This window comes from Candidatus Aalborgicola defluviihabitans (genome assembly GCF_016705985.1).
Taxonomy (GTDB): domain Bacteria; phylum Pseudomonadota; class Gammaproteobacteria; order Burkholderiales; family Burkholderiaceae_C; genus Allorhodoferax; species Allorhodoferax defluviihabitans.
The window spans coordinates 226,933-342,275 of sequence record NZ_JADJKN010000002.1; the positions used below are offsets into that span (position 1 = coordinate 226,933).

The following is a 115,343-nucleotide window of genomic DNA, read 5'->3' on the forward strand; positions in this document are numbered from 1 at the left end:
TTGGCCATGATGTGCGACTTCATCATCGCTGCCGACAACGCCAAGTTTGGCCAGCCCGAGATCAAGCTGGGCATCATCCCCGGTGCTGGCGGCACGCAGCGCTTGCCGCGCGCCATCGGCAAATCCAAAGCCATGGACTTGGCCCTGACAAGCCGCATGATGGACGCCGCAGAAGCAGAACGCGCCGGCTTGGTCAGCCGCGTGGTGCCGTTGGACAAACTGATGGACGAAGCGCTGGGCGCCGCCCTGCAAATATGCAGTTTCTCCCAGATCGCCACCGTGGCAGCCAAAGAATCAGTGAACCGCTCTTTTGAAGGGACGCTGGCGGACGGCATCATGTTCGAGCGTCGCATGTTCCACTCCATGTTTGCCACGCAAGACCAGAAGGAAGGCATGGACGCCTTTTTGAGCAAACGCCAACCCACATTCAAGAACCTGTGATCCGAAACCGACCCTTGCGCTGCTTCCGGGGGCAATTTATTGGCTATAATTACGCGCTTCGGTCGTATAGCTCAGTTGGTTAGAGCGCAGCATTCATAATGCTGATGTCGGTGGTTCAAGTCCACCTACGACCACCAGTTTTTCGCAAAAAGCCATCTGTTGCCAGCCGATGGCTTTTTTCGTTGACGTCAGTCGGTGATAGGATTTGCCCCTCCCCGACCCTACTTACCCCAGCCTCTGGATATACACCATGAACCGCTGCCTTCGCTTCACCACTGTACCGGCCCGCGCCTGGCAAGCTGCACTACAGCCCACCTATCCGCCCAATTGCATATCTGATACTGTGCCCGCCTCTGGCGAAACAGGCACAGCAATGTCCGGATCCACTGCATCAACCGACGCCAAATAGACAGGCGGTCGGTATCGCATTGACGGCCATTGCCGGAACATCCGGCCAGTGACTTACAAGAAAAATAGACCGCTAGCCCTCGTAGAACTTGCGTTGGCAGCTACTGAATTCATAGTATTCCACAAAAAAAGAGGTCCGCATGACCAGCAAAAAGTATTCATCAAAACCTTTGGCTGCCAGATGAACGAGTACGACTCGGACAAGATGGTCGATGTACTGCACGCAGCCCAAGGCTATGAGACCACGCAGAACGTGGACGAAGCCGACCTGATTTTGTTCAATACCTGCTCGGTGCGCGAGAAGGCACAAGAAAAGGTGTTCTCTGACTTGGGCCGCATCAAACACCTAAAAGCCAAGGGAGTGCAAATTGGCGTGGGCGGCTGCGTGGCCAGCCAGGAGGGCGCCGAAATCATCAAACGCGCACCCTATGTGGACGTGGTGTTTGGCCCGCAAACCCTGCACCGCCTGCCCGAGCTGCTCAACGCCCGTGTGGCGCAGAACCGCCCGCAGGTGGACATCAGCTTTCCCGAGATCGAGAAGTTCGACCACCTGCCCCCAGCCAAGGTGGAAGGCGCCAGCGCCTTTGTCAGCATCATGGAAGGCTGCAACAAGTACTGCAGTTACTGCGTAGTGCCGTACACGCGCGGCACCGAAATTAACCGCCCGTTCGAAGACGTACTGGTGGAAGTGGCGGGTCTGGCCGACCAAGGCGTGAAGGAAATTACGCTCTTGGGTCAAAACGTCAACGCCTGGCGCCACACCATGGGCGACACCGCCGAGATGGCCGACTTTGCCACGCTGCTGGAATACGTGAGCGACATCCCCGGCATCGAGCGCCTGCGCTTCACCACCAGCCACCCCAACGAGTTCACACCCAGCCTGATTGCCGCTTACGACAAACTGCCCAAACTGGTGAGCCACCTGCACCTGCCCGTGCAGCACGGCAGCGACAAGATTTTGATGGCCATGAAACGCGGCTACACCGCCATGGAATACAAGAGCACGGTGCGCAAGCTGCGTGCCATTCGCCCCGACATGGCTATGAGCTCGGACTTCATCGTGGGCTTTCCCGGTGAGACGGAAGACGACTTCGCCCGGATGATGAAGCTGATTGACGACGTCGGATTTGACAACTCTTTCAGCTTCATCTTCAGCCGCGCCCCGGCACCCCCGCAGCCAATTTGCAAGACGATACGCCGCATACCGTCAAGCTGCGCCGACTGCAGCACTTGCAAGAAACCATCAACGCCAACATCACCCGCATCAGCGAAAGCCGCCTGGGCACGGTGCAGCGCCTCCTCGTGGAGGGGCATAGCAAACGCGACAGCGGTGAACTGATGGGGCGCACCGAATGCAACCGCGTGGTGAATTTTGCAGCTCCACCGCGCTTGGTGGGACAAATGGTGGATGTAACGATTACCGAAACGCGCAGTTACACCCTGCGCGGCAATGTGGCCCTGCAACACGCCTGACATGGTCCTGACAGGGCCGCATTTTCTGCAACTTTTTTAACATTAAATTTCTAGTGAAAGTTATTCTGGATTAAATCCATGCTCCCTGCGCGTGTATTTCAGTGATACCGTACAGGTTCCCATTAAAGATATACGTTTTTAGGAGAGATTCGTGAAAATTACGAACATCAAATTGGCCCTGGTCAGTGCCGCATTGGCGGTACTGCCCATGATGGCCAGCAGCCAGACGGCAGAACCCGCCAAGAAGGTGGAACCACTGCTGTCCACCCAGGAAATCGGCGGCACCTCGCCCTTGGGCGCGGTGACCATGCACCAAACCATCAACCCCAAGTCCCCTGCCATGACGGAAGCTGAATTCCAGCTCGGCACCAAGATTTACTTTGAGCGTTGCGCTGGCTGCCACGGTGTGCTGCGCAAGGGCGCCACTGGCAAGCCGTTGACACCGAACATTACCCTGGAAAAGGGTTCTGATTACCTCCACACCTTCATCTACTACGGCTCGGCCCAGGGCATGCCCAACTGGGGCACTTCCGGCACGCTGTCCAAGGACGAAGTGGACGTCATGGTGAAGTACATCCAGCACGAACCACCTCAGCCACCCGAAATGGGCATGAAGGAAGTCCTGGCCACGTGGAAACTATTGGTGGACCCGCACAAGCGCCCCACCAAGAAGATGAACGATCTGGATATCAGCAATCTGTTCTCGGTCACATTGCGTGATGCCGGCAAGATCGCGCTGATCGACGGTGCCAGCAAGAAGATCGTGAAGATTCTGGATACCGGCTATGCGGTGCACATCTCGCGCATGTCCAAATCCGGTCGCTACCTGTACGTGATTGGCCGCGACGCCAAGATCGTGCTGATCGACCTGTGGATGACAACGCCTACCCCAGTGGCCGAAATCAAGGTCGGTCTGGAAGCCCGTTCGGTGGAGACTTCCAAGTTCAAGGGCTATGAAGACCGCTACGCCATTGCCGGCGCCTACTGGCCTCCCCAGTATGTGCTGATGGACGGCGACACGCTCAAGCCTTTGCGCATCGTGGGTACCCGCGGCATGACCTCCGACACCGAAGAGTACCACCCCGAGCCACGCGTGGCTGCTATTGTTTCTTCCAACTTCCGTCCTGAGTTCCTGGTCAATGCCAAGGAAACCGGTATGGTGCATATGGTGGACTACTCTGATCTGGAAAACCTCAAGGTCACCATGATCAAGACACCACGCTTCCTGCACGACGGTGGCTTCGAGTCGACCGGCCGCTACTTCATGGATGCCGCTAACGCCTCTGACAAGATCGCGGTCATCGACACCAAGGAAGACAAGCTGGCTGCCATAGTGGAAGTCGGCAAGACACCGCACCCCGGTCGTGGTGCCAACTTCATTCACCCCAAGTTCGGCCCTGTCTGGGCGACCAGTCACTTGGGTGATGAGACCATCTCCATGATCGGAACCGATCCTGTCAAGCACAAAGCAACTGCCTGGAAGGTTGTTGGAACGCTCAAGGGCGCTGGCGGTGGTTCGCTGTTCATCAAGAGCCATCCCAAATCCACTCACCTGTGGGTTGATGCCGCTCTGAACCCCGATGAGAAGATCAGCCAGTCCATCGCTGTGTTCGACATCAAAAATCTGGACAACGGCTTCAAGGTGCTGCCAATCGCCGAGTGGGCCGCACTGGGCAAGGGCGTCAAGCGCGTATTGCAACCTGAGTACAACAAGGCTGGCGACGAAGTCTGGTTCTCGGTATGGAGCGCTGCCAACGAAGAGTCCGCCATTGTGGTCGTTGACGACAAGACCTTGAAGCTCAAGGCCGTGATCAAAGACAAGGCCTTGGTGACTCCTACCGGCAAGTTCAACGTGTACAACACACAGCACGACGTCTACTAAACCCTGGTACACCAAGCAAAACGGCAAGACAGAAATCTGTCTTGCCGTTTTTTTATGGGTAACGAAAAGTTAAATATTGCTACAAATAACGTAGCTTCTCATGTAATGCGCTACGAGGGCTAGCGGTTAAAAAGGTGTTTTTGGCATGCCCTTCATGCCGCCCAGGCGCTTCATCATCTTCATCATGCCGCCGCCCTTCATCTTCTTCATCATGTCCTGCATCTGCTCAAACTCCTTGAGCATGCGGTTGACTTCCTGAACGTGCACACCAGCGCCAGCAGCGATGCGGCGCTTGCGGGTGGCCTTGATGAGTTCGGGTTTACGCCGCTCCAGTGGCGTCATGCTGTGGATGATGCCTTCTTTGCGCTTAATGTCCTTTTCGGCGCGCGCCATGTCCACGTTGCCGGCCTTGGCAGTCATGGCGGCGGGTAACTTATCCATCAGACTGGACAGGCCTCCCATTTGCTTCATTTGCTGGATTTGGGCCAGAAAATCATTCAGATCAAACCCAGCGCCGCTCTTGACCTTGGCGGCCAGCTTTTGTGCGGCGGCCACGTCCACCCCGGCAGTCACTTGCTCCACCAAAGCCAGGATGTCGCCCATGCCCAGAATACGGCCGGCATGGCGTTCGGCATCAAAAACCTCCAGGCCATCCAGCTTTTCGCTCGTACCCGCAAACTTGATAGGGGCGCCGGTAATCTGGCGCACGGACAATGCCGCACCACCGCGAGAATCACCGTCAAGCTTGGTCAGAATGATGCCGGTTAACGGCAGCGCTTCCTTGAATGCCTTGGCCGTGTTGACCGCGTCCTGGCCTTGCATGGCGTCCACCACGAACAAGGTTTCCACCGGGTTCAGGGCAGCGTGCAGGTCCTTGATTTCGGCCATCAACACTTCGTCGATGGCCAAACGACCCGCCGTGTCAACCAGCAGCACATCAAAGAAGTGCTTTTTGGCATAGTCCAACGCAGCGCGACCAATATCGACAGGCTTTTGGTCGGGTGAGCTGGGGAACCATTCGGCGCCAGCCTGGGCCGTCACGGTCTTGAGTTGTTCGATGGCGGCAGGGCGGTACACGTCACCCGAGACTGTTAGAACTTTCTTCTTGCGCTTTTCAATCAGGTGTTTGGCCAGTTTGGCAGTGGTTGTGGTTTTACCCGCGCCTTGCAGGCCGGCCATCAGGATCACTGCGGGCGGCTGGGCAGCGAGGTTGATGTCACTCACCCCGTCCCCCATAGTAGCGGCAAGCTCTTTGCTGACGATACTCACCAGTACCTGGCCTGGCTGCAGAGAACCCATTACCTCCTGGCCCAGTGCCTTGTCCTTGACGCGTGCGATAAAGTCGCGCACCACGGGCAGGGCTACGTCGGCCTCCAAGAGGGCCATGCGCACTTCGCGCAGCATGTCGGTGACGTTGGTTTCAGTGATGCGGGCCTGGCCGCGCATTTCTTTAACGAGTCGGGAAAGTTTGTCGGAGAGGGCTGAGGCCATGGATGGTTACCGGTGCAGAAAGCAAAACGCTAAACTGTACCCATGATTTTAGCCAGTGCGCCTCCCTCTAACCTGATTCTGTCGGTATTGGCTGCTGCCGCCTATGCTTGGCCGGCCGTACGCACCACCCATGTGAACGAACGGGCTGCGCGCATCTGGGTGGTGCTGGCCTGGTTGTTGCACGGCGCCGTTCTCTCCATCACACTGCTGGGTGAGCGACCGTATTTTGGTTTTGCACCCGCGATGTCGGTTACCGCCTGGTTGGTGGCTGCGGTGTATGCGGTGGAGAGCCAGATCTTCCCGCAACTTCCAACCCGATGGACCCTGTGCGTGGTGGGCGCAGCAGCAGTCATGGTTGCATTTTTCTTCCCCGGTAGCCCAATGCCCGCCACCGCTTCGGCCTGGCTGGCACTGCACTTGGCATTTGGTGTGGCATGTTATGGCCTGTTCGGCATTGCCGTGGTTCATGCCTGGTTTTTGACCCGTGCAGAGACACGTATCCGCAATGCAGAAGACCCGCACAGCGGCCTGCCACTGCTGACCCTGGAGCGACTGACCTACCGCTTTGTGGCGGCAGGTTTTGTATTGCTTAGCGCCACACTACTGGCCGGTCTGCTGTTCGGAGAAGTTCTCTACGGCTATGGTCACGCCTGGCATTGGGACCATAAGACGGTGTTTTCCGTACTGGCGTGGCTGACCTTTTGCGTGCTGCTGATTGGGCGCGCGGCTTTTGGCTGGCGCGGCAAACGTGCGGTGAATGTGCTGTACATCGGTTCCGGTTTGCTACTGCTGGCATACGTGGGGTCGCGTTTCGTGATGGAAATCATCCTGGGGCGCACACCATGAGGTTTTTGCTGATTTTTCTGGGTGTACTGTTAGTGGCTTGGCGCTGGCGCACCTGGCGCACTGCCGTGCAACGGGAGCGCAAAGACATCGTTCCACCCCTCCCTGCGATCACCAATATGGTGGTATGTCGCCAATGTGGCGTTCACATTCCGGTCAATGAATCAGTAGCGGGTCGTGAAGGGAGCTATTGCAGCGCGGCCCATCGACTGACCATGGAGCCGTGAATGGAAGCACAAACCACAGCCCAATCGTGGTTTGATCCCCATGGCGCCGATGCGGAGGTAGCCGGCGCTGAGCCCTCGCGCGAAATCCAGCGCCCGTGGCAGAGCTTCATGACTGCCCGCTTGGTGCTGGGTGTGGTGCTGGCAGCATTAGAGACAGCCCTGTACGCCACGGGTACGGCGCACAACCAACTTCCCGTATTCATCAGTGGTGCCTATATGGTGGCAACCATTGGCAGCAAGTGGTTCATATCACCGCGTCTGTTGGGTCAGTCGTTCACCAAAAGCTGGGGCGCCCTGGTCGGCATTGACCTACTCACTTTTTCTGCCTTGCAAATGCTGCAAGACAGCAGTAGCACTATCAACTACACGCCATTGTTTGCATTGCCTATTCTGGTGGCATCGGTGCTGGGCTCGTTGCGGCTGGCGCTGGGCACCGCCGCTGGTATTACGGTGCTGATGCTGGCTGGGTCCCTGTGGCCCTACCTTTCGGACGCCAGTGCCAGCGCTCCCTACGTCGTTCAATCGGCACTCAGTGGTATCGGCTACTTTGCGATTGCCTGGCTGGCCAATCAGCTATCCACCCGCCTGGCCAGTGAAGGCCAGCGTGCACGCCAGAGCCAGTTAGCAGCCAGCATCCAACGCCAGGTAAATGAACTGGTAATTGAGTCCCTTCCCGACGGCGTGATGATCGTCGACGAACACGGTTGCGTGCGTTCTGCCAACCCGGCCGCACGCACCTTGCTTGGGTCACAGCAGGCGTTGCATGCCGCTGTTTTTGACCTCAGGGACGAGCCTGGCTGGGCCCCGTTGTTGAACCTGATGCGCCTGAGTGTCAACATGGGCCAGAGCCACGAAGGCGATGTCACCATTCGCCATGGTACCCAGGGGCCGCTTCGCGTGCATGCGCGTACTCGGCTGGCCACGTCGCCGGGACTTTCTGCAGAAAGCCTGTGCGTGATCTTCCTGCAGGATCAGCGGAAGCTCGAGGCGAGCATGCGTACTGAAAAGCTGGCCGGAATGGGCCGGTTGTCCACTGCGGTTGCGCATGAGATCCGCAACCCGCTGTCAGCCATCTCCCAGGCCAATGCATTGCTGGACGAAGACATCACCGATCCACGGTTGAAGCGCTTGACGGCCATGGTAAGCCAGAATGCCAAGCGCCTTGAAAAGATCGTGAATGACATTCTCAACGTCGCGCGGGTGCAGCCTTACGACCAGGACCACCTCGTACCCGGCATACCACTGACCACCACCACCCACCGGATTTGCACGGACTGGGCCCTGCAATGCGCCTGCCAACAACGCCTGAGTCTGCATCTGGGTGAGCAGAATATTTCCGTGCAGTTTGATAACGATCATCTGCGCAGGGTGTTGGTCAACCTGCTGGACAATGCGCTGCGCTACACCGAGGACCAGCCGGATGCCATCCAGGTAGTCTACAGTGCCGGCGATGGACAAACCGCCACACTCATGGTCTGGAGCGATTCGGCCCGCATGGACCAGTCGGTGGAACGCCATCTGTTTGAACCGTTCTTTTCTTCGGACAGCCGCTCCAGCGGCCTGGGGCTGTACATTTGTCGGGAGTTGTGCGAACGCCACGGTGCGTCCCTTACCTACCAGCGTAGCGTGCGCCCGACCCGTAACCGGGACAGGGAAGGAAACGCATTCGTTATCGTTTTCCAACGCGCCAGCGCCCCAATCGCGGGCACGGCAGCAGATACTCTCACCACACCATGGCAACCCAATCTGTACTAAATAACGCCCAGATCCTGGTGATCGACGACGAGCCCGATCTGCGCACGCTGTACGAGCTTACGCTGCTGCGCGAAGGCTATCGGGTGGACACGGCAGGCAGCGTGCAAGATGCCATGCATGCCATCAACACCAAGCGCTTTGATGTCATCATCACTGACATGCGCCTGCCCGATGGTCTGGGCACCGAAATCCTTCAGCACATGCGCGCGGGACAGAGACCCGAACGCTGCATCGTGATTACCGCCCACGGTTCGGCAGAAAACGCCGTCGAATCCCTCAAGGCTGGCGCTTTTGACTACCTCACCAAACCAGTCGACCTCAAGCAGTTTCGTGCAGCCATTGCATCCGCTGTGCACGGCACGCGCCCAACCGGTGGTCTTAGCCGACGGGCAACGGATGCCAGGTTGCAGGAAAATCCCGCATGCACAACTGCTGGGCAGAATGCGCTTGCCAAGCTCGCGGGAGAATCGAACAGCATGCGGGTGGTGAAGGAGCGCATCGCCAAAGTGGCCCGCAGCATGGCCCCGGTATTGATACAAGGCGAGTCCGGAACAGGCAAGGAGCTGGTAGCCAGCGCCCTCCATGCCAACAGCCACCGCGCCACCGGACCTTGGGTGGCCGTGAACTGCAGCGCCATCCCCGAGAACCTGCTGGAGACCGAATTCTTTGGCGCCAAGAAAGGCGCCTATACCGGTTCCGTGCAGGACAGAGAAGGTTTCTTTCAGGCAGCCAAAGGTGGAACGCTGTTCCTGGATGAGATTGGCGACCTGCCTTTGGCGATGCAGTCCAAACTGTTACGGGCCATTCAGGAACGTACCGTGCGGCCCGTGGGCTCGACACAGGAAGAGCCGGTGGATGTGCGCATCGTCAGCGCTACCCACAAAAGCCTGCCTGAAGAGGTTCAAGCCGGGCGCTTCCGCCAAGATCTCTTCTACCGACTTAACGTCATTGATATCGTGATTCCGCCTTTGCGGGAACGCTATGAAGACCTGCCAGCCCTGTGCTCGGCGTTGCTCCAGCGCATCTCCGATGAGTCCGACCTGCCTGCACCGAAACTTGCCCCGGGAACATTGGAGCAGCTCTGCCTGCTGCCGCTGTATGGCAATGTGCGCGAGCTGGAAAACCTGCTGCACCGTGCGGTTGCCTTGTGCGACGGCGACTGCTTGCGACTGGACGACATTCAAAGTCCGATCAACAACACCTCTGCGCTCGATACCCGAGCGGCAGCCTTGCCCAGCACCAGCCCCGATGCGCCCTTGCCTACCGACCTGCAAGCACATCTGGACCAGCAAGAACGCGATATCCTGGTCAAGATTTTGAAGGAAACCGGCTTTAACCGTACTGTCGCCGCCGCACGCCTGGGTCTGAGTCTTCGTCAAATACGCTACCGCATTGCCCGGCTGAAAATTGACGCACCGGGCGACGCCGACCCCGATGCGTGATGAGCCTTACGCTGCAACAACGTCCTGGCAGGATGGCTGGTACCGTTTTGCCCGCCACCTGCATTCACCCAATTTCGGCCCCCGTCCGGCACACCCCTGTATCGATCTGGTGGTGTTGCACTCCATCAGTCTCCCCCCCGGAATTTACGGAAACGACTGCGTGCAGGACCTGTTCACCAACCGGCTGGATTGGAACCAACACCCCTACTTTCAGCAGATCAAAGGCTTGCAGGTATCGGCCCATTTCTACATCCGACGCGATGGCGAACTCTGGCAATTTGTCAGTTGTGAGGACCGCGCCTGGCACGCAGGGGCATCGCACTACCGGGGGCGGGACAACTGCAATGATGATTCCATCGGAATTGAACTTGAAGGAGTGGAGGGTGAATGCTTCGAGGCGCCGCAATACGAGACGCTCACTACTCTACTACCTGCACTGTGGCAGCGCTACCCTGTAGCCCACTTGGCTGGGCATGAACACATTGCGCCCGGGCGCAAGGCCGATCCAGGTCCGGGACTGGACTGGACTTTGTTACAAAATAATCTGGCCCTTCCAGATCAGTGCTTTCCCAATGGGGTTCTAAAAACAACCAAGCATATTTTCCCGTTCCATGTCGATTGAGTGTTTTTGACCACTACACACTACCTGTAGTGGCTTGCAAGGTGTTAAAACACTATATATAGTGCACCCTGTCTTAACCATCCTTTCTGATTTGGACGAGAAAATCATGCAATCTGCTTCACACGCCACCGCGCCAGCCACCCCCACTTTGCTGGCCCGCCATGGGGAGTCCACAGTCGACAGTGGCACAGGCCATCTACTAGACCACTACCAGATCATTCGCCGCAACGGCGCCGTTGTACCGTTTGAGCCCAACAAAATTGCAGTGGCCATGATGAAGGCCTTTCTGGCCGTGCATGGCGCACAAGGCGCAGCCTCGGCCAGTGTGCGTGAGGTGGTAGATAGCCTGACCCAGCAGGTTATTCGCGCGCTCGTGCGCTCGCGCCCCAGTGGTGGCACCTTCCACATCGAAGATGTGCAAGATCATGTGGAGCTGGGGTTGATGCGCGGCGGTCACCATGAAATTGCACGCGCCTATGTGCTGTATCGCGAACGTCGCACCCAGGAACGCGCCAAACAAGCCGCACCGACCGCGCCGGCCATGCCAATCTTGCATGTCATTGAGGGCGGCCAACGCATCTTGCTGGATTTAGGCCGGCTGAAAACTCTGATCGAAACATCATGTGCCGGCTTGGGCGCCGATGTCCAGGCCGATCCTATCTTGGCAGAGACCATGCGCAACCTGTACGACGGTGTACCCATGGATGAGGTGTACAAGGCTTCCATTCTGGCGGCCCGCACCCTGATAGAAAAAAACCCTGACTACACCTTTGCCACCGCGCGCCTGCTATTCCACACCATCACGCGCGAAGTGTTGGGGCGTGACGTAGCGCCTGGCGACATGACCACCGCATACGCCGACTACTTCCCGGGCTTTATCAAGAAGGGCGTTGCCGCTGAGCTGCTGGATGAACGCTTGGCGCAATTTGATTTGCCGCGACTGGGCGCTGCCCTGAAGGCAGAGCGTGACCAGCAATTTGATTACCTGGGCCTGCAAACGCTGTATGACCGCTACTTCCTGCATGAAGGCAAGATGCGAATCGAATTACCCCAAGCCTTCTTCATGCGCGTGGCCATGGGACTGTCACTCAATGAGATCGACCGCGAAGCGCGTGCCATCGAGTTTTACGAAGTGTTGTCGCGTTTCGACTTCATGTCTAGCACGCCCACCCTGTTCAACAGCGGTACGCGGCGCTCGCAACTCTCATCGTGTTACCTGACCACGGTTCCGGACGATCTGGACGGAATATACGAGTCCATCAAGGAAAATGCGCTGTTGTCCAAGTTTGCCGGTGGTCTTGGCAATGACTGGACACGCGTACGGGCATTGGGCGCCCACATCAAGGGCACCAATGGTGAATCGCAGGGCGTGGTGCCGTTTTTGAAAGTGGTCAACGATACAGCCGTTGCCGTCAACCAAGGCGGCAAGCGCAAGGGCGCAGTCTGCACATACTTGGAAACTTGGCATCTGGACATTGAAGAATTTCTGGAGCTGCGCAAAAACACGGGTGATGATCGCCGCCGCACGCACGACATGAACACGGCCAACTGGATTCCCGACCTGTTCATGCGCCGTGTAATGGAAAAGGGCCAATGGACCTTGTTCTCGCCCAATAACGTTCCAGACCTGCACGACCTGTTTGGCACCGACTTCGAACGCGCCTACGTGGCCTATGAAGAGAAGGCAGCCCGCGGGGAGATCAAGCCGGCAAAAATCATCGAGGCCACGGACTTGTGGCGCAAGATGCTCACAATGTTGTTCGAAACCGGTCACCCCTGGATTACTTTCAAGGATGCCTGCAATGTGCGCTCACCCCAGCAGCACATCGGCGTAGTGCATTCCAGCAATCTGTGTACTGAGATCACGCTCAACACATCAGACACCGAGACAGCGGTTTGCAACCTGGGCTCCATCAATCTGCGCCAGCATTTGAAGGATGGCGCCGGTGGCAAGGAAATTGACCACGACAAACTCAAGCGCACCATCACCACTGCCATGCGCATGCTCGACAACGTTATCGACATCAACTACTACGCGGTCAAGAAGGCGCGCGACTCCAATCTGCGCCACCGCCCGGTCGGCTTGGGGCTGATGGCGTTTCAAGACAGCTTGTATGAACTGCGCATCCCCTATGCCAGTGACGCTGCCATAGCGTTTGCCGACCAGTCCATGGAAGCCATTTGCTACTACGCCTATTGGGCGTCCACCGAACTGGCCCGGGAGCGTGGGAAGTACAGCAGCTACAAAGGCTCGCTGTGGGACCAGGGCGTTCTGCCGCTTGACACGCTGGACCTGCTGGCCAATGCACGCGGCGCGGCCCTGTCGAAAGACGCAGCCCCCTCCCCGTCTTATGTCGAAGTAGACCGCTCTTCCACGCTGGATTGGGAAGCGCTGCGCAAGAAGATTGCCACTGACGGAATGCGCAATTCCAACTGCGTTGCTATCGCACCCACGGCTACCATCTCCAACATTATTGGCGTGGATGCATCCATCGAGCCCAGCTTCGGCAACCTCTCGGTCAAGTCCAATCTGTCGGGTGAATTCACCGTGATCAACGGGTACTTGGTCAAAGACCTCAAACGTCTGGGCCTGTGGGACGATGTCATGGTGATGGACTTGAAACACTTCGATGGATCGCTGGGTCCAATCGACCGTGTACCCCAAGACATCAAGCAACTCTATTCCACCGCGTTTGAAGTCGAGACGCAGTGGCTGGTGGAAGCCGCTGCGCGCCGACAAAAGTGGATTGACCAGGCGCAGTCGCTCAATATCTACATGGCTGGTGCATCGGGCAAGAAGCTCGATGAGACCTACAAGCTGGCATGGTTGCGCGGACTCAAAACCACCTACTACCTGCGCACCATGTCGGCAACCCACGCGGAGAAGTCGACAGTGACAGCAGGCAAGATGAACGCCGTGTCATCGGGTAACGATGCCAAGGGTTCAATGCGTAGCTCCTGCGCATTGGAAGCTGCGACAGCAGCAGCAGCGCAAATGCAAATGGAGATGGCAACCCACGCAGCAACCGACATCAAGTTCTGCGGCGTTGACGATCCAACCTGTGAGTCATGCCAGTGATGACAACACGCGCATCGCGTGCCATGCGATGCAATTGAACAACACATCGATGCAGTGAATTGCAGGATTACTTTTCATTTCATTTCACTGCTCTCATAATCCGCAGATTGGAATTATTTATGTTGTCCTGGGACGAAGAAGTCAAGCCCACATCGCTACCAAATTTTGCGTTCACGCCATCGGAAAACCCGACGGCCGAGCGGGCGACAAAAACTCTCCAAAAAACTCCCAGCGCTGCGGTTCGCATGAAGGCCGCTGACAAGCGCATCATCAACGGCAAGACCGACGTCAACCAACTTGTTCCATTCAAATACAAGTGGGCCTGGGAAAAATATCTTGCCAGTTGCGCCAACCACTGGATGCCACAAGAGGTCAACATGACGCGCGATATCGCGCTATGGAAAGACCCCAAAGGCCTCACCGAAGACGAACGCCGCATCATCAAGCGCAACCTCGGCTTCTTTGTCACCGCCGACTCGCTGGCCGCCAACAACATTGTGCTGGGAACCTACCGCCACATCACGGCGCCCGAATGCCGCCAGTTTCTGTTGCGCCAGGCCTTTGAAGAGGCTATCCACACCCATGCCTACCAGTACATCGTTGAGTCGCTGGGTCTGGACGAGAGCGAAATATTCAACGCCTATAACGAAGTTCAGTCCATCCGTGACAAGGATCAGTTTCTGATTCCTTTCATCGAAGCGATCATGGATCCCAATTTCCACACTGGCACGCCTGAAGACGACCAAACCCTGCTGAAGAGCTTGATCGTATTTGCCTGTCTGATGGAAGGACTGTTCTTCTACGTCGGCTTCACACAAATCTTGGCCCTTGGTCGACAAAACAAGATGACGGGCGCTGCCGAACAATACCAGTACATCCTGCGCGACGAATCCATGCACTGCAACTTCGGCATTGACTTGATCAACCAGCTCAAACTGGAGAACCCCCAGTTGTGGACGGCAGAGTTCAAAGCGGAAATCAAGGGGCTGTTCGAAACGGCGGTGGAACTGGAATACCAATATGCCGAGGACACCATGCCACGCGGTGTTCTAGGCATGAATGCATCCATGTTTAAGGGCTACCTGCGCTACATCGCCAACCGCCGTGCGACGCAAATCGGTTTGGAGGCCCTGTACCCCAACGAGGAAAACCCTTTTCCCTGGATGAGCGAGATGATTGACCTGAAGAAGGAACGCAACTTCTTCGAGACCCGCGTCATCGAGTACCAATCGGGCGGCGCGCTGTCCTGGGACTGATTAACCGTATGTGTTTTCGAATTTCATCTATCCAACAGCAAGCCACAGAGTTTGTGCTGGGTAGGTGTCACCAAGTTCATGTCGCTGGGCAATTGCCCAACCACATGAATCGCTTCTTGCAAACAACTGGCAAGAAGTGCTCTTTGTAAATTGATCAAGGAGAAAATCATGGCAACTGCAAAAAAACCGGCCGCAAAAAAGGCCGCTCCCGCTAAGAAAGCTGCACCCGTAAAAAAAGTAGCTGCTAAAAAACCAGCCGCGAAGAAGGCTGCCCCGGCTAAAAAAGCGGCACCAGCTAAGAAAGTAGCTGCAAAAAAAGCTGCCCCGGCTAAAAAAGCGGCACCAGCTAAGAAAGTAGCTGCAAAAAAAGCTGCCCCGGCTAAAAAAGCGGCACCAGCTAAGAAAGTAGCTGCAAAAAAAGCTGCCCCGGCTAAAAAGGCTACTGCAAAGAAAGCAGCACCTGCCAAAAAGGCCGCAGCCAAAAAAGCGCCGGCCAAAAAGGCCGCCGTAGCCAAGAAGCCAGTCGCTAAAAAGGCAGCCAAAAAGCCGGCTGCGAAGAAAGCAGCGAAAGCACCCGCTGCCAAGGCCCCTGCGCCTGCTGCTCAGACAACCCTGAATCCGCAGGCCGCTTGGCCCTTCCCCACTTCCAGCAAGCCTTAATCAGTTAGCTGTTGAAGTGCAAGGCCCGAAACCGCAAGGTTCGGGCCTTTTTCTATGGGTAAAACGACAACAGCCGGTACCCCGAAATTTTCTCACTGTTGCCATTGAGTTTGATCGACATGGACAAACTGGTCGGCAGTTCCGCACCCGGTTCCAGCACAGCGTGATTTTCTGCAAACTCAGACGTGAGGAAAACCTTGCGCACGACCGCCTGATCTTGCAGGTCTGTCAGCGTCAACTCCACCGCAGGCGTGGCCAATGGGATTTGCGCCGTGTTCTTCAGCGTAAAGCCCAGTCGGTAGATGTCCGCCCGCACCTTGGTAAAGGAAGAGCTGTCGATCACCACCGATTCAATTTGTCGCAAGGGTGCAATGATGCAGCCCAACACAGAACATAGCGGCACCAAAATACTGCGGGCAGCTGGCTCCATAGCCACCAAGCGGTCGCGTTCGCGCACAACAACCTGTAGCAGCAAAGCGATACCCAAAATACCGCTAACCAACGCCAGCATGACACCAACCCATCTCCGTTTGGGCGATGTGCGCGCAGTGGTTGGTTTCAAAAACGCATGACTCAAAGTTCCTGCATCCAGCGCTTCGGGTGGCTGTACTTTTGCAATGTTCGCAACGGGTGAAACTCGCGGCTCCACGATTGAAGGTTGTGGTTGTGTTATCGCATCGTCAGTGGCATCCTGCAATTCGATGTGCGGGTCATGCGGATTGGCTGGTCGAAAGGGATCGCTGGCAGGCTCTGCCAATTCAGCAATTTCATCGCTACCAATAGGAATATCGATCGCCACCGCAGTGTCTGGCGGAGGCTCCGATTGGCTCACTGGAATGGCGCGTGATGGAAGCGGGCTTGCGTCCAGATTGCCCGGGGCTTGCAGGTGGAGGTTTGCGTCAAAAACTTCGTTGCACTGGCCGCAACGAACCCAGCCTTCCGAAACGCGGAGTTGGTCGGGCACGACCTTGAACATCGTCGCGCAGGCAGGGCATCGGGTAATCAAGCTCATCTGCGTGCCATTGTAGAGAACCAGCAGCTTATCTACACCGTTGCCGTCATCAGTATCCAGCCGTCTTCTCGGTCAGCCACGGCCAGGCTGCAATATGGCGCGTAGGCCGCCATGAGTTCATCGGCCTGGCGCTCCAAAATACCGGCCAGTACCAAATGCCCACCCGGTGCGACATGGGAACACAGCAACGGCGCCAGTACTTTAAGTGGCGTCGCCAGAATATTGGCCAACACCACGCCATAGACGCCGTCGGCCCGATCTGGAAGACCCGCCTGTATGGAAACTGCGTTCGCTGCAGCATTCAGCTCGGTGGACTGAACCGCTGCATCATCAATGTCGACCGCCACCACATCGGTGGCGCCAAATTTGGCTGCACCGATAGCCAGAATGCCGGAGCCACAGCCATAGTCCAGCACCCGGTTGGGCATGGCATGGGTGGCGATCCAGCGCAGGCACATGCGGGTGGTCGGGTGGGTGCCGGTGCCAAAGGCCAGTCCCGGGTCCAGGCGGATCACCCGACGTGCCTGGGCGGGTGGTTCGTGCCAGGTCGGAACAATCCAGAATTCCGGCGTAATGTCCACCGGCGCGAATTGCGACTGGGTCAGGCGCACCCAGTCCTGTTCGGGCACGGGTGCCAGTGCCAGCACCTGACAGACACTAAAAAAGTCCTGCGCCTGCAACAATGCAGCCGCTTCACGGGCCAACGGTTCATCGGCAAACAAGGCCACCACACGGGAGCGTTGCCAGCCTTCCTTGGGCGGTGGCATACCGGGCTCGCCAAACAGTGCTTGCTCGGCATCCGTCTGGGCGTCGGCGTCCTCGACACTGACGCTCAGGGCGTCCAGGGCGGCCAGCGCATCGCTCAGATGCTCCACCCGGTCCTCTGGGCACATCAGGCTGATTTCAAACATAGCCATGCGAATCAACGCTTGCGCTGATCCAGCCACTGCTCCAGGTAGTGGATATTGGTGCCACCAATCATGAAGCTGGCGTCCACCATCAACTCACGGTGCAGAGCAATATTGGTGTTGATTCCTTCGACCACTGTCTCAGCCAAGGCCGTGCGCATCCGCGCCATGGCCTGCTCGCGTGTATCGCCATGCACAATGATCTTGCCGATCATGGAGTCATAGTTGGGCGGAACAAAGTAGTTCGTGTAAATGTGCGTATCCACGCGCACGCCCGGTCCCCCGGGTGCGTGCCAGGTCGTAATGCGACCCGGTGAAGGGGTGAATTTGTAGGGGTCTTCAGCATTCACACGGCACTCAATGGCGTGGCCGCGGATTTCAATCTGCCGCTGCGTGAAAGGCAGTTTCTCACCCGCAGCCACCATGATCTGGGTGCGCACGATGTCGATGCCCGTGACCATTTCCGTGACCGGATGCTCCACCTGAACCCGGGTGTTCATTTCGATGAAATAAAACTCGCCGTCTTCATACAGAAATTCGAACGTTCCGGCACCACGATAACCAATCTTTTTGCACGCAGCTACACAGCGTTCGCCAATGCGCTCAATCAGCTTGCGGTTAATGCCGGGCGCGGGCGCTTCTTCCAGAATTTTCTGGTGGCGCCGCTGCATGGAGCAATCGCGCTCACCCAGGTACACGGCGTTGCGATGTTTGTCGGCCAGCACCTGGATTTCGATGTGGCGCGGGTTCTGGAGAAACTTCTCCATATAAACAGCCGGATTGCCAAAGGCGGCACCCGCCTCTGCCTTGGTCATTGCCACGGCGTTGATCAGGGCCGCTTCGGTGTGTACCACGCGCATGCCGCGTCCGCCACCGCCACCTGCCGCCTTGATGATGACGGGGTAACCAATAGCCTTGGCAATGCGGCGAATCAGGGCTGGATCGTCGGGCAGTTCACCCTCCGAGCCTGGTACACAGGGAACACCGGCCCGAATCATGGCTTGCTTGGCCGACACCTTGTCACCCATGATACGAATGGAGTCGGGAGAGGGGCCGATGAACTGAAAGCCACTTTTTTCTACGCGCTCGGCAAAGTCGGCGTTCTCACTCAGGAAACCGTACCCGGGGTGAATAGCCTCCGCGTCGGTGACTTCGGCTGCAGAAATGATGGCTGGCACATTCAGGTAGCTCTGGGCCGAAGGCGCCGGGCCGATGCAAACGGCCTCGTCGGCCAGCTTCACGTATTTGGCTTCGCGGTCGGCTTCGGAATACACCATCACCGCCTTGATACCCAGTTCACGGCAGGCACGCTGGATTCGCAGCGCAATCTCGCCACGGTTGGCGATCAGGATTTTTTTAAACATGGAAATGCCTGTGACGGCTTACTCAATATGGAACAAGGGCTGACCGTACTCAACCGCCTGTCCGTTGTCACACAGAATGCGGGTAATGGTGCCGGCCTTGTCGGCCTCGATCTCATTGAGGATCTTCATGGCCTCAATGATGCAGATGGTTTCGCCTTCTTTGACCACCGAGCCAATTTCCACAAAGGGCTTGGCGCCAGGCGATGACGAGCGATAAAAGGTGCCCACCATGGGCGACTTGACTGCGTGACTGGTGTCCACCTCGACAGCTGCCGGGGCCGGCGCGCTAACCGGGGCGGCGGCGAGACCCGGGCCCGCAGCGGGTGGCGCATACACTGGGGCAGTTCCGTAACTGTGAACGACGGCACCACCACCCTTTACGATACGGACCTTGCCCTCGGCTTCGGTAATTTCAAGCTCGGACACATTGGAGTCCGATACCAGGTCAATCAGGGTCTTGAGTTTGCGCAAATCCATATCATCTCCAACGGTCGAAATATAGTAAGAGCGCGAATTTACAGCAAAAATACGCTATCTGTCGATAAATATTGAGATATTGCCGTTAAAAACCAGGGTATTTCGCCGATCTTTCGACGCCAAATACCGAGTCACAGCGACAAACACCCGCATTCAGGTGTTTGAAGTGCTCATTTTAATCGAAGCCAGTTGGACAAATCGTCAGGGGTGATTCGACCCATTTTGCGCTGCAACACCATGCCATCACGCCCGAGCACCACAGAAAACGGCAATCCGCCCACAAGATTGCCTAAGCCACGACTCAATTCTGCACCCGTCAAACCTGCCAATCCGATCGGGAAATCCAGGGGCATTTTTTGCAAAAACGCTCTCACTGGAGCCGGTTTGTCAATTGCCAAACCCAGAACTTGCCATCCATTTGCCTTGTTTTCACGATAAAAGTTGTTGATTAACGGAAGTTCTTCTACGCACGGGGTGCACCAGGTTGCCCAAAAGTTAACCAACAACGGCTGTCCCTGAAATGAGCGGATTGCTACCGTGGAGCCGTCAGGCGTGTCAAATCGGTGGTCCCAAAACCCCTGGGTGGGCGCACTCGGTGGTGGCCCGTCCGGCACATGGAGCCGCCACCAGGCAGCACTACCGCCGGCCAGACCTGCGGCAACAGCCGTGCCACCCAACAGAAGGCGACGCCGTGTGTCCGACAGGGCGGCTTGTGGAGGAGAAGGATTCGGGTTGGGCGCGTTCATGGACCCACATCATGCAACAAACCGCGCAACGCTGCCGCGTCACCACGGGGACGCCGCCCGCGGCTGTCCGCGCGCATGGCGCCACGCATGTCGTCCAGGTCGTATACCAGTAGGTGCAGACCCACCTGCTCATGCAGCTCCGGGCAAACCACATGCACGCTCAGGGCGTCGACCGGTTCACCATGAAGGCCGGTTACGGTGCGTGGCTCGTAAGGAATGTTCATGTCAATCAGGCTGATCTCTGCTGATTTGGAGTCATCGCAAAACAATTGCAGATAAATATCGGACCGGCGGGTGGCCGTGCCATGCCACACGGCACCGGCAATGTGGGGGCGAAAACGCTCCAGGCGCTCCATCCACACCAGCGCCAAGGCGCGCAGAGCCTGCAGTTCGACCGGCTGGGTGTCAGCACAGAACACCGCAATGTAGTCTTCAACGGCCCTATCCATGGCTTCATTGTCGGGCAATGCCGTGCGGCTGGGCAGCCCCATCTGCTTGACGGCTCGGCGCTTGGCCGCCGCGTAGTCCAACCCCTCTTCCACCACCAAGCGGGCCGCAACAGCGGCCAGTTCCTCTTTCAACGTGTCCATGCCTGTATTGTGCCCTTGCACCCAACTGTCGCGTGTCAGCCGGGGAATGCTCACGTTTTGATAGCTACCCACGTACAATTTTCGAGGGCTAGCACCCCATTTGACACATAGTAGCCCCGTAGAATATGCCCATGCACATTCATATTCTTGGCATTTGCGGCACCTTCATGGGTGGCCTGGCCGCGCTGGCGCGAGAGGCTGGCCACAAAGTTACCGGGTGTGACGCCGGCGTTTACCCTCCCATGAGCGACCAGTTGCGCGCCTTGGGTATTGAACTGCTTGAAGGCTTTGGCGCCGAGCAGATGGCGTTGCAACCCGACCTGTACGTGATTGGCAATGTGGTGAGCCGCGCGCGGCTAGCCGATGGTTCACCCAAATTCCCGCTGATGGAGGCTATTCTGGATGCCGGCGCGCCCTACACCAGCGGTCCTCAGTGGTTGTCTGAACACGTGCTGCAGGGGCGCCACGTGCTGGCCATCGCCGGCACCCACGGCAAAACCACGACCACTGCCATGCTGACCTGGATACTCGAATGCGCCGGGCTGCAACCCGGTTTTCTGGTGGGCGGGGTGCCCCTGAACTTTGGCGTCTCCGCGCGCTTGGGTGGCGGCAGTGTGGCTGCGGACTCTGCTCCGTGTCCCCCGCCCGCTATGCGGACTCCTCCTTTACCTGCGCAGAGCCCGCAGCCACACAGCCTTGCGTTATTCGTCATTGAGGCTGATGAATACGACACGGCTTTCTTCGACAAGCGCAGCAAGTTTGTGCACTACCGCCCCCGCACAGCGGTGTTGAACAACCTGGAGTTCGACCACGCCGACATCTTTGACAATCTGGCCGCCATTGAGCGCCAGTTCCACCACCTGGTGCGCACCGTGCCCGCTTCGGGCCGCATCGTGGTCAATGGGCTGGAAGAAAGCCTGACCCGCGTACTCAACCTGGGTTGCTGGAGCGAGGTGCGCAGCTTTGGCAGCACCGTGAGCGACTTTACTGCCCAGGGCGAGCCCCATGCGTTTGATGTGCTGCAGCGCGGCCAGGTAGTGGGTCACGTCGCTTGGACGGTGACTGGGGTGCACAACCAGTTGAACGCATTGGCCGCCATTGCCGCCGCCGACCACGTGGGAGTACCACCCGCCGTGGCCGCTCAGGCGCTAGGACGATTCCAGAACGTCAAGCGCCGCATGGAAGTGCGAGGCAGCGTGCCATTAAAGGGCGCCGATACAACCCCCCTCACCGTGTACGACGACTTTGCCCACCACCCCACCGCCATCCACACCACCATCAACGGCCTGCGCCGCCAAGTGGGCACGGCGCGGATATTGGCCGTGTTCGAGCCACGCAGCAACACCATGAAACTCGGCGCCATGAAATCCCAATTGCCCTGGAGTCTGGAAGAAGCCGACCTGGCCTTTTGCCACAGCGGCGGGCTGGATTGGGATGCACGCGAAGCCCTGTCCAGCATGGGTGCGCGTGCCCAGGTGGCAGACAACGTTGATACCCTGGTGTCCCTGGTACTGGCGCAGGCGCAACCCGGCGACCACATCCTGTGCATGAGCAACGGCGGCTTTGGCGGCATCCACCAAAAACTGATAACGTCACTGCAGAACCAATAAGCGCCTTACGCAATTCGCCATGAACTGGTTGCAAAAAGTACCCAACAGCCACCGAGCCGCCAGTGGTCTGGAGTGGAAGCTGTGGCGCAAACTGCCCTGGATTGCAGTGCTGGGCACCGTCTTGCTTCTGCTGGCATTGCTGGTCCTGCACACGCTGATGGATGCGCCACAAGACGGTTCCGCCGAGGCCCGCTGGCTGCAAATGGCCGATTATTTCATCTACGCCGTGCTGATATTCCACTGGACTATGGTGCTTACGGTGGCCATTGGCTGCATCATCGTGATGGTGATGAAAGGCCCCAGCTACCAGGCCGACAGTTACCCGGTATCGCACAGCGACCAACCCCGCACCACGCAGGAAACCGATGAAGAAGCCGCCAGTAGGCGCCCGCACGATAACCAGAAAGCGGCTTAGACCGGTGCCCCCGGCACCAGCCCCTGAGACCGCTCAGCCAGGAGACAACGGTGCACTCGCAGTTCAACCACACGACACCCCAGGGTGCCCAGCGCAACAAGGTCGTCACCGCCGCCGAGGCGGTGCGCCTGATCCACGATGGCGACACGGTCGCCACCGGCGGCTTCGTCGGCATCGGCTTTGCCGAGACCATTGCCGTGGCGCTGGAGAAGCGCTTTCTGGGCACAGAGGAGGAAACCGGCACCGGCTCGCCGCGCAGCCTAACCCTGGTCTACGCTGCCGGCCAGGGCGACGGCGCCACCCGCGGACTCAACCACCTGGGCCACGCCGGCATGGTGCAGCGTGTAATCGGCGGCCACTGGGGTCTCGTGCCGGCGTTGCAGAAACTGGCCATCGACAACGCCATTGAGGCCTACAACCTGCCCCAAGGCGTGATTGCCCACCTGTTTCGCGACATTGCGGCGGGCAAGCCCGGCACCCTCACCCACGTCGGACTGGACACCTTTGTCGACCCACGTTGGGGCGGCGGCAAGCTCAACGCCCGCACCACCGAGGACCTGGTGCGCCTGATGGAAGTGGACGGCAAGGAATACCTGTTTTACAAGGCCTTTCCCATCTCGGTGGGCATCATCCGCGCCACCACGGCCGATCCCGATGGCAACCTGACCATGGAGCGCGAAGCGCTAACGCTAGAAGCGCTGGCAATTGCCATGGCGGCCCGCAATTCGGGTGGCATCGTCATCGCCCAGGTGGAGCGCATTGCCGAGCGCGGCACCCTGCACCCACGTCTGGTCAAGGTGCCCGGCGTGCTGGTGGATGCGGTTGTACTGGCTACCGACCCGGCCCACCACATGCAAACCTTTTCGGAGCAGTACAACCCGGCCTATTCCGGCGAGATCCGCGTGCCCCAGGATTCGCTGGCCGCAATGCCCCTGTGCGAGCGCAAGGTGATCGCCCGCCGTGCAGCGCTGGAACTGCGCCCCAACGCGGTGGTCAACCTCGGGATCGGCATGCCCGAGGGCGTGGCCCGCGTGGCCGCCGAGGAAAAGATCATCGACCTGGTTACCCTTACGGCCGAGCCGGGCGTGATTGGCGGCATCCCGGCCAGCGGCCTGAGCTTTGGTGCTGCGGTCAATTCGCAGGCGGTGATCGACCAGCCCAACCAGTTTGACTTTTACGATGGTGGAGGTCTGGATATTGCCATCCTGGGCCTGGCCCAAGCCGATGCCCAGGGCAATCTGAACGTAAGCAAGTTCGGTCCGCGCCTGGCCGGGGCCGGCGGCTTCATCAACATCAGCCAGAACGCCAAAACCGTGGTGCTGGTGGGCACCTTCACAGCATGTGACCTGGACGTGTCCCTGCAGGACGGCCGCCTGCAGATCCGTAGCGAGGGCAGCACGCGCAAGTTCGTGCAGGCGGTGGAGCACCGCACCTTCAGTGGCCGCGAAGCCTGCAAGCGCGGCCAGCGCGTGCTGTACGTCACCGAGCGCTGCGTATTCCAGCTCAAACCCGATGGCAACCAGGGCAGTCTGGAGCTGATCGAAATCGCCCCCGGCATCGACCTGGAGCGCGACGTTCTGGCCCACATGGACTTCATGCCCGCCATCAGCCCCCACCTGCGTCTGATGGACGCCGCCCTGTTTGCCGAGGAGCCCGTGGGCCTGCGCGAACGCCTGCTGGCCACGCCACTGGAGCAGCGCTGCGAGCTGGACCGCGAGCACCGACTGCTGTTCATCAATTTCGAAGGACTGGCAGTGGACCAGCCCAGCGACATCGTCGACATCGAACAGCACCTGACTGCCCTGCTGGAGCCCTTGGGGCAGCGCGTGGCCGTCGTGGTCAACTACGATAGCTGCAGCATCCTGCCACCACTGATCGACGACTACTCCGCCATGGTCAAGCGCCTGACCGAACGCTTCTACAGCCGGGTCACACGCTACGGCACTGGCGGTTTTCTCAAGGCGCGACTGGAGGGACTTAAGCCCACGAACAAATAGTGCGCGCCTGGTCGGACCAAACATGACTTACATCAATATTCAGGCGTGGCAACGGATGCACACTGGGACCTCTAACCCAAGGAGCTGACCCATGAAACTTCTCACTGACCTGTTTTCCACCGACTACGGCCTGATGAGCATCAGTGGCATTGTCTTTATGCTGGGCATGGGGGTGTTCTTTCTGCGCTACTTCAAGCGCAAAATTGCCGAAGACACGGCAGCCGCAGAAGCGGCCAACGGCAAGTAAAACAGTGTGACGCTACATGCTCTTAAAAATATAGCGTCTTAACTAGATTGGAAGAGGGCTAGAGGCCAATCTTGCCTTAAGACTATTGACGCAAACGGCGCAAAACACAATCTGCGCTCTTTTTAGGCTGTGTTGGAAATAACCGACACAACGACCTTTTCTGTGGTGATAACTTTGCCTCCTTGTATGAACACACACCGGAGCCACCATGCCCAAAACCCTGATTGAACCGTTTCGCATCAAGAGCATTGAACCCATCCGTATGACCACCCGTGAGGAACGCATACGCCTGCTGGAAGCCGCCAAACTCAATGTTTTCAAACTGCGCGCCGAAGACGTGCTGATCGACTGGCTGACCGATTCCGGCACTGGCGCCATGTCGTCCAAGCAATGGGGTGCCATCATGGAGGGCGACGAAAGCTACGCCGGTGCACGCAGCTACTACCGGCTGGAAAAGGTGATTCAGGACATCACCGGCATGCCGCACTTTGTACCCACCCACCAAGGTCGCGCCGCCGAGAAAGTCTTGTTTACCGCCGCTTGCAAAAAGGGCGACCTGGTACCCAACAACTGCCACTTTGACACCACCCGTGGCAACCTGGAATACATGGGTGTTGAAGCGGTCGATCTGGTCATTGCAGAAGGCTTGCAACCGGCACTGATCTACCCGTTCAAAGGCAATATTGACATCGCCCGGGCCGAGGCCCTGTTGCAAAAAGAAGGCCATCGCATTCCGTTTGGGATGATCACCGTGACCAACAACACCGGTGGCGGCCAGCCCGTGTCCATGGCCAATATCCGCGCCTACTCCGCCCTGCTCAAGAAGTACGGCAAACCTTTCATCATGGACGTGTGCCGCTTCTCGGAAAACGCCATGTTCATCAAGATGCGCGAGCCGGGCTATGAAAACACGCCCATCAAAACCATCGTGCAGGAAATGTTCTCCTATTGCGACGGCTGCACCATGAGCGCCAAGAAGGACGGCATGGTCAACATTGGCGGCTTTATCGTGCTGCGCAGCGATGAGTGGCTGGATGCCGTACGCAACGGCCTGATCATGATGGAAGGTTTCCCCACCTACGGCGGCATGGCCGGGCGCGACCTGGAAGCCCTGGCCGTGGGTCTGGAAGAGGGCATGGATGAGGACTACCTGCGCTACCGACTGCGCACCGCCGAGTACTTGGGGGAGCGCCTGGAAGCAGCCGGCGTGAGCTTTGTCAAACCCACCGGTGGCCATGCGGTGTATATCGACGCACGCACCGTGCTGCCCAATATGCCGGTGGAGCACTACCCAGCCTGGGCACTGTGCAACGCACTGTACCTGGAAGGTGGCATTCGCGGCGTGGAAATCGGCTCCGTCATGTTTGGCAAGCGTCTGGAGAGCGGGGTCGAAACCTTCCACTCCATGGAACTGGTGCGCCTGGCTTTCCCGCGGCGCATGTACACGCAATCGCACTTTGACTATGCGGCTGAAGTGATTGCCGAGGTCAAGCAACATGCCGCCAGCATCCGTGGCGTCAAGATCACCAAGCAGCCCCCGTTTCTGCGCCACTTCACCTGCGAATGCGCATGGGTGTGACGCGCTTGTAAAATCCACCATCTACTTCTTTTAGGTGGTTCTACATGTTCTTATCTTCCGTGCGCCAGGCACTTGCCGCCCTCTTCGTTGCCGTGCTGGTTACTGCCTGTGGGGGCAGTGGCGATCCGGCGCCAGCCCCAACGGGAGGCATCGCGGTATCGCCGGGTGACGGCAAGGCCACGGTCACGTGGCAAATGGACCCCAATGTGAAGTACTGGGTGTTTTACGCGCCCACCACCAGCGCCATCACCACCGCCAACTGGACCAATTTTCCGGGTTCTGTGGCGGCAATGAATGTGTCGTCCCCCTATGTCGTCACTGGACTGGTCAACGGCTTCACCTATGGGTTCACGGTCAATGGCCGCACAGGTGATGCTGCTGGCGGCCCCGGCAGCCCCTCCGTTTCCATCATCCCCCGTCCCGCCGGTGCAACCTGGTCGGCCCCTCAGGTGTTGGGTAGCGACACGCTGCGCGGCATTACCTACGGCCTCAGCACGGCGGATTCATTGGGCTACTACCTGGCAGCCGGTGACAACGGCAGCGCCTTCAAGAGCAGGGATGGGTTGACCTTCACGGCTGCTGCTTCGGTTCCCAACACCAATGTCAACGCGGTGATTTACAACCTGAGCAAGTACATGGCAGTGGGCGCCAGTGGCATCATCTACACCAGTACCGACCTCAATACCTGGACACCGGCGAATGCAGCCACTGGTCAAAATCTGAACGCCATTGCCAGCAATGGAACCATTGCCATCGTGGTTGGCAACAACGGCACCGTCCGCAGCACCGCCGATGGCATTGTCTGGACCGGCGTTACCGTGCCCACCACGCAAAACCTGTATGGCATTACCTATACGGCTGCAGGCTACTGGGTTGCCGTTGGCGCTGGTGGAACCGTGCTCACCAGCGCAGACGGTGTCACCTGGACAGCGGCAGCCTCCGGCACCACGGCCGACCTGCGTGCAGTGGCGGTGCAGGCCTATACGACTTACACCTATGTCGCGGTGGGTGATAGTGGCACTATTCTGCGTAGCACCGACAACGGCGCCACCTGGACGGCACAAGCCTCTCCCACACAGTCAAACCTGCTCGCGGTCAGTGCCGCTTCCACCCAGTTTTTGGTAACCGGTGCAAGTGGCACCATTGCCACCAGTGTGGACGGCATTACCTGGACAAGCCGCGCCAGTGGCACCACGACGGACTTGTACGCCGTCATCAGCGGACTGGCACAGTACGTGGCCGTAGGCTCGGGTGGCGTCACCATCAATTCGCAGTAAACTTCCAGCCACCATGACACGTCCAACGCCGTCGGTCATCAGCACCACCCAGGTTGACGCAACGCGCTTTCGTCCGCATGGGCGTGTCGACATGTGGATGGAAAATGGTGTATTGCAGTACGAGGCGACAGGGCCGTTCAACGCCGAAGTGTTTGACTGCATGGCCGTGGCGCAAATGGAGTTTTTGACGTCACTGCCACCCTTCTCTGGCCGGTGGGCCAGCATCTGCACCTTGCGTAACAGCGCCATGTGCCCACGAGAAGCCATCCAGCGCTACACCCAACTCATGCAAAGCCCTAAACCGGCCAACCTGGAGCCGGTGGCCACTGCCTTTGTGATGGGGCCCGAGGTGGAAGGTGGCAAGATCATGGCACCCCATTTTGAGCGGGTTTACACCTTGATCCAGCGCCCCTTTCGCATCTGCACCACCATGGAAGAAGCCCAGGCCTGGGTGCACAGCCTGATGTGAGTTTCTAACGCTGCCGGCGCGCCTGGATCGCGCTGGACAGAACTTCCAGCGTAGCCACCGAATCGTCCCAGCCCAGGCAGGCATCGGTAATGCTCTTGCCGTATTCCAGTTTGCCGGCATCCTCTTTGCCGGGTGTGAACTTTTGTGCACCGGCGTTCAGGTGGCTTTCCACCATGACACCGAACACGCTGTGTGAGCCGCCTGCAATCTGGCTGGCGATGTCGCGTGCCACGTCCATCTGTTTCTCGTGCTGCTTGCTGCTATTGGCATGGCTACAGTCCACCATCAGCGTGGCGGGTAATTTGGATTTTTCCAATTCTTTGCAAGCCGCAGCCACACTGGCAGCGTCAAAATTGGGTGCCTTGCCACCGCGCAGGATGACGTGGCAATCCTTGTTTCCATTGGTTTGCACGATGGCCACCTGGCCGTTTTTGTGCACCGACAAAAAGTGGTGCGCACCCGCAGCGGCCTGAATGGCATCGGTGGCAATCTTGATATTGCCATCAGTGCCGTTCTTGAAGCCAATGGGTGCCGACAGCCCAGAGGCCAGCTCGCGGTGCACCTGGCTCTCGGTCGTGCGTGCACCAATGGCGCCCCAGGCAATCAGATCGCCCAGGTACTGGGGCGAGATCACGTCCAGGAATTCGCTGCCGGCGGGCAGGCCCAGGCGGTTGATCTCGATCAGCATCTGGCGCGCAATGCGCAGGCCTTCGTCGATGCGAAAGCTCTCGTCCAGGTAGGGATCGTTGATCAACCCCTTCCAGCCCACGGTGGTGCGGGGTTTTTCAAAATACACGCGCATCACAATTTCCAGCGTGTCTTTGTACTTTTCGCGCTGAACTTTCAGGTGACGCGCATAGTCCAGTGCCGCTGCCGGATCGTGGATGGAACACGGGCCAATGATGACCAGCAGACGATCATCCTTGCCGGCAATGATGTTGTGGATGGCGTGGCGGGTATGGGTGATGAGTTTTTCCACACCCGTTCCCTGGATCGGAAAGAAGCGGATCAGGTGCTCGGGAGGCGGCAGCACGGTAATGTCCTTGATGCGTTCGTCATCGGTCTGGCTGGTGCGGTCGGTCTGCTGGGGGGCATTGGGGTACCACGCGTCCGATGGGGAAGATGTCTTTGTAGTCATGTGTCGTTCCTGAAGAAAAAAATAGGGGCTAAAGTTGGGCCAAAAAAAACCGCCGGGGGTGCCGGCGGTTTTGGGAAGATTGGGTGCGTCTGGTGTTCAGGCTCGCTCAATTCTCTCGACCGCCATTGCGTGTGAGAACCAAAAGTAGCTAAAGTAAGAACGCCCAATTTGCATGCTTTTACTGTAGCACACTCAGCGCAGCCCCAGCTGACAGCACGTTAGTCGGTGCGCCGGCGGCCTCGGCGGCCTTCCTTTCGCACCACCTGGCGTTTGATCCGCTGGCGCATCCACCAGGCTCGCCAGCGACTCCAGGTCGAGAGCGGCTGCAACTCTTCGTCGTACGGGGCAGCATCCAATTTGGATTGTTCATAGACATCAAGCAACAAGGAGCCAGCGCCCAGCAAACGCCACGCGGCCAGGTCAAAATCGGCCAAAACCGGTACCTGACGATTGGGTGGCGCGGCTTCCATGGCCCACTGCGTCACCAGAATGCGGAATTGGTTGAGCGCGGAGAAGTGGGCGTCAAACTCAAAGAAACGGTGCCAATCCACGCCCACTCCCAGCAGAAGGGCCCGGTGGGTGCGCAGATCGCCTACCAAATCAATCAGGGCTGTTGCCAGCCGCGCCGGGTCTGTGCCGCGCGACAGCTGCAACATGCCCACCAGGGCTTCAATCTGCACTGCAAGGGCTTGCAGGCTTTCACCAACCTGCAGGGATTCTTCGTCGGCCACGGCCGAACGCATGAACTGGCTGTATTGGCCAATGGACTGGGCGGTCGTCAGGCTTGGCGGGGCGCGGCCGGCACTGGATTCATCTGGCACATGTGGTGACAGGGGGGTCGAGTCGTCGCTGTGCATGTTCCGGCCCCCGTAGCTTCGTTGCAGCCCGCAGGGCGGCGTCAGGCGGTGCCGCCCACCGTCAATCCATCCAGACGCAGCGTGGGCTGACCCACGCCCACCGGCACGCTTTGGCCCTCTTTACCACAGGTGCCAACGCCGCTGTCGAGCTTCATGTCGTTGCCGATCATGCTGACGCGCTTGAGGCATTCCGGGCCGCTGCCCACCAGAGTCGCACCCTTGACCGGGAACAACACCTTGCCGTTCTCCACCCAATAGGCCTCGCTTGCCGAGAACACAAACTTGCCGGAGGTGATGTCCACCTGGCCGCCGCCAAAGTTGGTGGCGTACAAGCCCTTTTTGATACTGGCCACAATCTCTTGCGGGTCTTTGTCGCCACCGAGCATGTAGGTATTGGTCATGCGCGGCATGGGCACATGGGCATAGCTTTCGCGCCGGCCATTGCCGGTAGGGGCCACGCCCATGAGGCGCGCATTCATGGCGTCCTGGATATAGCCCTTGAGAATGCCGTCTTCGATCAGCACCGTGCGCTGGCTGGTGTTGCCTTCGTCGTCCACGTTGAGCGAACCGCGCCGGTCGGCAAGCGTGCCATCATCCAGTACGGTGACGCCCTTGGCAGCCACGCGCTGGCCCACACGCCCGCTGAAGGCGCTGGAGCCCTTGCGATTGAAGTCGCCCTCCAGGCCGTGGCCAATGGCTTCGTGCAGCAGAATACCCGGCCAGCCCGGGCCCAGCACCACGGTCATTTCACCAGCTGGCGCCGGGCGCGCGTCCAGGTTGGTCAGTGCCGCATGCACGGCCTCATCCACATATTTTTCGATCTGGGCGTCGTCAAAATACGCCAGACCAAAGCGCCCGCCGCCGCCGGCAGAGCCCACCTCGCGGCGACCCTTTTGCTCAGCAATCACGGTGACCGACAGGCGCACCAGCGGGCGCACATCGGCTGCCAGGGTGCCGTCGGCGCGCGCCACCAGCACCACGTCGTACTCACTGGCCAGTCCAGCCATGACCTGCGCCACGCGCGGGTCCTTGGCGCGGGCCAGTTTCTCCACCCGGCCGAGCAACTCCACCTTGGCCGTGCTGTCCAGCGTGGTGATGGGGTCCAGCTCGGGGTACAGGGCGCGCGATTTTGCTATCTTTTTGGAAGCTACCTTGGTCCGTTTGGCGAGGGCTGCACTCGAAATAGTTCGCACGGTACGGGCCGCGTCGAGCAAGCTGGCCTCGGAAATATCATCCGAGTAGGCAAAGGCGGTTTTTTCACCGCTGACGGCGCGCACGCCCACACCTTGGTCAATGGAAAATGACCCGGTTTTGACAATCCCTTCTTCCAGGCTCCAGCCCTCGGAACGGGTGTACTGGAAATACAGGTCAGCCTCGTCCACCTGGTGCGCCTTGATTTCATTCAGGGCGCGAGCCAGATGGCCCTCATCCAGACCAAAAGGGGTTAGCAGGAGGCGCTGGGCAATGGCCAGGCGATCAATCGTGGGTTCGCGTGCAATCATGGGGCGATTCTAGGCGTCAGGACTGAACCAGGCGTCGGGAGTTGGCAATGGCCATAAGGATGCCCACCGCCAACCCCAGGGTCACCATGGCAGTGCCGCCGTAGCTGATGAAGGGCAGCGGCACACCCACCACCGGCAGAATGCCGCTGACCATGCCCATGTTGACAAAGGCATAGGTGAAAAAAATCATGGTCACGCTGCCCGCCAAGAGGCGCGAGAACAGTGTGGGCGCTTCCAGCGCAATGGCCAGCCCGCGCAGGATCAGGAAGATAAAGGCGGCGATCAGAAACAAATTGCCCAACAGGCCGAATTCCTCGGAATAGGCGGCGAAGATGAAGTCGGTGGTGCGCTCGGGGATGAACTCCAGATGGGTTTGCGTACCCTTCATGAAGCCCACGCCGGTTAGACCGCCCGAGCCGATGGCGATCATGCCCTGGATAATGTGAAAGCCCTTGCCCAGCGGGTCACGCGAGGGGTCCAACAGGGTGCAGATGCGTTGCTGCTGGTAGTCGTGCAGGATGGGCCAGCGAACACCGTCGGCACACAGGGCCGGTTCAAAGGCCACGATCAGCACCACACCCACCACGCCCAGCACCAGCGGCGGAATGACCAGTTTCCAGCTCATGCCGGCATAGAAGATGACCGACGTGCCGGCCGCCAAAATCAAGAGAGCGGTACCCAAATCCGGCTGCCGCATGATCAGGGCCACCGGTAACCCCAACAACACGGCGGCCACGCCAAAGTCCAGCGGGCGCAACTGGCCCTCCCGCTTTTGGAACCACCAGGCCAGCATCAGCGGCATGGCGATCTTGAGGATTTCGCTGGGCTGGATGATGACGCCGACGTTGATCCAGCGCCGCGCTCCCTTTTTGGTAATGCCAAACACCGCCACCGCTATCAGCAAGGCAAAACCGACCATATAGAGGGGCACGGCCAGAGCCATCAGGCGTTGGGGCGGCACCTGGGCCACCACGAACATGATGGTGGCGGCAATCAGCATGTTGCGGGCATGGTCCTCAAAGCGGGTGCCGTGGTCATACCCTGAGGAATACATGATCAGAAGACCAGCGCAGGCCAGCAGAAAGACGGCAAAGGCCAACGGGCCGTCAAAGCCGTGAAACCAGGGCGCAATGCGCCGCCAAAGAGGGGGTTTGTCAAAAACAGTTGCCATAGCGAGGCGCCATTATCCCTGCCCGGAGCGCGCCAAGGCAGCCCGGGGACACTAAACCGTCAACTGAATTTCCACGACGGTCGTACCCGGCTCGCTGGTAATGGCCAGTTCGGCGCCCATGGCAGTCGCGCGCTGGCGCAAGCTGGCCAGCCCCTTGTGCGTGCAGGACTCAGCGTCAAAGCCACGGCCATCGTCAATCACCCGCACAAAGATACGGTTCCCGGGCTGCGAATGGGCCTCGATCCGCAACACTTGGGCGTGGGCGTGCTGCAGGACGTTGGACAGCGACTCAAACAGCATGAACTGCAGCTCGGTCATGGCGGCAGAGTCCAGCTGGGGGCACAGGGGCAGCAGGTCCACATCCCACTGCAGTTCAATGCCCATCGCGGTGAAGCGCGGGCCCAGGCGGTAGCGCAGGTTCGCCAACAGCGCCGTCACGTCGCCCGGCACCAGGTGAATGGCATCGATAGACAGCTTGAGCTGGTCCATGGCGTCGCGCAGGGTCAGCAGCACCTCGCTCTTGTCGACAGTGCCCGTACTCTGGTCCACCGCTTGCAGCTGACGCATGGCCGAGCTGATGTGCGAACCAACCCCATCGTGCATGTTGCGCAAAATGCGGCTGCGTTCAGCCGTGCGTTCCTGCTGGCGGGCCAGCGTTTCCAGGCGGTCATAGCTATCACGCAGCGCACGCTCCTTGTCTGCCACCCGCGAGGCCAGATTGGCCAGCAAATCCCGCAACTGCTGGCTGGTGGCGCGAAAGCGCAGCAAAGCCACATAGCCCAAGGCCAGCCCAAACAAGACCGATGAATAGCGAACCCATGCGTAGGAACCATAAACCGGATCGATGCGAAACACATAAATGTCGCGCAGTGCCACCAGGATATTGATGAGCCCCACGACCGCTACAACGCGATACTCGACGCGGGACTGGCGCGCGGAACACCACAGAAATACAAGCACAAAGACCAGCAGGCTCAGACCAAATGCGCCATACCACAGCGACAGGGCCAGTGTTTGCCCCTGTGCCAGCGTCAGCCAGACAAAACCAGGGCACAGCACCATCAGGATCAGCAGCCAGCGCCGAAAGCGCACAGCCCAGCTTTGCGCGCGCCAGTCCGCCAGTTCCATACAGGCCAACGCCATGCTGCTGCCCCATATACCCATTGAGCCAGACTGCAAAATGCCCCACCACGGCCAGCGCAAGGGCGGATCATCGAACAAGCCGTCGCCAACGTAAGCCGCCCAGAAAAGCTGGGCCACAGCCGCAAGCAGGTACAGGGGGTCGCGCCTCAAACGCCCGACCATGTGCAGCCCGGCAAGTCCACTCCACAGGGCCAAGGCCGTCAAGCCCACCACCAGGCTGAAGGCGACCAAGCCCGCCACGGCGGTGACCCGCCAGCGGTAGTTCTGCGTGTACAGCGGGAACACCTCATCCTGCGGACCAATCAGGATCGGTGCCAGCCCGCCTCGGCGCCCAATATCAGCCCGAATGTCCACGCGAAGCCGGTTAAAAGCCTGGAAATGCCCTGCAGCCACCGAGACGTAGTGCGGCACCCGGGCGGAGTCGCTACCGTTGTACGCCTGCAAGTCGTTTGGCTGGCTCGCCATGGAGCCTACTCGCTGCAGCAGTGTGCCGTTGAGCCAAATTTCATAGGCGTTTCCTACGCTCGGCAAGTAAATACCCCCGCCGCCATCGGGCACCTGGGGCAGTGCAAATTCCAAGTCGAAGGTGGCGACGCCGCGCTGCCCTGGATTGGAACTGTCCCAACTATAGGGCAGGGTCACGTCGCTGCGAATGGTCTCGCCATGGACCATTACCGTGGTCTTGGCACGGTCCAGCGTCAAGGTGGTGGTTGTAGCGGTGGTGGCCCAAGCGGAGCCCCACCACCCCAGCCAACCCAACAGCAGGGCCAAATACCAGGCCGTGCGAACCGGCCTACAGCGCCGGTGCCAGCCGTTCATTTGGCTGAGGGTGCCATGCTGGGCTGCGGTAGTAACCCCATGCGGGTGGCTTCCATCACCGCTTCCATCTTGGAGTGCACCTCCAGCTTGCCATACAGGCTCTTGATATGGGATTGGATGGTGTGCACGCTCAAACTCTTGAGTTCGGCGATTTCGGAGTAGGAGAATCCGCGCGCGATCAACTCCAGCACCTCTTGCTCGCGCCGGGACAGCAGGGTTTTTTCCCCCTCATTTGCTTCAACTTTGATAGCTTCTTGTGTAATAGGTACGAGGGCCAGAGCCTCATTTGACTGCATAGACCGGTATTTGGACAGCACCCGGCGTGCAATCATGGGTGAAATGGGCGAGGCACCGGCCTTCATCTCCAGAATGGTGTTGGCAATGTCATCGGGCGCGGCATCCTTGTGGATATAGCCCAAGGCGCCGGCCTCGATGCTGGCCAGCACATTGTCCTCGTCGCCAAACATGGAAATCACCAACGACTCGCACGTTGGGTGGCGTTGGCGGGCGTAACGAATGACCTCCAGGCCGCTGCCATCGGGCAGGCCCAGGTCGGTCAGCAACACGTCCACACCCTGTTCCGCACGATCCAGGTAGGCCTTGGCATCGGCCACACAGGCAACACTGGTCTCCAACTGCAACTGGGGCGAGCGCAACACGCTGGCAGCGAAAAACTCGCGCATCTGGGGGTCGTCTTCAACAATCAGTACTCGCCACACCCTGGGTACTCCTTGGTGGCCCCAGCGCCGCACCGGCGCTTGTTGAACCCACCCCCCGAGCATATCGGCATCTGAGCCGTTGTAACCACCCATCAACAACTGACGCAGGCACTCAGTCAGCCTGGCGCGCCGTGGGACAATGCCAGCCTATGTTTGTATTGTTTGATGAAGCCGGAAAATTCATGGCCGGTCGTATTCTGTCCGAGGCCGACACCTCCGCACAGGTGGAGCTCGATAGCGGCAAGCGGGTCAAGGTCAAAGCCGCCAACCTGCTGCTGAAATTTGAAAAACCGGCACCCGCCGAATTCATGGCCACCGCGCAAGCGGCCAGCCAGGGCATTGAGCTGGAAATGGCCTGGGAATTTGCGCCCGACGAGGAGTTTGGCTTTGCCGACCTGGCACGCGACTATTTCTCTGCCCAGGCACCGCTGTCTGAACAGGCGGCCATGTTGTTTCGGCTGTTCGAGTCGCCCCATTACTTTCGCCGTGCCGGCAAAGGGCGCTTTCGCAAGGCAACCGCCGATGTGATCGCCCAAGCACTGGCCGCCATTGAGAAGAAAAAGGCCATCGTGGAGCAGATCACGCAGTGGGCCAACGAACTGGCAGGCGGCCAGTGCCCCGAGCCTATCCGCGAACAGCTCTACAAGATTTTGTTCAAACCCGACAAGAACGCGCCCGAGTACAAGGCCGTGGTCGAGGCCGCCCGTGCCACCCAGACCGCGCCACTGGCGCTGCTGCAAAAGTCTGGCGCCATTGCATCGCCCTACCAGTTCCACTGGAAGCGCTTTTTGCTGGAGAGTTTTCCCAAGGGCACCGGCTTCCCGGCCCTGGAGGCCCCTGCCATTGACGCAAGCGCCCTGCCCCTGGCCAGCGTGCAGGCGTTTTCGATTGACGACTCGCACACCACCGAAATTGATGACGCCCTGTCTGTGCAAGGCCTGGGTAGCGGCACGATTACCGTGGGCATCCACATTGCCGCGCCGGGCCTGGCCATTCAGCCGGGCGACGCGGTAGACCAGATCGGGCGCAACCGCCTGTCTACCGTCTACATGCCGGGCTACAAGGTCACCATGCTGCCCGACGCGCTCGTGCAAACCTACACTCTGCAGGCCGGACGCGACTGCCCGGCGCTGTCGCTCTACCTCACGCTGGATGAGGCCACGCTGGACATCCGCAGCCACGAATCGCGCATCGAGCGCGTGCCCATTGCCCACAACCTGCGCCACGACCAGTTGGATGCCGTGGTGACTGAGGAGTGGCTTGAGGATAGAACATGTATTAGTCAAATAGCATCCCAGCCCTCGTCGGAGCTACGCGAGCAGCTATCATTTTTATACCGCTTGGCCAAAGACCTGAAGGCCAAGCGCGAGGTGGTACGCGGCAAGCCCGAAACCTTTAACCGCCCCGATTACAGCTTCCGGTTGGTCAACAATGACGAATTCCCCGCCGGCGCCGAACCACAAGGCAACGAGACCGTGCAAATCAGCACCCGCCAGCGTGGTGCGCCGCTGGACCTGTTGGTGGCCGAGGCCATGATTCTGGCCAACAGCACCTGGGGCAACTGGATGGCCGAGCTGGGCGTGCCCGGCATCTACCGCAGCCAGGCTTCTTTGGCACCGGGCATCAAGGTGCGCATGGGCACAAGGGCCTTGCCGCACGCCGGCATTGGCGTCAAAAGCTACGCCTGGAGTAGTTCACCCCTGCGCCGCTATGTTGACCTGGTTAACCAGTGGCAAATCATTGCCTGCGTGAAGCATGGCAAGGCGGCGGCACTGGCCGCACCCTTCAAGCCCAAGGACGCCAGCCTGTTTGCGATTATCTCCAGCTTTGAAGAGGCCTACAGCGCTTACAACGGCTACCAGAGTGGCATGGAGCGCTTCTGGACCCTGCAGTACCTGCGCCAAAACGGCATCACCGAACTGGAGGCCACCGCCTTCAAAGACAACCTGGTACGTGCCGACACCCTGCCCTTGGTGTTGCCCATCATGGGCGCCCAGAACCTGCCACGGGGTGCCCGGGTGCGGGTCAGGCTCGGCGAAATGGACCTGATCACCCTGGACATCAACGGCACCGTGCTGGAACGCCTGGATGCGCCCGCTGATGAGCCTGCCGATGCAGATGCCAACGCGGATGCTGACGAGCAGGATGACGACGAAGTAGCCGGCCCGATTGCTATTGCCGTTGACGTCAGCGAACCCGCCGACGCTTCCAGCGATAATCCTGCTCCGTGAACCTGCGGTCTTTCAGCACCATTCAGATTGCCCTGTTTGCATCCGCTGCGGTGCATGCGGTGCTGCTCACGGTGCGTTTTGTTGACCCCGAGGCTTTCAACCGGGTGTTTGAAGACACGCCCCTGGAAGTAATTCTGGTCAACGCCCGCACTGACGAGAAGCCCGTCAAGGCCCAGGCCATTGCCCAGCATTCCCTGGCGGGCGGCGGCGATGCCGAAAAAGGCCGTGCCACCAGCCCGTTGCCACCCTCGGCCCTGACCGACTTTGGCGATGCCACCGAAGAAGAAGCCGCGCGCAAACTGCAAACCCTGCAAGAGCAGCAGACCCTGCTGCTAACCCAGGTCAAGAACCAGCTTGCCGCCCTGCCCCCACCCGACCCCAACCGCGTTGCCAGCAAGGCTGAGCAGCAAGAGCGCGAGGAAAAGCGGCGCCAATTGATCAAAATCCTGGCCGAGATTGAACGCCGCATCAACGAGCAAAACGCCAAGCCCAAAAAGCGCTACATCAGCCCGGCTGCGCGTGAAGCGGTGTATGCCGTGTATTACGATGCGCTGCGACACGCCATTGAAGACAAGGGCACCGAAAACTTCCCGCAGGCCGGCGGCAAAAAGCTCTACGGCGAGCTGACGATGATCGTGACCGTCAACCACAACGGCCGGGTACTGGACACCGAGGTGGTGGAAAGCTCGGGCAACCGCACCCTTGACCGCCACGCGGCAGCCATTGCCAAATCGGCCGGCCCGTTTGGTAACTTCAGCCCCGCCATGCGCCGCCAGGCGGACCAGATTCTGGTGGTTTCCCGCTTCAAGTTCACCCGCGACGAGACCCTGGAAGCGGCCGTGTCCACGCACCCATGAAGCCGCTGCTGCGATGGCTGTCATTGGTAGCCGTGGCGCTGGTGGCACTGCAGCTGTTCTTTGTGGCCCGCATCGCCACCATGGCGGTGGTGGCACCGCAATCCAGCAGCTTTCAGCGTTCCGAAGCCTGGCGTCTGGCCACCGAGAAGGATGGCTTGCACTGGCGCCAGCAATGGGTCCCGTATAGCCAGATATCAGACAACCTCAAACGCGCCGTGATTGCGTCTGAAGACGACGGCTTTAGCAACCACGACGGTGTTGACTGGGACGCACTGGAAAAAGCCTGGGAAAAGAACGCAAAGGCTGAAGAACGCGCCGCAAAACAAAAACCCGTCCCCAAAGCAGCCGCCGGCAAACCCGCAGCCAAACCGCCCAAGCCCCCCAAGGTTGTGGGCGGCTCCACTATTACGCAGCAACTGGCCAAAAACCTGTTTTTGTCAGGTGAGCGCACGTTACTGCGCAAGGGCCAGGAATTTGTGCTGACCATGGTGCTGGAGCAACTGCTGTCCAAGCAGCGCATTCTGGAGCTGTACCTCAACAGTGTGGAATGGGGCGAAGGCGTGTTTGGCGCTGAAGCGGCCGCGCAGCACTATTTTCGCAAGCCAGCCTCGCAACTTAGCACCCTGGAGTCCGCCCGCCTGGCCGTGATGCTGCCGCGTCCTCGCTACTACGAAAAAATGCCTAATTCTGGCTACCTGGCCAGTCGCGCAGAGGTGATTGCCGGGCGCATGGGGAGTGCGCAGCTTCCGTGACGGCGGTGTAGCTTCGACCCGCAGCAGGCTCAGGGGCGCGTCCCCGCCTCGGCCTCCTTTACCTCGCTTTGGCATACGCCCTAAGCCTTCTGCTACCGGCAACTTTTGCTCTGTATCATCACCGCCATGCTTGCCAAGATCATGAGTCTGTTTCTGCTGGGGCTGATCCGGGTGCTGACCGGCTCGCAAGCCCGCTGGCATGGCTGCCCGCCCAAGGCCGAACAGCGCATTTATTTTGCCAACCACCAGAGCCACGCCGACCTGGTAATGATCTGGGCGGCTCTGCCGCAGGAGTTGCGCAGCGTAACGCGCGCCATTGCTGCGAAAGACTACTGGACCAAAACCCCCTTCAAACAATGGCTGACCACAGCGGTGTTCAACGTGATCTACGTCTCGCGCGACCGCACCTCCGACGAAGACCCGCTGGAGCCGCTGTTTGATGCCCTGCAAAACGGCGACTCCATCATCCTGTTCCCCGAAGGCACGCGTGGCTTTACCGGCGAGCCGCAGCCCTTCAAGGCCGGCTTGTACAACCTGGCGCTCAAATTTCCCAACGTGGTGCTGGTGCCAGCCTGGATCAACAACGTGCAGCACGTGCTGCCCAAGGGCGAAGTGGTGCCGGTGCCAGTGCTGTGCTCGGTCACCTTTGGCACGCCCATGCAGTTGCAAGACGGCGAGGACCGCCGCGTCTTTCTGGAACGCGCCCGTGCTGCCGTAGTGGCGCTGCGCGACGTGTGAGGCATTGCCATGTTCAACATGTACTACTACCTCAAAAACCTGACGCCTTCGCAGCAGATTGGCGCCCTGTTCGTGCTGGTGTTCGGCCTGCTGCTGTTGGCCAGCGTAGTGGCATTTTTGTATTCGGTGCGCGACCATGGCGATAGCCCCGAGGCGCAGGCCCAACGCAAAGAGTTGCGCCGCATGGACGCCATTCTTCGCACCAGTTGGTTAATGGTGCTGGTGTTCTGGGTTGGCTGGGTCGCTGGCGACTGGGTGGCGCTGACCCTGTTTGGTTTTGTATCTTTTTTCAGCCTGCGTGAATTTCTTACCTTGTCCCCCACGCGGCTGGGGGACCACCGCAGCCTGGTACTGGCCTTTTTTGTGGTACTGCCACTGCAGTATCTGCTGGTGGGCGGTGGGTACTTTGACCTGTTCACCGTGCTCATCCCGGTCTATGTGTTTCTGGCCCTGCCGCTGGCCAGCGCCCTGGCCAACGACCCGGTGCGCTTTTTGGAGCGCAGCGCCAAACTGCAGTGGGGCATCATGGTGTGCATCTACGGCATGAGCCATGTGCCGGCCTTGCTGATGCTGAAGTTTCCCGGCTATGAAGGGCGCAACGCGTTTCTGGTGTTCTTCCTGGTGCTGGTGGTTCAGGTTTGCATGGTCACCCAGCATTTCGCAGCGCGGCGCATGAAGAAAGCTCCGGTCGCACCAGCCATCAGCCAGAGCTTTAGCTGGGACAGCTGGGGCCTGGGTGTGCTGGCAGGCAGCCTGCTGGGCGCCCTGCTGGCCGGCATCACGCCTTGGGTGCCAGGCGTAGCATTCTCGGCCGCCTTTGTGGCCTGCATGGCGGGCTCACTGGGCCACTTTGTCATGAAAGCGCTCAAACGGGACCGAGGCATCCCAAGCTGGGGTACCCAAGGCCAATCCGTAACCGGGGCCAGCGGCCTGTTGGACCGGGTGGACGCGCTGTGCTTTGCCGCACCGGTCTTCTTCCATTCGGTGCGATGGTACTTTGGTGCCTAGCATGCGCATTCTTGGCATAGACCCCGGCCTGCGCACCACCGGTTTTGGTGTGGTGGACGTAGAGGGCGCTGCCTTGCACTACGTGGCCAGCGGCACCATCAGCACCCAACACCTGGATACCGGCGCACTGCCCCAACGGCTCAAGGTGCTGTTTGACGGCATTGCCGAGGTGGTGCAACGCTACGAGCCGGACTGCGCCTGTGTGGAAATCGTGTTTGTCAACGTCAACCCCCAGTCCACCCTGCTACTGGGCCAGGCCCGTGGCGCCTGCATCACGGCCCTCGTGTCGGGCGACCTGCCGGTGGCGGAATACACCGCGCTGCAAATGAAACAGGCCGTGGTAGGTTATGGCCGGGCCGACAAAACACAAGTCCAGTCCATGGTGCAACGCCTGCTGGCCCTGCCAGGACTGCCCGGCCCTGACGCCGCCGACGCACTGGGCCTGGCCATCACCCACGCCCACGCCGGCACCGCCATGGCCCGCCTGGCCAAGGCCAGCGGGCTGGGTGGCAAAATTGGGGGAAATTACCGGGCGGGAAGGAGCCGGTAGTTAAAATTCCATCCGTTTTGAAATCCAGGGAAACAACAGTGAAAAAAAGCGGCAAGGTCGACCCAAGTCCCAATCTTGCGGCGCAGGTAACTCTGGCACTTCAACACCATCGGGCTGGCGATTTTGTTGGGGCCGAGGCGCTCTATCGACAAATTTTGGAAAGCAACCCCGGCCATGCTGACACCCTGCATCTATACGGCTGTCTCGCTGGTGACCAAGGGCAGTACGAACGAAGCATTGCACTAATCACTCAGGCGATCGAACGGAGTCCTACCGCCTATCCCTACTATTACAATCTGGCCAACCAGTTGGCAAAGGCTGGGCGTTTGGATGAAGCGGCACGCTATTTTCGAACCGCTATCCAACTCAAACCCGATTACGCGTTCGCTTACAACAACCTGGGACAGGCCCTGTTCAGGCAAGGTGACAACAAAGCCGCAATTGATTGCTACCGCACTGCGATCAAGCTACAGGCCAATTATGCCGACGCCCACTACAACCTAGGTCTGGCGCTACAAGACATGGGAGATCTGGGTGCTGCACAAGCGGCCTACCTGGAAGCAATTCGTATTCGACCTGCATACGAACTGGCCCACTACAACCTGGGCAACCTGTATGCTCAGGTTCAAAATCCTGACGCCGCAATAGCAGCCTACCGACAAGCGCTCAGCATACGGCCAACCAATAACAAAGCCCATACCAATCTGGGTAACGTACTGCTAAAACTTGGCCAACCTGAAACAGCGTTGATCTGCTTTCGAGAGGGATTGCGGTTAGACCCTCAAGATGTATTCAGCCACAGTAATGTACTGTTAGCGATGAATTATGCGGCGGGCTATTCGGCACATGACATTTTCTGTGAACACTTGGAGTTCGCGCAGAATCACGCTCACAAACTACGCCGAATCGGCACGGACATCAACCACACGGACATTGATAGAAAGCTGCGGGTTGGGTATGTTTCCGGCGATTTTAGGTGGCATGCCGTCGCCTATTTTGTTGATGCCGTTTTGCAGCACCACGACCATCAGGCCTTTGAATTGTTCGGTTACAGCAATACGGCTACCGAAGATGCGGTGACCCAACGCCTGAAAGGGCATTTTGACCATTGGCGCAACATTCGCGCGCTGGACGATGACCATGCCGCCGAACTGATTGCGAGGGACAAGATTGATATCCTGGTTGACCTGTCGGGTCACACCGCAGACAACCGTTTGCTGGTATTCGCACGCAAACCCGCTCCGATTCAGGTAACTTGGCTGGGCTACCCCAACACCACCGGCCTGCAGGCCATGGATTACCGCCTGACAGATGGTTATGCCGAACCCGAAGGAATGACCGAACAGTACAACGTTGAGAAGCTCTGGCGACTGCCGGATGTGTTTTGCTGCTACACCCCCTGCGCTGACAAACCCGAGCGCAGGTCGAGTCCGGAATTGAACGTGCAACCGACTCCAGCGCTAAAGAATGGGTATGTCACGTTTGGCTGTTTCAATAATCTCGCCAAAATGAGCCCCCCGGTGGTAGCACTGTGGGCAAGGCTTTTGCGTGAGGTACCACGCGCCCGACTGATGCTGGAAGCCGCGGGGCTGGATACAGACGCACAACGCAAACACGTGCGTGAGCAGTTTGCGGTGCACGGCATCCACGCAGATCGACTGGTCTTGTTGGGCCGAACCCCTGAACAACAGTATGTGCTGTACCACGAAGTCGACATTGCATTGGATCCGTTTCCCTGCAATGGTGGCACAACCAGTTTTGACACCTTGTGGATGGGGGTGCCACTGGTAACCCTGGCTGGGCACACTTTTGTGTCCCGTATGGGGGTGAGCCTGTTGTCCACCCTGGGCTTGACAGAACTGATCGCCCAAACTGAAGACCAGTACATTGCAATTGCCAAGGGACTTGTCAGCAATTTAGACAGTCTCAATGAACTTCGTCTCGACCTGCGACCCCGTATGGAGACCTCGGCCTTGCTTGATCAAACCCGGTTCACCAAAAATATGGAAGCCGCTTTGCGAGGAATGTGGGCAGTAGAGTGTGCCGCCAAGAACTTGCTGTAAGTTTCCAACAGACCCTGCGATCTGTTGGAAACACAACTGCATACCAAGTTACCTAGTCAAGTAACTGATTCTTGCCCATGATATCGAGAAAGACCAGGTACCAATCACCATCAACCCAGATCCACTCTTGCGGAACTTCTACTTCTTTCTTGGGTACGACGATCTTCTTGCCGCGCATCACAATTTCAGGTACTTCTGAGATATAGGCAACTTGTACTGTCGCTTTTTGCTCCGTAAGTTTGGGTTCACCCACGATTCGGTGGCCATAGTATTTGACAAGACCTTGGGTCTTTACATAGTTTGATTGGCTATTGGTTTCGCGGAAAAACGGATCCATATAGTTGTAGACCAGGTCGTACTTGACCGCTTCACGCGCAGACCAAAAGGCATCCACACGTTCTTTGAGACGTTCAATATTCGGCGTCGGCATCGTCACACCGGGGTCACCCTGCCGGTAGGTACGCGTACCAATAACACTGCTTGGCAGGGTTCGGTCAGGCGATTCTTGCCAGGCAATTTGGTATTGACCGGCACTAACATAGCTTATCGAAGGGAAGTAGTGGTACAAGTCCACTTTACCCGCCAACACAATGGGCTGCGCCAACCAGCTAGCGCCTCCGTTGGAGGAATAGTTGCCCGCGATAACCGGCTTTACGTAACGCATGTCTACCCAAACGGCCATTGCAGATCCATCGTCACCAAAACGCAATTTGGGAAGGATGGTGCTGGCCCCAAAAGGTTCGCCACCATTCAATCGATGGAGACTTGAAAACGTGGCCCCGTCACTGGTGAACGTATGAAACAGATTGATCCGGGCTTTCTCATCGCCCGATGGCTTCTTGACAATCAACAGGTGTGCTTGCCCTTTGGGGTCGGTAGACAGGAATAGTCCCTCAGTTCCGGCAGAATCCGCAATGGTCACGGAGTCGCCCCAGGTCTTGTTTTGGTCGTTTGAGCGCTTACAACGCACAGCATCCACATCAGCCCAACACAACAACAAGCCTGTGGTGCCCATCCTGACCATAGCCGGTGATCCCGGTTGTGATACAGAACTATGGGCTACTTGTGCTGTTAGCCAGTGCGCTCCACGGTCTTCAGAGCTCCGTACCTCTAGCTTGAACTGCTGATCTGACCCACGAGACAGCCAGGACGCATGCACCCAATTGCCGTTGGAAACCAAACTGGGGTCGATGGCTGAAGTGCGTTGGGCATCGTCATTCAGTTTGATGTCTTCGGCTTTCCAGGTTTCACCACGGTCGTTCGAGAAATTCAAGTACAAGTCAAGGCCGCCATTGCGCTCGTCGGTATAAGCTACATACATATCACCCAAACCATTGGAGGCCACAAGGGGTGCAAATGCACCGCCCTTTTGGTTCAAACGGTGAACCGGACCAAAGGTTTTCCCGTCATCCAGCGATGTACGGACATAAATCAATTTGTCGCCATTGACGCCAACTCCCTCAATGGGTTTTACCAACTTAGGCCGCCAAATGGCAAACAGAGCTTTGCCATCGCTGTGCAAAGTGGCGTAAGCCAACCGCATATCTCCGCCCTTGTTTTCGCTGAGTATCTGCTCCGTCCCATCCGGGCGGCGCAGTGTTAGGGCGTTATCGGAGTTGAAATACAACATTTCTACCGCGTTTGCGTGCCGCTCGGTCGTTACCGATTCAGAAATTTCAAAGCGGGACGCCTTGATGACGACTGGCTGCTCGCTGCCAACATTAACGGATGCACACCCAGCCAGAAACAAGGGGACGCCCATGCAAGTGAAAACCCATTTAATCAATTTCATTCGCTTTTTCCAGATCCAAAGATCAATCTATTTTAGGTCAAAAAAAAAGGGGTGGATTACTCCACCCCTTTTTTGATTAAACCAGATTACTCTGGTTTGGATGATTACAGTGTAGGAGCACGTGTAATGTAGCTGCCCATGCCGTTCAGGGTAGTTTCCTGCTTGTAAACCAACGCGTTGGTAGCAGCGCCACCGACCATGAACCAGTTTGCCCAACCACCGTTGGCAGACCAAGGCTCATTCAAAGCACCCAGCATTTGGGCACGTGAAGCGACACCAAAGCAAGTCACAGGAACGTTGGTCGTGGAGGACTGGAATCCTTCGTTGTTATTATAGTGACCGTAGAAGAACAGGGGACCTGGGCCAGTTGCGGCGTAAGTAACGGTAGCGGCACCGGCATAAGCCATGAGACCTTCGCCAGCCAAAGGCAAAATGTAGAACGACGTAGTTGCAACCGATGTTGCGTACCAAGACATCACCTTGTTAGGATTGGCGCCATCAGGACCAGCGGGCAATGAAAAATCGGGCAAGGCAGCATCAGTTGTGTGCAGATCATCGGTGCTGTAGGCAAAGTACAAACCGGTTGATGTGTCAACGATGTGCGCATCACCGTGCAGGATGGCGCCGTTGTAAGCAGCAGCCTCACCGTAGGCAGCAGCCGCGGAGTTGTTCACAATCAGGAAACCTTGCTGGTTTGAACCAGCGGGGGCGCCTGGGAAGTACTTCGGAGCCGATGTGGTGTCACCAAAAGCAGCAGGCACGTCAATGCGGTTAGACATTTCGAACTGCATCAAGTCGTTTGGTGTGGACATTGCATCACCATTGACGTGATTGCATGTCGCGCTGTTTGCTGCGCCAATTGCCTTGGTTGCCCAAGTGAAGTGCAGGGGAGTAGGACCGGGAGCGCCCAGCTGGTTGGTGATCGACAAGAAGGTGTATGCACCAACCTTGGATGTGACATAGGGGAACAGCAAGTTGGTTGTGCCGGGGGTACCAGCGCTAGCAACCATGCTGGCGGTAGCCAACAGAGCACCTACCGAAGCGGCGATCAGAGACTTTTGAAAAGTTTTTTTCATGTTACGTTTCCTATTTTGGCCAAAATAAAATAATTCATACACCCAGCCCGGCAATTTCTTACCTATGCCAGTGTACTACCTTTGCACTAACGAAATCCATTGTACATGGATTGACTAAACCGGTCAAAAAAACTTAACGTTACTCTGCCGGATGGCCAGTTCCCTGACGCATGCTGCCAATGTACAAAAGAACACCATCAAGGTCAAAGAGATTCCAAGCGATTTGTGCGGGTTTTTTCATTCGTGTACCTTTAATGCAACACCAAAACAACAAATTCAATTGCCTTTGGTGCCTTCAGTGATTGCAGCAGCGTTTTCCTCTGTGCTCTTCATGCCAGCGGCTTCCCCATTGAGCTTGCGCATCCCAGTGAGTTTCTTGCGGAATTCGGCCGTTACTTCACGCGCCTGCTGGTTGTCATTCACGACGCGTGGCGTGATAGTGATGATGAGTTCACGGCGTGTGCTGGTGTCACTCTTTGCCCCAAACAATGCCCCCACGACGGGGATGTCTGAAAGCAGCGGCAAGCCGGAGGAGCCCGCGTTCTTGTCGTCTTTGATGAGCCCCCCCAAAACCATCGTGTCGCCAGATTGCACCGCCACGGTTGTCTGTGCCGAGCGCTTGTTGATGGTGGGAGAGTTAAGGCCTGTGGTGGTAACACCGTCCTGCACATCGCTCACCTCCTGGCTAATTTCCAGCGTGACCAGACCGCCTGCGTTGATATGCGGGCGCACCGATAGGACCACACCCGTATCAACATAGACCACCGAAGTAACGACGGGTGTGGTGGTATTGCCCGTGTAAGTTGATTGCCCTTGCACGGGCACGCTGGAACCCACATTGATTTTGGCAATTTGGTTGTCGGTCACCATAATGTGGGGTGATGAGATGACATTGACCTTGGTGTTGCTGGCCAATGCACTCAGCACCGCTGCAATGTTGCCGCCACTGGTTTTCCACACGGCGGAAAATGGCAGTTGCGGAATAACCGTTCCGGTGGGATCTGTCGGCAGGGCGCGAACCTTCGAATTGGAATTGAACAGCATGCCCGAGAGGTTGTTATTGCTGTTGAAAAACCACTCCAACCCATAGCTCAAGGCCCCGGTAAGGGACACCTCTGCAATGGTGACTTCCACCAGAACTTGGCGGGGCACTACATCCAGTTTTTTGACGGCCTCTTCAATCTTTTCATACTCAGCGCCATTGGCCAGGATTAGCAATGCGTTGTTGTCGCGATCGGCAATAACCTTGATGGTGCTACCAGCGCCCAGACCCAAGGCCTCTCCCGTACCAGAAGCCACCACACCGGGTGTTGCGGCAGCCGTCGTGTTCGCAATTCCAGCCGCCGCTGATCCTCCGCTGGAACCTGAAGAACTGCCGAGTGCTCCGCCTAATGGATTTTGACCTGTTGCGCCGCTACTGCTTTGCATTGACGTACCCGTCAAGCCAGGTGCCACGCTGGCGGGCGCAGTGGTGGATGAATTTTTACCACCGATGACCTGGCTGAGTAGTGCCGCGATCTTCTCGGCATTGCCGTTCTGAACCGGGTACACATACAACCGTGTACCGCTTTTACCACCATTGCGGTCCAGGCGATCCACCCACACCTTGGCTTGCTCCAGGTACTGTGGCCGTGGGCTGACCACAAACACGGCGTTCATGCGTTCAATGGGCACAATGCGCAGCAAGCCCGCAAACGGACTCTTGGACTTGTCGCCAAACAGCAATTCCAACTCTGGCATGATGCTCTTGACGTCAACACTTTTTAAGGTAAACAAGCCAACGGACATACCGGCCAACCAGTCCAAGTCGAACACCCCAACGGTTTCCATGGCATGACGCATCTCGGATTCGGCGCCTGCCAGCATCAGCAGATTGCGCGTTTCGTCCACTCGCAAAATGCTGCCCTCCGGCAACAACGGCTCCAAAATCTTGGACATTTCACGGGCAGCAATGTATTGCAATTGCACAATCTGTACGCTGTAGCCAGGCTGCAAAGCGCCGATTTGGGGCGTGATCGATCCGCGCAACGCGCTATTCAGGGGGCCAATCTTGAAGGTCCCGTTTTCGCGCACCATGGCGGCACCATTCATGCGCAACACAGTTTCCAGGATAGGCATCGCGGCGGCGCGATTGATAGGCTGGCTGGTGTGTATGGTGACTGTGCCATTGACTTTGGGGTCGATCGTGTAGTTTTCATGAAGCATGTCACCCATAACCACGCGCACTACCTCGCGTAGGTCGGCACCTTCAAAGTTCAGCACGATGTCTTGTGGACCAAACCCCGGCATCGCAACATTGGGGGGTTTGACAAATACGCCGGTTCCAGGAATCACTTTGAAGCCATTGTCTGTGTCGGCTTTTTGAGGGTCTGCCGCTTGGTTGCCTTTCTCCGCAGCAGATGAAGGAGTTGGCGTTATTCTCAATTTCATATCTTCCGAGGCGCTTGCATTGGCGGGTGCAGTTACAGGTGCGGAAGATACCTGTTCCGGCGCTGAAGGCTGTGTTGCACAACCCACCAGACCAACTGGCAAACAATATATGAGCGCCACTGCTATCGTCAGTTGCCTGGTAGTCAATTTTTTCATGTGCGTTCCTTAATCTACTTCTTGAAGTCCGTGTTCGGCGGAGGCGGTGTTTTGGGCGCCGATGCTAAATCGGCGGATTTAGGTGGCACGCCTGGCCCCGGGATGAACACCCCACCAGGTACAGGACGTGAGGAAGCTGATGGGGCGGGGCCGGGTGGTAAAAAAGGTGAGGGGGCAGCATTTACAGGAGGCAGCAACGCAGGCGCATTTTGTGGCCCGCTCGGTGCTTTGGGGCCAATCTGTACGTTGAGTATGAGTTCCTCGCTCTCAGCACCCTGGCGCAGTATGACGCGGCCTGGCTCGACTTCGCCAAGGGTGAGGCCTCGTACCACGCCCGACGTTGCGACAGTTTCAGTTTTGTTAGTTTGCACATCGCGAAGCAAAGCAGATCGCTGCATTGGCGTGATCAGCACCCCGACCAGCACAAATTGCCCTTTCTTCATGGCACTCAGGCCTCCCTTGGTAGCAGACCCCGATGAACGGCGGCTCACTACAAAAAGTGACCTAGAGATCAACTCTGGAAAACCAGATTCCGCGTTGGGCAAGGTGAACTCAGGCAAGACTGCTTGCAGGACTATGGGTGTAACCGGAATCTTCCGCAGATTGGTCAAATCACGCTCCAGACGCATGCCTTGATCCCATTCCCAGTAAAGTAGGCCACCCAAGAGCAGCGCAATGGCGGTCAGGACGATAGTGAGGTAATTTTTGGATCCCATGGGCGTCTTCATTGCGCGCCTTTCAGGGTGTAGCCGGTCAAGTCGAATTGCACAAACATTTCGGGCTCATTGAGTACGTCTTTTGCTTGAACCAGCGGGTTGGCTACCCGCATCTGCAAGTTATCAACAAAAGATAGGGGTGCGCAGACTCAAGCGCATGGAGCATGGCCTTCACAGCGCTCAACGGTGCATTGAATTGCAGCACAACGGAAACTTGGCGGTATTGACCGTCATCCTTGTGCGGCAAGATCTGGATACTGGTGAGCTTGCCCCCGTTTTCATCCAAAATGGCTTTGACCAGTTCCTGCAGTTCGGCTGCCGCAAGGGCTGGGCTGGCGCTCTTCAAAAAATGGCGGGCGGACTCCAAAGCCTTGATTTCGATTGTCTTTTTCTGAAGTCCGTCGCGCATACCCACTATTTTGGAATATCGCTGCAGTCGATTTGCAGCGTCATCAACCGCTAGGTCATAACGTCGATTCAATAGCCAAATCGGCACGGCAATAGCGCACACTACGAGCGCCAAGATCAGCAACAGAATTGCCAGTGCGGCAAGCTTACTTTGCAGGGGATTGAGCTGCTTCATGGTTTTTGCACCCCCTCTGATGCTGTAGGCCTGGCAACAGAAGCCTTTTGTAGAGGGCTACTTGCGGCGCTTTGAGGGTAGGTCGCTGGCAACGGCGCAGAAACGGTGTTTTGTGGAGATGCCCGTACGGCTTGTGCCAATGGCATTGGCTTGATTTGCAAGGCTAATTGATAGCGCTCACTGCCACTGGCCTGCCCTTTGGTCAATGGCGCGCGAAAGCTGGCCTCCCCAAGCAGGCTGGATTGTTCAAATAGTCCAATCAATCGTGCTGATGAAGCTGTTTCACCCTGAATTTGCAATTCTTTGCCTTTGATTTCGATAGTTTGAACCCAGGTATCGTCTGGCAGAACTCGGGTCAGCTCTTCCAGAGTCTGAATAACGGTTGGCCTTGCCTGCCGCTTTTCCAGCAGGTAATTGTGCTGGGCAATCCGGCCATCCAGTTCACGACGCACGGCATCCACAGCCTCAGCCGCCTTTTTCCCTTTTTCAACCCAGGGAAGCATTTGCACAACCGCCTCGCGCTTGATCACGATCGGCATAACCATGGCAGCAAACACCAATAGACCAATCAGAAGTACCAGCCAAGGATTGGCCCCTTGGCGAAAGGGAGAGGGCGCGCTGGTCAAAGTGTCTGGTAGCAAGTTGACCAACGTACCCTTATTCCACATATCCTGGGCGAACACTGCATGCACTTCAAGTCCAAGTACGTTTAGGGTCTTGATGGCGGCATCTACCGCATCACGTGGGGTCACGACAAACTCTACATTCAGTTGGCCGCGCTCAAAGTTCCTGTCTTTGACGGAATAGCCAAAATAGACCTGCCGTGGAGAAAAAGGAGTGTGCTGTTCCATCTGAAACTCAAGCACCTGCCGCAGATTTTCTTCGGTAGCCAGTGGTAGGGTCAGGGTCTTGCGCAGCACGCAATCACCTGGCAACGTAAGAGCGAGCTGACGTGACTCCCCTTTTGGCATGCCACTCCATTGAGCATTGACCTGATTCAACCCCACGGACACAAAACTATCTGCGGCCAGCCGCGGTGGCCGCAACCAAGCGGGCCCCATGGACGATAGCTCCCCAAGCCACCAACGCAAAAAACGACTGGACAGCAGCTGCTTCTTCAGCGCTTCCAGCGTTTCGCGGTAGTTTTCTGTCAGTGTTGTCATTGCTTACCAGTCATTTGTTCAGCCTCTCCATCTCCCCAACCCAGCACGACGACTGGCCGGCTCGGATCTTGAGCCAACCTAGCCACTACCACTCTGACAAAGACCGTTCCATCGGGCAACTTGACTTCGCAGCGTACCGAATAGGTTGGTATTCCCATCGACACTGTTGCAAATACGCCCGCACCGGCAAAGGTAGGCGCCTTTTGATCCGACGCAAGCAGGCTTTGACGCTGAGAAACATACTGATCCACCATTGCCGGGTTGACTCCAGGAATAGCGAGTAATACTTCCCGGGCTGCAACAGCAGTATTAATACCGGGTTGCTTTGAATAAACCGTTAAAGCGGGCGCCAGTTTACGATACAACTCTGGCGTCATTCCTAAAACGCGCTGCAATTCATCAACGGTTTCAAAAGGGGCGTTGGACGGAACGTAGTTTTTACCTGCCGCCCGGTAATCGTCTTCTTCCGCTCCATGCAGTCTTTTGAATTTGTCCGTGTCGCGCCAATCCAGCAAGGCGTCCAACAAGCTGACACTGGCCTCCTCACTGAGTCCCGTCGATACAAGAAGGCCTTTCAGTAGCGCGTCAGATGCGGTGTTGAGATCGATTTTACCTGACTCGTCACTCAATACTGCCTTCAATTCGGCCCCGGACAGAGTGAAAGAGTGCTCAACGCCATTGGCCCGCCATCGCAACGGATCGCTGGTCGGCTTAAGCAGCTCCAACCACGCACGCTGAACACCGCCCTCAGCAATGGCCTTCGCCTGGGCTGTGGAAGTCAGATTGCGCGCAATCTGAGCCTCATTTCGCATACTGAAAGCAAAATTGCCAGCGATCACGGCCAGTAAGGTAATGACCCAGAGCACCAGTACTAGGGCTACACCACGTTGTGGGCGCTTCACCGGACAAACTCCGAGCTGAGTTTGGGTGCGACCACAAAATCGGGCCATTCAACACCATTCGAAAACTTGACTTGAATCCGAATGAGCGATGGCAGACGCGTAGTTGACTCCCATCGATCAGCCCAACGAAGCTGCCCCTTTTCACCCTCCGGCCCCAAATAACTCAGCCAAATATCGTCCACAGTGCCGAGCTCTGTGCCGGCAAGTACCATTTCTTGTGCTTGGTCCAATACCGAAAAATCATGCAATTGCCCGGTCACTGGCATGTACCGCCAAACCAGTCGCCGGCCTTTGCTGCTGCGCTCCAACTCCAGCGAAGCCAAATACAAGCCACCTGTCCCGATTCGCGAGGGTAATTGCGCAACAAAACTCACTTTGTTGCGCTCACCCAAAAATGCCATACGCTGCTCGGGTGTACCTTTCCAGCGATAGGGATAGGTCATCTCCATTTCCCGCCGTAGAAAGCTTTCAACGGCACGCACCGTATTGAGATTGTCCACCCTTTGCTGGACCGTATCCCAACTACGAATCCCCAGACGCAAGCCCCCAAAGAGCAGGACCAGGATGAACCCCAACAATGTGATGGAAATCAGCAATTCAAGCAACGTAAAGCCAGCATGGGACTGTCGGCGACGACAATTCATCCCTTGGTCAGACACCGTCATTGCCTTAGCCCCAATCGGAGTGACTCAAGTACTACTTGCCGCGGTCGGCCATCCTCATTCCAGCCTATCTGTGCCTGAATCAGGTACAGACGCGATGGCATCAATTGCCGATCAGCAGCTCCACCATCGTCAAAAGGCTGCACCCGCAGGCGCCATTGCATATCCGTAATTTGGCCCACCTCCTCCCCTGGGACTAGGGGGCGTTCAATTCCCGCTGCCGCCAGCTTGGATTCTGCCAAAAAGACCGCGCGGCTATAGCTATCTGCCAGCCGTGCGTTGCGCATGCCACCGCTGAATATCTGCAAGATCGCTGCCATCGTCACGGAGAGCACGACGAAGGCGACCAGCACTTCGATCAAGGTCATGCCGCGGCACTTGCTTTGCATGGTCATTCAAGAATGGACACTTGGCCGGTCAGCCAATTGATGTCAACGTCATATTTGCGGTCACGTGTAGTCACGGTCACACGCCCGCCGGTGGAACCACCATCTGGAAAGAAACGGATCGCACCGGAATTTCCATTGATCAGCTCAGACTGGGCAGTAAACAAGTTGATCGCTACGCTTTTTGGAAGGCGATAAGTACGCGGGTCGCCACTTAGTTGAAACTGGTGTCCTTCCACATCAACCGTCAAAGCGGTTTCTCTTCTGTGCGCAACAGCATCACTGCGTGCCTTACGCAAACCAGCGGCAAGCTGACGCGCCGACGCCTTGAGCTCGGTACCAGACACGCCAGACGAAACCATGGGAGCCGCTACCGCGTAGGCCATGGCCATGATGACGACCACAACCAGCAGTTCGATGAGGGTAAAACCAGCCTGATGGCCCAGTTCTATTTTTTGCTGTCTTCCCAACCGTTGATATCCTTGTTTTCGCCGTCGCCGCCGTCCTTGTTATCAGCGCCAAGGGAGCTAATGTCATAGGCACCGTGCTGGCCAGGAGATGCATAGCGGTAGTCATTGCCCCACGGGTCTTTGGGAAGGGTTCTTTTCTTGATGTAGGGTCCATTCCAACCCGCCAGCCCAGACGGTTGCTGCACCAGCGCTTGCAAACCCTCTTGTGTGTTGGGGTAACGTCCGGTTTCCAGTTTGAACAGGTCCAGACTTGCACCAAATTCTTCGATCTGCAAACGGGCCGTATCCGACTTGGCGCCACCCAAATAGCCAATGACCTTGGGACCAGCGACACTGGCCAAAAGCCCCAGAATGACCAACACTACCAGCAACTCGATCAGGGTAAAGCCCTTTGAGCGCCAGGCTGCGTGTTTTCTATCCATTTAATAGTTCTCCAATAATTCAATGTTGGGTTGGAGCACTACAGCGCCAAATCGTTCACACTCAAGATTGCAACGAGGATTGACATGATGATGCCGCCAATAACCAGGCCCAGACCCAAAATCAGCACTGGCTCCATGAGCGCCAGCATGCGTTTGACCGTGCTGTGTACTTCCCGGTCATAAATGTCGGCGATGCGGATCAGCATGTCCTGTAACTTGCCGGTTTCCTCGCCCACCATGACCAAGTGTACTGCCAGCTTGGGGAAAAGCTTCGTTTCCATCAGCGGCTTACCCAATCCCTTGCCCTCCTTGAGCTGTGCGGCCACGTCACCCAGCGCCTGGCACATAACCGTATTGCTCAGCGTTTCCTTGACAATGGACAATGCAGCGAGCAGGGTTACACCGTTGCCGATCAAGGTTCCCAGCGTACGGGAAAAGCGTGCAACTTCAAGCTTGCCAATCAAATCGCCCACCAGAGGCAGGTTGAGCAACCGTTGGTCCCAGCGAAAACGGCTGGCGGGTTCTCGCATCTGCCGCGCAAACCAGGAGTAGGCCCCCACGGCCAGCAAAACCATGAGCCACCAGTAATTACGCACACCATCACCCGCAGCAATAACGATCTGGGTGGGTAACGGTAAGGCTTTACCGGATTCCTCAAACATCTGGGAGAACTGCGGAACCACCCACATCAGAAGGATTGCGACGGACAACAGGGATACTCCGACCAAAATGGCTGGATAAATGAGCGCCGACTTGACGGTGTCACGCAACTCCTTGGAGCGCTCCATGAATTCCGTCAGTCGCTGCAACACCACATCCAGTGCGCCACCCGCCTCCCCGGCGCGAATCATGTTCAAATAAAAGCGTGTAAAGACGCCCTGTCGCGCTTCCATGGCAGCTGACAGCGGGGCGCCACCGCGCACGTCTTCGCGCAACTGCACCATGAGTTCTCGTACTGCCTCATTTGCGGAAAGTCCTATCAGAATTTCCAAACAGCGGTCCAGCGGCAAACCTGCCTTGAGCAGGGTGGCTATTTCCTGAGTAAAGACGGCTACGTCGTCTTGGGAAACATGGTTGCGGTTGAAAAAACCTCTGACGCCACCGACATTACCAACTTTGGTTACACTTTCATCCACTCGGATTGGAATGAGGCCCATGCCCTGCAGGCGTTCAACCACAGCGGGCTGTGATGCGCCATCCATGTCGCCTTCCTGTGCATCTCCCGAGGGCGTCACCGCCTTATAACGATACCGCGGCAAGGCTATTCCTCCCGCGTCACGCGCAAGACCTCTTCCATAGTGGTCACACCTGCAACCGCTTTGGACAGACCGTTCTCATACATGGTCTGCATGCCCTCGGCAATGGCTTGTTGACGCACTTCGCCAGAAGTAACGTGTCGCATGATCATGCTGCGGATGGCGTCTGACATGATCAGCAATTCCACGATGCTGATACGTCCCAAATATCCGGTGCCACCACATTCTGAACACCCGACAGAACGGTACAAAACCACAGGTTTCGCATCGGTGTAACGCTCCAATTGCATTTCCTGCACAATCTCTGGCAACGCCGGATAAGGCTGGCGGCAATGGGTACACAAGGTACGGACCAATCGCTGCGCCAAAATGCCATTGACAGTCGAAGTGAGCAGGTAATCGTCCATGCCCATGTCCAACAGTCGGTTGATGGTACTCGCCGCGTCGTTGGTGTGCAGGGTTGACAGCACCATGTGCCCCGTCAACGCGGACTGGACCGCAATCTGGGCCGTTTCAAGGTCGCGGATTTCACCAATCATGATGACGTCCGGGTCTTGCCGCACGATGGAACGCAGTGCGTTAGCAAAGGTGAGGCCGATCTGCGGTTTGACCTGGATCTGGTTGATGCCTTCCATCTGGTATTCAACCGGGTCTTCAACGGTCAGAATTTTGACGTCAGGCTTGTTGAGCTTGTCCAGCGCCGTATACAGGGTGGTGGTCTTGCCCGAACCCGTGGGTCCTGTCACCAAGAGGATTCCGTGCGGCTGCATCAACACTTGCTGGAAGCGTTCCAACGCAGCGTCATCGAAGCCCAGAGTGGCAAAATCGAGCGTCGTACCGCTTTTGTCCAGAATACGCATGACTACGCTTTCCCCATGCATTGTGGGCACCGTGGAGACGCGCAGATCAATTTCTTTGCCCTGCAAACGCAGCTTGATACGACCATCCTGGGGTAGGCGCCGCTCGGCAATGTCCAAGCTTGCCATTATCTTAATCCGCGAAATCACTGCGGCAGAAAAGCGCCGCGGCGGGGATTCCACCTCGTGCATCACCCCGTCCACACGGTAGCGCACGATCAGGCGGCTCTCAAACGGCTCAATATGAATATCAGAGGCCCGCGCCTCCAGGGCGTGGCTGATGATGAGGCTAACCAAACGGATGATTGGCGCCTCGGATGCCAACTCCTTGAGTTGCGCCAGGTCTTCATTCTCTTGCTCACCATCGCGGGTTTCCACCTCGCCCACGATCTGGTCCATGGATGTTTTGCCCGAACCATATAGTCGCTCAAAGGCAACTTCCAGCTCTGACGGCACAGCCAAACGTGGTGTAACCGTGCGTTGGGTGACCATACGAAAGGCGGCGAGAACATACTCATCCAGCGGATCCGCCATGGCCAGCACCAACTGGTTGTCAGTTTCCTGGATTGGTAGTGCGCGAGATTCCTTGATGAACCGGGCGGAGACACGCTCCTCCAATACAGGAAGTTCTGGATATTCCGTCAACGCCACAACCGACAGACCCAACTGGTCTGCGAGTGCATCCGTAACATCCCGTTCAGCTGCAAACCCGGCCCTGACTAGTAAAGCCCCGATTCGCTCATTGGCATCCCCTTCTTGCAGGCGCAATGCTCGTTCAAGATTTGCAAAATCCAGCTTGCCGTGTTCAACTAAAATTTCACCGAGGCGTTTGCTCAACTTTGTGACTTCCATTGGAAACGCCGATTCTAGACCAGTGCCCGCACTCGGCGGTTGGAAGCGCAGTATTTAAACCAAGCCCCCCATGGCATCCAACGAGCAAAGCGACGTGTAGATGGAACAACGGCTCATTCCCTATGAGGCAACGCTCAATTTTGCCAAAGGGCGACTTCTGGTATTGGCACCACACCCGGACGACGAAGTATTCGGATGTGGGGGTGCAATCATGCGTCAAATGGGCGCGGGCGGGATTGTTCACGTCATCATCCTGACCGACGGCGCCTATCTGAAGGCGCCTGAATATGGCGCCATCCGGCGCACCGAGAGCCTCGCGGCAGGTGGAGCGCTTGGGTATGGCGAACCTGAGTTTTGGGGTCTTGCCGACCGTGGGCTCGAATATGGAGAAGGCCTGATTCAACGCCTGTTGGATGTCATCAACGGGTTTAAGCCGACTTTGATCTTCGCCCCTTCGTTGCATGAAATGCACCCAGATCACCGTGTTTTGGGCATGGCAGCGCTGGAGGCAACCCGACGCAGCGCACCCGAGACGGGCCTGGTGATGTTCGAGGTGGGCGTTCCCATGCCACGCCCCAATATCCTCTTGGACATCAGTGACCTGGTCGAGCGCAAGGCCAGCGCCATGTCATGTTTCGAGTCACAGCTGGCCGGTCAAGCCTATGACACGCAAATTGAGGGGTTGAATCGCTTCCGAAGCTACACACTGGGTCCCACGGTATCTGCCGCTGAAGCTTATTTGGTTATTGAGCACAGTCAGCTGTCAAATCGTCCTCTGGAGTTGTTCGAATCTGAGTACCAGCGCCAACGCAGCATGGGGCTGGCTATGCTTCCGAGTGATGTGCCACTGGTGAGCGTCATTATTCCCAACGCGAACAATCCTTCTTTGCAGTGGGCCTTGGACTCCGTTGCCGTGCAAACCTACCCACATGCAGAGGTCATTGTTGCGCACGTAACTAGTGACTCCCCACACCTCATAGGTAGTTGGTGCGGGCGCTTTCCTTTGCTGTATGCACCCACTAGCGAAACATTGAATCGGGCAGAGACTATGAACCTCTGTATACGCAACGCGCAGGGAAAATACCTGCTTTTTCTGGAGGCAGACGATACGTTGCTGCCTGATCATCTGGAGAAGTTGGTCCGCGCACTCTCCAAAGACAGAGCGCGCGGTGCTTATACCGGTGTTCGGTGGGTGACCGAACACGGTGATGGCCAATTTGCCGAGGATGCTACTTGGTCAGAACACCGATTGAGCGCAAGCAACTTTCTTGCACTCAATGCCGTCATGTTCGAACGTTCGTTGGCAGACGAGGGTTGCCAATTTCACGATGCCCCACAAGCGTTGATGTACTGGGATTTTTGGTTACAAATCGTATCCAAGACACCGCTGATTCATGTGCCAAACATCAGTGCAATCCCCCGAACCGCTCCGAGCAATGAATCGGCACCGAACCAGACCCAACCTACGGCAAGCGGAAATGAACGTCAGTACCTATTGCTTGAAGTTGAACAGCTCCGTGCACAAGCAGAACATTGGAAACAAGCAGCCTCCACACAAGCCGAACAGTTGCAGGCTCTTACCGCAACCATATCAGCCTATGTTTCGTCCAGCTCATGGAAGTTGACATCACCACTGCGCTGGATAGCGCGGCTATTCCAGTGAACCCCGCTGGGATCGCACCGATCCATCCCCTGGTAACCGTTGTCATCGTCAACTACAACGGCGGAGAGATGATCTGCCAGTGTCTGGCTGCGCTGGCACAGCAGCACTTTCAGGACTTCGCAACGGTCGTCGTGGACAACAAGAGTGCCGACGCATCGGTTGCCGCCATCCAACAGAAATTTCCAGACGTGGCCGTGTTGTTGCTTAAAAGCAATCTGGGCTTTGCCGGTGGGGTGAATCATGCCTTGAATACCTGCGCACTGGGGCCTTACGTTGTTCTCTTGAACCCTGACGCATTTCCTTTGCCCGATTGGCTCGGTAATCTGGTGGCCAGTGCACATGCGCATCCACAGTACGCATCGTTTGGTTCGCGCATGTACAGCGATGAGAGCCACAACCAGCTCGACGGCCTTGGTGATGTGTACCACGTCAGCGGCTTGCCCTGGAGGCGGGGGCATGGCTGCGTCAGCACAGCCCGGCACGACATGGAGACTGACATATTTGCGCCGTGCGCCGCTGCAGCCCTGTACCGGGTGGCCGCCTTGCGGGATGTGGGTTTTCTGGATGAAGACTTTTTCCTGTATGTGGAGGACATTGACTTGGGTTTTCGCATGCAGTTGGCCGGCTACCGTTCCCTGTATGTCCCCACAGCCTGTGTCCTGCACCTAGGCTCTGCCTTTGTGGGCAAGCACAGTGATTTTCAGCTTTACCACGGTCATCGCAACCTGGTCTGGGTGTACGTCAAAAACATGCCAAGTGTTCTATTCTGGCTATTCCTGCCGGCGCATATAGCTTTGAACCTGGTAACGCTACTGTGGTTCACGGCCCGCGGCCATGGTGCCGTGGTATGGCGCGCAAAGCGGGATGCCGTTCGCGGTCTTCCCCATTTCTGGAAGAAACGGGTCCAGATTCAATCCACGCGCAAAGCCAGCATCTGGGCGGTGCTCAGGCAACTGGCGTGGAACCCGTTCTCGCGGTGCGCCTGAGACGAAGCGCTACGCCAATCGATCCAGAATCAAAACACCAAAGAAGCCAAAGGCACCAATCAGCGTCCATTTCAATACGGTCAACCCGTACCGTTTGAATCGCGGCTGGCCCGTGACGGCAAAACAAGCGAAAGACACTACCGCGCTTAAGAGCAGCAGCAGGATCAATATACGAATCAGTGCCACGCCAAATTCACCCTGTCCGGCCTACCAGGCCCGTGCCAATTGCGAAAACCCGGCGGGCGCCAGACTCTCGTCCTCGAAGGTCACGATGTCCCAGGCATCCTCACGGGTTAGCAGCTCCCGCAACAGCTTGTTGTTCAGGGCGTGGCCGGAGCGAAAAGCACTGTAGCTGGCCAGCAGCGGTTTGCCCACGCAATACAAATCTCCAATGGCGTCGAGTAGCTTGTGCTTCACAAACTCGTCGTCATAGCGAAGCCCCTCGGCGTTGAGCACCTTGTAGTCATCCATGACGATGGCATTGTCCAAACCACCTCCGAGTGCCAGGCCGTTGCTGCGCATCATCTCCACGTCCTTGGTGAAGCCAAAGGTGCGGGCCCGGGCAATGTCGCGCGAGTAAGAATCCCTGCCCATGTCGAATTCCACCCGCTGGCCAGTGGAATCTACCGCCGGGTGGTCAAACACAATCTCGAAACTCAGCTTGTAGCCGTTGTAGGGCTCTAGTCTGGCCCACTTCAGACTGGCGCCCTCGCCTTCGCGTACCTCTACCAGCTTGTTGACGCGCAAAAATCGCTTGGGTGCGTTCTGCAACGCAATCCCTGCGCTCTGCAACAGAAACACGAACGAGGCCGCAGAGCCATCCAGAATCGGAACCTCCTCGGCCGTGATGTCGACATACAAGTTGTCCAGCCCCAGGCCGGCGCAGGCCGACATCAGATGCTCGATGGTCTGAACCTTGGCGCCGCCCTTGGATAAGGTTGAGGCCATGCGCGTGTCGGTCACGGCTGGCGCGGACACGGGTATATCCACCGGCTGCGGCAAATCGACCCGACGAAACACAATGCCAGTATCGGGCTGCGCCGGACGCAGGGTGATTTCCACCCGCTGTCCGCTGTGCAGCCCCACACCGACCGCGCGCGTCAGGGACTTGAGGGTTCGTTGTTTGAGCACAGTGTCGATTTTAGTCGCCACCGGGTCGCAGCAAGGCGACCAGGGGGGCAATATCAGTCGGCTTGCTTGCGCAGGAACGCGGGGATTTCGTAATCGTCCATGCCACCATTGGACAGTGCATCCACCTTGGCTGCAGCCGAGGTACGCCCACGCCAGACAGCGGGAGTACCCATACCGGCATAGTCAGGTTGCGCCATGCCCATGGACGATCCACCGGCCGAGGCCTGTGTGCCGACGGGGGTGTTGAGCGTGGGGACGTGAAACGGCACGTTGTCGGTTCCGGTACGCAACACTTGCAGCGGAGGGGCAGTGCGCCGCACACCCTGGCGGCTCAGCCCGGTGGCAATGACGGTCACGCGAATGCTATCGTCCAGCGTGTCGTCGTTGGCGGTGCCGTAGATCACGTGGGCATCGGGCGAGGCACAGGCGCGTATAGTTTCCATGGCCAGCTTGGATTCCTTGAGCTTCAAAGAACCCTTGGCTGCCGTGATCAGCACCAGCACGCCCTTGGCACCCGACAGGTCAATGCCTTCCAGCAGCGGGCAGGCCACAGCTTGCTCGGCTGCGATACGTGCACGATCCGGACCGTTGGCCATGGCGGTACCCATCATGGCCTTGCCGGGCTCGCCCATTACGGTGCGCACATCTTCAAAGTCGGCGTTGATTTCACCCTTGACATTGATGATTTCCGCGATACCGCCAACGGCATTCTTCAAGACGTTGTTGGCGTGCACAAATGCTTCTTCCTGGCTGATGTCGTCATCCAGCACTTCCAGCAGCTTTTCGTTCAGCACCACAATGAGCGAATCCACATTGGCTTCGAGTTCAACTAGGCCCGCATCAGCATTGGTCATGCGCCGGCCACCTTCAAAGTCAAATGGCTTAGTGACGACGCCCACGGTCAAAATGCCCATTTCCCTGGCTACCTTGGCAATGACCGGAGCAGCCCCTGTGCCAGTGCCACCCCCCATACCGGCTGTGATGAACAGCATATGGGCGCCTTCAATTGCCGAGCGAATCTCGTCCTCAGCCATCATGGCGGCCTCACGCCCTTTATCGGGCTTGCTACCGGCGCCCAGTCCGGTGCCACCAAGCTGAATGGTCTTGTGGGCCGAACTGCGGCTCAAGGCTTGGGCATCCGTATTGGCGGCAATAAATTCCACACCACCGACGGCCGAGCAAATCATGTGCTCGACGGCGTTACCGCCGCCACCGCCGACGCCGATCACCTTGATCTGCGTGCCTTGGTTAAACGCTTCTTCTTCAATCATTTCGATGGCCATGTGGTTCTCCTTGGGGTTCACTAAATTCATTACGTTGGACTCTTTTCGGTTGCATCAGACTGCGAATGTCGGTGGCGGGTCCGTGCTCCGCCATCGTTCGTGCGGACTCCCTCTTGCCAGCCAAAGCTTTTGTTTCATGGTCAAAAGTTCCCTATGAACCAGTCCTTGACAGAACTGAAGGCCGTTTTTACAGAGCCGTTTTTCTGCGATACCTTATAGCCCCGCAAGCGAGCCATACGGGCTTCTTCGAGCAGACCCATAACGGTGGCGGCACGCGGCTGCGCCACCATGTCAGCCAGAGCGCTGCGGTACTGAGGGATGCCTCGGCGCACGGGCTTCAGGAAGATGTCTTCGCCCAGCTCCACCATGCCAGGCATGACGCAGCTGCCACCGGTTAGCACAATGCCGCTGGACAACACTTCCTCAAAGCCGGACTCGCGCATAACTTGGTTCACCAGGCTGAAAATTTCTTCAATACGGGGCTCGATCACGCCGGCCAACGCCTGTCGGCTGAGCATGCGCGGGCCACGGTCACCCAGGCCGGGTACTTCCACCTGCGTTTCGGGGTCCACCAGCAATTGCTTGGCGTGCCCGCTTTCAACCTTGATGTCCTCGGCGTCCTTGGTGGGGGTACGCAGGGCCATGGCAATGTCGCTGGTAATCAGGTCACCCGCAATTGGAATCACCGCCGTGTGGCGAATGGCACCGTTGGTGAAGATGGCGATGTCGGTGGTGCCTGCTCCAATATCGACCAAGGCAACGCCCAACTCGCGCTCGTCTTCGGTCAAAACGGACAAACTGCTGGCTAGCGGGTTCAGCATCAACTGCTCCACTTCCAGACCGCAGCGGCGCACGCATTTGATGATGTTCTCGGCCGCGCTTTGGGCTCCCGTCACGATGTGAATCTTGGCCTCCAGGCGGATACCACTCATGCCAATCGGCTCTTTGACATCCTGGCCGTCGATGATGAATTCCTGCGGTTCCACCAACAGCAGGCGCTGGTCAGTAGAGATATTGATGGCCTTTGCGGTTTCCACCACACGGGCCACATCAGCAGCAGTCACTTCACGGTCTTTTACGGCCACCATGCCACTGCTGTTGATGCCGCGGATATGGCTGCCCGTGATACCGGTATAGACCTTGGTGATCTTGCAGTCGGCCATCAGTTCGGCTTCCCGCAGCGCCTGCTGGATGCTTTGCACGGTGGCGTCGATGTTGACCACCACGCCGCGCTTGATACCGTTGCTGGGCGCCACGCCCAGGCCGGCCAGCTTGAGCTCGCCGCCAGGCAACACCTCGGCCACCACCACCATGACCTTGGCGGTTCCGATGTCCAGTCCTACAACGAGATCTTTGTACTCTTTTGCCATATGGATTACCTGTTGATTTCGTCTTTCGTTACTTCTTGGGCACTGCAACCGTTGCCACCGTCGTACTCACGCCGGCCCAGCGGATGGCGTAGCCGTTCTCATGCCGCAAATCGGCTGACTCCACTGCATTGGCCCGCCGTCCATAACGGGATGTCACCTGTGTGAGCGTCTTGAGAAAACGCCGCACGCGCGCGGTGATTTCAGCCACACTGCCGCGCCCCATCTCAATGTTGGCGCCACTCTCCAGCTCCACACGCCAGCTACCGCCACTGGACAGATCCAATGCTTCCACCGGCAGCTCCAGTTGCGCAAATAGGGGGGCAAGCACGTGGTACATGGCCAGCACGTCGGCAGCCTGCCCTTCCGGGCCATTGAGGCGTGGCAGCGTGTCTTGCTCGACTTCATCCACATTGGCCTCGAACACTTCGCCGAAGCTGTTGATCAAACGCGGCTCACTCTCAGAGCCCCAGTAAGCCACGGCCTGGTGCTCTTGCAACGTCACCATCAATCGGCTGGGAAAGTCGCGCCGCACCACCGCATGACGCACCCAAGGTACGGCCTCAAAGGCGGCGCGCACCCGGGCCAGATCGATGCTGAAGAAGCTACCCGCCAAACGCGGCGTCACATTGGCACGCAGCGTGAGTGCGTTGTTGTGGCTAACGTCACCCGTTACCACAATGCCCTTGATGTCAAAGGCCGGCATGCGCACAACCCAACGCACCGTGGCTACGGCCCCGATGGCGAGCAGACCCAGGAACAGGACTGTTGCGGTCATGTTCATGAGCTTGACGTCCAAGGGCGCCGCCACGGATGAGCTCATGCAGACTCTCCAGTATCCAGTGCGGTATGTTCCAGCAGGCGCACGCACAGGTCTTCGTAACTGATACCCGCCGCCTTGGCCGACATGGGCACCAGCGAGTGCCCGGTCATGCCCGGCGAGGTGTTGATTTCCAGCAGGTAGGGCTTGCGCGTGATGCGGTCAATCATCACGTCCACCCGGCCCCAGCCTCGGCAGCCCAGCACCCGGTAGGCCTTGACCACCAGTGCCTGGATGGCTTCTTCCTCGCCCGCTGGCAGATGGGCCGGTACCAGGTACTGGGTCACGTCGGTGAAGTACTTGTTCTGGTAGTCGTATTTGCCCTCAGGCGCCACGATGCGGATCACGGGCAGTGCGTGGGCGTTGTCGTCCTGGCCCAACACCGGACAGGTAACCTCATCACCTTCGATACATTCCTCACACAGGATGTCGTCGGGCAACTTGCCAGCAGCCTCGACCGCCTCCACCATGCCGGAGTAGCCCGTTACTTTGGTCACACCGATGGAAGAGCCCTCGCGCGCCGGCTTAACGATGATGGGTAGTCCCAGGGTGTCGGGCACCTGAAGCACCTGCTTGCGGTCATAGACATTGCGACGCAGCAACTGGTACCGCGGCGTAGGGATACCCTCATGCAGCCAGATGCGCTTGGTCATGACCTTATCCATGGAGATAGCAGATGCCATCACGCCGGAGCCGGTGTAGGGAATGCCCAGCAGTTCCAGTGCACCCTGCACCGTGCCGTCTTCACCAAAGCGGCCGTGCAGCGCAATGAAGCAGCGCGAAAAACCTTCGCGCTTGAGCTCGCCCATGTCGCGCTCGGCTGGATCAAAAGCATGAGCATCCACGCCTTTGGAGCGCAAGGCCTGGAGCACGCCGGCACCGGACATAAGGGACACCTCGCGCTCAGCCGAGGCGCCGCCCATCAATACTGCTACTTTGCCCAATTGCTTCATAGCCCTCTTCCCTCCTGCCTACAGCGCTCATAATTTTGCAGCAACTCCACTACCTTACCGGGCACCGTCCCGATGGTGCCAGCACCCATGCACATGACCACGTCGCCCGGCAGCGCGTTGTCCACTATGGACTGGGGCATGGCGGCGATATCGTCCACAAAGATAGGCTCCACCTTGCCGGCAATGCGCACGGCGCGGGCCAGTGCGCGGCCATCGGCAGCAACGATGGGTGGCTCGCCAGCGGCGTACACCTCACCCAGCAAAACCGAGTCGGCGCTGCCCATGACCTTGACGAAATCTTCAAAGCAGTCGCGGGTACGGGTAAAGCGGTGCGGCTGGAACGCCAGCACCAGGCGCCGCCCCGGGAAGGCGCCGCGTGCCGCTGCCAGCGTGGCCGCCATTTCCACAGGGTGGTGGCCGTAATCGTCAATGATCGTGGCCATACCGCCACCGGGCAAGGCCAGATCGCCATAGTGCTGGAAACGCCGACCTACGCCCTTGAATTCGCTCAGCGCCTTTTGCACTGCCGGGTCCGGAATGCTCAGCTCCACGGCTACGGCAATCGCCGACAAAGCATTGAGCACGTTGTGCAGACCGGCCAGATTGAGCACCACATCCATGTCAGGCAGGACCACGCCATTGCGCCGCTGCACGGTAAAGTGCATCTGGCCTCCCACGGCACGCACATTGATGGCGCGCACCTGGGCTTGCTCGTTGAAGCCGTAGCTGGTAACCGGGCAAGTCACCTGGTCCACGATCTCGCGCACCGCAGCATCGTCAGTGCACAGAATGGCGACACCATAAAACGGCATACGGTGCAAGAAGTCGACAAACGCCTTCTTGAGTCGGCCAAAGTCCTGGCCATAGGTTTCCATGTGGTCGGCGTCAATATTGGTCACCACCGCCATCACTGGCAGCAGATTCAGGAACGATGCGTCCGACTCGTCAGCCTCCACCACGATGTAGTCGCCGCTACCCAAACGCGCATTGGCACCGACACTGTTGAGCCGCCCGCCAATCACAAAGGTGGGGTCCAGTCCGGCTTCTGCCAGCACGCTGGCCACCAGGCTGGTGGTAGTTGTTTTGCCGTGGGTTCCGGCAATGGCAATGCCTTGCTTGAGGCGCATCAGCTCAGCCAACATCAGGGCGCGGGGCACAATGGGCACCTTCATTTCACGGGCCCTGACGACCTCGGGGTTGTCGGCTTGCACGGCGGTAGAGGTAACGACAGCATCAGCACCCGCCACATGCTCTGGCGCATGGCCCACATAAGTGCGAATGCCCAAAGATGCCAGGCGCTTGAGCGTGGCGCTGTCTGCCAGGTCAGAACCGGAAATGGTGTAACCCAGGTTGCACAGCACCTCGGCAATGCCGGACATGCCCGAACCGCCCACGCCGACAAAATGAATATGTTTGATGGCGTGTTTCATGGGCAAAGCTCCTCACAGGCGGCCACGACCGCGTCGGTAGCCAGAATTTTTCGCAGCTTTTGGGCCTGTAGCCCTCGTGAAAACAGCATAGATCGCTCTGTTTTTTGTAGCATATCGGCCAACACTCGGGGTGTCAGCTCGCTTTGAGGAATCAGCCAGCCGCCGCCCTGATCCACCAGGAATCGGGCGTTGTGGGTCTGGTGGTCGTCTACAGCTGAGGGGAACGGCACAAACAAGGCTGGGGCACCCACGGCGGCAATTTCGGTAACGGTGCTGGCGCCAGCACGGCAGACCACGAGATCGGCATCGGCAAACGCTTTGGCCGTGTTGTCAATAAAGGGTGTGAGGGTGGCCTCTACCCCGGCGGCGGCGTAGTTGGCACGCAGTTCGTCGATTTGCTTTTCGCCACTTTGGTGCGTCACGAGGGGGCGCAGCCCAGGCGCAATCAGCGCCAACGCCTGAGGCACGATGGTGTTGAGCGCTTTGGCGCCCAGGCTGCCACCCACCACCAGCAACTGCAGGGGGCCGGTGCGCGCGGCAAAGCGCTGCTCGGGTGCCGGCTGCACCAAAAATTCAGAGCGCAGCGGGTTACCCACCCACTGCCCCTTCGCCAGTACATTGGGGAACGCGGTGAAGACCCGACGCGCCAGCTTGGCCAGCACCCGGTTGGCCATACCGGCCACGGAATTTTGCTCATGTAGCACCAGGGGCTTGCCCATCAACGCACCCATCAGGCCACCGGGCAAGGTGATGTAACCGCCCAGCCCCACCAGCACGTCGGGCTGAACCCGGCGCAGAACCTGGCGACTCTGCCCCAGGGCACGCAAGAGTCGCAACGGTAGGGCTAGCAGGGTGCGCAGACCCTTGCCGCGCACGCCGGAGAAATCAATGGTCTCCAGCGTGAAGCCTTTGGGCGGCACCAGACGACTTTCCATGCTATTCGGGGCGCCTAGCCAGTGCACGCGCCAGCCACGTTCGCGCAGGGCCTGGGCCACGGCCAGCCCCGGGAAGATATGGCCACCGGTACCGCCAGCCATGATCAGCGCGCATTTTTGGGTCGCGTTCATACGCGGACTCCGTGCATCAGCTGTCTGTTTTCATAGTCGATGCGCAAGACCACAGCGATTGCCACCATGTTGACCAGGATGGCCGAACCACCGTAGCTCATCAGCGGCAAGGTCAGACCCTTGGTGGGCAGAGCACCCAGATTCACGCCCATGTTGATGAAGGACTGGAAACCCATCCAGATGCCGACACCCTGCGCCACCAGGCCGGCAAAGACCCGGTCCAGGGCAATGGCCTGACGGCCAATATGCATGATGCGCCGCGTCAACCACAAGAAGAGGCCGATCACCACCAGCACACCAATCAAGCCGAATTCCTCGCCAATCACGGCCAGCAGAAAATCGGTATGGGCTTCTGGCAGCCAATGCAGCTTTTCGACGCTGCCACCCAGGCCGACGCCAAAAATCTCGCCCCGCCCGATGGCGATCAGGGAATGCGAGAGCTGGTAGCCTTTGCCCAACGCGTACTTCTCGTCCCAGGGATTGAGGTAGGCAAAAATCCGCTCGCGCCGCCATTCGGACAGCGCAATCATCAGGCTGAACGCCACCACCAACACGGTTGCAATCAGAAAAAACATGCGGGCATTCACACCGCCCAGGAACAAAATTCCCATGGCAATCACCGCAATCACCATGAAGCCGCCCATGTCGGGTTCTGCCAGCAGCAGCAGGCCGATAATGGCCACAGCAAGCGCCATGGGCATGACGGCGCGAAAGAAGCGCTCTTTGACCGCCATTTTGCGCACCATGTAATCAGCCGCGTAGATCAGCACGGCAAACTTGGCCAGCTCTGACGGCTGAAAACTCAACGGCCCCAGAGAAATCCAGCGTCGCGCACCATAAACAACCTTGCCAACACCGGGAATCAGCACGGCAATCAGCAGCACCAATGAGGCCACGAACAACCAGGGCGCGTACTTCTCCCAGGTCGATATCGGCACCTGGAAGGCCATGAGGGCAGCCACAAACGAGGTGGCCAACCACATCGTGTGTCGCACCAAAAAGTAGGTGTGGGTGTACTTGGTGAAACGGGGGTTGTCCGGCATGGCGATCGTGGCCGAATACACCATCAACAGCCCAAAGAGCAGCAAGGTCACCACAACCCAGGCAAGAGGTTGATCAAAACCGCGCACCTGGGGTATGTCGGTGGTCGCGGCAAACGAACCACGCCCACCCAGGCGCACCGGCAGCGCCGCACCGGCCGACGCAGTGCGGCTGGAGAACCATCCTGACAGGGTCTGACCCCAGGCGCTCATAGGGAGCCTCCCATGTCAACACCACTGGCTTGGGCCAGTTCTTGCACTGCACCGCAAAAGACGCGGGCGCGGTGCTCATAGTTGTCGAACATGTCAAAGCTGGCGCAGGCTGGTGACATCAGCACCGCGTCGCCGGCATGGGCACGTTGGTTGGCCATCTGCACGGCAGCTTCCATCGTGTCCGCATCCAACAGTGGCACATCGACACCCTCCACGACCTGACGGATCAGGGGCGCATCGCGCCCGATCAACACCACAGCCCGGGCGTAGCGGGCAATGGGCGCCGCCAGAGGCAAGAAGTCCTGCCCCTTGCCCTCGCCGCCCAGAATCAGCACGACTTGACGGTCCGCGCCCAACCCCTGCAGGGCCGCTACGGTGGCGCCTACATTGGTCCCCTTGCTGTCGTCAAAAAATTCCACGCCGTTGACAATGGCAACCGGTTCCACCCGGTGCGGCTCACCCCGGTATTCGCGCAAGCCAAACAGCAAGGGGCCCAGGGCGCAACCTGCTGATGCGCACAAAGCCAGCGCGGCCAGCGCGTTGCTGGCGTTGTGGCGCCCACGGATGCGCAGGGCGTCGGCCGGCATCAGCCGCTGGAAATACAGTTCCTCGGCTTCGTCTTTCTTCTTACGGCGGGTTTCATCGGCTTCCAGCGCACGCACCAGCCAGACCATGCCATTGACTTCTTCGATACCGAAGTCGCCAGGGCGCTGGGGCATGTCGGTGCCAAAGGTGATGTGGGCGCGCACCTGTGGACGCTGCAGCTTGACTTTCACCGGCTCTGGCAGCATTGCCATAACAGCCGGGTCATCCCGGTTGAGCACCATCAGGCCGTGTTGGCCGAAGATACGGGACTTGGCCGCAGCGTAAGCAGCCATGGTGCCGTGCCAGTCCAGATGGTCTTGCGTGACGTTGAGCACCACGGCAGCAGTGGGCTCGAAGGCGTTAACCGCATCGAGCTGAAAGCTGGAGAGTTCCAACACCCAGACCTCGGGCAAGGTGTTGGAATCCAGATGCGCAGACAAGGTATCCAGCAGCGTCGGCCCGATATTGCCTGCCACTGCCACGCTTTTACCGGCATGTTCAATCAGTTGACCGGTGAGCGAGGTCACCGTGGTTTTGCCGTTGGTGCCGGTGATGGCCAGCACCGCCGGGGCATAGCCGCGGGCCGTGCGCAGGGCGTCAAGCGCCTGAACATACAAGCCTAATTCACCGCTAGCCCTCGTACCCGTTACATGAGCAGCTACTAAAACAGGAGCAATTGCATAAGGGCTCAAACCAGGTGAACGGTACACTGCGTCCAGATGCTGGCCCTCAACCAAACCAGCATGGAAGTCACCGGCGACAAATCGCACTTGGGGCAACTCCTGCTGCAGCGCCGCCAGTTGCGGCGGAGCAGAGCGCGTATCGGCCACGATCACACTGGTAGCCCCAGCGCGTACGCACCAGCGGGCCATGGCAAGACCCGAGGCACCCAAGCCCAGGATCAGAACGGTTTGGCCCTGCAACGGCTGCAATGGGGCAAAGGGGCCCAGAGCGGGAGCGGTGTCGCTGCCACGGTCCACTAGTTCGTCTGTGGCTTGAAGTGGCTCCTTTGCATCCTTGTCGGCATTACCATCCTTTTCGGCCTGGGTGGCTGCAAAAATCTGGGCTACGAAAGCGGCCGCATCGCTCGCGGCAGTCAAGGTGGCGGGCAAGGCGTGCGCCATCCCAGCGTCCACGGTAGGCGTCGCGGTGGGATCAGCGGGAATGGTGGATTCGACCGGGTTCATCGCAACTTCAGGGTGGATAACCCAACCAGACACAACAACATGGTGATGATCCAGAAGCGCACGACCACTTGCGTTTCTTTCCATCCCTGCTTTTCAAAATGGTGGTGCAGCGGTGCCATCTTCAGCAAGCGCCGTCCTGCACCAAAGCGCTTCTTGGTGTACTTGAAGTAGCTCACCTGCAGCATGACCGACAGGGCTTCCACCACAAAGATGCCGCCCATGATGGACAGCACGATTTCCTGGCGCACGATGACGGCGATGGTACCCAGCGATGCCCCCAGGGCCAACGCGCCCACATCGCCCATGAAGACCTGCGCGGGATGCGTGTTGAACCATAAAAAGGCCAGCCCGGCACCGGCCATGGCAGCGCAGTACACCATCAACTCGCCCGAACCGGGAATGTGCGGAAAGAACAGGTACTTGGAGTACACGGCACTGCCGGTTACGTAGGCAAAAATGCCCAGGGCCGAACCCACCAGCACCACCGGCATGATGGCCAGACCATCCAGACCATCGGTCAGGTTTACCGCGTTGCTGGAGCCGACAATCACCAGGTAGGTCAGGACGACAAAGCCGAACACACCCAATGGGTAGCTCACCTCTTTCATAAACGGCAACAGGAGCCCGGCCTTGGGCGGCAGGTTCACGTCAAAGCCCGAACGCACCCAGTTGAAAAACAGCTCTAGCACGCGCAAATTGGAACTCTCCGAAATGCTGAAAACCAGGTACAGCGCCGCGAGCAGGCCAATGACCGACTGCCAGAAATACTTTTCGCGCGAACGCATGCCTTCGGGGTCCTTGTGCACCACTTTGCGCCAGTCATCTGCCCATCCGATGGCGCCAAAACCCAGCGTAACCAGTAGTACGATCCAGACGAACCGGTTGCTCAGATCCATCCACAATAGGGTGGACACCGCAATGGACATGAGAATGAGCACACCGCCCATAGTCGGCGTACCACTCTTGGCCAAGTGGGTCTCCATGGCATAGCCACGGATGGGCTGGCCGATCTTGAGTTCACGCAAACGCCGGATCACCGAAGGTCCGGCCACCAAACCGATCAACAGTGCGGTCAGCGCCGCCATCACTGCGCGGAAGGTCAGGTACTGGAACACCCGAAAGTAGCCGAACTCCGGCGACAGGGCCTGCAGCCACTGAGCCAGACTCAACAGCATGGAATCACTCCCCGGATCGTCTTAACCTGCATGACGACGCTCCTCCTGTGCTTGCGTGCTGGTCACCAAAGGCGCCAAAGCATCAACCACCCGCTCCATCCGCATGAACCGCGAACCCTTGACCAGCACGCTGCGCACCTGTGGCAGGATGTCTTGCACGGTGCGAATCAGGTCTTCCATACTGGCTTGGTGCTGCGCGCCCCCATAGGCGGTAGCTGCAACTGCAGCCAATTCGCCCAGAGTGCACAGATGTTCAATGCCCTTGGCTTGCGCATAGTGGCCTGCCTCGGCATGAAACATGGGACCTTGATGACCCACTTCACCCATGTCGCCCAACACCAGCAGGTGGGGCCCGGGTAGATCTGCCAACACATCGATAGCGGCACGCACGGAATCGGGGTTCGCGTTGTAGGTGTCATCCACCAAAGTCACTGAACGACCCCGCACCGCTAACGTCAATGCGCGGGAGCGGCCTTTGACTGGCGAGAACGCCTTCAGGCCAGCTATCACTGCCTGTGCACTGACGCCGGCCGAGAGTGCTGCGGCAGCGGCAGCAAGCGAGTTTTTGACGTTGTGGCGACCGGCAATGGCCAACTGGTAATGCAAATCCTGGCCCATTCCACGGGCATGGACCTGCCAGGCACCACCGCTCCACTGGGCCTGCAAACAGGCCAACGCGTTGGGACCATCTTTTGTATCGAGCGCAAAGCTGACCTGGCGGCGCTTGCCAGCCAGCGTTTGCCACAGTGGCGCAAATTCGTCGTCACGGGGGAAGACCACCACACCCTGCGATCCAACGGGTGTAATAACCGAACCATTTTCCAGCGCGACGGCACGCACTGTATGCATGAATTCCAGGTGCTCCCGCTGGGCGTTGTTGATCAAGGCCACAGTGGGATACACCATGGCCGCCAGACGGGCAATCTCGCCGGGGTGGTTCATACCCATTTCAATCACAGCGATCCGGTGCTTGGCCCTCAGGCGCAGCAGGGTCATGGGTACGCCGATGTCGTTGTTGAAATTGCCTCGCGTGGCCAACGAGCCCCCGTCGGGATACCAGGCCAGCAGGATCGATGCCAGCATTTGTGTCACCGTAGTCTTGCCGTTGCTTCCTGTCACCGCAATCATGGGCAGGCTGAATTGCATGCGCCAGCTATGCGCCAAACTACCCAGAGCCGCCCGTGTGTCAGGTACCACAATGCAGGCCATAGTGGTCAGGCCGCTGCGGTCTGCGTCCGGGTGACAGATCGCCACCACCGCGCCGCGCTGCTGGGCCTCCAACAAAAAGTCGTTTGCGTTGTAGTGCTCACCTTTGAGGGCCACAAACAAGTCACCGGCTTCGATGGTACGGGTGTCGGTGTTCACCCGCAGGATAGCGGCTTGGCCTTGCCCTTCCAGGCGTGATCCGGGCAGCCACTGGGCGGCCTGGTTGGCGGTCATCATCAAGTTGCTCATCGCGGGGCCTCCGTCATTGGTGCCCTGCGCTGGCGCAATGCCCGGGCTGCGTGTTCCTGATCACAGAAGGGGTGCTGAACGCCGGCAATTTCTTGTGTGGATTCATGACCCTTGCCAGCCACCAGCACCACATCCGTAGCGCCAGCACGGGACACGGCATCCGCAATGGCAAGGGCGCGGTCGGTCTGCACATCCACTGCCTTGCTTTGGGTCAGTCCCAGCAGGATGTGCGCCACGATGGCTTCAGGCTTTTCGCTACGGGGGTTGTCGCTGGTGACCACCACCTGGTCCGCTTTTTGGGAGGCGATGGCACCCATCAACGGACGCTTGGATGCATCGCGGTCGCCACCACAGCCAAAGACACACCACAGACGTCCGCCGCGTTGATTTGCCAACGGACGCAACGCCGTCAAGGCCTGGGCCAGCGCATCAGGCGAATGGGCATAGTCCACCACCACCAGCGGCTCACCCGATCCACCCAAACATTCCATCCGACCCGGCACGGGTTGCAGATCGGCACAGGCTTGCACAGCATCCCGAAGTGAGACACACAGGGCGCGCATGGCACCCAGCACACCGAGCAAATTGGAGACGTTGTAGGCGCCAATGGCGCGGGTCTTCAATAGGTGAGATTCACTGCCTTCAACCACTTCACAGCGAAGACCTTGCGCGTCATAGCCGATTGACCGCGCCAGCAGACGTGCCGGCTGGCGGCAGGATACGGTCCAGACATCGAGGGCCGCATTGCCGCTCAGCGTCTGGGCGAGTGCCGCACCGTATTCGTCGTCCACGTTGATCACGGCGCTGCGCAGGCCGGGCCATGCAAACAGCCGTTGCTTGGATTGCCAGTAGGCCTGCATGCTGCCGTGGTAGTCCAGATGGTCTTGGGTCAAGTTGGTGAAGATGGCCACACGAATCTGCGTGCCATCCAGGCGGTTTTCTTCAATACCAATCGAGGACGCTTCAATGGCGCAAGCCCGTAAGCCTTCGTCGACAAATCGACGCAGCGCGTGCTGCAGCAACACCGGGTCTGGCGTGGTCAAACCGGTAGACATAACCGTGGATGTGGGTTGCCCCACACCCAGCGTACCCACCATTGCGCACGGCAATGCCTTCGCGGCCGGCAGGGCCGACAGCGCCTGCGCCAACCACCAGACGGTGGAGGTCTTGCCATTGGTCCCGGTGACGGCCACCACATCCAGCGCCGCCGAAGGTTCCCCAAAAAACGCGGCGGCGATGCGCGCGGTATCGGCCTTCAGTCCGGTATAACTGGCAACGCGATCGCCGTCCAGTCCATAGACATCTGCACCGTCGTGCTCCACCAGGCAGGCGGTAGCGCCCTGCTCTAGCGCCTTGGGCACAAACTGTCGGGCATCTACCGCAGCACCCGGCCATGCGACGAAGCCGTCACCCGGCGCCAGCTTACGGCTGTCTGCGCGCAGGGTGCCGGTTACGTGCTGGAGCAACCATTGGGCAGCTTGTGCGGTGGTGCGGAGTTCTTGCATCAGAAGCTCTCTTCCACAGCGTGCGCCACGATCTGGGGGCGCACCGCCAGATCGGGTTGGATACCCATGATGCGCAGGGTCTGCTGCACGGTTTCGCTGAAAACCGGTGCGGCTACCTCGCCGCCATAGTACTTGCCAGCACTGGGCTCGTCGATCATCACGCCCACCACAATGCGGGGGCTGTCAATGGGCGCCATTCCCACAAACCAGCCACGGTACTTGTGATTTTTGTCCGTTCCGTAGCTCTTGCCAATGAGCTTATATGCCGTGCCCGATTTGCCACCCACCGAATAGCCGATGGTCTGCGCCTTTTGCCCGGTTCCACCGGGGCCAGCGGCCATTTGCAACATCTTGCGCACCTGCGCGGCCGTGCGAGCTGACAACACCTGCACGCCGACAGCGGGCTCAGTGCTCTTGGTCAGAGTGACAGGAATAATTTGACCGTCGTGCGAGAACACCGTGTAGGAGCGTGCCATCTGAAACAGGGAAGCCGAGAGGCCGTAGCCGTAGGACATGGTGGCCTGCTCGATGGGGCGCCAGGTTTTGTAAGGGCGCAGGCGCCCGGACACGGCGCCGGGAAAGGCGATTTGGGGCTTTTGCCCAAATCCAGCCTGGGTAAACAGGTCCCACATTTCATGCGGCTGCATCCGCATCGCGATCTTGGTGGTTCCAACGTTGCTGGACTTTTGGATCACGCCTTCGACCGTCAACACACCGTTGGGGTGCGAATCCGAGATGGTGGAGCCAGTGATGGTGATACGTCCCGGCGTGGTGTCGATAAGGGTTTGCGGCGTGACACGCCCGGTTTCCAGCCCCAGGCCGATAGTGAACGGCTTCATCACCGAACCCGGCTCAAAGGTATCCGTCAGGGCACGGTTGCGCAATTGCTCACCCGTGAGGTTGCGTCGATTGTCAGGGCTGTAACTGGGGTAGTTGGCCAGTGCCAGCACTTCGCCGGTGATGGTATCCAGCACTACCACGCTGCCGGCCTTGGCTTTGTGCTCCAGCACGGCTTCCTTCAGTTTTTGATAGGCAAAGAACTGGACCTTGCTGTCAATGCTGAGCTGGATGTCCTTGCCATCCACCGGCGGGATCTGGTTGCCCACATCTTCCACGACCTGGCCCAGGCGGTCCTTGATCACTCGGCGCGACCCATTGCGGCCACCCAATTCCTTGTTAAACGTCAGCTCAACGCCTTCCTGGCCCTTGTCTTCCACATTGGTGAAGCCCACCACATGTGCGGCAGACTCGCCTTCGGGGTGCTGGCGCTTATATTCCTTCCGCTGGTAGAGCCCCTTGATGTTGAGTGCAGCGATCTGGCGTCCAACATCCTCATCCACCTGGCGTTTGACCCAGACGAAGGTCTTGTCCTCGTCTTCAAGCTTTTTGGCCAGATCGGCAACGGGCATCTCGAGCAACTTGGCCAATTGTTGTAACTTGGGCCTGTCGATCTCTACATCTTCCGGGATGGCCCAGATGCTGGGTGACGGCACACTGGAGGCCAGAATCAGGCCATTGCGGTCCAAAATGCGTCCACGGTTGGCAGGCAGGTCCAGGGTGCGGGCAAAACGAACTTCGCCCTGGTGCTGAAAAAAGTCATTGGCCACCACCTGGATGTAGGCGGCACGCGCGGCCAGGCCACTAAAAGCCAGTGCAATGGCGCCCACCACCAACTTGCTGCGCCACACCGGTGTGGGGCTGGCCAGCAAAGGACTGGAGGTGTATTGGATGCTTCGGCTCATGGTGCAGCCGGCTCCGAATAAGTTACATAAGTGGTGATGCCAGGCTTGGCCTGGCGCATTTGCAGTTTTTCACGGGCCAGCCTCTCGACACGGGCCGGCGTGGTCTGTGCGCGCTTTTCGACCTGCAGGCGCTCGTTTTCCAACTCCAGACGATGCGCCTCACTACGCGCCTTGTCCAGTTCGGTGAAGATGCGACGCGAGTCGTACTGCACGCCCACCAGGTACATGGCGCTGGCCATTACGGCAAACAGCAGGACCAGATTGAGCCGCATCATGAGAAGCCCGGACGCCGGGCGTTCACGCTGTGGTCCTCTGCGCCACGCGCATGATGGCGCTGCGCGAGCGGGCGTTGGCTGCCACCTCGTCTGCCGTTGGCTTGATGCGGTCCAGGGCCTTGAGTTTCATGACCTTGGGCGCAGCAAAGGGCGCGCGGCGGTCATAAACATCGCGCGCATGCTGCGCAATAAATTGTTTGACGATGCGATCTTCCAGCGAGTGGAAGCTGATCACCGCCAGACGTCCACCTGGTTTGAGCACATGCAGACAGGCTTCTAGCGCTTGTTGCAACTCCTCAAGCTCGGCGTTGATGAAAATCCGAAAAGCCTGAAATGTGCGCGTTGCAGGGTTCTGGCCCGGCTCGCGGGTTTTGACCGTGTCAGCCACGAGTTGGGCCAGTTCGGTGGTGGTTGAAATTGGGCCCCGTTCCTGTCGGCGAGCAACAATCGCCTTTGCAATGGGGCCAGCAAACCGTTCTTCACCATAGTCACGTATCACCTCCGCGATTTGATTGGTATCAGCTGTTTCCAGCCACTGGGCCACACTCTCGCCACGCGTGGTGTCCATGCGCATGTCCAGCGGTCCTTCAAAACGGAAGCTGAAGCCCCGCATCGGGTTGTCGATTTGTGGCGAGCTCACGCCCAGGTCCATCAGAACCCCGTCCACGCTGGCACCTGCGAGGTCCGCCAAATGCGAAAAACTTTCATGCCGAATGGAAAATCGTTCGTCTGTAATGGCGTTGGCCTGGGCTACCGCTTCCGGGTCTCGGTCAAAGGCGATCAACCGCCCCACGGGCGACAGATGCGACAGAATTAGGCGGGAATGACCGCCGCGCCCGAAGGTAGCGTCCACGTAGGTGCCATCCGCCTGCGCGCTATCAGGGTCCGAGTCATTGCCGAACAACGCATCCACTGCCTCGTTCAACAATACGGTGGCGTGGGTCCAAGGAGCTTCCACTGCCGATCCTTAAAAGGAAAAGTCCTTGAAGACATCTGGCATCTCACCCTGCATGGCCTTGGCCTCTTGGGCGTCGTAGGTTGCCTTGTCCCACAACTCAAAGTGATTGCCCATGCCCAACAACATGGTGTCCTTGGCAATGCCAGCAGATTCACGCAGCTCGGGCGACACCAGCACACGGCCGGTGGCATCCATTTCCACATCCATGGCGTTGCCCAGGAAGATGCGCTTCCACCATTGAGCCGACATGGGCAATGCAGCAATGCGGTCGCGAAACTTCTCCCACTCGGGGCGAGGAAATACCATGAGGCATCCATGAGGATGCTTGGTGATGGTGAGTTGGCCCGCGGCGGTTGCGCTCAGGACGTCACGGTGCCGGGTTGGCACACTAAGCCGACCCTTTGCATCCAGACTGAGAGATGAAGCCCCTTGAAACACCAGAAAACCACCTTTTTTGCATGACGACGTAAAAAGTCGCACTTAGCGACACTTTTCACCACTAAATTGCACTTTTTTGCACTGTATCAGCAAAAGTCAATCTTGCAAGAGGGCTTACGTGAATTTTTTCCAATGAAATCAAGGACTTAGAGCGACATTTGAAGCTATCAATATAGCAAAAATCGTTCTAAATGAAGGACTTAGCGCAGGCAGTGAAAGTAACGCTTGAAGCGCACACCGCACATGCTCTTGGATGCGCTTACAAAATGTAACGGGAGAGGTCTTCGTCTTGGCTGAGTTCGCCCAAACGCGCGTCTACATAGGCGGCATCGATGCACACCGCCTGACCTGCCATGGCGGGCGCGTCAAAACTGACATCATCCAACAACCGTTCCATGACGGTAGCCAGCCGACGCGCACCAATGTTTTCGGTGCGCTCGTTCACATCGAAGGCAATTTGCGCCAGACGCGTAATGCCTTCTGCGGTGAAGTCCAGCGCAACCTGCTCGGTGGCCAACAACGCCTGGTATTGCTTGACCAGGGACGCGTGGGTCTGCACCAAAATGGCCTCGAAGTCTTTGACTGACAACGATTGCAGTTCCACACGGATGGGAAAACGCCCTTGCAGCTCGGGAATCAGGTCGCTGGGTTTGCTCAGATGGAAAGCGCCGGACGCCACAAACAGGATGTGGTCGGTCTTGACCACGCCGTATTTGGTGGACACGGTAGTGCCTTCCACCAGGGGCAACAGGTCGCGCTGCACACCCTGGCGCGAGACTTCGGCACCACTGCCTTCGCTGCGAGAGGTCACCTTGTCGATTTCATCAATGAAGACAATGCCGTTTTGCTCCAGCATGTGTATGGCCTGGGTCTTGATGTCTTCCTCATTGACCAGCTTGGCAGCCTCTTCATCCATCAGCAGCTTGTGGGCCTCGCTGATTTTGAGCTTGCGCATCTGGCGCTTGGTCTGCCCCATTTGACCAAACATGCCGCGCAACTGCTCGGTCATTTCTTCCATGCCGGCGGGGCCCATGACTTCCAATTGGGGGCGGGTTGGGCCACGTCAATTTCGATTTCGCGGTCTGCCAGTTGGCCTTCGCGCAGCTTTTTACGAAACACCTGGCGTGCTGTGCTTTCTGGTACCTCACGCGGGGGGGTGGCGGACACTTCAGTACGCGCCTGCGGAATCAAAATATCCAAAATGCGCTCTTCGGCCGCATCTTCGGCGCGCGCACGCACCTTGCGCTTTTCAGTTTCGCGGGTCTGCTTGACTGCAATATCGGCCAAGTCGCGGATGATGGAGTCGACATCCTTGCCCACGTAGCCCACTTCCGTGAACTTGGTAGCTTCAACCTTGATAAAAGGGGCGTCCGCCAGGCGCGCCAGTCGGCGGGCAATTTCGGTCTTGCCCACGCCCGTGGGGCCGATCATGAGGATGTTCTTGGGCGTGATCTCATGGCGCAGATCGCCTTCCACCTGCTGACGGCGCCAGCGGTTGCGCAGGGCAATGGCCACGGCCCGCTTGGCCTGGGTCTGGCCCACGATGTGCTTGTCGAGTTCTAAAACAATGTCTTGCGGAATCATGTCACAGGGTCTCAATCGTGTGTTGCATATTGGTGTAGATACACAACTCACCGGCGATTTCGAGTGAGCGCTTCACGATATCTGCGGCAGACAGTTCGGTGTGATTCAGCAGGGCCATGGCGGCGGCCTGGGCATACGCCCCACCTGACCCAATGGTGACGATGCCGTTCTCGGGCTCCAGCACATCGCCGTTGCCCGTAATGATCAGGGATGACTCCTTGTCGGCTACGGCCAACATGGCTTCGAGGCGACGCAACACGCGGTCAGTGCGCCAGTCCTTGGTGAGCTCAATGGCGGCCCGTGTCAGGTGACCCTGGTGTTTTTCCAGCTTGGCTTCAAAACGCTCAAATAGCGTGAAGGCGTCCGCTGTGGCGCCGGCAAAACCCGCCAGAACCTTGCCATGGTGGAGTTTGCGCACCTTGCGCGCCGTACCTTTGATGACGATGTTGCCCAAAGTAACCTGTCCGTCGCCACCGATGGCCACCAAGTCGCCCTGTGGGGTTTTGCGACGCACGCTGATGATGGTGGTGCCGTGAAATGATTCCATGGATTCCTAGATAGGGCGTGGAACGACCCGGGCATGCTCGTTGATGCCAATGACATTAAAAAATGCGGCCACCAGGCGGTGCACATCGCGGAACTGAACGCGGCAGCCTTCAGCCTGGCGCATGGCAACCCAGTTGAGGATGCTGCCGGCGGCCGAGAAATCTACGCGAATCAGACCACGACAGGACACCACGATGCCGTCACCACTGCGGGCCGCAGTGTCAAACCCATCAAGGGCATGGGTGGCATCGCCCAACACTTCCCCTTTGAGGTCGAGCTTGACGGCCGCAGAGCCATCCAGTCCAAGGGGTGCCGTCGCCATCTGGCTAAAATCGGAACCCCAGGCAGAGGCAGACTCCACGCGCACCGAAGGGCTGACCACAGAAGGCACCTCCAGGGACTCCACACTTTGGTATTGACACCGCGCTTCCTGCCAGGGTGGGGGCGACACTTCATAGGTGACGCAGTAGTCCAGTGCGGCCAGTTCAAAGTCGTCCAGCAAATTCAGGGTCCGCAACGCATTCAAACGCATGGTCCACCAGTCGGGATTCACACTTTGATCGCCCGAAGGCATCAGGGTCCGCAAGGTATCAACCAAACGCTCGGCGCCACTGAAACGCAGGGATACGGGCTCATTGCACAGGCTACTGAACAGGCCGGCCATCAGGGGCATGGCATCTTCATCAATACGGACCAACTGCGACCAGTCTAGATGCCATGGCGGAGGGTTGGATGCCATGGCGTCCCGCAGTGCCTCCATGGCCATGGAATTGAGCTCAGGCGGGCTGCACCAAATGGCGCCTTCTGCATAGTTGTTGCGCGCAGCGACGCTGGGGGTTACCGTGGGCGCCTGCGGCAGCACCGTAGCCAGCATCGGCTCCGGCTCCTCGCCAATGGCCGCCCACTGGGGTGCAACGGTCTCAAAGCAGTAGGAAAACTCTACCACCGCCTGATTGAAGCGCTCTTGGTTGCGCGTAGCGCGGTAAAAATCCAGCAGAGCAGCTGCCCATGAACTGGATACCTCCGGTGCGACGGCACCACCACGCAAAGCTTCCAGCAAACCGCTCTCCGCGCCTTCATCGTCACCATTGGCGAATCGAATGGCAGCTTCCTCCAGCTCGGGGTCAGAGGCCATGTCCTCGACATCAATGGCAAACAGTTTGGAGGTTGAAAAGCCCACCTCTGTGCCGTCGTAATTCTGGGCCAATGCGCCCATGTTGGCCACTGCACCCGCGCCGCCACGACCTTTATTGGTTTTGGTGGACGGTGGCATCTCCATGCCGTTACCCATTTCAGTAGCTAAAAATTCTGCCGCCTCAGACGCAGATGCGGTGCTCAGCATGTCCAGACCGGTTGACGAACCCAAGGCATCTGCCTCTTCCAGGGATGCCGGAACCGTGGGTGCCATCGCCCGCGCCCTAACCGCTTCGGGGTTGGGTGGTTGCGCCGCCATCGGTAAACCTGTGCCCTGCGCATTGGCAGCGTCTTGCTTACCCTTCCACCACTGCTTGGACATCTGGGCTTCGATCTCGTCAATCTTCTTCAACGTGACTGCCCGCCCATCCGGATCGGTCGCCATGCTGGACTGAAAAACAGACGGGCGGCCCATTCCCGCTACCGCAGTGACACCACGGCTGCGCAACTTGCGCAGCTGGTCAAATTCACGTTTGCGGATGAAATCGTTCTGTCGCTTGCGCTCAATCATCTGCTTGAGCACCTGCTTGTCATAGCCACTATCCTGGTCCGGCTGGACACGCTCCAACTCCGCCCAATCTTTGGTCGGATTGCGAACGAACATCGCCATCTTGGACAACAATCCGGGGCGATCGCTTTTGGTGGCCATAAGCGCAGTTTACCGAACGTGTTGGAAATTCAAATCAGAAACCTTAATCCCCGAACATTTTCTGCTTGAGCTCGCGGCGCTGCTGGGCTTCCAGCGACAACGTAGCCGTGGGGCGGGCCAGCAGGCGGCCAACGCCGATGGCCTCACCAGTTTCGTCGCAATAGCCATAGTCTCCGGCATCGATTCGGACGATGGATTGCTCGATCTTTTTGAGCAATTTGCGCTCACGATCACGGGTGCGCAGTTCCAATGCATGCTCTTCCTCAATGGTGGCCCGGTCCGCCGGATCGGGGACAACCGAGGTGTCTTCACGCAAATGCTCGGTGGTTTCGCCGGCGCTATTGAGAATGTCCAGTTTGAGCGTCGTCAGTTTCAAACGGAAGGCGGCCAACTGCACGGAATTCATGTACTCGGAGTCGGGCATGGCCATCAACTCGGCATCGGACAACTCGCCGGGTTCCTTGGTCTTCCAGTTATTGGCCAATTTGGCATCTTTCTTGACCGACGAGGGCAACGCGGGCACGATGAAAGTGGTCGGCGCCGAGGGCGCATAACTGGCCTTGGCCGCCGTGGACGCAACGCTTTGGGCGATGGACGGTACGGTCAATTGCGCGAGTCTGGAAGAGGGACGACCAGCCTTGGCGGGCACGGCAATGGGAGCAACGGGAACAGGGGTCATTTTTTCTACAGGAGGAGCAACCAGCGGGGTTTTAGTTTTGGATGAAACAGCGGCGGAAATCGCCTTGGCAGATGCCTTCGCAGCTCGCACTAACGGTTTGACCACTGTAGCCTTGACTGCCGGTTTGCCCGGCTTTGCCACAACAACCTTGGCCACCGGTTTGACCGGCGCTTTAGCAGTCGGCTTGGAGGCAAGTTTAGCGGCGGGCTTGATTATGGGCTTTGCGGTCTTGGCCACAGCAACCCTGCTCACGGTTTTGACTGGCGCTTTAGCAGCCGATTTGGGGGCAGGCTTGGATGCAACCTTGGCAGTTGCCTTACTCGCAACGGTGGTCTTGGCGACCGGCTTGGCCGATTTGGCGACCGGTTTGGTCACCGCAGCGACAGATTGGGCTGCCAACTTGCCCTTGGGCTGGCTGCTGGCTGCCGCTTTGGTTGGGGCCACTTTGGCCTGGCTGCTTTTTCCCGGTTTAGCTTTCACTGCTTGTCTCCTGGCAGAAAGGATCTGCTCATGGTCGGTGGTTCTCACAGTTCCGCTGCGAATCTTGGAAGACGGCGCCGGCGGGGCTTCTACGGCGCGCGAGTGTACAGGCTTCCCCACTGGAAATCCCATCAGTTGCAAAATCGAGACAATCATTTGACTTTCAATTCGGAAAATACACTAAAAACACGGATACACAGCACGAACTGCCAACACCAGCAGACTACACCAATGACTGCTCCATTCCCTGCAACAAAATATCCTTTGGCAAATCAATGCCGATAAAGACCATTTTGCTGCCTCTGGGCTCACCTTCGGCCCATTGTGGCCCCAGATCGCTACCCATTAATTGGTGCACGCCCTGGAAGATGACCTTGCGGTCCGTACCCTCCATATACAACACCCCTTTATAGCGCAGCATGCGTGGGCCATAAATATTGACGATAGCGCTCAGAAAGTCTTCCAGCTTGGCCGGATCAAACGCCCGGTCAGATTTAAAGACAAAGCTCTTGACGTCATCGTCGTGGTGATGGTGGTGGCCACCGCCATGTGCATGGGCCGGATGGTTGCAGGCCTCGCCGGGGGCGTGGTCATGCCCCGCATGGTGGTCGTGGTCGTCCTCCTTCAAAAAGTCGGGATCGATATCCAGCTTGGCATTCAGGTTAAAACCGCGCAGGTCAAACACCTCACTCAAGGCCACCTCGCCAAAGTGCACCGCCTTTTGCGGTGCGCGCGGGTTCATGTGCTTGAGCCGTTGCATCAGATCGGCCGTTTCTTCTTTGGACACCAGATCGGTCTTGCTGATGAAAATCTGGTCGGCAAAGCCCACCTGCCGGCGCGCCTCTTGACGGTCGTCGAGCTGGGTTTGGGCGTGCTTGGCATCCACCAGCGTCAAGATGGAGTCCAGTAAATAGGACTCCGCAATCTCGTCGTCCATGAAAAAGGTTTGTGCCACCGGGCCTGGGTCGGCAACGCCGGTGGTCTCAATTACCACGCGATCGAAGTCCAACTCGCCCTTGCGCTTTTTCTCGGCCAGGTCGCAGAGCGTAGCGCGCAGGTCTTCGCGGATGGTGCAGCAGATGCAGCCGTTGCTCATCTGGATGATTTGCTCGTTGGTGTCACTCACCAGAATGTCGCTGTCGATGTTCTCTTCGCCAAACTCGTTTTCAATGACGGCGATTTTTTGGCCATGCGCTTCGGCCAGCACGCGCTTGAGCAGCGTGGTTTTGCCCGAGCCCAGAAAGCCGGTCAGGATGGTCGCGGGAATCAAACTCATGGGTCAATCCAAAAATCAGCAGGTGGGGAGTGTACTGGCCATTTCAAGGCGCTTCACTTACGCATCACCACAAGGCCTTTGAGGTATTCCCCCTCGGGGAACGCAATGGTCATGGGATGGTCGGGCGCGCCGCCCATGCGATCGGTAATGAAACCATCGACCCCGGCGTCCGAACCCGCCCCGGCCACGATTTTGTGGAACAGATCGGCACTGATGCCGCCCGAGCAGGAATAGGTGAACAACACGCCGCCCGGCTCCAGCAGCTTGAGCGCCAGGCCGGTTGATGTCTTTGTAGGCCCGCGCCGCGCGTTCGGCGTGCGCCACGGTGGGGGCAAATTTGGGCGGGTCCAGCACGATGGCGTCAAAGGTTTGCCCCTGGTCCAGAAAGCGGCGCAGAGAGGCATTGACGTCGGCATCCATGAACGTGGTGCGTGCTGCGTCAAAGCCGTTCAGGGCCACATTGGCTGCCGCTTTTTCAATGGCCGGCCCGGATGAGTCGATCGACGTGACGTGCGCCGCACCACCCGCGAGCGCCGCCACCGTAAAACCCCCGGTGTAGCAGTAGCAATTGAGCACCCGCTGAAACTGCAGGCGGCGCGTGAAATCGGCAAACTTCTTGCGGCTGTCGCGCTGATCCAGGTAGAAGCCGGTCTTGTGGCCGTCGGCAATGGAGAGGGCCAGCTTCCAGTCGTGCTCGCGCAGCACCAGATCGGTGGGGCCCTCGCCGCGCAACCAGCCGGTCACCTCGGGTAGGCCTTCCAAGGCACGGCTGCTGGCGTCTGAGCGCTCGTAGAGCTTGGTTAGGCCGGTGGCGGCCAGGAGCGCATCGGCAATTACGTCTTTCCACTTCTCCACACCGGCCGAGGTGAACTGCGCCACCATAGTGTCGCCGTAGCGGTCCACGATCAGGCCCGGCAGACCATCGGACTCGCCATGGACCAGCCTGCAGCCATCACTTTGTATGTCAAATCGTGCTCTAGCCCTCGTTGAAGCTACACAGGCAGCTATAAAAAACGAAGCATCAATGCGCTGACTCTCATCAAAACTCCAGACCCGGGCTCGGATTTTTGATTGCGGGCTGAACGCCGCCCAGCCCAGGAACTGGCCTTCTGCCGAATCCACCCGCACGGTCTCGCCACTGTCGCCACCGCCCTTGGCAATGGCCGATTCAAAGATCCAGGGATGGCGGCGTTGCAGGGAGCGCTCTTTGCCGGCGCGCAGGCGAATGGTTTTCATGCCCTATTGTCACTCCGACCCCTTTTTCGCCTTGGCCCTTGGGTGGGCCGCATCGTAGGCCCGGGCCAGGTGCTGAAAATCAAGCCGCGTGTAGACCTGGGTGGTGCTGATGTTGGCGTGGCCCAGCAGTTCTTGCACGGCCCGCAAATCGCTGCTGGACTGCAGCATATGGCTGGCAAAGGAGTGGCGCAGCATGTGCGGGTGCACGGGGGTTGCCAGGCCGGCCTGCAGGCTGCGGCTGCGCAAGCGCTGCCAGACCGACTGGGGCGTGAGCCGCGTTCCGTTGCGCCCAATGAACAGGGCCGCCTGCTCAGGGCAATCACCACGCAAGGTCTGCCACTTTTGCAACGCAACCAGCGCCATGCTGCCAACCGGCACATCGCGCACTTTGGCGCCTTTGCCCAGCACATGGGCCATGGCCGACGGAATATCAACCCAGCCCCGGGCCTCTTTGCTGGCCACCAGGTCCAGCCCCACCAGTTCCCCTACCCGCAGGCCGCTGCCATAGAGCAACTCCACCATGGCGGCGTCACGGGCTTCGAGCCAGGGGTTGTCGGCACTGTGGAAGTTGGCAAACTGCACCGCATCATCCACGCCCAGCGCCTTGGGCAGGGGTTTGGGGGACTTGGGCGAACGCACGTCTTGCACCGGGTTGCTGGGAACCCGGTGTTGCCGCCCCAGCCAGGTATAGAAACCGCGCCAGCCCGACAGGATGAGCGCAATGCCACGCCCGCTGCGGCCATTGGAATGCATCAACGCCACCCAGCGGCGGATATGCGGATTGCGGACCGCCGTCAGGGCCACTGGCACCTGGGCGGCAAAGTCACGCAGCTTTTGCAGATCCAGGGCGTACAACTCCACCGTGCGGGCGGCCAAGCGCTTTTCAACCCGCACGTATTCAAGGTAGCGTTCCACCAGCGCCCCATCCTGCGGGACAAGCCCTGCGATTGGCGGCCCGGCGGCGTTCATGCAGCGCTTACCGCAGTGGGCCTACTTCAGGCGGGACAGTGCGGCGCTGACCAGCTCGCCAATGCGGGCCAAAAAGTCGGTGCCCATGCCGCTGTGAAAGCGCTGCGGGTCCGGCGAGGCCAGTACCAGCAGGCCAAAGGCCGGGCTGGCGGGTGCTCCACCGCGCAGGGGAATCAGGGCCAGCGAGGTCACAGTGGAAGGGTCTTCCAGCCAGGTCACCGCCTCAAAGCCGGTGTTCAGGCCGCAAAACGGTTCCATCAGGGACGAGGCAAACACCCGGGCATCCTCGCTAACCTCGGCAGCCGCGGTCAGACCGGAGTACTCGGTGGCCACGCCCCACAAACGCAGGCCCACCTGTGGCACGGAAAACTGGGTCTGGATGTCCTGCTCAATCACACCCGGCATGGCATAAAAGTCACTCACCATGATCAGGCTGCGCGCCCAGCGCAGGATTCTGTCGGACAGCATCACGTTGTCGCTGCCGTGACGGATCATTTCCATGATGCGCTGCTCCAGCGACTTGATTTTTTCGCGCAGCATTTCGGCCTGGCGCTCTTGCAAGCCCACGGCGCGGTTGCTGTGCGGGCTGGTGAACTGCACGGCGGCCAGCAGTTCGGCATGGCGCTGAAAGAAATCGGGCGTGTTCGCCAGGTAGTTGGCGATATCGTCTTCGGTGATGGGGTTGTTGATGGCGTTGTTCATAGGTTGTCTGGAAGTTCAATTTCACCCTGGAAAACGGTGGTGGCCGGGCCGGTCATCATGACAGGTTCGCCCAAGCCGGCCCAGGCAATGCTCAGGTCTCCGCCGCGCGTCTGCACGGCCACGGTGGCATCGAGCAGACCGAGCCGAATGCCCGCCACCACGGCCGCACAGGCTCCGGTGCCACAGGCCAGTGTCTCGCCCACGCCGCGCTCAACCACCCGCAGGCGGATATGGGTGCGGTCAACCACCTGCATAAAGCCCACATTCACCCCTTGCGGAAAACGGGGGCTGGCCTGCACCAGCGGGCCTAAGGTGGCCACGGCAGCGGTGTCCACACTGTCCACTTGCAGCACCGCATGCGGGTTGCCCATGGACACGGGCGCTACCAAAACAGGAGCTGCATGTGTAGATTCGACGAGGGCTAGAGGCCAATTTCCCCATGCACCTTGTGGTTGCAGCGTTAAACCAGCGGCATCAAACGGAATCTGCTCCAGCGCAAATACCGGCGCGCCCATGTTGACGGTGACGCGGCCATCCGCAGTCAGGCGCGGCTCGATCACGCCCTTCATGGTCTGCACCCGGATCACGTCTTTGTCGGTGAGGCCCTGGTCGCGCACAAAGCGGGCAAAGCAGCGCGAACCGTTGCCACATTGTTCGACCTCGGCGCCGTCGGCGTTATGGATCAGGTATTCAAAATCGATGCCCTCGGCGGGTGAGGGCCGCACCGTGAGGATCTGGTCAGCCCCACGCCAAAGTGGCGATCACCCAGCAAGCGGTAGTGGGCCGCCGTGAGGCCCAGGCGCCCCCGCGTCTCATCCAGCACAACAAAGTCGTTGCCGGCGCCCTGCATTTTGGTGAATGGTAGTCGCATGGCGTGGATTATCGGTCTACTGCGACCCGCCTACTTTGCATTTTTTGCCTGCACCGATGTAGGTGCTCATGAAGGTGTCGCGGTTGTTGTCGCGGTTCATCTCGCCAACACCGCTCAGGCCTAGCTCCTGCTTGCATTCGTTGTCTTTGGCGACGCGGGCCAAGACGTCCTCCCGCAAGGTGGACACTGCGGCGGCGGCCATCGCCTTGTGCAATGGATTGGTACGCACAGGGTCAATCTCGTCCAGTCGGCCAGCGTCTTTGGCTAGTCCGCGGAAGGTGCCTTTCTCGGCATCGGCCAGGGCTCTTTGGAGGGCCTGAGTGTCAATCCGCACGGCGGGGCTACTGGCGGCGGCAAGCGGTTCGCTGGCAAGTGATTTGCCGGCAATGGGCGCAGGAGGGGCCTCACCGGCTGGAACCGGTACCCAGACCGCAAGGCTGGGTGGCGCCGGCGCGTCGGGTATGCGCGCGTCACTGCCGGGAACACGGCGCGCGGGCTCCTGCGTAGCAGTGCGTGGCACCGCACCGGAAACAAGTGGCAGCAAATTCACCACCAGCCGCAGGGTGGTGGCCAGCGCGGCATCGGGTCGAGGCTGTGCGCGATCGTGTTCGGCTGCACGGTAGGGGTTGGCATAGTAGGCCAGCACGCTCAGAAAAACGCCGTGCCCCAGCAGCACGACCAGCAATACGGCTTGCCGACTCCTGCGCGGGTACCGGGTCGCGGTGATGGCCATGCACTCTCCCCCTGTGGTTTGGCTCTGGATTATGCCCAGCAGTCGGTGCGACCTTGCGGCACAATCCGGCGCATGGTACGCCCCAATCAACGACTGCACCCCCAAGCCACTCTGATCGATGCCACCGCCACGGCTGAGCCCGAACGCACCGGCCTGCAAGGTGGCATCCAAGCCCGGTTTCTCCAGCACGACATGGCCTATGGCGAGCTGGCCCTGATGTGCCCCAGCGGCACGGAACCGCACCACGCGCTAGACTGGCAATGCGAACGCCCGGTGCATCTGCTGCGCAATGTGCAACGCCTGACCGCACCCAACGCCGGCTTCATGACGGGGCCCGGCACCAACAGCTATCTGGTGGGTGATGCCCACACCGGCTTCATCGCCATCGACCCCGGCCCGGCCGACGCCGACCACCTGGTGCGCTTATGGCGCGCGGCCCTGCACCCGGACGGCAGCGGTGGCAACATTGCCATGATTGTCTGCACCCATTCGCACCCGGACCATTCGCCCGGTGCAGCACCGCTCAAAGCGCTGTGTGACGGGCGACCGCCCATTTTGGGCCTGCCGTCTGCCCCCACGGCGCGTGCCGCCAGCGCATTCACACCGGACAGAACGCTACAAAATCAGGAGCTGCTTACGTTGATTCCACGAGGGCTAGAGGTCAATTTTGCATCCAAACATACGCTGCAGGTGGTGCACACACCGGGCCACGCCGCCAACCACCTTTGCCTGTTGCTGGTGGAAGATGGTCTGTTGTTCTCGGGCGACCACATCCTGAACGGCAGCACCACAGTGGTCGACCCGCCCGATGGCAACATGGCCGACTATCTGGATTCGCTGGACACCCTGCTGGCCCTGTGCCAGCAGCACGACGTGCAGTTCATCCTGCCCGCGCACGGCCACGTGTTGGGTGGCTCGCAGGCGGCGGCCTGTGGGGCCATCACGCATCTGAAGGCCCACCGCCTGAAACGCGAGGCCAAGATCGCGGCCGTGGTGGCCGCCCACCCCAACGGCACGGTGGACGATTGGCTGCCCCTGGCCTACGATGATGTGCCGCCGCGCGCGTGGCCAGTGGCCAAGCGCTCGCTGCTGGCGCATCTGGAGCGCATACAGGGTCGCCCTGCTTGAATCGTGCCAAGTTTTAACCAACTCATGGATACCCCCCAGTTGCTGGCCCTGGCAGCGGCCTTGGGCTGGGCCAGTGGTCTGCGGCTGTACGCAGCGGTGTTTCTGGTGGGCGCTGCCGGCTACCTGGGTTGGGTGGATCTGCCGCAAGGGCTGCATGTGCTGCAGCACCCCGGCATGCTGGCAGCGAGTGGCTTTATGTGCTGTGTGGAGTTTTTTGCCGACAAAATTCCATTGGTTGACTCACTGTGGGACGTGGTGCACACCGTCATCCGCATCCCGGCCGGAGCCGCGCTGGCCGCCGCAACACTGGGCGCAGACGGCGCGACCATGACCTGGATCGCGGCGCTCTTGGGCGGCAGCCTGGCTGCGACCAGCCACGTGGCCAAGCTGACGACGCGGGCCGCCGTCAACACCTCGCCCGAGCCCTTGTCCAATATCGGCGTGTCGCTGCTGGAGGATGGCTGGGTGGTCTTCATGCTGTGGCTCGCGGCCAGCCATCCGCTTGCATTTGCCGTGGCCTTGGCGCTGACCTTGGCAATGGCCGTGTTACTGATGGTGGTGCTGTTCAAATTCTTGCGTGCAGTAGGCCATCGGCTCGCGCAATTTTTCGGCGGCTCGCACGCACCACAAAATACATAAAAGCGCCACGCCTGAACTACAGTACCCGCAATGACAAAACCTTCCGTACCGGGCACCTTGCGCCTGCCCCCCAAGCCACCCAAGCCCGCGCCTGTGGTGCGCCCGGCGGTTACCCCTACTGCCTCTGCCGCCGCCACGCCCGCCCCCACCAAACGCCCCAACGCCAAACCACGCAAACGCCCCATCACCGCACTGCGCACCAAGCCGCCAGCCGCGCCGCAGCCTGAACCACAACCACAACCACTGCTGGACACCGGCGACCGCCTGGCAAAGCGCGTGGCGGCCAGGGTGCCGTGTTCTCGCAGCGAGGCCGAGCAGTACATCGAAGGTGGCTGGGTGCGCGTCAACGGCACGGTTATTGAGGAGCCGCAGTTCCGGGTGGATACCCAGACGGTAACCATTGACCCCAACGCCAGCCTGATTGACCTGGGCTCCATCACCCTGCTGCTGCACAAACCCGCCGACTGGGTGGACGGCACCGAAGAATCCCTGTCCAAGCTCAACCGCGCGGCACGGCGCAATCAGGTCAGCGATGCGCGCACATTACTCACCAGCGCCAATCACCTGGCCAATGATTCGTCCGGCATCCGCGTGCTGCAGCGCCATTTCAAGCACCTGGAAGCCATGGTGCCGCTGGAGAACGCCGCCAGTGGGCTGATCGTGTTCACGCAAGACTGGCGCGTGGCACGCAAGTTGAACGACGACATGGGCTCCATGGAGCATGAGGTGATTGTCGATGTGGCCGGCGAAGTGTCAGCGCAGGCGCTGCACCTGCTCAACCGCACGCAGGACGCAGACCGTGACCTGCCGCTAACCAAGGTCAGCCTCAACAGCAGCTCACCCGAACGCAGCAAGCTACGCTTTGCCATCAAGGGCGCGCACCGGGGCCTGATCGCGCATTTGTGTGAACGGGCCAAGCTGGAAATTTTGGACATGCGCCGCATCCGTCTGGGCCGGGTATCCCTGCGTGACCTGCCGGCGGGGCAGTGGCGCTACTTGGACGCGAACGAGCGGTTTTAGGCAGGCAGGCGCCTAGCTCGTGATGTAGTGTTCGAGATGGCTGATAGTCATCTCGTGGTCGGCAATGATGTCGTTCATGATGTCGCGGATGGAGATCATGCCCAGCACCGTATCGCCATCCACCACGGGCAAGTGGCGAATATTTTTCTGGCTCATCAAGGCCAGGCTGTCCCGGGTACGCACCTGGGGCGACACCGTGATCACTTGCGCCGTCATGATGTCGCGCACCAAGGTGTCTTTGGATGATTTGCCGGCCAGTGCGATCTTGCGGGTGTAGTCCCGCTCGGAGAAAACGCCCACCAACTTGCCGTCGTCCAGAACCATGAGCGCGCCCACGTTGTGGTCGGACAGGGTCTTCAGGGCATCGAACACGCTGTCGTTGGGACGCAGGCTCCAGTTACCGGGCGGGCGTCGTTTTAGTAATTCCAGTAGGGGTCGCATGGTGCCTCCTCATGTCACAGGGAACATGGAGCCAACGATACATCAAAAAAAGTGTGAAGCCCACCGATAAGCCGGATTCTGTGCAGAGAAGTTTCCCCCTCTGTGACCACCATTACTCTGGGCCGCTGGTCACCCAAACGGCTCGATGCTACCTACCCGCACACTCCGGGGGCCCCGTCAACGTGTGCCTACTTGGTATTGCTGCGCGTAGAGATTGCCCGTTTCACCCGAACTGAATCGGCTCGTCTCTGTTGCTCTAATCCTCACCTTAGGGCCTTTCGCTTGCGCGATCAACTTGTCAGTGGACAGCCGTTAGCTGCTACGCTGCCCTATGCAGTCCGGACGTTCCTCCAGTGCTTGGTTTCCCAAATTGCACCAGCGGTGGTCTGGCGGGCTTCACCCCCCGATTATCGCGGGTCTGGGGCGGTTGAATATGGTTATACCGAAATCGATAGATCATTTCATCCAGAATGGGGGCTTGCCTGTTCAACCCATTCCCCACAACCGGAGCCGACCATGAAAGCCAGCAACATCCTCCAGACCATTGGCAACACACCGCACGTGCGCATCAACCGCCTGTTTGGCAATACGCACAACGTGTGGATCAAGTCCGAGCGCAGCAACCCCGGTGGTTCCATCAAGGACCGCATTGCATTGGCCATGGTGGAAGACGCGGAAAAGAGCGGCGCCCTCAAGCCTGGCGCTACCATCATCGAGCCCACCTCGGGCAACACCGGCGTCGGTCTGGCCATGGTAGCGGCGGTTAAGGGTTACAAGCTGATTTTGGTGATGCCCGACAGCATGTCCATCGAACGGCGCCGCCTAATGCTGGCCTATGGCGCCAGCTTTGACCTCACCCCCAAGGAAAAAGGCATGAAGGGCGCCATTGCCCGTGCCGAAGAACTCAAGGCCGCCACACCCGGCTCCTGGATTCCGCAGCAGTTTGAAAACCCTGCCAATGCAGATGTGCACGCCCGCACCACGGCCCAGGAAATTCTGGCCGACTTTCCAGACGGCCTGGACGCCATCATCACCGGTGTGGGCACCGGCGGGCACCTGACCGGTGTGGCGCGGGTTCTAAAGGCCAAGTTCCCCCAACTCAAGGTGTATGCCGTTGAGCCTACCGGCTCGCCCGTCATTTCCGGCGGCGCCCCCGGCCCACACCCCATCCAGGGACTGGGCGCCGGCTTCATCCCCAAGAATCTGGATACCAGTTTGCTCGACGGTGTGATCCTGGTCGATGCCGAGCCCGCGCGTGAATACGCCCGCCGCTGCGCCGCGCAAGAAGGCATCCTGGTCGGTATTTCGTCTGGGGCGACGCTGGCTGCGATTGCGCAAAAACTGCCGGATCTGCCAGCCGGCGCTACCGTGCTGGGATTCAACTACGACACGGGCGAGCGCTATTTTTCGGTTGAGGGGTTCTTGCCAGCCTGAGGCGACATAGCGAATCTGCGCACGTTTCACGCTTGTTTACTCGTGCGCTTGTCCCTGCTGGCCTTGGGATCCGATACCCCACAAAAGATTTGCCAGCGCAACTTTACACAGGCGCCCGAATCGACACCATTCACATTGGAAGTATATTTGGGCAAATGCAAAGTTGCATTTTTTACAAATGTATGCGTTGGCGAGCTTCTTCGCCGACACATCTTTGCGTGCTGAGGTCTATCATGATTCGCAACGCACCATGACCCATTCCGCCGTCACGGGCATCTCGTGCGCGGCAGCGGTGCGCATCCATGGTGAAACGGGTGCCTCCCAACACCAGGTTTTCGAGTGGCTGGACCAACTCGGGTTTGACAGATACATCACGCATGACAGTGCGCACGGTGCCGTATCGTTTGCGCTGGCACAATCCTTTTGCAATGACTGGATTCCCAACAGCGACACGACCGGGTTATCCACGACTTTAGCGCTGGACACCGACAACAATCCGCGCGATCTTGAGCGGGAAATTATGGTGACCATGGTCGCCGGCCCACACGCATTTGCCTTTCCAAACGTCGAAGAATGGATGGCCGCAGTGCGCATCCGGTGCAATATCGTGCAGGCAGCACGCAGAACGCAATTGGGCTTCCACACGACCGAATTGGAGCGTCCGACAGATTACTGGGCTTACAACGAGGATACCGGCTTCACGGTGCTACGCGGCAGGTCCCTGATTGATGCATTGCAAAGGGCCACCCAACCTGACACCACTTGCAAACTGTATTCATTCTCTTGCCACCGGGCGAGCGAGTACGTTAACTTGCTGGCGATTGCCCAGGAGCTTGCGCACACCGACCCGCTCCTTCTGGATTCAATCCAACGTCGCTGCGAGAAACAGGCCATCAGATCCGGCCCGTTCCACGACACGTTTTTGTACGAATATGGCTCCTTGGACGCGCCGTTGCCGCCAGGGTATTGCGTTCCCGGTGACCGCTTGTGGTTTAAAAACCCGGACTCCCACTCTTCAGATGTTTCTGGCTATGAGGGGTCATGGGTGTTCTATCTGGGCAATGGACTGTTCTCCAATTTTTGGCAGCGTGGCAAGGACTACACCTTGACGAGCAAATGCATCGAGATCTACCACTGGCGCCATGCAACGGTGCAAGACACGGATGGCGAACTGCGCATCGATGAGAGCGTGGTAGCGCCACTGACGCAACAAACGCTGTCCGACCCCTACGCAGTACGGGACATCGTCTCAAAAATGGCGGTGCTGCGCGATCCGGCCGGTGTCTACGCCAGCGGCGGCATCATTGATGCGTCACGGGAATTTCCACGGTGCGTTTGTCCGGGAACCGCCGACATGACCCTGCCAGATCTGCCTGCGGATCTACCGCAATGAGGTTGAAGTACAGCACTGGAGAACTGTCCTCAAAGTCCTTGCCACTGGCCGGCTCAAAGAATATTGCAAGCGCCATTGACGACTTCATCCTGTGGAGAAACATTCAATCAGGCACATACGGTGTCCCCTGATGAAAGCGCATGTCCCAGCCATAGTTAGTGCGTGACCAGATCTGAAAGAGGCAACACAGCATGAATCGTGTGGACACCCGTCCGGATGATTTGACTGCGGGTGTAGACCCTGCCGGAACGACCTATTTCGAAGAAGTCCTGTGCAAACCGGAGTTCTTGGAAGTCGAGGTCAAAGCGTGTGGCTGCACGCCACATCAAGTGTGAAGGTTTTCAGCGGGGCTTCTTTTGACCAGCGTTTGCCATGCTTGAGGCCGCGTTATGAGGTGGATAGTTGCAAAGCGGGGTTGGCATTGCTAGTACCTCTCAGTGGTAGTCCTGTTCGCGTTGGTGCCGCACTGCGAGCACCAAAACCAAATCGGCTTCCTCATCGTATTCATATACAGCGAGGTAACCCGTTCGACCTCTGGAAATCACCAGCTCCCGAAAGGCGCTTGTCAGTGGGCGCCCGATACGGGGATGCTGCTCCAGTATGCCCATGGCATCCACGATGATGTCCACAGTTCGCACTGCTTCGTGTGGCAGCTCTTGCAACAAAAAGTCCGTCAGCTCTTCCAGATCTTGCGCCGCAGCTTCGCTCAATACCCACCGCGCCATCAGGAACCCCCGATAAAATTCTTGAACGGCACTTCGGCGGGGCGCTTGGATTTTCCCCCGCGTACTTTGGCCTTGAGATAGTCACCAAATTTTTTTCCCTCGAATACCCCCCCGGACGTGAGCACCCCATTGCGTGCGCGCAAAGCCGCTGCCACAAGGGTGTTGCGGTGTTCTTCCTTTTCCAATGCGCCTTCAATGGCACTGACCATCACGGCGTGCGCGGTGGTGCCTTGGCTCTTGGCCAGCGATTGGATGCGCTGCTTGGTTTCTTCAGGTAGCTTGACGGACAGAGTGGGCATGGCAGGGTTCCTTGGCACGATGACGAAGTGTTTTAGCCCACAAATACTACCATGGTAATACCTTCGGATGCTCATCATGGTGGCAAGACAGCCCAGGCCCGAGATCCTCTCACTGCCAAGCGAACCTGCTGAACGGTTACGGAAGCGCTTAGCGTACCGGGGGCCGCAATTCCACCTTGCGCTGGCGCGAACCCTCGGTGCCCGCCGGAAAGTCAGTCAAGGCTGCGCTGAAGATGGCCGGCAGAAGATTCAAGGTATCGCTCCACGCATCTTCCTGGGTGGCATGTGTTTCATACACCACCTGCCCGGTCCCGTTGTCGCGCAGGGTCAGGCTGATCTCGCGTTGGAACCAGGACGTGCTACGTACCCACGGTGAAGGCCAGCGGCTCATGTGCCCGAAGCGTGGCCCCGGAAATCCCCTGCCATACCACCAGGCATCGTTCCAGTCCACGCGGTCTTCACGCTCCACCCGCACGCCGAGTTGCACGTTGTAGTGGGCATTTGCGTCGTTACGGCGCAGGCCAACCTGAAGCAAGGCCTGCTCGGCAACACGCTCCAGCTCGTCCTGGCGCTTGTTCTGGACCAGCTGCGAGGGCAGCCGTTCAAAGCGGAACGTCGCCTGTGCAGGCAGCACGCCAAGGGTTGAAAACGTCTGGACTTCGCTCTCCACGACACGCACTGAAGCACATCCGCCGAGCAGCAGTCCGGCCAACCCCAACGCCATGATGGATCGCAGCACAATAGTCTCCTTCACATACCTAGACACGGGGCCCTTGGCCTCCTGCCCCATCCTAGGCGACGCCGCGCCACAAGGCAAGCCCGCGGCAGGCCCAGTCAGCCCCGCCACGTAAAATGCGCCCTGCTTGATAAACACGAGCCTGCCAACATGATCCGCATCACCGAACTCAAACTCCCACTCTCTGCCGTGCCAGTTGAGGCCCGTCGCGCCTCTGACGCCCCCACCGAAACTGACGCAGACCGGGCACCCGCGCCCCACCCCATTGCAGCGCTCACTGCGTTGGCGGCACAGGCGCTGGGCATTACCGAGGCGTACATTGCCACGCTGCAGGTTTTCAAGCGCAGCTTTGACGCCCGCAAGGCCGAGTTGCTGGTGGTCTATACCGTGGACCTGGCGCTGGCCGCCCCAGAGCAAGAGGCCGCACTGCTACAGCAGTTTGAAAAGCACCCCCACATCGGCCCCACACCCGACATGGCCTACCACCCTGTGGGCCATGCACCAGCCAAGCTGACCGAGCGCCCGGTGGTGGTGGGGTTTGGCCCCTGCGGCATGTTTGCCGCGTTGTTGTTGGCGCAAATGGGGTTCCGCCCTATCGTTCTGGAACGCGGCACCACGGTACGCCAGCGCACCAAAGACACCTGGGGCCTGTGGCGCAAGAACACCCTCAAACCGGAGAGCAACGTGCAGTTTGGCGAGGGCGGCGCCGGCACGTTTTCCGACGGCAAGCTCTACAGCCAGATCAAAGACCCGCGTTTTCTGGGCCGCAAGGTGATGGAAGAGTTTGTCAAGGCCGGTGCGCCGCCCGAGATCCTGTACGAGGCCCATCCCCACATTGGCACCTTCAAGCTGGTGAAGGTGGTGGAGAGCATTCGTGCGCAAATCATCGCCCTGGGTGGCGAGGTGCGCTTTGAGCAGCGGGTGATTGATGTGCTACTAAAAGAAGAGCGCGGTACGTATATTCTACGAGGGCTAGTGGTAGAAAATTCTACAAACGGTGTGGTTGCGGAAATACCCGCCAGCCAGGTGGTGATGGCGCTGGGCCACAGCGCCCGCGACACCTTTGCCATGCTGTTTGAGCGCGGTGTGGCCATGCAGGCCAAACCATTTTCGGTGGGTTTTAGGGTTGAGCATCCGCAAAGCGTGATTGACCGCGCCCGCTGGGGGCGACACGCCGGCAACCCGCTGCTGGGTGCTGCCGACTACAAGCTGGTGCACCACGCGGCCAACGGGCGCGCGGTGTACAGCTTTTGCATGTGCCCTGGCGGCACGGTGGTGGCGGCCACGTCCGAGCCGGGGCGCGTGGTGACCAACGGCATGAGCCAGTATTCCCGCGCCGAACGCAACGCCAACGCCGGCATTGTGGTGGCCATTGACCCAGCTGATTACCCACAAGATGCCGCCAACTTCATCCAGGCCTTTGGCGTGGACAAAGGTACGCTATACGCGCGGCAAGCCGCACAGTTGCGCGCCCACGATCCCCAGGCGGCGCATCCGCTCTCGGGTATTGCCCTGCAACGCCAGCTCGAATCGTGCGCCTATACCCTGGGCGGCAGCAGTTACGAGGCGCCGGGCCAACTGGTGGGGGATTTCATTGCCGCACGCCCTTCCAGCGCGTTTGGCAGCGTGCAGCCGTCTTACAAGCCAGGCGTCAAACTGGGCGACCTGGCCCCCAGCCTGCCGGCTTATGCCATTGCGGCCATCCGCGAGGCGCTGCCGGTCTTTGGCAAGAAGATCAAGGGTTTTGACATGGCGGACGCGGTGTTGACCGGGGTGGAGACACGCACCTCGTCACCCCTGAAGATGCCGCGCGGAGAGGACTTGCAAAGTAGCAACACGCGGGGTCTGTACCCGGCGGGCGAAGGTGCCAGCTATGCCGGCGGCATCCTGTCAGCGGCAGTAGACGGCATCCGCGTGGCTGAGGCCGTGGCGCAGCGCCTTTGTGAACGCCCTTGAAGGCGCAATCAAGCCTGCTGGTGTTGCAAAGCGGCAATGCGTTCTTCAATCGGTGGATGGGTCGAGAACAGCTTGCCAATGCCACCGGTAATGCCGAATGCCGCCACGCTCTTGGGCAATTCGCCTGGCGCCATACCGCCCAGGCGGGCCAGGGCATTGATCATGGGCTGCTTGCGACCCAGTAGCTGGGCCGAGCCGGCATCGGCACGGAATTCGCGGTGGCGCGAGAACCAGGCCACCACCATGGCAGCGGCAAAGCCCAGCACGATGTCGAGCACCACCGTGGTGATCATGTAGCCAATGCCGGGGCCGGAGTTGCGGTCGTCGCCCTTGCGCAGAAAGCTGTCCACCGCATAGCCAATCACGCGGCTGAGGAACACCACAAAGGTATTCATCACACCCTGGATCAGGGTCATGGTGACCATGTCGCCATTGGCCACGTGGGCGATCTCGTGGCCAATCACGGCCTCGATTTCCTCTTGGGTCATGCCGCGCAAAAGTCCGGTAGAAACAGCCACCAGGGCCGAGTTCTTGAAGGCACCCGTGGCAAAGGCGTTGGGGTCACCGTCAAATATCGCCACTTCGGGCATACCCACGCCAGCCTTTTCTGACAGCTTGCGCACGGTTTCCACAATCCAGGCCTCGTCCGCGTTTTGCGGCTGATTGAGCACGCGCAGGCCGGGCGTGGTCCACTTGGCCATGGGCTTGCTGATGAGCAAGGAGATGGTGGCACCACCAAAACCCATAATGAGGGCGAAACCCAGCAAGGCGCTCAGGTTGAGGCCGCCGGCCGTCAGGTAGCGATTCACGCCCAGCAAGCTGGCCATAATGCCCAGCACGGCGACGACCAGTACGTTGGTCAGAACAAACAACAGTATGCGTTTCATGGTTTCCTCAATTGACAACGCCGCCCAAGGGACGGATTGCACCAATGGTAAGGTCGAAATGCGCCAATTCAATGGCGCCAAGGGTCAAAAAACCCGTAACACCTAGGGACTTCGCGGCGCACGAAACACGCTGGTGTCGGCGTAAAACGCCGGGTCTTCATTCTGCGGCCACCACCCAGGCACGCCCAGCACTGGCAAGTGGGCAAAGGGTTTGGCAGCGAGCTTCTCCGCACTCAGGTCGGCAGCCATCCAGGCATCCATATCCGCTATTGCTTTGGTAGCGGCCTGCGTACGGTAGACGTGGGCTGTAATGGGTTTTCGCGGGTGAACCAGCTTCTCCAGCAGGGCATGGCCAAACAGCACCAACTGCACCTGCTCCCACTGGGCGCGCAAGTCCACAAACAGGCGCTGCCAGTCTTTGGCTACCAAGGCATCCCACAACACATCCGGCCCCAGAAAGAAGGCGGCATTCTCATCAAACACAGTCAGGCCATCGCGCGCCGGGCCGCGCACGGGCTGAATGCCAGTCTGCGCAATCTGGGCCAAGTGCAGGTAGTTCAGGCGGCGCTTGGTTTGCGGGAAGGTCAGCCAGGCTATTCCATTGAAAAAGTCGTGCAAGCCCTCGCGGGTAGGACACAAGCCGCTATCAAAAATATAGCTTTCATAGGCCATGCCAGCCGGCAGATTGGCTTGTGGCACAAAGCGCACCGGCGCGGGATAGAGCGCCAGGGCCGAATTGAGCGCCTCAGCGCTGGACTGGCCAGCGGCCACCTGCTGGGCCAATTTTGACCCGGCTCCACATACGGAGCCAGCCAGGGAGTCTGCCAGTTGATCGTCTCTAGACCAGTCTCCACGACAACACTTCGCCTCCACCCAGCGGCTTGAGTTGCGCCTCGCCAAAGGCAAAGCTCACGGGTACGGTCCAGCTTTCGCGGCGCAGGGTGATGGTGCCGGTGTTGCGCGGCAGCCCGTAGAAGTCGGCGCCATGGAAGGCCGCAAAGCCTTCCAGCTGGTCCAGCGCGCCGGCTGCGTCAAAGGCCTGGGCGTACAGCTCCATCGCGTTGAACGCGGTGTAGCAGCCGGCGCAGCCGGTGGCGTGCTCTTTCAGGTGCACCGCGTGCGGGGCGCTGTCGGTGCCCAGGAAGAATTTGGCGCTGCCACTGGTGGCGGCCTTCACCAGGGCTTGGCGGTGGGTTTCGCGCTTCAACACCGGCAGGCAGTAGTAATGCGGGCGAATGCCGCCGGTGAAGATGGCGTTGCGGTTGTAGAGCAAGTGGTGCGCGGTGATGGTGGCTGCCGTGAAGCGATCGGCTGACTGCACGTACTGCGCAGCCTCTCGGGTGGTGATGTGTTCAAACACGATTTTTAGCTCGGGAAAATCGCGGCGCAAGGGGATCAGTTGCGTGTCGATGAATACCGCCTCACGGTCAAACAGATCAATGTCGGGTGAGGTTACCTCGCCATGCACCAACAACGGCAAACCCGCCTTTTGCATGGCTCCCAGGGTTTTGTAGGTGTTGCGCAGGTCGGTCACGCCGGCGTCGCTATTGGTGGTGGCGCCAGCGGGGTAGAGCTTGACGGCGACCACGCCTGCATCCTTGGCCCGTGCTATCTCGTCGGCAGGCAGGTTGTCGGTGAGGTACAGCGTCATCAGCGGCTCAAAGGCCACCCCTGCCGGCACTGCGGCCTGGATGCGCGCCTTGTATGCCAGCGCCTGCTCGGCCGTGGTGACTGGTGGCTTGAGGTTGGGCATGATGATGGCACGGCCAAACTGGGCGGCGGTGTGCGGCACCACGGTATGCAGGGCTGCGCCATCGCGCACGTGCAGGTGCCAGTCATCCGGGCGGGTCAGGATCAGTTCGTTCATGGGCAAGGTTAAATTATTTGTTGCGCGCAGCCTGGGCCACCAGATAGTCCCACAGCGCCTGGGCATTGCGCTTGGGCGCCGCAGTGCCACGGCCGGCAGCCACGCCATGACGCGTGGTTTCCTTCAGGTTCGGCTTTTCGCGGTAGACGCGCACGTCCATGGTGATCTCCATACCTTTGGTATTGGGCGGCAGGGCGCTCACCAGTCGCTTGGCGCGTAGTTCTTTTTTAACTGCGCTGTGCGGAAGAAACGCAATACCGTGGCCTTCGAGGGCCATGGCTTTCAGGCCTTCGGCCATATCAGTCTCGTACACGCGGTCAAAGTGATTGGCCGTGTTGGACTGCTTGAGGATCAATTCCACCATCTGCCCCAGGTAGGCGCCGGGCGCATAGCCCAGGTAAGGCAGCGGCTGGCCCACCCGGCCGGGCAACTGGAACATCGGCGCGCCATTGCTGTCGGGCTTGGAGTAGGGTGCCAGCACCTCTTCACCCAAACTCACCATTTCGTACCGCGCGGCGTCCAGCTGAAAGGGCTGTGATGGATGGTAGTAGGCAATCAACAGGTCGCAACTGCCCTCCACCATGCGCATCACCGCATCGTGCACGTTGAGCGCAATCAGCCGGCTCTTGATGGGGCCAAAAGTTTCGCGCAGGGATGATACCCAAGCCGGGAAAAATGTGAACGCCAGGGTGTGCGGTACCGCAAATTCGACCACGTCCTGCGCCGCCGAAGTGTGGCCGCGCAGCATGGCGCGGGTGCTTTGCAGGGCCTGCAAGACTTCCATGGACTGGTCGTACAACGTCTCACCTGCCGGGGTCAGCCGCGTGGGGTAACTGCTGCGGTCGACCAGATCAGTACCAGCCCAGGCTTCCAGAGACTGGATGCGCCGAGAGAACGCCGGCTGGGTGACATGACGCAGTTGTGCGGACCTGCTGAAGCTGTGCGTTTCAGCCAGCGAGACGAAATCTTCAAGCCATTTGGTTTCCATGGCCCAAATTATGCGCGGAATGCATGAAACGGTTCACTGCAGTCGGTGTTAATCGCCGCCCTGCTGCTGCAACGCCCACATCTGCGCGTAGCGGCCCTGTGCTGCCAACAGTGCGGCATGGTTGCCACGCTCAACGATGCGCCCGCCGTCCATGACCAGTATTTCGTGGGCGTCCACCACGGTGGAGAGCCGGTGGGCAATCACCAGGGTGGTCTTGTTGCGGGCCACACTTTGCAGTTCGGCCTGAATGGCGCGCTCGTTGGCCGAGTCCAGGGCCGATGTAGCTTCATCAAAAATCAGAATGGGGGGGTTCTTGAGCAGTGTGCGCGCTATGGCCACGCGCTGCTTCTCGCCGCCCGACAGCTTGAGCCCGCGCTCGCCCACCATCGTTCCGTAGCCCTTGGGCGTGGCGGCGATGAAGGCGTGGATGTGGGCCGAAGCGGCGGCATCTTCTACCTCGGCGCGTGTGGCGCCGGGCTTGCCATAGGCAATGTTGTATTCCACCGTATCGTTGAACAGCACCGTGTCCTGCGGCACGATGCCAATGGCCTGGCGCACGCTGGACTGGGTGACCTGTTTGATATCTTGCCCGTTGATAAGGATGCGTCCGCCGTCTTGCGGATTGCTCACGTCATAAAAGCGGAACAGCAACCGCGCCAGCGTGGACTTGCCAGCGCCCGATGGACCCACGACTGCAACCGTCTTGCCGGCAGGGATTGTGAAACTGACGTTGTGCAGAATGGGGCGGCCACCGTTCGCACTGGTGTCGTAGGCAAAGCTCACGTTTTCAAATGCCAGCGGCGTATCTTGCGTGAGCTGCAGCGGCTGGGCACCGGGCACGTCGGCGATTTCACGCTCGCGCTCCATCAGGCGGAACATCTTGTCCAGATCGGTCAGGCTTTGCTTGATTTCGCGGTAAATCACGCCCAAAAAGTTCAGCGGAATATAGAGCTGGATCATGAAGGCATTGACCATGACCAGGTCACCCAATGTCATACGTCCGTCCACGACACCCTGGGTGGCACGCCACAGCATGGCCACCAGACCAATGGCAATGATCAACTGCTGCCCGATGTTGAGCATTGACAGCGTCGTCTGGCTCTTGAGCCGCGCTTTGCGCAGGCGCTCCAGGCTTTCGTCATAGCGCCTGGCCTCAAAACCTTCGTTGTTGAAGTATTTGACCGTCTCGTAGTTCAACAGCGAATCAATCGCCTTGGAATGGGCGGCGGAGTCAAATTCGTTGGCTTCGCGGCGAAACTTGGTGCGCCACTCAGTAATCAAGACGGTAAACGTGATGTACAAGCCCAGCGCGGCCAGCGTAATCCAGGCAAACCAGGCATCAAACTTGACACCCAAAATGGACAGCACCAACACCACCTCGACCAACGTGGCAATGATGTTGAACATTGAAAACGACACCAACGACTCGATGGCACGCACACCCCGTTCAATGTCGCGCGACATGCCGCCGGTCTGGCGCTCCAGGTGAAAACGCAGGCTCAGCGCGTGCAAGTGCTCAAAGGTTTGCAGGGCAATGCTGCGCGCCGCCCCCTGCGTGGCCTTGGCAAACACCAGTTCACGCAACTCGGTAAAAATTGTGGTCGACAGGCGCAATGCTCCGTAGGCCAAAAGCAAGCCCACCGGCACCACCAACAGGCTAGCGGCATCGCCCGGCTTGAAATTCATGGCGTCGACCAGGGTTTTGAGCAGCAGCGGAACACCCACATTGGTCAGCTTGGCACCCACCATAAACACCACTGCACCAACCACCCGCCACTTGTAAGTCCACAAATAGGGGAACAGACGCTTGAGGGTGGACCAGTCGGAGCGTGGTGCCGTGCCGTTGTCGGGCGCGGGTGCAAGGGTGGTGGGTGCGCCGTGGGTTCGCATGGAGTCGTCTACTTTCGTGGGGGCGGGGTCGGCTTGGGGTCGTATCGGGTAGAGCGGGTGATTTTTTGGCAGCGCCAACAGGTTAGGATTGTGCCTATGTCTACCAATTCAAGCCCCACTGGCATCCAATTGCCCACCAACGAGGAACTGGTCCTCAAGGTTATTCCCATGCCTGCCGACTGCAATGCCAACGGCGATATCTTTGGCGGCTGGGTCATGGCCCAGGTCGACCTGGCCGGCTCGGTGATCCCCGCGCGATACACCCAGGGCCGCATGGCCACAGTGGCAGTGAACGAATTTATCTTCAAACAGCCGGTGCGGGTGGGCGATATTTTGAGCTTTTTCTCCAAGGTCAGCCGCATTGGGCGCACCTCCATCACGGTAAAGGTGGAGGTCTACGCCGAACGTTTTCACAGCCAGGGTCAGTATGTCAAGGTGACCGAGGCGTCGGTGACGTATGTAGCGATTGATGACGATGGCAAGCCAAGGGAAATTCCGAAACCGTAAGAACGCAGTTTCTCCAGATTACTATCACTTTAATAGCGACTTACGTATATTTCACGAGGGCTAGCGGCTAGTTTTGTTAAAACTTTCCGTTCCGTCCCGCGCCTTCGGCAAATCGGACCGCCCCCTCCAGCCCTGATGCAATGCAGCGCTTGCCGCGCAGCCACTCTTGGTGCAGGGCTTCGGGCATGGACAAATCCCACTGCGCATAGGCACTGGCACGGTCGGCCAGCATGGTGCCTTGCGGAAACGCAGCCAATTGTTCGGCCAATGCCATCGCCGCTTCCAGTGCGGTGCCGCTGGGCACCACACGATTGCACAGTCCCATTTGCAGGGCCTCTGGTGCGTCCACCCTGCGCCCGGTCAGGATCAGGTCCATGGCGTGGCCCATGCCAATCAGACGTGGCAGGCGCACGGTGCCGCCGTCGATGAGCGGTACACCAAAGCGGCGGCAAAACACACCGAAGTAGGCGTCCGCTTCCATCACCCGCATATCGCACCACAATGCCAACTCCATGCCGCCAGCCACGGCCGCACCACTGATAGCAGCAATCACTGGCTTGGACAGCAACAGACGCGACGGCCCCATGGGGCCCAATGGTTGCGCATCGGAGGGGAAAAAGTTCAGTGCCGCAAACGGATCGGGCCCGCCGGGCACCTGTTGCGCCATCCGGGCCCCGGCCTGTAAATCCCAACCAGCGCAAAAATGCCCATGCGCACCATGGAAGATCGCCACCCGGGCAACAGGGTCGGCATCAAACGCAACAAAAGCTTCGTACAACTGACGCGCCGTATCGGCGTCCACCGCGTTGCGCACATCTGGGCGGTCTAGGGTAACTACGGTGATGGCGCCGTGGTGTGAGAGGGTGACTGCGTCGATCATGGAACATTTCCTGGTTGTCATGTCGCTCAACTGACAGGGCGTCGGTACAAACCCTGCGCGCGATTGCGGCTGCAGCCACTATAAACGGGCAGCTACGCAACAACAGGAGATGTCGTGCTGTTTCTTCAACTGGTCATCAGCGGAATTGCGCAGGGGTGCATTTATGGGCTGATTGCACTGGGCTTCGTGCTGATCTACAAGGCCACCGAAACCGTCAGCTTTGCACAAGGCGAATTGATGATGCTGGGCGCCTTTGCCGGCCTGGTGGGCATGACCGTACTGGGTTTTCCCTACTGGTTGGCGGTGATCAGTGCGATTGCTTCCATGGCCGTCTTTGGCGTGGTGCTGGAGCGTACCGTCATACGCCCCATCCTTGGGCAGCCGGCATTCTCCGTCGTGATGCTGACCATTGGCATTGGCTATGCGGCGCGCGGTGCCATCACCATGGTGCCCGGCATTGGCACCGACACACAAGCCCTGCCCGTGCCCTACAAGGACGAAATCTGGAAAATAGGCGGCAATGAATTCGGCGTGGGTGCGTTGGTGCTCAACGTGGAACACATGGTGGTAATTGGTGCCACCGCTGTGCTGTGCGTACTGTTGTTTGCACTGTTTCGCTATAGCAAACTGGGCATTGCCATGCAGGCCGCTTCGCAAAACCAGTTGGCCGCGTATTACATGGGCATTCCGGTGCAACGACTCAACGGTATTGCCTGGGGCTTGGCTGCCGCAGTCGCCGCGATTGCCGGGCTGCTGCTGGCGCCCATTACGTTTGTGCACGCCAACATGGGTTTTATCGGGCTCAAGGCCTTCCCGGCCGCCGTGGTGGGCGGCTTTGGAAGCCTGCCCGGCGCGATCGTGGGCGGGCTCGTGATTGGCATTGTGGAGTCACTCTCCGGGTTCTATTTGCCCGATGGGTTCAAAGACACAGCCCCCTACATCGTGGTGCTGGTGATGCTGATGGTCAAACCCAACGGCTTGTTCGGCGAAACGCTGCGCAAGAAGGTCTGACATGCGATTCATCTTCAAGACCGATTACGCGCAAGACATCAAGCTGGCCAAGCACGGCGGGCACGTGTTCTGGTACAGCGCGCTGATGCTGCTGATGTTTGCGGCACCCTGGCTGTTTGCCGAGTACTGGCTGGCCCAACTCACGCTGGTGCTGATTTATTCCATTGCCGGCCTGGGTCTGATGCTGCTGGCTGGTTTTACCGGTCAGTTCTCCATGGGCCATGCCGCGTTCCTGGGGGTGGGTGCCTACACCCAAGCGGTGATGACCAATGCTGGAGTCCCCTTTCCTATCGCGATGGCCTGTGCTGCGGGCCTGTCGGCGGCTGTGGGAGTGGTGGTGGGTCTGCCAGCCTTGCGGGTCAAGGGCATTTACCTTGGGATCGCCACACTGTCCTTTGGTTTCATTGTGGAAGAGGTGCTTGCGCGCTGGGAATCCGTCACCGGTGGCAACGCCGGCATCCACATCAAGAAGCCCGACATTTTTGGCTGGGTGCTGGAGACCGGCAACCAGTTCTACTTTCTATGCCTGGTTGTCACGGTCATCGCTACGCTGAGCATTTTGAACGTGCTGCGCTCCCCAACCGGGCGGGCTTTTGTGGCCATCCGCGACTCCGAAATTTCAGCCCAGAGCATGGGCATCCATCTGGCCTACTACAAGACCCTGTCGTTTGCCATTTCAGCTGCGCTGGCGGGCGTGGCGGGTGCACTGTATGCCCACAACCTGCAGTTCATTTCGCCGGACCAGTTCAACATTCTGCAATCCATTGACCTGTTGTTGATGATCGTCATCGGGGGCGCGGGCTCCGTGCATGGCGCCTTTCTCGGCGCCATCTTCCTGATTGCCATGCCGCAGGTCATCGCCCAAGTCAAAGATTTCTTGCCCGCCGCGGTCGGCCAGGCGCCTGGATTGCAGGGATTGGTATATGGCCTGGTGCTGATTGGCTTTGTCATGTTCGAGCCCATGGGCCTGTACGGGCGCTGGTTGAAGGTCCGCACCTACCTGCAGATGTTCCCGTTCTACCGCAAGGGCATGTTCAAACGCCAAAAGTCCTTCCAGAAGTCCGACAGGTTGAAATGATGCAAGACACCCTTCTTTCAGCCAAGGATCTGACCGTACGCTTTGGCGGCGTGTTGGCCGTCAACAAGGTGAGCTTTGATGTCCGACAGGGCGAAGTCTTCACCCTGATCGGCCCCAATGGCGCGGGCAAAACCACGGTGTTCAACCTCATCAGCCGCATCTACACGCCCACCCAGGGCGAGATTCGCTACCTGGGTCCCAAGGGTCGCATTACCCTTACCCAACAACCACCGCAGAGCGTGGCCTCGCTGGGCATAGCACGCACCTTCCAGAACATTGAACTGTTCGAGCACGCCTCCGTGCTGCACAACCTGCTGATCGGTCGCCATACGCACCGCGCCAGCAACGTTTTGCAAGACCTCTTCTTTACGCCCCGGGTGCGCGAAGCCGAACTAAAAGCCCGCGAGAAGGCCGAGGAAGTGATCGAATTCCTGGGCCTGCAGCACTACCGCGACACCTTTGTGGCTGGTCTGCCCTATGGCGTGCGCAAAGTGGTGGAACTGGCGCGCGCACTGTGCACCGAACCCAAACTGCTGCTGCTGGACGAACCCTCCAGCGGTCTGAACGTGGAGGAAACAGATGACATGGCGTTCTGGATTCAGGACATCCAGCAAGAGCTGGGCATTACCGTGCTGATGGTGGAGCATGACATGAGCCTCGTTTCCAAAGTATCCGACCGGGTGTTGGCCATGAACCAGGGCGAAATGCTGGCCATGGGAACGCCGCGCGAGGTGCAAAACGACCCCGGTGTGATTGAGGCCTACCTGGGCTCCATCGACGATGTCTCATCTCTGCGTCGCAAGGTCAATAGCCCTACCGAAGCGCGCCCGGCGGAGCGCACAGCAGCATGAGCACAGCACCCCCACCCATCAGCGACCAACCGGTGCTCAAGCTCCTCAACGTCGAGAGCGCTTACGGCCCGATCAAAGCCATTCGCGGCGTGAGCCTGCAGGTGCGTCGCAGTGAAATTGCCACGGTGCTGGGCTCCAATGGCGCAGGCAAAACCACCATCCTCAAAACCATATCGGGCATCATCGATCCGCGTAAAGGCTCCATCGAGTTCAAAGGCGAAGACATCACCGCACGGGACCCCGCCTTCATCGTGCAGCAAGGCCTGAGCCATGTGCCGGAAGGCCGTGAAGTGTTTCCGCTACTCAGCGTGCGCGACAACTTGCTGATGGGCGCCTACACCCGCTCCGACCGCGACGGCGTGGCCCGCGACATGGAAACCGTGTACGGCTACTTCCCCATATTGCAAGAGCGCGCGCACCAGGATGCCGGTTTGTTGTCGGGCGGTCAGCAGCAAATGCTGTCCATCTCGCGCGCCCTGATGGCCAACCCCGACCTGATCCTGCTGGACGAGCCCAGCCTGGGCCTTTCGCCCAAGCTGACGAAAGAAATTTTTGAGATCGTGGTGCGCATCAACCGCGAACACGGCACCACCATTTTGCTGGTGGAGCAAAACGCCAACATGGCACTCAACGCTTCAGACTACGGCTACGTGCTGGAGAACGGCCGCATCGTCATGGAAGACACCTGTGCGCACCTGCGGGAGAAGGACGACATCAAGGAGTTCTACCTGGGGCTCAAGGAAGACGGTGTGCGCGGCGAGCGGCGCTGGAAGAAAAAGAAGACCTGGAGATAGACAAGAATGAGCCAACTCTGGGATACACGGTCCATCCAATCCTGCAACACCATCGTGATGCCGGGTGACACCATTCCTGCCATTTTCTGGAATGCCGTCAGCCAACGCGCGTCCCATGTGTGGATGCGCCAAAAGCACCTGGGCCTTTGGCGCAGTTGGACCTGGCAGCAAACCGGGGATGCCGTAGCAGAAATTGGCAACGGCCTTTTGAGCCTGGGCTTTGCCAAGGGCGACTGTGCCTCGATCCTGGCCAACACCGTGGTCGAATGGGTGCTGGCCGATTTGGCTGTTCTGTCTGCTGGCGGCGTCTCCAATGGCATCTACCCAACAGATGCCGCATCCCAGGTGCAGTACCTGTGCGATGACTCGCGCACCACCATCCTGTTTGTCGAAGACGATGAGCAGTTGGACAAGGCGCTGGAAGTGCGCGCCCAATTGCCCGGTCTGCGCAAGATTGTGGTGTTCAACATGAAAGGCCTGCGCAGCCTGAATGACCCGGACGTGATCAGCCTTGATGCCCTGCGCGCGCTGGGCCGCGACTACGCCCGCCAAAACGCGGGGGCACTGCAGCAGCGCGTGGCAGGCTGCAAGCCCGAGGACCTGGCCATCCTGGTCTACACCTCGGGCACTACAGGCCGCCCCAAGGGTGCCATGCATCTGCACCAGGGGCTGGTCTTTACCGTACACGGCTACAACACCCTGGTGGCGCAAGACGAGCGCGATGAGCGCATGTGCTTTTTGCCCCTGTGTCACATTGCCGAACGCATGGGTGGTGAGTACTTCGCCCTGTACACCGGCTCCAAACTTAATTTTGTCGAGAACCCCGAGACCATTCCCGAAAACGTGCGCGAGATTGCACCCACGGTTTTCACCGCCGTGCCCCGTGTCTGGGAAAAGTTCTACTCGGGTGTGATGATCTCGCTCAAAGAGTCCGGCGCGCTACAGCAAGCAGCCTATGCCTGGGGCATTGGCGTGGGCACCACCATTGCCAACTGCGTCCTGTCCGACCAGCCCGTGAGTGCCTGGCTCAAGATTCAGTTCAGGCTGGCCCAGTGGCTGGTGCTGAACAACGTGCGCAAGCTCATCGGCATTCACCGCGCGCGCTTCCTGGTGACTGGCGCAGCGCCCATTTCACCCGACCTGGTGCGCTGGTACATGGCCCTGGGATTGCCCATGCTGGAGGTATGGGGCATGACCGAAACCTGTGGCGCCTCCACCGGAGTGCCTGCGGGCAAGATGAAACCCGGCTCCATTGGGCCAGCTGCCGCCTACAACGAGGTGCGTCTGGACCCCATCACTGGCGAGATTTTGGTGCGCGGCAAGAACGTATTTGCCGGTTACCTGAACCTGCCTGAAAAAACCGCAGAAGCCATCGACCCAGAGGGATGGCTGCACACCGGCGACGTGGGCTTGGTCGATGCGGATGGTTATTTCCGCATTACCGATCGCATGAAGGACATCATCATTACGGCCGGAGGCAAAAACGTTACGCCCAGCGAGCTGGAAAACGATCTCAAGTTTTCGCCCTACATCACCGACGCGGTGGTCATCGGCGACAAGCGTCCCTACCTGACCGTCATCATCATGATCGACCAGGAAAACGTGGAAAAGTTTGCACAAGATGCCGACGTACCCTTTAGCAACTACGCATCTCTAACTCGAAGCGCAGAAGTGCAGGCACTGATCCAATCGGAGCTGGACCGTGTGAACCAAAAGTTTGCCCGTGTTGAACAACTCAAAAAGTTTTTCCTGCTGGAAACCCAGTTAACCGCCGAGGACGAAGAACTCACCCCCACCATGAAACTCAAGCGCAAGCTGGTGGAGAAAAAGTACGCGAACCAGATCGAAGCCATGTATGGCTGATCAACCACATTCCTCCATTTGAATCGACACTATGACACTCAAAACACCCCTACTCCTCACAGCCCTTGCGATGGCAAGCGTGCTGTGCACCGCACAAACACTGCCGCAAGGCATCAGCAAGAACGAAATTCTTATCGGCAGCATTCAGGACCTGTCCGGGCCACTCGCAGGCTACGGCAAGCAAGCCCGCAACGGCATGCAAATGGCGCTTGAAGAGATCAACGAAACCGGCGGCATCCATGGCCGCAAGATCAAACTGCTGATAGAGGACTCCGCCTACGACCCCAAGAAGGCCGTGCTGGCCGCGCAAAAGCTGGTCAACCAGGACAAGATTTTCATGATGGTTGGTCACATTGGCACCGCGCAGAACGAGGCAGCCATGCCGGTGCAGTTCGAGAAGGACATCATCAACTTCTTTCCCCTCACGGCGGCGCGCTCCATGTACGAGCCTTTTCATCGGCTCAAGTTTTCCACCCTGTCCACCTATTACGAGCAGATTCACCTGTCCCTTCCTAGGCTAATGCGCCAGAACAACGTAACCAAGGTCTGCGCGATCTACCAGGATGACGACTTTGGCTTGGAAGTACTTCACGGCGCGGAAGACGGCCTCAAGGCCCGGCAGATGGTACTAACGGACAAAGCATCGTTCAAGCGCGGCGCCACCGATTTTTCTTCTCAAGTGGCCAAGATGCAGGCCAGCGGTTGCGAGATGGTGGTTTTGGGCACCATCATTCGCGAAACGGTGGGCACTATCGCAACCGCTCGAAAGATGGGCTTCAACCCCATCTTCCTGGGGTCCAGCGCTGCCTACACTGACCTGATTCCCAAACTGGGTGGCAAGGGTATGGATGGTCTCTACGCCACCATGACAGCGCAGATTCCCTACATGGACGACCCTTCGCCAGCGGTACGTCGCTGGGCCAGCAAGTACAAAACACAGTTCAACGAAGACCCATCCACCATATCTGTGTTCGGCTACACCACCATCAATGCGTTTGCCAACGCCATGCGCGATGCAGGTGAGCGCCCCAACACCAGCAAATTTATCCGCGCCATGGAAGTCATGAAGATTCCGGGCGACATGTTTGGCTCCCCTGCGCTCAAATTCTCTCCCACGCGCCGCTTGGGTAGCGACGACTCGCGCATGGCCCAAGTGCAAGATGGACGCTGGAAAATTGTGAGCGATTACAACAACCAGTAAAAGAGAGTATTGTTCACGTAAACAAGCCGGCCAACCGGCTATCAACCTGGAGATAGACCATGAAATTGAAAACCGCACTGACCCTCACTGCCTTGGCCCTGGCCGCCAGCGTGGCGGGAGCCCAGCAAGGTGTAAGCAAGGACGAAATTGTGCTCGGGTCCATACAGGATCTGTCTGGACCACTGGCCGGCTTTGGCAAACAGGCACGCCTGGGCATGCTGCTGGCGGTGGACGAAGTCAACGAGCAGGGTGGCATCAACGGACGCAAGATCAAGCTCATTGTCGAAGACTCGGGCTATGACCCCAAGAAGGCCGTGCTGGCCGCGCAAAAGCTGGTCAACCAGGACAAGATTTTCATGATGGTGGGCCACATCGGCACTGCGCAGAACATGGCCGCCATGCCCGTGCAGTTTGAGAAGAACGTGATCAACTTCTTCCCAATCACTGCTGCGCGTGAAATGTACGAACCCTTCAACCGGCTCAAATACTCGTACGCCGCCACCTATTACGACCAGATGCGCAATGCGGTTCCCAAACTGGTCAAAGAGAAAGGGATCAAGAAGGTCTGCACCCTGTACCAGGATGATGATTTTGGCCTGGAAGTGCTGCGCGGTGGTGAGGCTGGCCTCAAGTCCATCGGCATGGAGTTTGCTGAACGTACCTCGTATAAGCGCGGGGCAACCGACTTCTCGTCTCAGGTGCAGAAACTGCAGGCGGGTGGATGCGAAATGGTCGTTTTGGGCACCATCATTCGCGAAACCATTGGCACCATCGGCACCGCCCGCAAGTTGGGTTACAACCCGGTCTTTTTGGGCTCCAGCGCGGCTTACACCGACCTGATCCACAAACTGGGCGGCAAAGCGATGGACGGCCTGTACGCCACCATGACCGTGCAAAACCCCTACCTGGACGAGGCCTCTCAACCGATCCGTTTTTGGGCCAGCAAGTACAAGACCAAGTTCAATGAAGATCCAACCGTATTCTCGGTCTATGGCTACACCATCATCACCAGTTTTGCCACCGCCGCAGGGCGCGCTGGCAAGGACCTGAACACCAACAGTTTCATCAAGGTGATGGACAGCATGACCATTCAGCCAGACTTCTTTGGTGGTGCGGTGCAGACCTTCACGGCTACCAAACGCCTGGGCAGTGATGCATCCCGCCTGTCGCAAATCCAGGACGGCAAGTGGAAGACGGTGTCGGACTACTTTGGCAGCACGGCAGCTGCACCAGCCAAGAAGTAGGCGCTTAGCCTGGGCTTTCAGGAAAGAATATAGGCGCCGGATCCGGTGGACAACAGTTTACCGTCAGCGCCCAAAAATTCCATCCGGGTGGAGGCCACCCGGGAGCCCAGGCGCATAACCTCGGCCCGCAACTCAAACAGTTCGCCAATGCCGGGGCGCAGGTAGTCGATGCGCAGATCGATAGTTCCCAGCTTGGCAAAGCGGTGCAGGCGCTGCATGGGTGGCTCATCCATGTGGCGCGCTCCAATGGCCGCCATAACAGCCAGCCCGCCCATTGCGTCCAGGCTGGCGCTGATGACGCCACCGTGCAGGCGGTTGTAGGCGAAGTGGCCCACCAGTTCCGGCTTCATGGCGATTTGGGCACGCACCTGCTCCGGCGCTATTTGGGTAATACGCAGCCCAAGCACCTGGTTGAAAACAATCATTTCTTCAAAGATCTTTTTCAGATTGATTATGAATTCGGGTTCGAACTCTCGCACAGGTGCAGGGGCTTTTTCGGTGTGTTTGGGTTTGGCGGTCATTAGCGGATTCTCACAGGCCCAACTGACGGGACGCCAACTCTTTCATGATCTCTTCAGCCCCGCCTCCAATCATCATGACCTTGACCTCCCGGTAGATGCGCTCGCATGCAGTGCCGCGCATGAAACCCATGCCGCCCAAAATCTGCACACCTTGATCGGCACAGAATTGCATGGTTTGCGTGGCATGGTTTTTCAATAGGCACACCTGCGCCACCCACTCTGCCCCCTTGGCTGACTTGTCGCCACGGTCACCTGCA

General features: G+C 58.9%; 103 protein-coding genes, 1 tRNA gene, 1 other RNA gene and 5 pseudogenes (2 of these 110 only partly in view). 44 read left to right on the top strand and 66 right to left on the bottom strand.

From position 1 onward, the window contains the following. The 4 genes and pseudogenes from IPI80_RS01445 to IPI80_RS01460 form a co-directional block, all read left to right on the top strand. A protein-coding gene (locus IPI80_RS01445; protein ID WP_413856456.1) for an enoyl-CoA hydratase crosses the window boundary here: on the top strand, nt 1–441 show its 3' portion. Its footprint begins 339 nt before the window's first position; the window shows 441 of its 780 coding nt (coding positions 340–780); its start codon lies beyond the left edge, outside the window; it ends in the stop codon at nt 439–441. Nucleotides 442–501: 60 nt separating this feature from the next. Further along, nucleotides 502–578, top strand: a tRNA-Met gene (locus IPI80_RS01450). Between the two features lie 452 nt (nt 579–1,030). Next, nucleotides 1,031–2,322 (top strand): annotated as a pseudogene (gene miaB, locus IPI80_RS01455) (tRNA (N6-isopentenyl adenosine(37)-C2)-methylthiotransferase MiaB). 208 nt (nt 2,323–2,530) lie between these two features. Further along, nucleotides 2,531–4,204, top strand: coding sequence for a cytochrome D1 domain-containing protein (locus tag IPI80_RS01460; RefSeq protein WP_413857560.1), 1,674 nt, complete (start codon nt 2,531–2,533; stop codon nt 4,202–4,204). 126 nt (nt 4,205–4,330) lie between these two features. Here IPI80_RS01460 and ffh read toward each other — a convergent pair whose 3' ends face one another. Then, nucleotides 4,331–5,695 (bottom strand): signal recognition particle protein, encoded by a 1,365-nt coding sequence (gene ffh / locus IPI80_RS01465; protein WP_413856458.1) that lies wholly within the window; start codon nt 5,693–5,695, stop codon nt 4,331–4,333. 42 nt (nt 5,696–5,737) lie between these two features. Between ffh and IPI80_RS01470 the strand changes: the two genes are divergently transcribed. The 8 genes from IPI80_RS01470 to IPI80_RS01505 all read left to right on the top strand — a co-directional run bounded on the left by IPI80_RS01470 (nt 5,738) and on the right by IPI80_RS01505 (nt 15,579). Next, nucleotides 5,738–6,541, top strand: coding sequence for an inner membrane protein YpjD (locus tag IPI80_RS01470; RefSeq protein ID WP_413856460.1), 804 nt, complete (start codon nt 5,738–5,740; stop codon nt 6,539–6,541). Beyond that, complete coding sequence (locus IPI80_RS01475; RefSeq protein ID WP_413856462.1) at nt 6,538–6,765, top strand: PP0621 family protein; 228 nt, start codon at nt 6,538–6,540, stop codon at nt 6,763–6,765. Before IPI80_RS01470 ends, IPI80_RS01475 begins: the two co-directional genes overlap by 4 nt. Next, complete coding sequence (locus IPI80_RS01480; protein ID WP_413856464.1) at nt 6,766–8,520, top strand: sensor histidine kinase; 1,755 nt, start codon at nt 6,766–6,768, stop codon at nt 8,518–8,520. Further along, nucleotides 8,499–9,962 carry a sigma-54-dependent transcriptional regulator gene (locus IPI80_RS01485; protein WP_413856466.1) on the top strand — a complete coding sequence of 488 codons (1,464 nt, stop codon included), beginning with the start codon at nt 8,499–8,501 and terminating at the stop codon, nt 9,960–9,962. The genes IPI80_RS01480 and IPI80_RS01485 overlap by 22 nt, the downstream gene beginning before the upstream one ends. Then, on the top strand, nt 9,955–10,584 hold the full coding sequence (gene ampD / locus IPI80_RS01490; RefSeq protein WP_413857562.1) for a 1,6-anhydro-N-acetylmuramyl-L-alanine amidase AmpD: 630 nt from the start codon (nt 9,955–9,957) through the stop codon (nt 10,582–10,584). Before IPI80_RS01485 ends, ampD begins: the two co-directional genes overlap by 8 nt. 106 nt (nt 10,585–10,690) lie before the next feature. After that, nucleotides 10,691–13,663 (top strand): ribonucleoside-diphosphate reductase subunit alpha, encoded by a 2,973-nt coding sequence (locus tag IPI80_RS01495; RefSeq protein WP_413856468.1) that lies wholly within the window; start codon nt 10,691–10,693, stop codon nt 13,661–13,663. Nucleotides 13,664–13,782: 119 nt separating this feature from the next. Beyond that, a complete protein-coding gene (locus tag IPI80_RS01500; RefSeq protein ID WP_413856470.1) occupies nt 13,783–14,919 on the top strand; it encodes a ribonucleotide-diphosphate reductase subunit beta in 1,137 nt (378 codons plus the stop codon). 168 nt (nt 14,920–15,087) lie between these two features. Then, complete coding sequence (locus tag IPI80_RS01505; RefSeq protein WP_413856472.1) at nt 15,088–15,579, top strand: histone H1-like DNA-binding protein; 492 nt, start codon at nt 15,088–15,090, stop codon at nt 15,577–15,579. A 52-nt stretch (nt 15,580–15,631) separates the two neighbouring features. Here IPI80_RS01505 and IPI80_RS01510 read toward each other — a convergent pair whose 3' ends face one another. From IPI80_RS01510 to IPI80_RS01535, 6 genes are all read right to left on the bottom strand, one after another. Next, nucleotides 15,632–16,591 carry a DUF3426 domain-containing protein gene (locus IPI80_RS01510; protein WP_413856474.1) on the bottom strand — a complete coding sequence of 320 codons (960 nt, stop codon included), beginning with the start codon at nt 16,589–16,591 and terminating at the stop codon, nt 15,632–15,634. Nucleotides 16,592–16,623: 32 nt separating this feature from the next. Continuing rightward, entirely contained in the window at nt 16,624–17,502 is an 879-nt protein-coding gene (gene prmA, locus IPI80_RS01515; protein ID WP_413857564.1) for a 50S ribosomal protein L11 methyltransferase, read from the bottom strand. 11 nt (nt 17,503–17,513) lie between these two features. Further along, the gene (accC, locus tag IPI80_RS01520; RefSeq protein ID WP_413856476.1) at nt 17,514–18,863 is read right to left on the bottom strand and encodes an acetyl-CoA carboxylase biotin carboxylase subunit; all 1,350 of its coding nucleotides are present in this window, start codon (nt 18,861–18,863) and stop codon (nt 17,514–17,516) included. Between the two features lie 18 nt (nt 18,864–18,881). Continuing rightward, on the bottom strand, nt 18,882–19,340 hold the full coding sequence (accB, locus tag IPI80_RS01525; protein WP_413856478.1) for an acetyl-CoA carboxylase biotin carboxyl carrier protein: 459 nt from the start codon (nt 19,338–19,340) through the stop codon (nt 18,882–18,884). 170 nt (nt 19,341–19,510) lie between these two features. Next, complete coding sequence (locus tag IPI80_RS01530) at nt 19,511–20,086, bottom strand: TlpA family protein disulfide reductase (protein WP_413856480.1); 576 nt, start codon at nt 20,084–20,086, stop codon at nt 19,511–19,513. Continuing rightward, nucleotides 20,083–20,676, bottom strand: a complete 594-nt coding sequence (locus IPI80_RS01535) for a hypothetical protein (RefSeq protein ID WP_413856482.1) — start codon at nt 20,674–20,676, stop codon at nt 20,083–20,085. The genes IPI80_RS01530 and IPI80_RS01535 overlap by 4 nt, the downstream gene beginning before the upstream one ends. A 131-nt stretch (nt 20,677–20,807) precedes the next feature. Between IPI80_RS01535 and mpl the strand changes: the two genes are divergently transcribed. The 7 genes from mpl (at nt 20,808) to IPI80_RS01570 (ending at nt 28,270) form a co-directional block, all read left to right on the top strand. Next, complete coding sequence (gene mpl, locus IPI80_RS01540) at nt 20,808–22,286, top strand: UDP-N-acetylmuramate:L-alanyl-gamma-D-glutamyl-meso-diaminopimelate ligase (protein WP_413856484.1); 1,479 nt, start codon at nt 20,808–20,810, stop codon at nt 22,284–22,286. A 19-nt stretch (nt 22,287–22,305) separates the two neighbouring features. Beyond that, on the top strand, nt 22,306–22,701 hold the full coding sequence (locus IPI80_RS01545; RefSeq protein ID WP_413856486.1) for a hypothetical protein: 396 nt from the start codon (nt 22,306–22,308) through the stop codon (nt 22,699–22,701). Nucleotides 22,702–22,751: 50 nt separating this feature from the next. Further along, nucleotides 22,752–24,698 carry an acyl CoA:acetate/3-ketoacid CoA transferase gene (locus IPI80_RS01550; protein WP_413856488.1) on the top strand — a complete coding sequence of 649 codons (1,947 nt, stop codon included), beginning with the start codon at nt 22,752–22,754 and terminating at the stop codon, nt 24,696–24,698. Between the two features lie 91 nt (nt 24,699–24,789). After that, a complete protein-coding gene (locus IPI80_RS01555; protein ID WP_413856490.1) occupies nt 24,790–24,945 on the top strand; it encodes a DUF3149 domain-containing protein in 156 nt (51 codons plus the stop codon). A gap of 208 nt (nt 24,946–25,153) precedes the next feature. Further along, entirely contained in the window at nt 25,154–26,524 is a 1,371-nt protein-coding gene (locus tag IPI80_RS01560) for a tryptophanase (RefSeq protein ID WP_413856492.1), read from the top strand. Nucleotides 26,525–26,568: 44 nt separating this feature from the next. Beyond that, a complete protein-coding gene (locus tag IPI80_RS01565) occupies nt 26,569–27,801 on the top strand; it encodes a WD40/YVTN/BNR-like repeat-containing protein (protein ID WP_413856494.1) in 1,233 nt (410 codons plus the stop codon). A 13-nt stretch (nt 27,802–27,814) separates the two neighbouring features. After that, a complete protein-coding gene (locus IPI80_RS01570) occupies nt 27,815–28,270 on the top strand; it encodes a hypothetical protein (RefSeq protein ID WP_413856496.1) in 456 nt (151 codons plus the stop codon). A 4-nt stretch (nt 28,271–28,274) separates the two neighbouring features. Here the strand turns inward: IPI80_RS01570 and IPI80_RS01575 are convergent, their stop codons facing one another. From IPI80_RS01575 to IPI80_RS01600, 6 genes are all read right to left on the bottom strand, one after another. Then, a complete protein-coding gene (locus IPI80_RS01575) occupies nt 28,275–29,408 on the bottom strand; it encodes a 3-deoxy-7-phosphoheptulonate synthase (RefSeq protein WP_413856498.1) in 1,134 nt (377 codons plus the stop codon). 218 nt (nt 29,409–29,626) lie between these two features. Then, nucleotides 29,627–30,265: a hypothetical protein gene (locus IPI80_RS01580; RefSeq protein ID WP_413856500.1), complete on the bottom strand. Its 639-nt coding sequence runs from the start codon at nt 30,263–30,265 to the stop codon at nt 29,627–29,629. Nucleotides 30,266–30,306: 41 nt separating this feature from the next. Further along, nucleotides 30,307–31,767 (bottom strand): metalloprotease TldD, encoded by a 1,461-nt coding sequence (gene tldD, locus IPI80_RS01585; protein ID WP_413856502.1) that lies wholly within the window; start codon nt 31,765–31,767, stop codon nt 30,307–30,309. A 16-nt stretch (nt 31,768–31,783) separates the two neighbouring features. Further along, nucleotides 31,784–32,938, bottom strand: a complete 1,155-nt coding sequence (rodA, locus tag IPI80_RS01590) for a rod shape-determining protein RodA (RefSeq protein ID WP_413856504.1) — start codon at nt 32,936–32,938, stop codon at nt 31,784–31,786. Nucleotides 32,939–32,989: 51 nt separating this feature from the next. After that, nucleotides 32,990–34,900 carry an ATP-binding protein gene (locus IPI80_RS01595; RefSeq protein ID WP_413856506.1) on the bottom strand — a complete coding sequence of 637 codons (1,911 nt, stop codon included), beginning with the start codon at nt 34,898–34,900 and terminating at the stop codon, nt 32,990–32,992. Further along, entirely contained in the window at nt 34,897–35,619 is a 723-nt protein-coding gene (locus tag IPI80_RS01600; RefSeq protein ID WP_413856508.1) for a response regulator, read from the bottom strand. The genes IPI80_RS01595 and IPI80_RS01600 overlap by 4 nt, the downstream gene beginning before the upstream one ends. Before the next feature lie 149 nt (nt 35,620–35,768). On the opposite strand from IPI80_RS01600, the gene IPI80_RS01605 reads away from it, so the two are divergent. The 7 genes from IPI80_RS01605 to IPI80_RS01635 all read left to right on the top strand — a co-directional run bounded on the left by IPI80_RS01605 (nt 35,769) and on the right by IPI80_RS01635 (nt 43,818). Further along, nucleotides 35,769–37,850, top strand: a complete 2,082-nt coding sequence (locus tag IPI80_RS01605; RefSeq protein WP_413856510.1) for a ribonuclease catalytic domain-containing protein — start codon at nt 35,769–35,771, stop codon at nt 37,848–37,850. A 2-nt stretch (nt 37,851–37,852) separates the two neighbouring features. Beyond that, nucleotides 37,853–38,707 (top strand): energy transducer TonB, encoded by an 855-nt coding sequence (locus tag IPI80_RS01610; protein WP_413857566.1) that lies wholly within the window; start codon nt 37,853–37,855, stop codon nt 38,705–38,707. After that, nucleotides 38,704–39,459 (top strand): transglycosylase domain-containing protein, encoded by a 756-nt coding sequence (locus IPI80_RS01615; RefSeq protein WP_413856512.1) that lies wholly within the window; start codon nt 38,704–38,706, stop codon nt 39,457–39,459. The genes IPI80_RS01610 and IPI80_RS01615 overlap by 4 nt, the downstream gene beginning before the upstream one ends. A 126-nt stretch (nt 39,460–39,585) precedes the next feature. Further along, a complete protein-coding gene (locus tag IPI80_RS01620; RefSeq protein WP_413856514.1) occupies nt 39,586–40,197 on the top strand; it encodes a lysophospholipid acyltransferase family protein in 612 nt (203 codons plus the stop codon). A gap of 18 nt (nt 40,198–40,215) precedes the next feature. After that, nucleotides 40,216–41,205 (top strand): phosphatidate cytidylyltransferase, encoded by a 990-nt coding sequence (locus IPI80_RS01625; RefSeq protein WP_413857568.1) that lies wholly within the window; start codon nt 40,216–40,218, stop codon nt 41,203–41,205. A gap of 1 nt (nt 41,206) precedes the next feature. After that, the gene (ruvC, locus tag IPI80_RS01630) at nt 41,207–41,755 is read left to right on the top strand and encodes a crossover junction endodeoxyribonuclease RuvC (RefSeq protein ID WP_413856516.1); all 549 of its coding nucleotides are present in this window, start codon (nt 41,207–41,209) and stop codon (nt 41,753–41,755) included. Nucleotides 41,756–41,793: 38 nt separating this feature from the next. Further along, nucleotides 41,794–43,818 (top strand): tetratricopeptide repeat protein, encoded by a 2,025-nt coding sequence (locus tag IPI80_RS01635; protein WP_413856518.1) that lies wholly within the window; start codon nt 41,794–41,796, stop codon nt 43,816–43,818. 52 nt (nt 43,819–43,870) lie between these two features. Here IPI80_RS01635 and IPI80_RS01640 read toward each other — a convergent pair whose 3' ends face one another. From IPI80_RS01640 to gspE, 13 genes are all read right to left on the bottom strand, one after another. Next, nucleotides 43,871–45,610 carry a sialidase family protein gene (locus IPI80_RS01640; RefSeq protein ID WP_413856520.1) on the bottom strand — a complete coding sequence of 580 codons (1,740 nt, stop codon included), beginning with the start codon at nt 45,608–45,610 and terminating at the stop codon, nt 43,871–43,873. 104 nt (nt 45,611–45,714) lie between these two features. Beyond that, entirely contained in the window at nt 45,715–46,740 is a 1,026-nt protein-coding gene (locus IPI80_RS01645; protein ID WP_413856522.1) for a hypothetical protein, read from the bottom strand. Nucleotides 46,741–46,962: 222 nt separating this feature from the next. Continuing rightward, complete coding sequence (gene gspD / locus IPI80_RS01650; protein WP_413856524.1) at nt 46,963–49,116, bottom strand: type II secretion system secretin GspD; 2,154 nt, start codon at nt 49,114–49,116, stop codon at nt 46,963–46,965. Nucleotides 49,117–49,286: 170 nt separating this feature from the next. After that, the gene (locus tag IPI80_RS01655) at nt 49,287–49,988 is read right to left on the bottom strand and encodes a hypothetical protein (protein ID WP_413856526.1); all 702 of its coding nucleotides are present in this window, start codon (nt 49,986–49,988) and stop codon (nt 49,287–49,289) included. A 103-nt stretch (nt 49,989–50,091) separates the two neighbouring features. Beyond that, on the bottom strand, nt 50,092–50,571 hold the full coding sequence (gspM, locus tag IPI80_RS01660) for a type II secretion system protein GspM (RefSeq protein WP_413856528.1): 480 nt from the start codon (nt 50,569–50,571) through the stop codon (nt 50,092–50,094). After that, nucleotides 50,568–51,491, bottom strand: coding sequence for a PilN domain-containing protein (locus IPI80_RS01665; RefSeq protein ID WP_413856530.1), 924 nt, complete (start codon nt 51,489–51,491; stop codon nt 50,568–50,570). The genes gspM and IPI80_RS01665 overlap by 4 nt, the downstream gene beginning before the upstream one ends. Before the next feature lie 239 nt (nt 51,492–51,730). Then, a complete protein-coding gene (locus tag IPI80_RS01670) occupies nt 51,731–52,636 on the bottom strand; it encodes a general secretion pathway protein GspK (RefSeq protein ID WP_413856532.1) in 906 nt (301 codons plus the stop codon). Beyond that, entirely contained in the window at nt 52,633–53,301 is a 669-nt protein-coding gene (locus IPI80_RS01675) for a prepilin-type N-terminal cleavage/methylation domain-containing protein (protein WP_413856534.1), read from the bottom strand. The genes IPI80_RS01670 and IPI80_RS01675 overlap by 4 nt, the downstream gene beginning before the upstream one ends. Further along, the gene (locus IPI80_RS01680) at nt 53,298–53,693 is read right to left on the bottom strand and encodes a type IV pilus modification PilV family protein (RefSeq protein ID WP_413856536.1); all 396 of its coding nucleotides are present in this window, start codon (nt 53,691–53,693) and stop codon (nt 53,298–53,300) included. The genes IPI80_RS01675 and IPI80_RS01680 overlap by 4 nt, the downstream gene beginning before the upstream one ends. Further along, on the bottom strand, nt 53,690–54,154 hold the full coding sequence (locus IPI80_RS01685) for a GspH/FimT family pseudopilin (RefSeq protein ID WP_413856538.1): 465 nt from the start codon (nt 54,152–54,154) through the stop codon (nt 53,690–53,692). The genes IPI80_RS01680 and IPI80_RS01685 overlap by 4 nt, the downstream gene beginning before the upstream one ends. Continuing rightward, nucleotides 54,133–54,576, bottom strand: coding sequence for a type II secretion system major pseudopilin GspG (gene gspG / locus IPI80_RS01690; RefSeq protein WP_413856540.1), 444 nt, complete (start codon nt 54,574–54,576; stop codon nt 54,133–54,135). Before gspG ends, IPI80_RS01685 begins: the two co-directional genes overlap by 22 nt. 38 nt (nt 54,577–54,614) lie before the next feature. Continuing rightward, complete coding sequence (locus IPI80_RS01695) at nt 54,615–55,835, bottom strand: type II secretion system F family protein (protein ID WP_413856542.1); 1,221 nt, start codon at nt 55,833–55,835, stop codon at nt 54,615–54,617. Nucleotides 55,836–55,837: 2 nt separating this feature from the next. Further along, nucleotides 55,838–57,541: a type II secretion system ATPase GspE gene (gspE, locus tag IPI80_RS01700; RefSeq protein ID WP_413856544.1), complete on the bottom strand. Its 1,704-nt coding sequence runs from the start codon at nt 57,539–57,541 to the stop codon at nt 55,838–55,840. A gap of 100 nt (nt 57,542–57,641) precedes the next feature. Here gspE and IPI80_RS01705 point away from each other — a divergent pair, with 100 nt between their 5' ends. Further along, on the top strand, nt 57,642–59,204 hold the full coding sequence (locus IPI80_RS01705; protein ID WP_413856546.1) for a PIG-L family deacetylase: 1,563 nt from the start codon (nt 57,642–57,644) through the stop codon (nt 59,202–59,204). Beyond that, a complete protein-coding gene (locus IPI80_RS01710) occupies nt 59,156–60,190 on the top strand; it encodes a glycosyltransferase family 2 protein (RefSeq protein WP_413856549.1) in 1,035 nt (344 codons plus the stop codon). Before IPI80_RS01705 ends, IPI80_RS01710 begins: the two co-directional genes overlap by 49 nt. A 9-nt stretch (nt 60,191–60,199) precedes the next feature. On the opposite strand, the gene IPI80_RS01715 is transcribed toward IPI80_RS01710, so the two are convergent. The 21 genes and pseudogenes from IPI80_RS01715 to dksA all read right to left on the bottom strand — a co-directional run bounded on the left by IPI80_RS01715 (nt 60,200) and on the right by dksA (nt 83,556). Further along, on the bottom strand, nt 60,200–60,376 hold the full coding sequence (locus IPI80_RS01715) for a hypothetical protein (protein WP_413856551.1): 177 nt from the start codon (nt 60,374–60,376) through the stop codon (nt 60,200–60,202). A 21-nt stretch (nt 60,377–60,397) separates the two neighbouring features. Then, nucleotides 60,398–61,321 carry a UDP-3-O-acyl-N-acetylglucosamine deacetylase gene (gene lpxC / locus IPI80_RS01720; RefSeq protein ID WP_413856553.1) on the bottom strand — a complete coding sequence of 308 codons (924 nt, stop codon included), beginning with the start codon at nt 61,319–61,321 and terminating at the stop codon, nt 60,398–60,400. Nucleotides 61,322–61,374: 53 nt separating this feature from the next. Further along, on the bottom strand, nt 61,375–62,604 hold the full coding sequence (ftsZ, locus tag IPI80_RS01725) for a cell division protein FtsZ (RefSeq protein WP_413856555.1): 1,230 nt from the start codon (nt 62,602–62,604) through the stop codon (nt 61,375–61,377). A 140-nt stretch (nt 62,605–62,744) separates the two neighbouring features. Continuing rightward, nucleotides 62,745–63,974: a cell division protein FtsA gene (gene ftsA, locus IPI80_RS01730; protein ID WP_413856557.1), complete on the bottom strand. Its 1,230-nt coding sequence runs from the start codon at nt 63,972–63,974 to the stop codon at nt 62,745–62,747. Between the two features lie 28 nt (nt 63,975–64,002). Beyond that, nucleotides 64,003–64,794, bottom strand: a complete 792-nt coding sequence (locus tag IPI80_RS01735) for a cell division protein FtsQ/DivIB (protein WP_413856559.1) — start codon at nt 64,792–64,794, stop codon at nt 64,003–64,005. After that, nucleotides 64,791–65,744, bottom strand: a complete 954-nt coding sequence (locus tag IPI80_RS01740; protein WP_413856561.1) for a D-alanine--D-alanine ligase — start codon at nt 65,742–65,744, stop codon at nt 64,791–64,793. The genes IPI80_RS01735 and IPI80_RS01740 overlap by 4 nt, the downstream gene beginning before the upstream one ends. After that, complete coding sequence (murC, locus tag IPI80_RS01745) at nt 65,741–67,174, bottom strand: UDP-N-acetylmuramate--L-alanine ligase (protein ID WP_413856563.1); 1,434 nt, start codon at nt 67,172–67,174, stop codon at nt 65,741–65,743. The genes IPI80_RS01740 and murC overlap by 4 nt, the downstream gene beginning before the upstream one ends. Further along, nucleotides 67,171–68,241 (bottom strand): undecaprenyldiphospho-muramoylpentapeptide beta-N-acetylglucosaminyltransferase, encoded by a 1,071-nt coding sequence (murG, locus tag IPI80_RS01750; RefSeq protein ID WP_413856565.1) that lies wholly within the window; start codon nt 68,239–68,241, stop codon nt 67,171–67,173. Before murG ends, murC begins: the two co-directional genes overlap by 4 nt. Next, nucleotides 68,238–69,494: a putative lipid II flippase FtsW gene (gene ftsW, locus IPI80_RS01755; protein WP_413856567.1), complete on the bottom strand. Its 1,257-nt coding sequence runs from the start codon at nt 69,492–69,494 to the stop codon at nt 68,238–68,240. The genes murG and ftsW overlap by 4 nt, the downstream gene beginning before the upstream one ends. Beyond that, on the bottom strand, nt 69,491–71,266 hold the full coding sequence (murD, locus tag IPI80_RS01760) for a UDP-N-acetylmuramoyl-L-alanine--D-glutamate ligase (RefSeq protein ID WP_413856569.1): 1,776 nt from the start codon (nt 71,264–71,266) through the stop codon (nt 69,491–69,493). Before murD ends, ftsW begins: the two co-directional genes overlap by 4 nt. Beyond that, entirely contained in the window at nt 71,263–72,441 is a 1,179-nt protein-coding gene (gene mraY, locus IPI80_RS01765) for a phospho-N-acetylmuramoyl-pentapeptide-transferase (protein ID WP_413856571.1), read from the bottom strand. Before mraY ends, murD begins: the two co-directional genes overlap by 4 nt. Nucleotides 72,442–72,462: 21 nt before the next feature. Then, the gene (locus IPI80_RS01770; protein ID WP_413856573.1) at nt 72,463–73,896 is read right to left on the bottom strand and encodes a UDP-N-acetylmuramoyl-tripeptide--D-alanyl-D-alanine ligase; all 1,434 of its coding nucleotides are present in this window, start codon (nt 73,894–73,896) and stop codon (nt 72,463–72,465) included. Further along, nucleotides 73,893–75,401 carry a UDP-N-acetylmuramoyl-L-alanyl-D-glutamate--2,6-diaminopimelate ligase gene (locus IPI80_RS01775; RefSeq protein ID WP_413856575.1) on the bottom strand — a complete coding sequence of 503 codons (1,509 nt, stop codon included), beginning with the start codon at nt 75,399–75,401 and terminating at the stop codon, nt 73,893–73,895. The genes IPI80_RS01770 and IPI80_RS01775 overlap by 4 nt, the downstream gene beginning before the upstream one ends. Further along, nucleotides 75,401–77,143, bottom strand: coding sequence for a peptidoglycan D,D-transpeptidase FtsI family protein (locus IPI80_RS01780; protein WP_413856577.1), 1,743 nt, complete (start codon nt 77,141–77,143; stop codon nt 75,401–75,403). Before IPI80_RS01780 ends, IPI80_RS01775 begins: the two co-directional genes overlap by 1 nt. Beyond that, nucleotides 77,140–77,418 carry a cell division protein FtsL gene (ftsL, locus tag IPI80_RS01785; protein ID WP_413856579.1) on the bottom strand — a complete coding sequence of 93 codons (279 nt, stop codon included), beginning with the start codon at nt 77,416–77,418 and terminating at the stop codon, nt 77,140–77,142. Before ftsL ends, IPI80_RS01780 begins: the two co-directional genes overlap by 4 nt. Nucleotides 77,419–77,440: 22 nt before the next feature. Next, nucleotides 77,441–78,376 carry a 16S rRNA (cytosine(1402)-N(4))-methyltransferase RsmH gene (gene rsmH, locus IPI80_RS01790; protein WP_413856581.1) on the bottom strand — a complete coding sequence of 312 codons (936 nt, stop codon included), beginning with the start codon at nt 78,374–78,376 and terminating at the stop codon, nt 77,441–77,443. A gap of 9 nt (nt 78,377–78,385) precedes the next feature. Beyond that, entirely contained in the window at nt 78,386–78,814 is a 429-nt protein-coding gene (mraZ, locus tag IPI80_RS01795) for a division/cell wall cluster transcriptional repressor MraZ (protein WP_413856583.1), read from the bottom strand. A gap of 259 nt (nt 78,815–79,073) precedes the next feature. Then, nucleotides 79,074–80,398: pseudogene (hslU, locus tag IPI80_RS01800) on the bottom strand (ATP-dependent protease ATPase subunit HslU). A gap of 1 nt (nt 80,399) precedes the next feature. Then, on the bottom strand, nt 80,400–80,945 hold the full coding sequence (gene hslV, locus IPI80_RS01805; protein ID WP_413856585.1) for an ATP-dependent protease subunit HslV: 546 nt from the start codon (nt 80,943–80,945) through the stop codon (nt 80,400–80,402). 6 nt (nt 80,946–80,951) lie between these two features. Then, nucleotides 80,952–82,787 carry an STAS domain-containing protein gene (locus IPI80_RS01810; protein WP_413856587.1) on the bottom strand — a complete coding sequence of 612 codons (1,836 nt, stop codon included), beginning with the start codon at nt 82,785–82,787 and terminating at the stop codon, nt 80,952–80,954. 43 nt (nt 82,788–82,830) lie between these two features. Then, nucleotides 82,831–83,556, bottom strand: coding sequence for an RNA polymerase-binding protein DksA (dksA, locus tag IPI80_RS01815; RefSeq protein WP_413857570.1), 726 nt, complete (start codon nt 83,554–83,556; stop codon nt 82,831–82,833). On the opposite strand from dksA, the gene IPI80_RS01820 reads away from it, so the two are divergent. Next, nucleotides 83,441–84,106, top strand: coding sequence for a hypothetical protein (locus IPI80_RS01820; RefSeq protein WP_413857612.1), 666 nt, complete (start codon nt 83,441–83,443; stop codon nt 84,104–84,106). The two genes, dksA and IPI80_RS01820, sit on opposite strands and share 116 nt — an antisense overlap. A 63-nt stretch (nt 84,107–84,169) precedes the next feature. Here IPI80_RS01820 and IPI80_RS01825 read toward each other — a convergent pair whose 3' ends face one another. From IPI80_RS01825 to IPI80_RS01850, 6 genes and pseudogenes are all read right to left on the bottom strand, one after another. Beyond that, nucleotides 84,170–85,222 (bottom strand): CobW family GTP-binding protein, encoded by a 1,053-nt coding sequence (locus IPI80_RS01825; protein WP_413856589.1) that lies wholly within the window; start codon nt 85,220–85,222, stop codon nt 84,170–84,172. A 53-nt stretch (nt 85,223–85,275) separates the two neighbouring features. Continuing rightward, a pseudogene (locus IPI80_RS01830) lies at nt 85,276–86,458 on the bottom strand (class I SAM-dependent rRNA methyltransferase). Between the two features lie 9 nt (nt 86,459–86,467). Beyond that, nucleotides 86,468–87,427, bottom strand: coding sequence for a tyrosine recombinase XerC (locus IPI80_RS01835; RefSeq protein ID WP_413856591.1), 960 nt, complete (start codon nt 87,425–87,427; stop codon nt 86,468–86,470). A 21-nt stretch (nt 87,428–87,448) separates the two neighbouring features. After that, entirely contained in the window at nt 87,449–88,129 is a 681-nt protein-coding gene (locus IPI80_RS01840) for a DUF484 family protein (RefSeq protein ID WP_413856593.1), read from the bottom strand. Further along, nucleotides 88,126–89,000, bottom strand: a pseudogene (dapF, locus tag IPI80_RS01845) (diaminopimelate epimerase). The gene IPI80_RS01840 and the pseudogene dapF overlap by 4 nt, the downstream one beginning before the upstream one ends. A gap of 16 nt (nt 89,001–89,016) precedes the next feature. After that, the gene (locus IPI80_RS01850; RefSeq protein ID WP_413856595.1) at nt 89,017–89,733 is read right to left on the bottom strand and encodes a hypothetical protein; all 717 of its coding nucleotides are present in this window, start codon (nt 89,731–89,733) and stop codon (nt 89,017–89,019) included. 60 nt (nt 89,734–89,793) lie between these two features. Here IPI80_RS01850 and IPI80_RS01855 point away from each other — a divergent pair. From IPI80_RS01855 to IPI80_RS01865, 3 genes and pseudogenes are all read left to right on the top strand, one after another. Continuing rightward, nucleotides 89,794–90,861 (top strand): annotated as a pseudogene (locus IPI80_RS01855) (MBL fold metallo-hydrolase); the annotation flags it as partial. 24 nt (nt 90,862–90,885) lie between these two features. Beyond that, entirely contained in the window at nt 90,886–91,500 is a 615-nt protein-coding gene (locus IPI80_RS01860; protein ID WP_413856597.1) for a DUF4126 domain-containing protein, read from the top strand. Nucleotides 91,501–91,530: 30 nt separating this feature from the next. Further along, nucleotides 91,531–92,520, top strand: a complete 990-nt coding sequence (locus IPI80_RS01865; RefSeq protein ID WP_413856599.1) for an RNA pseudouridine synthase — start codon at nt 91,531–91,533, stop codon at nt 92,518–92,520. A 12-nt stretch (nt 92,521–92,532) separates the two neighbouring features. Here IPI80_RS01865 and IPI80_RS01870 read toward each other — a convergent pair whose 3' ends face one another. After that, nucleotides 92,533–92,961: a CBS domain-containing protein gene (locus tag IPI80_RS01870; protein ID WP_413856601.1), complete on the bottom strand. Its 429-nt coding sequence runs from the start codon at nt 92,959–92,961 to the stop codon at nt 92,533–92,535. A 51-nt stretch (nt 92,962–93,012) separates the two neighbouring features. Continuing rightward, nucleotides 93,013–93,359: RNase P RNA component class A (gene rnpB / locus IPI80_RS01875), an RNA gene on the bottom strand. A 118-nt stretch (nt 93,360–93,477) separates the two neighbouring features. Between rnpB and cysK the strand changes: the two genes are divergently transcribed. The 3 genes from cysK (at nt 93,478) to IPI80_RS01890 (ending at nt 96,123) form a co-directional block, all read left to right on the top strand. Beyond that, entirely contained in the window at nt 93,478–94,395 is a 918-nt protein-coding gene (gene cysK, locus IPI80_RS01880) for a cysteine synthase A (RefSeq protein ID WP_413856603.1), read from the top strand. A gap of 250 nt (nt 94,396–94,645) precedes the next feature. Continuing rightward, a complete protein-coding gene (locus IPI80_RS01885; RefSeq protein ID WP_413856605.1) occupies nt 94,646–95,788 on the top strand; it encodes a hypothetical protein in 1,143 nt (380 codons plus the stop codon). A 191-nt stretch (nt 95,789–95,979) separates the two neighbouring features. Beyond that, complete coding sequence (locus IPI80_RS01890; protein ID WP_413856607.1) at nt 95,980–96,123, top strand: hypothetical protein; 144 nt, start codon at nt 95,980–95,982, stop codon at nt 96,121–96,123. Between the two features lie 99 nt (nt 96,124–96,222). Here the strand turns inward: IPI80_RS01890 and IPI80_RS01895 are convergent, their stop codons facing one another. From IPI80_RS01895 to IPI80_RS01905, 3 genes are all read right to left on the bottom strand, one after another. Beyond that, nucleotides 96,223–96,513, bottom strand: a complete 291-nt coding sequence (locus tag IPI80_RS01895) for a type II toxin-antitoxin system RelE/ParE family toxin (protein WP_413856609.1) — start codon at nt 96,511–96,513, stop codon at nt 96,223–96,225. Next, the gene (locus IPI80_RS01900; RefSeq protein WP_413856611.1) at nt 96,513–96,812 is read right to left on the bottom strand and encodes a CopG family ribbon-helix-helix protein; all 300 of its coding nucleotides are present in this window, start codon (nt 96,810–96,812) and stop codon (nt 96,513–96,515) included. The genes IPI80_RS01895 and IPI80_RS01900 overlap by 1 nt, the downstream gene beginning before the upstream one ends. A 148-nt stretch (nt 96,813–96,960) precedes the next feature. Beyond that, nucleotides 96,961–97,551: a DUF4136 domain-containing protein gene (locus IPI80_RS01905; RefSeq protein WP_413856613.1), complete on the bottom strand. Its 591-nt coding sequence runs from the start codon at nt 97,549–97,551 to the stop codon at nt 96,961–96,963. Nucleotides 97,552–97,698: 147 nt separating this feature from the next. Here IPI80_RS01905 and IPI80_RS01910 point away from each other — a divergent pair, with 147 nt between their 5' ends. Continuing rightward, the gene (locus tag IPI80_RS01910; protein WP_413856615.1) at nt 97,699–99,504 is read left to right on the top strand and encodes an NAD(P)/FAD-dependent oxidoreductase; all 1,806 of its coding nucleotides are present in this window, start codon (nt 97,699–97,701) and stop codon (nt 99,502–99,504) included. An 8-nt stretch (nt 99,505–99,512) separates the two neighbouring features. Here IPI80_RS01910 and htpX read toward each other — a convergent pair whose 3' ends face one another. The 5 genes from htpX to IPI80_RS01935 all read right to left on the bottom strand — a co-directional run bounded on the left by htpX (nt 99,513) and on the right by IPI80_RS01935 (nt 105,136). Beyond that, nucleotides 99,513–100,391, bottom strand: coding sequence for a protease HtpX (htpX, locus tag IPI80_RS01915; RefSeq protein ID WP_413856617.1), 879 nt, complete (start codon nt 100,389–100,391; stop codon nt 99,513–99,515). 102 nt (nt 100,392–100,493) lie between these two features. After that, nucleotides 100,494–101,174, bottom strand: coding sequence for a DUF3025 domain-containing protein (locus IPI80_RS01920; RefSeq protein ID WP_413856619.1), 681 nt, complete (start codon nt 101,172–101,174; stop codon nt 100,494–100,496). Between the two features lie 55 nt (nt 101,175–101,229). Continuing rightward, nucleotides 101,230–102,258 (bottom strand): dihydroorotase, encoded by a 1,029-nt coding sequence (gene pyrC / locus IPI80_RS01925; protein WP_413856621.1) that lies wholly within the window; start codon nt 102,256–102,258, stop codon nt 101,230–101,232. Between the two features lie 13 nt (nt 102,259–102,271). Continuing rightward, nucleotides 102,272–103,246 carry a LysR family transcriptional regulator gene (locus IPI80_RS01930; RefSeq protein ID WP_413856623.1) on the bottom strand — a complete coding sequence of 325 codons (975 nt, stop codon included), beginning with the start codon at nt 103,244–103,246 and terminating at the stop codon, nt 102,272–102,274. Nucleotides 103,247–103,294: 48 nt separating this feature from the next. Further along, a complete protein-coding gene (locus IPI80_RS01935; protein ID WP_413856625.1) occupies nt 103,295–105,136 on the bottom strand; it encodes an ABCB family ABC transporter ATP-binding protein/permease in 1,842 nt (613 codons plus the stop codon). A 96-nt stretch (nt 105,137–105,232) separates the two neighbouring features. Here IPI80_RS01935 and IPI80_RS01940 point away from each other — a divergent pair, with 96 nt between their 5' ends. Next, a complete protein-coding gene (locus IPI80_RS01940; protein WP_413856627.1) occupies nt 105,233–105,643 on the top strand; it encodes an acyl-CoA thioesterase in 411 nt (136 codons plus the stop codon). A 76-nt stretch (nt 105,644–105,719) separates the two neighbouring features. Here IPI80_RS01940 and IPI80_RS01945 read toward each other — a convergent pair whose 3' ends face one another. Further along, nucleotides 105,720–106,523, bottom strand: a complete 804-nt coding sequence (locus IPI80_RS01945) for a crotonase/enoyl-CoA hydratase family protein (RefSeq protein ID WP_413856629.1) — start codon at nt 106,521–106,523, stop codon at nt 105,720–105,722. Between the two features lie 114 nt (nt 106,524–106,637). On the opposite strand from IPI80_RS01945, the gene IPI80_RS01950 reads away from it, so the two are divergent. Genes IPI80_RS01950 through IPI80_RS01980 form a run of 7 tightly spaced genes read left to right on the top strand, consistent with a single transcriptional unit; the run spans nt 106,638 to nt 114,565 of the window. After that, nucleotides 106,638–107,534 carry a branched-chain amino acid ABC transporter permease gene (locus IPI80_RS01950; RefSeq protein WP_413856631.1) on the top strand — a complete coding sequence of 299 codons (897 nt, stop codon included), beginning with the start codon at nt 106,638–106,640 and terminating at the stop codon, nt 107,532–107,534. A 1-nt stretch (nt 107,535) separates the two neighbouring features. Further along, a complete protein-coding gene (locus tag IPI80_RS01955) occupies nt 107,536–108,612 on the top strand; it encodes a branched-chain amino acid ABC transporter permease (RefSeq protein WP_413856633.1) in 1,077 nt (358 codons plus the stop codon). Next, on the top strand, nt 108,609–109,463 hold the full coding sequence (locus tag IPI80_RS01960; protein WP_413856635.1) for an ABC transporter ATP-binding protein: 855 nt from the start codon (nt 108,609–108,611) through the stop codon (nt 109,461–109,463). Before IPI80_RS01955 ends, IPI80_RS01960 begins: the two co-directional genes overlap by 4 nt. Next, complete coding sequence (locus IPI80_RS01965) at nt 109,460–110,257, top strand: ABC transporter ATP-binding protein (protein WP_413856637.1); 798 nt, start codon at nt 109,460–109,462, stop codon at nt 110,255–110,257. The genes IPI80_RS01960 and IPI80_RS01965 overlap by 4 nt, the downstream gene beginning before the upstream one ends. Before the next feature lie 6 nt (nt 110,258–110,263). Then, complete coding sequence (locus IPI80_RS01970) at nt 110,264–112,120, top strand: AMP-dependent synthetase/ligase (protein ID WP_413856639.1); 1,857 nt, start codon at nt 110,264–110,266, stop codon at nt 112,118–112,120. A gap of 31 nt (nt 112,121–112,151) precedes the next feature. Next, entirely contained in the window at nt 112,152–113,321 is a 1,170-nt protein-coding gene (locus IPI80_RS01975) for an ABC transporter substrate-binding protein (RefSeq protein WP_413856641.1), read from the top strand. Between the two features lie 59 nt (nt 113,322–113,380). Continuing rightward, the gene (locus tag IPI80_RS01980; protein WP_413856643.1) at nt 113,381–114,565 is read left to right on the top strand and encodes an ABC transporter substrate-binding protein; all 1,185 of its coding nucleotides are present in this window, start codon (nt 113,381–113,383) and stop codon (nt 114,563–114,565) included. A gap of 17 nt (nt 114,566–114,582) precedes the next feature. On the opposite strand, the gene IPI80_RS01985 is transcribed toward IPI80_RS01980, so the two are convergent. Both IPI80_RS01985 and IPI80_RS01990 read right to left on the bottom strand, forming a co-directional pair. Then, on the bottom strand, nt 114,583–115,086 hold the full coding sequence (locus IPI80_RS01985) for a thioesterase family protein (protein WP_413856645.1): 504 nt from the start codon (nt 115,084–115,086) through the stop codon (nt 114,583–114,585). Nucleotides 115,087–115,096: 10 nt separating this feature from the next. Further along, nucleotides 115,097–115,343, bottom strand: partial view of an acyl-CoA dehydrogenase family protein gene (locus IPI80_RS01990; protein WP_413856647.1) — the final stretch only. It continues 929 nt past the right edge of the window; the window shows 247 of its 1,176 coding nt (coding positions 930–1,176); its start codon lies beyond the right edge, outside the window — the gene reads right to left on this strand; the stop codon is at nt 115,097–115,099.

Coding starts and splice junctions, on each gene's coding strand:
- IPI80_RS01475 (WP_413856462.1), top strand. CDS start 6,538: ATGAGGTTTTTGCTGATTTTTCTGGGTGTACTGTTAGTGGCTTGGCGC.
- murG (WP_413856565.1), bottom strand. CDS start 68,241: ATGAACGCGACCCAAAAATGCGCGCTGATCATGGCTGGCGGTACCGGT.
- IPI80_RS01965 (WP_413856637.1), top strand. CDS start 109,460: ATGAGCACAGCACCCCCACCCATCAGCGACCAACCGGTGCTCAAGCTC.
- ffh (WP_413856458.1), bottom strand. CDS start 5,695: ATGGCCTCAGCCCTCTCCGACAAACTTTCCCGACTCGTTAAAGAAATG.
- mpl (WP_413856484.1), top strand. CDS start 20,808: ATGCACATTCATATTCTTGGCATTTGCGGCACCTTCATGGGTGGCCTG.
- murC (WP_413856563.1), bottom strand. CDS start 67,174: ATGAAACACGCCATCAAACATATTCATTTTGTCGGCGTGGGCGGTTCG.
- accB (WP_413856478.1), bottom strand. CDS start 19,340: ATGGATTTGCGCAAACTCAAGACCCTGATTGACCTGGTATCGGACTCC.
- IPI80_RS01460 (WP_413857560.1), top strand. CDS start 2,531: ATGATGGCCAGCAGCCAGACGGCAGAACCCGCCAAGAAGGTGGAACCA.
- rodA (WP_413856504.1), bottom strand. CDS start 32,938: ATGGCAACTGTTTTTGACAAACCCCCTCTTTGGCGGCGCATTGCGCCC.
- IPI80_RS01870 (WP_413856601.1), bottom strand. CDS start 92,961: ATGCGACCCCTACTGGAATTACTAAAACGACGCCCGCCCGGTAACTGG.
- hslV (WP_413856585.1), bottom strand. CDS start 80,945: ATGGAATCATTTCACGGCACCACCATCATCAGCGTGCGTCGCAAAACC.
- IPI80_RS01825 (WP_413856589.1), bottom strand. CDS start 85,222: ATGAGTTTGATTCCCGCGACCATCCTGACCGGCTTTCTGGGCTCGGGC.
- IPI80_RS01970 (WP_413856639.1), top strand. CDS start 110,264: ATGAGCCAACTCTGGGATACACGGTCCATCCAATCCTGCAACACCATC.
- accC (WP_413856476.1), bottom strand. CDS start 18,863: ATGTTTAAAAAAATCCTGATCGCCAACCGTGGCGAGATTGCGCTGCGA.
- IPI80_RS01885 (WP_413856605.1), top strand. CDS start 94,646: ATGACCCATTCCGCCGTCACGGGCATCTCGTGCGCGGCAGCGGTGCGC.
- tldD (WP_413856502.1), bottom strand. CDS start 31,767: ATGATTGCACGCGAACCCACGATTGATCGCCTGGCCATTGCCCAGCGC.
- ampD (WP_413857562.1), top strand. CDS start 9,955: ATGCGTGATGAGCCTTACGCTGCAACAACGTCCTGGCAGGATGGCTGG.
- IPI80_RS01980 (WP_413856643.1), top strand. CDS start 113,381: ATGAAATTGAAAACCGCACTGACCCTCACTGCCTTGGCCCTGGCCGCC.
- IPI80_RS01960 (WP_413856635.1), top strand. CDS start 108,609: ATGATGCAAGACACCCTTCTTTCAGCCAAGGATCTGACCGTACGCTTT.
- IPI80_RS01675 (WP_413856534.1), bottom strand. CDS start 53,301: ATGACGGTGTCTGACCAAGGGATGAATTGTCGTCGCCGACAGTCCCAT.
- IPI80_RS01840 (WP_413856593.1), bottom strand. CDS start 88,129: ATGAACAACGCCATCAACAACCCCATCACCGAAGACGATATCGCCAAC.
- cysK (WP_413856603.1), top strand. CDS start 93,478: ATGAAAGCCAGCAACATCCTCCAGACCATTGGCAACACACCGCACGTG.
- IPI80_RS01945 (WP_413856629.1), bottom strand. CDS start 106,523: ATGATCGACGCAGTCACCCTCTCACACCACGGCGCCATCACCGTAGTT.
- IPI80_RS01625 (WP_413857568.1), top strand. CDS start 40,216: ATGTACTACTACCTCAAAAACCTGACGCCTTCGCAGCAGATTGGCGCC.
- gspM (WP_413856528.1), bottom strand. CDS start 50,571: ATGAAGCAGCTCAATCCCCTGCAAAGTAAGCTTGCCGCACTGGCAATT.
- IPI80_RS01620 (WP_413856514.1), top strand. CDS start 39,586: ATGCTTGCCAAGATCATGAGTCTGTTTCTGCTGGGGCTGATCCGGGTG.
- IPI80_RS01580 (WP_413856500.1), bottom strand. CDS start 30,265: ATGCACAGCGACGACTCGACCCCCCTGTCACCACATGTGCCAGATGAA.
- prmA (WP_413857564.1), bottom strand. CDS start 17,502: ATGTTTGAAATCAGCCTGATGTGCCCAGAGGACCGGGTGGAGCATCTG.
- IPI80_RS01930 (WP_413856623.1), bottom strand. CDS start 103,246: ATGGAAACCAAATGGCTTGAAGATTTCGTCTCGCTGGCTGAAACGCAC.
- IPI80_RS01500 (WP_413856470.1), top strand. CDS start 13,783: ATGTTGTCCTGGGACGAAGAAGTCAAGCCCACATCGCTACCAAATTTT.
- IPI80_RS01955 (WP_413856633.1), top strand. CDS start 107,536: ATGCGATTCATCTTCAAGACCGATTACGCGCAAGACATCAAGCTGGCC.
- IPI80_RS01810 (WP_413856587.1), bottom strand. CDS start 82,787: ATGGCCACCAAAAGCGATCGCCCCGGATTGTTGTCCAAGATGGCGATG.
- IPI80_RS01560 (WP_413856492.1), top strand. CDS start 25,154: ATGCCCAAAACCCTGATTGAACCGTTTCGCATCAAGAGCATTGAACCC.
- IPI80_RS01535 (WP_413856482.1), bottom strand. CDS start 20,676: ATGGACACGTTGAAAGAGGAACTGGCCGCTGTTGCGGCCCGCTTGGTG.
- IPI80_RS01565 (WP_413856494.1), top strand. CDS start 26,569: ATGTTCTTATCTTCCGTGCGCCAGGCACTTGCCGCCCTCTTCGTTGCC.
- murD (WP_413856569.1), bottom strand. CDS start 71,266: ATGAACCCGGTCGAATCCACCATTCCCGCTGATCCCACCGCGACGCCT.
- IPI80_RS01710 (WP_413856549.1), top strand. CDS start 59,156: ATGGAAGTTGACATCACCACTGCGCTGGATAGCGCGGCTATTCCAGTG.
- IPI80_RS01890 (WP_413856607.1), top strand. CDS start 95,980: ATGAATCGTGTGGACACCCGTCCGGATGATTTGACTGCGGGTGTAGAC.
- IPI80_RS01595 (WP_413856506.1), bottom strand. CDS start 34,900: ATGAACGGCTGGCACCGGCGCTGTAGGCCGGTTCGCACGGCCTGGTAT.
- gspD (WP_413856524.1), bottom strand. CDS start 49,116: ATGAAATTGAGAATAACGCCAACTCCTTCATCTGCTGCGGAGAAAGGC.
- IPI80_RS01900 (WP_413856611.1), bottom strand. CDS start 96,812: ATGCCCACTCTGTCCGTCAAGCTACCTGAAGAAACCAAGCAGCGCATC.
- IPI80_RS01495 (WP_413856468.1), top strand. CDS start 10,691: ATGCAATCTGCTTCACACGCCACCGCGCCAGCCACCCCCACTTTGCTG.
- mraY (WP_413856571.1), bottom strand. CDS start 72,441: ATGCTGTTGAGTCTGGCTCAGTGGCTGCAGGCCCTGTCGCCGGAGTTC.
- IPI80_RS01860 (WP_413856597.1), top strand. CDS start 90,886: ATGGATACCCCCCAGTTGCTGGCCCTGGCAGCGGCCTTGGGCTGGGCC.
- IPI80_RS01545 (WP_413856486.1), top strand. CDS start 22,306: ATGAACTGGTTGCAAAAAGTACCCAACAGCCACCGAGCCGCCAGTGGT.
- IPI80_RS01505 (WP_413856472.1), top strand. CDS start 15,088: ATGGCAACTGCAAAAAAACCGGCCGCAAAAAAGGCCGCTCCCGCTAAG.
- IPI80_RS01555 (WP_413856490.1), top strand. CDS start 24,790: ATGAAACTTCTCACTGACCTGTTTTCCACCGACTACGGCCTGATGAGC.
- IPI80_RS01985 (WP_413856645.1), bottom strand. CDS start 115,086: ATGACCGCCAAACCCAAACACACCGAAAAAGCCCCTGCACCTGTGCGA.
- IPI80_RS01640 (WP_413856520.1), bottom strand. CDS start 45,610: ATGAAATTGATTAAATGGGTTTTCACTTGCATGGGCGTCCCCTTGTTT.
- ftsL (WP_413856579.1), bottom strand. CDS start 77,418: ATGATGCGGCTCAATCTGGTCCTGCTGTTTGCCGTAATGGCCAGCGCC.
- IPI80_RS01820 (WP_413857612.1), top strand. CDS start 83,441: ATGGGAGCAACGGGAACAGGGGTCATTTTTTCTACAGGAGGAGCAACC.
- IPI80_RS01530 (WP_413856480.1), bottom strand. CDS start 20,086: ATGAACGCGCCCAACCCGAATCCTTCTCCTCCACAAGCCGCCCTGTCG.
- IPI80_RS01735 (WP_413856559.1), bottom strand. CDS start 64,794: ATGAGCTCATCCGTGGCGGCGCCCTTGGACGTCAAGCTCATGAACATG.
- ftsA (WP_413856557.1), bottom strand. CDS start 63,974: ATGGCAAAAGAGTACAAAGATCTCGTTGTAGGACTGGACATCGGAACC.
- IPI80_RS01850 (WP_413856595.1), bottom strand. CDS start 89,733: ATGGCCATCACCGCGACCCGGTACCCGCGCAGGAGTCGGCAAGCCGTA.
- IPI80_RS01740 (WP_413856561.1), bottom strand. CDS start 65,744: ATGAAGCAATTGGGCAAAGTAGCAGTATTGATGGGCGGCGCCTCGGCT.
- IPI80_RS01780 (WP_413856577.1), bottom strand. CDS start 77,143: ATGAGCCGAAGCATCCAATACACCTCCAGTCCTTTGCTGGCCAGCCCC.
- IPI80_RS01655 (WP_413856526.1), bottom strand. CDS start 49,988: ATGGGATCCAAAAATTACCTCACTATCGTCCTGACCGCCATTGCGCTG.
- ftsW (WP_413856567.1), bottom strand. CDS start 69,494: ATGAGCGCCTGGGGTCAGACCCTGTCAGGATGGTTCTCCAGCCGCACT.
- IPI80_RS01935 (WP_413856625.1), bottom strand. CDS start 105,136: ATGCGAACCCACGGCGCACCCACCACCCTTGCACCCGCGCCCGACAAC.
- IPI80_RS01835 (WP_413856591.1), bottom strand. CDS start 87,427: ATGAACGCCGCCGGGCCGCCAATCGCAGGGCTTGTCCCGCAGGATGGG.
- htpX (WP_413856617.1), bottom strand. CDS start 100,391: ATGAAACGCATACTGTTGTTTGTTCTGACCAACGTACTGGTCGTCGCC.
- ftsZ (WP_413856555.1), bottom strand. CDS start 62,604: ATGGCCATCGAAATGATTGAAGAAGAAGCGTTTAACCAAGGCACGCAG.
- IPI80_RS01615 (WP_413856512.1), top strand. CDS start 38,704: ATGAAGCCGCTGCTGCGATGGCTGTCATTGGTAGCCGTGGCGCTGGTG.
- IPI80_RS01895 (WP_413856609.1), bottom strand. CDS start 96,513: ATGGCGCGGTGGGTATTGAGCGAAGCTGCGGCGCAAGATCTGGAAGAG.
- IPI80_RS01705 (WP_413856546.1), top strand. CDS start 57,642: ATGGAACAACGGCTCATTCCCTATGAGGCAACGCTCAATTTTGCCAAA.
- IPI80_RS01605 (WP_413856510.1), top strand. CDS start 35,769: ATGTTTGTATTGTTTGATGAAGCCGGAAAATTCATGGCCGGTCGTATT.
- IPI80_RS01575 (WP_413856498.1), bottom strand. CDS start 29,408: ATGACTACAAAGACATCTTCCCCATCGGACGCGTGGTACCCCAATGCC.
- IPI80_RS01470 (WP_413856460.1), top strand. CDS start 5,738: ATGATTTTAGCCAGTGCGCCTCCCTCTAACCTGATTCTGTCGGTATTG.
- ruvC (WP_413856516.1), top strand. CDS start 41,207: ATGCGCATTCTTGGCATAGACCCCGGCCTGCGCACCACCGGTTTTGGT.
- IPI80_RS01485 (WP_413856466.1), top strand. CDS start 8,499: ATGGCAACCCAATCTGTACTAAATAACGCCCAGATCCTGGTGATCGAC.
- IPI80_RS01865 (WP_413856599.1), top strand. CDS start 91,531: ATGACAAAACCTTCCGTACCGGGCACCTTGCGCCTGCCCCCCAAGCCA.
- IPI80_RS01975 (WP_413856641.1), top strand. CDS start 112,152: ATGACACTCAAAACACCCCTACTCCTCACAGCCCTTGCGATGGCAAGC.
- IPI80_RS01480 (WP_413856464.1), top strand. CDS start 6,766: ATGGAAGCACAAACCACAGCCCAATCGTGGTTTGATCCCCATGGCGCC.
- pyrC (WP_413856621.1), bottom strand. CDS start 102,258: ATGAACGAACTGATCCTGACCCGCCCGGATGACTGGCACCTGCACGTG.
- gspG (WP_413856540.1), bottom strand. CDS start 54,576: ATGGATAGAAAACACGCAGCCTGGCGCTCAAAGGGCTTTACCCTGATC.
- IPI80_RS01570 (WP_413856496.1), top strand. CDS start 27,815: ATGACACGTCCAACGCCGTCGGTCATCAGCACCACCCAGGTTGACGCA.
- IPI80_RS01510 (WP_413856474.1), bottom strand. CDS start 16,591: ATGAGCTTGATTACCCGATGCCCTGCCTGCGCGACGATGTTCAAGGTC.
- IPI80_RS01910 (WP_413856615.1), top strand. CDS start 97,699: ATGATCCGCATCACCGAACTCAAACTCCCACTCTCTGCCGTGCCAGTT.
- IPI80_RS01940 (WP_413856627.1), top strand. CDS start 105,233: ATGTCTACCAATTCAAGCCCCACTGGCATCCAATTGCCCACCAACGAG.
- IPI80_RS01775 (WP_413856575.1), bottom strand. CDS start 75,401: ATGCAAGAACTCCGCACCACCGCACAAGCTGCCCAATGGTTGCTCCAG.
- IPI80_RS01680 (WP_413856536.1), bottom strand. CDS start 53,693: ATGACCATGCAAAGCAAGTGCCGCGGCATGACCTTGATCGAAGTGCTG.
- gspE (WP_413856544.1), bottom strand. CDS start 57,541: ATGGAAGTCACAAAGTTGAGCAAACGCCTCGGTGAAATTTTAGTTGAA.
- IPI80_RS01770 (WP_413856573.1), bottom strand. CDS start 73,896: ATGAGCAACTTGATGATGACCGCCAACCAGGCCGCCCAGTGGCTGCCC.